Origin of the sequence: Streptococcus sp. A11 (genome assembly GCF_043674225.1) — a bacterium.
Lineage (GTDB): Bacteria > Bacillota > Bacilli > Lactobacillales > Streptococcaceae > Streptococcus > Streptococcus suis_V.
On the sequence record NZ_JBIMJS010000007.1, the window covers coordinates 1 to 99,354 of the forward strand.

A 99,354-nucleotide genomic window follows, 5' to 3' on the forward strand; every position below is an offset into this window, starting at 1 on the left:
TAGCTCCTAGTAAAGCTTAACAAATGGATAACTTCAAAATCACCTTTTTGGTCTCACATCATTGACAAAGGTACAAAGGATAGGTCTGAGGGCTGAATTTTCAAGAAAAAATAATGAAAGCGTAAACAGCTTGTGGAAAAACTAGCATTTTTTACGCAATTCGTGTAAAATAGAGAAGTATAAGAGGGAAACCTCAAAATAAAAAGGAGAATCCATTAATGGTAAAATTGGTTTTTGCTCGCCACGGTGAGTCTGAATGGAACAAAGCTAACCTTTTCACTGGTTGGGCTGATGTTGATTTGTCTGACAAAGGTACACAACAAGCAATCGACGCTGGTAAATTGATCAAAGAAGCTGGTATCGAGTTTGACTTGGCCTTCACTTCAGTATTGAAACGTGCGATCAAGACAACAAACTTGGCTCTTGAAGCTGCAGATCAATTGTGGGTACCAGTTGAAAAATCATGGCGTTTGAACGAGCGTCACTACGGTGGTTTAACAGGTAAAAACAAGGCTGAAGCTGCTGCTGAATATGGTGATGAGCAAGTACACATCTGGCGTCGTTCATACGATGTATTGCCACCAGAAATGGCAAAAGACGATGAGCATTCAGCACACACTGACCGTCGTTATGCTCACCTTGATGGCTCAGTTATCCCAGATGCTGAAAACTTAAAAGTAACGCTTGAGCGCGCTCTTCCATTCTGGGAAGACAAGATTGCTCCAGCCTTGAAAGATGGCAAAAATGTCTTCGTAGGTGCACACGGTAACTCTATCCGTGCCCTTGTAAAACACATCAAGCAACTGTCTGACGATGAAATCATGGATGTGGAAATCCCTAACTTCCCACCACTTGTGTTCGAATTGGACGAAAACCTCAACATCGTGAAAGAGTACTACTTGGAAGCGTAATTGGTTGGACACCTGGACTTCGGTCTAGGTGTTTTTTGATGCTCGGATAGAATTATCACAACTTATAACTATGTTTGTATGACAACTGAATTCGTATATCAATAAATTATCAAGTGGAGATATCCACAAAATGCTTGCAATTAAAATCATTCAATGAAAGACTCTTTTTGTAAGCGTTCCAATATGGATGATGTAGGTTTAGGAGGATGCATCAAAAGTGAACACAATATAATTAATATAATAAAAAAGAGAGGTCTATGTTAAATGAATAAATTTCAAAGCAACTATTTGATAAGCGGCAACGTTTTTCTATTCGACGTTTTACTGTCGGTATGGCTTCGGTTGCGATTGGTCAGACAGAAAGTGCTCACTTTGATGTGCACAATCTTTTGCCAACCACAAGTTATCGATACCGTGTGACAGCCCGTAATCCACTAGGTTCTTCAGAAGCATCTGAGGTTCTCGAAACCGATACAATTGCTAAAGAGCCAAGCTTGAAAGTAGCAATTGTCAATGCAACTGCAAGCACGGCAGAACAAGCAAATGAACCATTAACCAATCTTTACGATGGTGATGATAATACACTTTACCATAGTGATTGGAACAATAATCGTGCTGTTCCGTCAAGTCTAGTTATTGATTTGGGAGAAAGTACAGCTGTCGATCACCTAATTTATCGTCCTCGCGATAACGCTGGTAATGGAAATATTACTGGATTGAGCCTTGAAATTAGTCAAGATGGTGAGACATAGCAAGCAGTCGGTGAACCAACAACCTGGCTTCGTAATGCTAACGAAAAAGCTGCTCTTCTACCAGAGGGGACCGTTACTCGCTACATCAAGATTAACTGGCTATCAAGTGTGGGTGGCTATGTATTTGGTAATGAGTTGACTGTTATGGCGCCAGCAGCAGTCGTTGAAGAAGAATTGGTGACTGATAAGCTTGAGACAGCCTACCATGAAGTTCCTGCCTTTGATCTAGCAGCCGATGATGATCAAGATGGATTCAGCAATGAAGCAGAACTTCAAGCAGGTACAGACTATGCAGATCCAGCTTCTTACCCAATTGCTGAAGACGAATTGGTAACGGAAAAAGGGGAACCGGCTTATCACTATCTGCCAGCCTTTGAGTTCAAAGTACCAGCTGCACCTGTTACTACTTCAACAGTAGCTAGTCCAGAACCGGTTTCAACTTCTGAACTCTCAGTTCCAACTGGGTCAGTAAGTCCAGCTTCAGCAACTCAATCAGAATCTGCTAGCTTGCCAAATACCGGAGATAGTCAATCAGGCTTTTCTCTCATTGGTCTTACAGCTCTGGGTCTTCTAGGATTTGCAGCTCGCAAAAGAAAATATAGTTGATAGGGAGTGTTCATGACCATTGGTCTCAGGGGCAATAGGAATTGAGCATCAACTATATAAGGTGGACCGTCCTTGTGATGGTCCACTTTTCATATCAGATATCAGATTTTTCATGTATTCTATGATAGAATTTAAGTATCAAATAAAAGGAGTCTAACATGGCAAGTAAAAAAATGTTGCACGCTTGTTTGCGTGTTGAAAACTTAGAAGCTTCTCAAAAGTTCTACGAAGAAGCCTTTGGATTTAAAGAAACCCGTCGTAAGGATTATCCGGACCACAAGTTTACCTTGGTGTATTTGGCACTTCCAGGTGATGAGTTTGAGATTGAATTGACTTATAATTACGATCATGGTCCTTATGTGGTTGGGGATGGTTTTTCACACCTGGCTCTCTCTTCAGATGATTTGGAAGGGGACAATGCTAAGCACAAGGCGCTTGGCTATCCAACGACAGACCTCAGTGGACTACCAGGCAATCCAGGACGATACTATTTTGTAACGGATCCAGATGGCTACCGTGTGGAAGTTATCCGCGCAGACTAAGAGATGAAAAGGAGTCGAAAAAGTTCGGCTCTTTTTTATTTTATGTAACTGTTTTCAGAAACCGAATATTGATTGAAAAAAAGTCGTTTTTATACTATGATAGTTATATATATCTATGAAAGAGATTTACTTGTATGAGAAAACAAAATGTTGCGCTGTTGGTTGTCAATAGCATTCTTTTTTTAGTGTGCCTTGGCATGTTGGTCTTTGCTTATGGAAAATACCAGGAACAGGCCTTGAGAGATGACGTCAAACAGCTAAAATTAAACTATTCCAAGGAAAGCAATGTCTATCGTCAGGCTGGGAAAATCGGTTCAGAATTTGTTCAAGTTGCCATTCCAGAAGATGAAGCTGGGAATCCGATTTCGGTGATTCAGAAGGAGGTCCTAGCACTGGTGAAAAAGCAATTCGGCCAGGAAGGGCCTCAATCTAGAACGACAGGACTGCATTTTTTCAGTGTGGATAAGGAAAACTCTGAGTACAAAGACATCATAGCTTATCGGATTCGAACAAGGCCTTACAAGGTACGGGGAACCAAGTTGGTTTCTCAGAAAAAACAGGATGTGGAGCAGATTTTACTGACAGCGGAGCAAGAGGTTTTTAGTTTGAAACATTTGGTTGAGGACCAGGGAGTTTTTCGTGCCATTGTCTCATCTCACCTGCAGAGAGAATTGGCTAGTCAAGGTATGGAGCAGGCAGAAATCGACCAGCTTCTCCAGAAATTTGGCCAGGAAGAGGTGGAAAATCTATCCTTCAGCTACCGAGAGAGTCAGTTTCTGTTAAACCTGCCAGAAGGCTATCAAGTGGAGACCCTAGCCATTTCTATCTCAGACCTCTATGATTGCTTGTCCGGCCATCATTTGACAGTCACAGATCAGGAAAACTACGACAAGTACCAAAAGGAAAAAGAAGAATTGGCCAATCAAAAACGGATTGCTCTGACCTTTGACGACGGTCCCAACCGCCAGACGACACCAAAGATTTTGGATATTTTGAAGAAATACAATGTTAAGGCAACATTCTTTATTTTAGGGAAAAATATTGCTGGTAATGAGGATATTATCCAGCGAATGGTGGCAGAAGGTCATGAAATTGGTAACCATACCTGGAACCATCCGAAGTTAACAGGCATCAGTCCAGAGGCTGTTCAGTCAGAAGTTGGTGACACCCAGGCTGCTCTGGAAAAGATTCTGGGCTACAAGCCCAAGCTCATGCGGCCGCCGTACGGAGCAGTCAATCAAGCGACCATGAATATCATTAATATGCCCATTATCTATTGGTCAGTGGATTCCAATGACTGGTCCAGCCGGAATCCTGCGGTCATTCTGGAAACCATTAAGGCCAATACGATTCCTGGATCTATCGTTTTGCTCCACGATATCCATCCTACCAGTGTAGAAAGTGTCGAACCAACGCTCCAGTATTTTGCGAGCCAAGGCTTCAAGTTGGTGACTTCTAGTGAATTACTGGGGCAAGAACTAAATCCTCAATTGATTTATTACAATCAATTTGATGCCGGACCCGGCGCTTAAATAAGATCATATCTAACCTATGTTCACCATGAGCATAGGTTTTTCTTTGCCCAGAACCCAAGGATTTTCCGTAGGGAAAAGGAAAAGTTTGGTCTTGGAAACCGTTTACAAATCCAGTATATTAAGAGTATACTTTTAGTAAGAGTAAAATGGAGGATAATGCCTATGGTCAAACTCGTAACAATAGGTGGTGGCTCAAGCTATACACCGGAACTGGTAGAAGGAATGATTCTAAGACATACCGAGGTACCTATCAAAGAATGGTGGTTTGTAGACATCGAAGATGGCCGAGAAAAATTGGAAATCGTGGTAGAACTTGCCAAGCGCATGGTCAAAAAAGCTGGTCTTGACTGGGAAATTCATGCGACCTTGGATAGGAGAAGCGCTCTAAAAAATGCAGATTTTGTGACCTCTCAATTTCGGGTCGGTCAATTGCAGGCGCGATACTTGGATGAAGCCATTCCTCTCAGTCATGGATTTTTAGGTCAAGAGACTAACGGAGCTGGAGGTATTTTTAAGGCTCTGCGGACCATTCAAGCCTATAAGAGCATCATTGCTGATATGAAAGAGCTCTGTCCAGATGCCTGGCTGATTAACTTTACGAATCCTGCTGGTATGGTGACGGAGGCTATTGTCAATTACCTGGGGTGGGAAAAGGTGATAGGTCTATGCAATATTCCGATTGGGCAAAAGAAAGCTGCCGCAGAGGTACTTGGTCTTCAGGAATCTGAGGCTATGACCAGCCATATCGGTTTGAATCATTTTCATTTTCATCAGGTTTGGGACCGTTTTGGAAAAAATCGGACCATGGAAGTGATGGAGAAACTCTATGGGGATCAGGCAAGCCGTCCAGCAGATGTGGTGAAAAATATCAGTAATCTGGAATTTTCAATTGACTTACTTCGGACAATTGGCCTGCTGCCGTGTGACTATCACCGCTATTATTTTTTGGAAAATGAGATGTTGGATGATGCCCTCCAGCAATACCAGGCTGGGCGGGTGCGTGCCGCAGTGGTCCAAGAGGTAGAAAAGGAATTGTTCCAGCTCTATGCCGACCCTCATTTACAAGAAAAGCCCAAGCAGTTGGAGAAACGGGGCGGAGCTTATTACAGCGACATTGCCTGCCAGTTGATTGTAGCTATTTACAATGACAGCCACCAGGAGTTAACCGTTTCGACGGTCAATCGGGGTGTGATTCCTTATCTACCAGAAAATTGTGTTGTGGAGGTGACTGCTATTATTACAGCTCATGGGGCTATTCCGCTCGGCTGTCCGCCAAGTCCACCTCTGGTGACTGCTTATTTGAAGCTGATGAAGGAGATGGAATTAGCAACGGTAGAAGCTGCGGTGACAGGTGATTATGACTTGCTCTTGCAAGCCTTCTATCTCAATCCCTTGATTGCCAACGGGCCTAAAGCAGAAGAATTATTAAAAGACCTATTGCTTGCACATGCGGATTATTTACCGCAATTTGCATCCAGCATTGAAGCCATCCAAGCAGAAAGGAATGTATAATGACAGAACAAAGGACATTTTATCAATTTCCAGAAGGATTTCTCTGGGGTTCATCCACCTCTGGTCCACAGAGTGAGGGGATAGAGCCAGGTGACGGAAAGGGCTTGAACAACTGGGACTACTGGTTTGGGATTGAGCCGGAGCGTTTCCATGGGCAGATTGGTCCGGATGTGACCTCCACTTTTTATAAAAACTATCAGACCGATATTGAGCTTTTGAAAGAAACGGGGCATACGATTTTTCGGCCATCTATCCAGTGGTCACGTTTAATCCCGGACGGTGTCGGTCAGGTCAATCCAAGGGCTGTGGAATTTTACCGGGATGTTTTTCAGCAGGTCAATGCCTTGGGTGTCAAGTTGCTGGTCAATCTCTATCATTTTGACCTACCTTATGCTTTGCAGGAAAAAGGAGGATGGGAATCCAAGGAAACGGTTTGGGCCTATGAAGCCTACGCTCGGAAATGTTTTGAATTATTTGGGGATTTGGTTGACCACTGGGTGACCTTCAATGAGCCGATTGTGCCGGTAGAGTGTGGCTATTTGGGCTCCTACCATTATCCCTGTAAAGTTGATGCTAAGGCTGCAGTAGCGGTGGCTTACCATACTCAATTAGCCAGCTCCTTGGCAGTCAAGGCCTGTCATGAATTGCATCCAGACCATCAGATTTCTATTGTGCTCAATCTGACTCCTGCCTACCCAAGGAGTGACAGTCCTGAAGACCAGAAAGCTGCCCGCATTGCCGAACTTTTCCAGACCAAGAGCTTTTTGGATCCGTCTGTATTGGGGGCCTACCCAGAAGAATTGGTAGCCATTATCGATGAATACGGGCTCAGACCAGATGTTACAGAAGAGGAACTTGCTATCATCAGGGAAAATACGGTTGATTTCCTTGGAGTCAACTACTATCAGCCTCTCCGAGTACAGGCTCCGAAAGTAATCTTTGAGGAGGGTGACTTGTTGACGACGGAACATTTCTTTGCCTCTTATGATATGCCTGGCAAGAAAATCAACCCTCACCGTGGCTGGGAAATCTATGAACGCGGCCTTTATGACATTGCCATGAATTTGAAAAAGGACTATGGCAATATCGTTTGGCTGGTCACGGAAAACGGCATGGGCGTGGAAGGAGAAGAGGCCTTCAAAGAGGATGGCTATATTCAGGATGATTATCGGATTGAATTTATTCAAGACCATTTGATTGAGCTACATCGAGCCATTCAAGAAGGCGCCAATTGTAAGGGTTACATGCTTTGGACCTTTATTGACTGCTGGTCTTGGTTAAATGCTTATAAAAATAGATATGGCTTGGTTGAGCTGGATTTGAGCACTCAAAAGAGAATCATCAAAAAATCAGGTTATTGGTTTAAGGAAGTCAGTCAAGCCAACGGCTTTAGTAGGTAGGAGGGGGAATATGACAAACTTTGGATTTTCAATCTATCCGGAGCGACATGGCTTGGAGAAATGTCAGAGCTACATCGATTTGATGGAACGATATGGTGCAAGGAGGATTTTTATCAGCTTGCTCCAGATTGGGCCAGATAATTCCGAGGTGTTTGACCTGTATCGTTCAGTTATTTCCTATGCCAACCAAAAGGGGATGCTAGTGATTGCAGATATCAGTCCAGGCTTCATTGAATCCTGTGGTTGGAAAGATTCCCTTATTGAAAAAGCGCATGCATTCGGAGTTGCAGGGATTCGCTTGGATGAAGCTCTGCCCTTGGAAGAAATTGTTTCTCTGACACAAAATCCTTATCAGCTGAAAATTGAGTTGAACATGAGTACAGATAAGAGATTATTGACAAATCTCTTGCAAGCAGGAGCTAATAGAGAGAATATAATTGCCTGTCATAATTTTTATCCCCATGAATATACGGCACTTTCGGAAGATTACTTTCTCGAAATGTCAGAGTTTTATAGACAAGAGGGGATTACATCGGCAGCCTTTGTCTCCTCGCAGACTGCAACAGAGGGCCCATGGCCCTTGTCTGAAGGGTTACCAACTCTAGAAGAACACCGTCATCAAGAATTAGCTCGTCAAATTGCGTGGATAAAAGCGACTGGTTTGATTGATTGGGTATTGATTTCCAATCAGTTCGTGATAGAAGAAGAATTAGAGTCTATTCAAGAGGTGCTCGATGAAGATGTTCTGACTTTCAGAGTGCAATTGGCAGAACACGTGACCGATATTGAGAGAGAGATTATTGATTTTAGTCACAATTATCGTGGGGATATCTCTGCTTATGTTATTCGTTCAACCATGCCACGAATTGTATATAAAGATAACTCTATTCCTGCTCAGACAGATGGATATCGCAAGGTAGAAGCCGGAACTGTCATCATTGATAATGACCTCTACGGTCGCTACAAAGGAGAACTCCACATTGTCATTAAGGAACTGGAGCTATCCACTAAGGCAAATATCGTTGGAACCATACATCCTGAGGATTGGCCGTTGGTTTCCTTTTTGAAGCCATGGCAGGCCTTTCGCTTAAAAGTAGTTTAGTCGCAATCTTTCATCAATGCTAAGGAAAAAAGAAGAATAGTCAATTTCTTGTGTGTATGTTATTATAAATCTATAGAGCTACAGGGCTTTTGAATACAGATTTTAAGTTTGGAAAGGAGGACGAGATGCTATCAAAAAAGGAGATTCGATTATTAGAATTTCTAATCGACCATCCAGATGATTACGTTTCTAGTTTGGAAATTGCTCAGCAGCTGCATATTAGCGACCGTACGGCTAGAACCTATCTGAAGCAGTTAACGGCTTCGCTACAAAATAGCGGGAGTCAATTGCTATCAAAGCCTGGTCTCGGTTATCATCTGCAAGTGGATGATTCTCGTGCATTTGAAACCTTTTGGCAATCCTCCCTTTCTTCCAAAAGGCAGCTGACCAATCTTCATTCGGTGGAAGAAGCTGTGGACAGGCAGAGATTTGTGCTCAATAAGCTCTTGTTTGAAGGACAGTCGCCAACATTGGCGGAATTGGAAAGGGACTTATTTATCAGTAAAACAACCCTGCACTCGGTGATTGTTGATATCCGAAACCTATTGTCATCCTACGATATCGAATTAAATATGACAAAAGCAGGTTTAGAAATCACTGGTAAAGAGACGGCGATTCGGCATTTTATCATGGATTATTTTTTCAGCGAACAGCTAGGGAAAACCTTATATGGACTCGTTGAGAATAACCTCCTTCCATCCATCAATTTCACAGAAATTATGAGGATTGTGATTGATGAATGTCGGGATGCAAGTCTTCGTCTATCAGATTTTGTATTGCAAAATTTGGTCCTTCATATCGCCCTGATGTTGCAGCGGATGCGGGCTGGCTCTGCAATTGAACGCTTTCCCATTTCAGAACAAATTAGTCGCTCTAAGGAATATCAGGTTGCCCAAAAAATTCTCAGGAAAATTGAAGGAGCCTTTGACCTATTGATTCCTGAGGAAGAAGCAAATTATATTGCCCTTCATTTGAAGGTTAAGCTGACGGAAAATCTGGCCAAAATAGACCAGGCAGAAGTGGCCTTGAGACAGCAAATTCAAGATAGTTTGCTCCATTTGTCTCGTAAGATCGGTTTAGAACTTTCTGCCGATCAGCAGTTGTTTAAAGGAATTCTAGCCCACATGTTACCCCTAAAAATCCGACTGGAAAATGGGATTGTCTTGGATAATCCATTGACGGAGGAGATTCGTAGGGATTATGCGGAAGTCTTTGACCTCACAAAGGAGGTCTTTGGACAAATGCCCCTCTTTCAAGGTTATAAAGTTTCAGATGATGAATGGGCTTATCTTTCCCTGCACTTGATGGCGGCAGTTGAACGGTACAATCCACAGCGAAAGACAAAGGTATTGGTCGTTTGCTCAACAGGTGTCGGTAGTGCCTTGATGTTGAAAAATCGGCTGGAGAAAGAATTTTCTTCAAGTATAGAAATTGTAGATGTGGTCAGCTATTACGAGGTGACCGAGGAGCGATTGTCTGATATTGAGTTGATTATCTCATCTGTCAGTCTATCCAATCTTATCTTTATGACACCGGTTATCACGGTTTCCGTTTTTCTATCCGGAGAGGATGTCGCAAAGATAAAGCAACATTTGCAACAAGGTTTGACCTTTTCGATGGGTGAGGAACATGGGGAAAATATGGACCATGCTCAAGCGCGTCAGATTGCTGAGGCGGTCTTTGGACCGAGTCGGATTGTGGTAGTCGATGAAAATAGGGAACGAATGACCCTGTTGGAAGAGTTGACAATGAAGCTGAATGAAGCTAGTCAGCCAGGTTTTGTAGAAATATTTTTAGACCAGGTTCATCTGCGGGAGACCTATAGCTCTGTAGTATTTGAAGAAACGTTGGCCTTCCCTCATCCTGCGGTAGCAATGAGCTATTCAGAACAGATTGTAGTAGGTATTTCTAAAGAAGGTATCCGTTGGGGTGAGGAGGGAATCGTTCATTTTGTATTCTTACTATCCCCTTCAACGGGGCGAAATTCTCACATAAAATATATATCCCCCTGTCTGGTCGAGTTTGTCAAAGACAAAGACCTACAAAAACGGTTGTTGAACAATCCAACCTATGATGAATTAGTAACTATTTTTATTCCCTTAATACAAAAACAGAAATAGGAGGAAAAGATAATGAAAAACATTATGTTAGTATGTAATGCAGGTATGTCAACAAGTATGTTGGTAACTAAGATGCAAAAAGCAGCAGAGGAAAAAGGTCTTGAAGCTACTATTTGGGCGGTTCCTGTTTCTGAAGCTGATTCCGAAGTGGCTCAAAAGGAAATTGATGTTCTCTTATTAGGACCACAGGTCAAATTCCTCTTGAATGAATACAAAGGAAAATTTGAGCCAGGTATCAAGGTGGATTCCATCAATATGATGGACTATGGTGTTATGAATGGTGCTAATGTTTTAGATGCCGCGCTAAAGTTAATGGGAGAATAATATGAATTCTTCAGGCAATTTAGAATCCATTATGGGTTTAATCATGTATGGTGGTGATGCCAAAGGCTTGGCTGTCCAAGCCATTCAGGCTGCTAAAAAAGGCGAATTTGCAGATGCGCATGCAAAGCTTGAACAGGCCAATGATTCCTTGAATATTGCCCACAAGTCACAAACAAGTCTGTTGGCTCAGGAAGCAGGTGGACAATCTGTTGAGGTATCCTTGCTCATGGTGCATGGTCAAGACCATCTGATGAATGCCATTACCTTCATTGATATGGCCAAAGAGATTGTTAGTTTGTACGAACGATTGGACAGCTAAACAATGCTACAGAGCCATCTGCGGGTATATAGAAAGGAGGAGGAATGGAAATCACAAAAACTTATCCGGTTTCTATTGATCGACTTTTCGAGGCGATAGTGACGTCCTTAAAAGAAGATTATCGACAAAATACTTGTGAGGAGCCGGCGGAAGTTGACTTGGTAGCTGGCTTAACCTACCAAAAACGATTTGGCGAGAAACATCAGCATAGTGTCCAAGTCACCCTGCTGGAGTTGGCCAGTCCATCCCTCTATTCTGTTCGATTCTCATCTAATCGAGGCAAGGAAACGATGACCTATCAATTGACTCCTGTAGATAAGGGACATACCAGTATTCAGTATTCTTATGGAGTGGAAGCTGCGGATTTTTTTACCAAGGCTAATTATTTCCTGATGGAAAAATTGATGGCAAAAAGTCTAGAACGGCAGACAGAGGCACAATTAGATGCCTTGGTTCGTTATGCCACACAAGAAGCCGGATAATATTTTTCAGAAATCAAATCATTTGCCCACTAGTTTCATAGAGGTAGGTTTTCTGCAAAAGACTATTTTTAGGAATGAATCATGATTTGATTTTCTTTGTTAACAAATTTGTCACAAAACCGTTTAAAGCGGAAGAAAAAAATAAAAAGGAGACAGATTATGTCAAATATTTCTGATAAGTTTATGGAAATATCTGGGAAAATCGGCTCGCAAAGGCATTTAGTTGCGATTCGAGATTCCTTTATTTCTATGATGCCAGTTACCATGGCCGGTTCAGTAGCAGTCTTGCTCAATGTTTTTCTGAGGGACATCCCAAATAATATGGGGTGGACTGGCTTTGCAGAGGCTATGCAACCACTGATAAATGTCAATGGTTATGTCTATTTTGGTACCATTGGTATAATGGCCCTCGTTTTCTCATTTGCCTTAGGCTACAATTTGTCTAATATGCACAAGGTCAACCCTTTGGCAGGTGGTTTGATTTCCTTTGCTTCCTTTATTTCTACTATGCCACAGAGCTTGACAATCTCCACAGCTCTCGATGGACTAGATAATTCAGTTATAACAGCTTTGAAAGACTTGGGGCTGACAATAGCAACAAATGATGGTGCATCTGTACTTGAAACAAGTGAATGGGGAGCCATTGCTTTGAAATATGCGGGAGCTACCGGTCTTTTCACCGCCCTCTTCATTGGCTTCCTATCAACATTTGTCTATGCCAGTCTGGTAAAACGGAATATTACTATCAAGTTACCAGATACAGTACCGCCTGCGGTAAACAAAGCCTTTGTAGCCATCATCCCTGGTACAGCAGCTATTTACGCATCTTCAATCTTGGCTTATGCAGTCTACGCTGCGACTGGTCAAGCCTTGAGTGATGTGATTTCAACCTATATCCAGATGCCATTGATGGGTCTATCTCAAGGTATTGGCTCAGTTATTTTGCTTACCTTCTTGGTTCAGCTTTTCTGGTTCTTTGGCTTACATGGTCACAACGTTTTGGCACCAGTTATGGATGGTATCTACGGGGTTGCCCTCAATGAGAATACTGCCGTTTATGAAGCGACAAGAAGCGCGGCAGACTTACCATGGTTATGGACTCGTGGTTCCTTTGATGCCTACGCTCAAATGGGTGGTTCAGGGGTTACATTGGCGCTCATCCTCGCCATCTTCATTTTCTCTAAACGAGAAGAATATAAAACAGTAGCTCGTCTTTCAACACCAATGGGAATCTTTAATATCAACGAACCAATCACATTTGGTATTCCAATGGTACTGAACCCACTCTTTGTTATTCCATGGTTGATTGTACCGCCTGTTTGTGCAACAATTGCCTATCTAGCGACCTCTATGGGCTTGATTCCGCCTGTCTTCTTAGCGGTTCCATGGATTACACCTCCAGGCTTGTATGCTTACTTGGCAACTGGTGGTAATGTGATGGCAGCCCTTGTATCACTCTTCAACCTCTTCATTGCCTTCCTGATCTGGACACCGTTTGTTATTTCAGCAAACAAGGTGAAGGCTGGAACAGAATAATGTTTAAGAAAAATAAACATCCATTTTTGCTCTCGGTTGGTTTCTTTCTCATTGCAGTGAGTCCACTGTATGGCAATCCCTATCTGAACATCGTTGCAGGATTAAGCCTGATATTAATCAGCATTCTGTGGAAATAACCAAAACTCCCTAGCTTCAATCTGGCTAGGGAGTAACTGTTTATTATAGCTTAGTTCTTAGACCTTATACAATTCCTGTTGTTTCAGGATGACTTCTTGTACTTGGGCGTATTTTTTCAACTGTTTGAGCTCGCTTGGGCTGGATACCAGGGTGATAACCAAGCCCTCCTTGCCCATACGACCGGTACGACCTGCTCGGTGGGTATAGGCCTCCTGGTCAAAGGGAACCTCGAAGTTGAGGACGCATTCCAGATTATCGATGTCAATCCCACGCGCTACCATATCTGTAGCCAGCAAGAGGTTGATTTCATGTTTTTTGAACCGCTTGATGATAACCTTGCGGAACTTGACGTTGACATCAGATGCCAGCGAAACAGCATTGGCACCGTTGTAGAGCAACTTATCCTCGCTAGCACCCAGGTCCGATAGGCTGTTGAAGAAGGCAAGGGCTCGGAAATCAGGGATATTGGCAAACTTGCGAAGGACTTCCAGACGATTTCGCTTGTCCACCATCATGTAGCAATGCTGGATATTGTCCAATTTCTTCTCGGACAGGTCCAAGGTCAGTACATCAGGACCAATCTTTTCCCGGTCAAACTTGGCTGTCGCACTCATATAGACCAACTGGTGGTCCCGAGGGACGTAGTTGATAATTTTTTCCACGAAATGGTACTGGGAATCGCTAAAAAGCTGGTCAAATTCATCTAGGATAATGGTGTTAACATTCATTATCTTGATTTTTTTCAGCTTGATGAGCTCAAAAATCCGACCGGGCGTTCCGATAAGGATTTCAGGTCCTTTTTTCAGTCGCTCAATCTGGCGCTTTTGACTGGAGCCAGACAAAAAGAGCTGGGCAGTGAGGCCGATCGTCTCCGACCAGGTCTTGCAGACATCAAAAATTTGTCCAGCTAGTTCTGTATTTGGTGCTAAAATCAGCAATTGTTGGGCTTTTTTTGGCGTCAAGGCCAGCAAACTAGGCCAGAGATAGGCCAGGGTCTTGCCGGTGCCTGTTGGGCTGATAGCCAGCAGGGACTGTCCATTTTTGATAGGCTCGAAAGCCTGGGTTTGAACCGGAGTGAAGTCTTCAAATCCGGCCTGTGTCAGCTGGTCCAGCCAGCTAGTTGGGAAGTTGGTTTTCATATCGTATCCGCCTTAAAGGTGATTCCTGCGTCCTTGCGCATGGTGTAAAGAGTTTGGTGGACGGCCTGGGCCACATCCAGCCACTGGTCCGCCAGTTCATGGTTTTGCTCCCTGATGACCCGAGCAAAGTTGACCGCCTCCTCCAGCATGGGGTGCGGAGCTACTTGGACAGGCAGGGCAATTTGGCTACCGTCGTGTTTTTTGAAAATAGCAGAGCTGATCCGTTGGCAACCATCCAGGACCAAGGTACCATCCGCTGTATAGATTTCGCTTGGCAGGTCACTGGTCACATTTTTTCCAGCCTGAATGGTCACGAAGAAGTCATCATAAATGAGTTGTCCACTACCGTTCAAATCCAAGCTGGACGGCAATTGCTGGGCTGTGTAGCGAGCAGACTTGGGAGTGCCAATCAAGCCGATAGCCGCATAGAGAGTATAGACACCCAAATCCATGAGGGCCCCACCTGAAAAATCTGTCGAGAAGATATTGGGTGTCTGGTCAGCCAGCAACTCAGGCATTTTTGATGAATACTTGGCATAGCCAAAGTAGCCACCCAAAATAGTCTGATCAGCCAGGAAGTCACGAATAATGGCAAATGCCTCTTCCTGGTAATTACGGGCTGCTTCAAAGAGAAAGATACCTTTTTCCTTGGCTATTTGTCTCAGCCTAGCCAATTCATCAGGCCGTGATACCATGGTTTTTTCGACAATGGCATGTTTACCAGCCTCCAGCACGGCCTTGGCCTGTTCAAAATGAAGGGAATTGGGACTGGCGATATAAACCAGGTCCAAGTCCGATGCCAGAAACTCTTGCATACCTGTGTATAAAATTACATTTTCATAAGGAGCAGAAAAATTTCTGGCGGTCTCGATATTTCTAGACAGGACGGCGCTTAGTTGATAGGCTTGACTTTTTTGAGCCGCTTTAATAAATTCATGAGAAATGGATGAAGTTCCAATAATTCCAAATTTAAGCATAAAATCTCATTTCTTTATGTGTTATTCTTTTCATTATAGCACGTTTCGTGTTAAAATAGTATTGATAAGAGAAGGAGTTGATATGACACAGAAACCGATTATTATTGGCGTAACAGGTGGATCGGGCGGCGGCAAGACCAGTGTGTCTCGCGCGATCTTGGATAATTTTCCTGATGCACGAATTTCAATGATTGAACATGATTCTTACTATAAGAATCAATCTCACCTGACATTTGAAGAACGTATCTTAACCAATTACGACCATCCACTGGCTTTTGACACAGATCTCATGATTTATCATATAGGAGAACTGTTAGCAGGTCGAGCAGTGGACATTCCGATTTATGACTATACCCAACACACTCGTTCTGACAAAACCTATCGTCAAGACCCTCAAGATGTCTTTATTGTAGAAGGAATCTTGGTACTTGAGGATCAGCGTCTTCGCGATTTGATGGATATTAAAATTTTTGTGGATACAGACGATGACATTCGTATTATTCGTCGGATCAAGAGAGACATGTTAGAACGCGGGCGGAGTTTGGATAGTATTATTGATCAATACACCTCGGTAGTGAAACCTATGTATCACCAATTTATCGAGCCAACCAAACGTTATGCCGACATTGTCATCCCTGAGGGGGTTTCCAATGTCGTGGCTATTGACTTGATAAATACCAAGGTGGAGAGTATTTTGAGAGAGCGTGGTTAAGATGCCGAAGCAGAGAGTGTTGCCCAATATCATTTTAGGGATTATGGCTTCCAGTGATAGTATGGTAACAGGAAAACAAATAACAGAGTTCGTCCAGCGTGATTTGGGAGAATTTTGGCAAGTAGCCCATAGTCAAGTCTATCCAGAGTTGAAGCGGATGACCAGCGACCAATGGATTACCTGTCATCCAGTACCTGGTAACGATAAGGAAAAGCAGTATGCGATGACCGAAGAGGGAATGAAAATCTTAGATGAGTGGTTGTCTGTCCCAAATGAAGACACACCGCAGCAGAAAGATATTTTCTCCTTGAAATTGTTCTTCATTCGCAACCGCAATGATAGACGGATTCCAGTTTTATTGGAAGGCCAGATTGAGCTGGTTGACAAGCATTTGCGCCATCTAGAAGATCGGAAAAATCACCTGTTTTCTGATAAGGAAGCGATTCGCGAGAATTTCGGAAGATACTTGATTCTAAATCGAGCAATTGCTCGAAATCGTGCCCAACTGAATTGGTTGCAGGATACTTTAGACGATATCTAAAAGACGGTTCAGATTTTCTGAATCGTTTTTTTCTTGTCTCTATCAGGATAGTATGGTAAAGTGGAAGTGGTAATGCTCTGTGAAAATTATCTTCGATGTCAATCCAACTCGATAAATAAGAGCTTGGGCAGGATTGACCGTCGGCCAGATTGAATTTTATTGAGCGAAAGTAGAAAGAGAGAAAAATGGACAGTAAACAAGTTGTGGCCATGCTGTTGTTAGTGTGGAACCTGGTGGTCTTTCTGACTTACGGTATGGACAAGGGCAAGGCCAGAAAGGGTGCCTATCGGATTTCTGAAAAGACTCTGCTCTTGATGTCTTACCTGGGCGGTGGTCTGGGTGCTTGGGCAGGTGGCAATCGTTTCCGTCACAAGACCCAAAAATGGTATTTTAAATTGGCTTGGACAGTTGGGGTCCTGATTGACCTGGCTATCCTCTTGTGGGTGATGAAGTAGGCGCAAGCCTTTTTCTTTTTTACTTGGAACTATAAATGTTCCTCATTCTGTGCTATAATAATTCTATGAAAAATCAAGAAAAAATCGCACAGTATCAACTCTTGCTGGCTCAATTGGAAGCCCTCCTCGACGGAGAAACCAATGCGCTAGCTAATTTGTCCAATGCCTCGGCTCTGCTCAATCAAGCTTTGCCTCACTCTATCTTTACAGGTTTTTACTTGTATGATGGGCAGGAATTGATTTTGGGGCCATTTCAGGGTGGCGTATCTTGCGTTCACATTGCCCTTGGAAAGGGTGTCTGTGGGGAATCGGCAGAGAAACGTCAGACCATTATCGTAGACGATGTCCGGACCCACGCTAACTACATCTCCTGCGATGCGGCAGCCATGTCCGAAATCGTGGTGCCTATGGTGAAAAACAGTCAGCTCTTGGGCGTTTTGGACTTGGATTCCAGACTGGTTGCGGATTATGATGCCATTGACCAAGAATACCTTGAGAAATTTGTCGCCCTCCTAGTGGACAAGACAAATTGGAATTTTGCTATGTTTGGAGAAAAAGGGTAATGTACCAAGCTTTATATCGGAAATACCGGAGCCAGACCTTTGGAGAAATGGTGGGGCAGGAGGTGGTAGCGACTACACTCAAGCAGGCCATTGAGCAGGGTAAAATCAGCCATGCCTACCTCTTTTCGGGTCCTCGTGGAACGGGTAAGACTTCGGCTGCCAAGATTTTCGCCAAGGCCATGAACTGTCCCAATCAGGTGGCGGGTGAGCCTTGTAATGATTGCTATATCTGTCAGGCCATTACCGAGGGCAGTCTGGAGGATGTGATTGAGATTGACGCGGCATCCAATAATGGTGTCGATGAAATCCGTGATATTCGGGACAAGTCAACTTATGCACCTAGCCTTGCAACCTACAAGGTTTATATCATTGACGAGGTCCACATGCTGTCGACTGGGGCTTTTAATGCACTCTTGAAGACCTTGGAGGAGCCGACGGAAAATGTGGTCTTTATTCTTGCGACGACGGAGTTGCACAAAATTCCAGCGACCATTTTGTCCAGGGTGCAACGATTTGAATTTAAGTCTATCAAGGTGACCGACATTCAGGCGCATCTGGCGGCAATTTTGACCAAGGAAGGTCTTACCTTTGACAGCCAAGCTCTGACTGTCATTGCCCGTCGGGCAGAAGGTGGGATGCGGGATGCCCTGTCAATCCTCGATCAAGCTCTCAGTCTCAGTCCCAATCAAGAAATCACCCTGGCTATCGCTGAGGAAATCACAGGCTCTATCAGTTTGAAGGCGCTGGATGATTATGTGACCAGCCTTCGTCAAGCAGATAGCCTAGAGGCCCTCAGTCACTTACAGACCTTGTTCGATCAAGGCAAGAGCATGAGCCGGTTTGCGACGGACTTGCTCCATTATCTGCGGGACATGCTCGTGGTTCAGACCGGTGGCGAGGATACGCACTTAACCGTAGGTTTTACGGAAAATTTGGCCCTGCCTCAGGCGCGGATTTTTGCCATGATTGAGCAGGTGACTAAGGGCTTGAGCGACATTAAGACCAGTCCCCAGCCCAAGATTTACGCCGAGATGATGACCATTCGCTTGGCTGAGGATGGTTCATCTTTTTGGAAAATGGCAGAGCTACCAGACGATTTGGCCCAGCAATTGACCAAGCTCCAGCAGCAGGTGGCAGATTTGCAGCAACAATTGGCTAATTTATCTAGTCAACCTGTCCAAGTCAAGCCGGTTTCCCGCAAACCACAGGCACCTAAGAAATACAAATTAGACACCAGTAAGGTTCATGCTATTTTGCAAGAGGCCATGGAACATCCAGCTCAGGCGCGTGAAAATTTGACCCGCCTACAAAATGCTTGGGGTGAGATTATCGAGAGCTTGTCTGGTGCAGACCGTGCCTTGCTAGTCGGTTCACAGCCGGTTGCGGCCAATGAAAATCACGCAATTTTAGCCTTTGAGTCCCCGCTTAATGCTGAACAAACCATGAAACGGGACAATCTCAATACCATGTTTGGCAATATTCTCAGCAAGGCTGCCGGATTTTCACCGCAAATCTTGGCCATCGCCCACGAAGATTGGTTGTCCATTCGGGCGGAATTTTCAGCCAAAGCCAAAGGAGCCAAGGCGCAAACTGTTGAGAAAGAAGAAAGCCCAGTGCCAGAGGAATTTGGATTTTTGGCAGACACAGTGGAAATTGTGGAGGATTAGAACTTCTCTGCTATATAAAAAAATCAATCAAGGCAGTCTTTCATTTTGTTGCCGTGATTGATTTTTGTTTCTTCTTACGATTTGTTTTTTACAAGCTTATCGTTTTCCATGATAAAGGGCTGAGCAGTTTCTTGGCTGTAGTCCACGGCATACTTGTCTAGCAAGTAAGAGTAGACAGCCTCCTTGTTCTTGAATTTCCAGGCTTGGTAGGGTTCTTGGAAGGAAAGTTTTTCGACGAAAAGGGCGCCTTCTTCATCTTCAACAATGACACCCACGTGACTGATGAAGAGGTTATTGCCGTCCAAATCATCGTGCATAACGACGGATACCATTTTGGCCTTATCTGAAAATGAAATGGTGGATAGATGTTCTTACATTTTTTGGGCATGAACCGTGACATCTTTTGTTGCCTAGGTTGGAATAGCGCTATAAAAATTGGTTGACATCCTCTTATGGAAGGTTGCTTCAAGCCGTTTTTTGACCTCGGTTAGACTGGACTTATCCACCAGATTGGATACTTGTGGCTCAGACGATAGAATGGTTTGGCATCCAGCCAAGATTAGAAAACTTGTAAGCATAAGTGCAAGAATTTTTTTACATTACTTTCCTCCCTGAAAACTTCTTCTAGCATAGTTCATTTGGCTATTTTTAGCAAGACAGATATTAAAAATTCAATGTCTGGCTGTGCAAATTGGAGATTTTTGACATGAAAGATGTTTGTGACACAAAAATCAGCCATTGGCTGAATTTTTTGCTATAATCTATTGTATGAGACTATCACATTTTATATTTTTAGCATTGACTACGATTTTAGCGACTTATTTTATGAATGCCTCGATTTTGGCTGGGGATTTTTTGATTGCGGGCATCTATGCCTTTATCGTCATCCGCAACCTTCGTTTTGCCTATAAGGTTACGCAATTCATACGCCTCTTTAATGGTCCGTCCAAGAAGAAAGGCTGATTTCTCCGCTAGAAATCATTTTGGCCCTGCCATTGTCCAGTTGAATGACCAGGTTTCCAGTATCAGTAACGGCGATGGCTGTGCCCGTGAAAGTCACATTATTTTCGACAAAGCTCACTTGTTGGCCTACGACAAGTGATTTTTCTTTATAGAGGGCAATCAATTCCCGCTCATCTGTGTGGAAGAAGGCCTGCCAGATGGCTGTGATGAGTTGATTGCGGGTAAAGGGGGGGTGGTCCTCAAAGAGATTTCCTGCTGTTTCTTTCAACTCTTTTGGAAAATCATCAATATGCACATTGATGCCAACGCCGATGATGACGTCTGTAATGGTCTGACTTTCCATGGAAGAAATGGCTTCGGTCAGGATGCCAGCGACTTTTTTCTTGCCCAGATAAATATCATTAACCCACTTGATTTGCACGTCCAAGTCGCTCAATTCTTGGATAGCTTTCACAACCGCGGCTGCCACCAAGATGGTGTAGGGCTTGAATTCCAAGAAGGGAACATTGGGCGATAGTCTGAGAGACATATAGATGCCACCGGATTTTGAGGTGTAAAATGGGCGCCCGAACCGACCCTTGGCCTTGTTTTGATAGGGAGCCAGATAGAGGGCAGGGCTGGGGTGACCGTTTTCGATACCTTGTTTGGCGTCCAATTGGGTAGAGTCGCTATCGGCCTTGATGTAGACAGGAATCTGCAAGGTCTCAGCAATCACATCCGGCAAGAGCAAATCGCCTTCCACCAGCTTGTAACCTCGATTGCGGGCAGCCTCGATGGTCAATCCATGCATTTCCAGCTGGCGGATAGCTTTCCAAACCGAAGTCCGAGAGACCCCCAATTCTTGAGCAATTTCTTCACCGCTGATATAATCCTGTCGCTCGACCAAAAGAAGATAAATTTTTTGATAGGTTTTCATGCTTTCATTATAGCAAAATAAATGGCTAAAAGTGGTATAATAGTCTTACAAACAGGAGGTTTCCATGCAAACAGTAGATTATATTGTAAAATTAACCAATACACCTTCGCCAACGGGCTTTACGACGGACATTATGAACTATATCAAGAGCGAGGTCGAGTCCTTCGGCTATCAGGCGACCAAGACTGCTAAAGGCGGCATTCTGGTTTCAGTGCTGGGGGAAAGTGACCAACAACACCGCATTGTCACTGCTCATCTAGACACACTCGGAGCAATGGTTCGGACCATTAAACCAGACGGTCGGATTAAAATGGATTTGGTGGGAGGATTTGGCTACCCTTCTATTGAAGGTGAAAACTGCCTGATTCACTGTGCGAAAAACGGCAAGGTCTTTACGGGGACCATTCTCATGCACCAGACTTCTGTCCATGTCTACCGCGATGCCAATACCGCTGAGCGCAATCAGACCAATATGGAAATCCGACTGGACGAAAAAGTAAGCTCTGCGGATGAGACGCGCGCTTTGGGTATTGAAGTCGGAGATTTCATTTCCTTCGATCCGCGTACGGTGGTTACAGCGACTGGCTTTATCAAGAGCCGTCATTTGGATGACAAGGTTTCGGCAGCCATTCTCATCAACCTGCTCAAGACCTACAAGGAAGAGGGTATCACCCTCCCTTACACCACCCATTTTTATTTTTCAAACAATGAAGAAATCGGCTACGGTGCCAATTCTAGCCTGCCAGATAAGGTTGTAGAGTACCTAGCGGTTGATATGGGAGCGATGGGAGACGACCAGCAGACGGATGAATACACGGTTTCTATCTGTGTCAAAGATGGCTCCGGTCCTTATCATTATGAATTGCGTCAGCACCTCGTTTCCTTGGCTGAGAAGGAAAACATTCCTTACAAATTAGACATTTATCCTTACTATGGTTCAGATGCTTCTGCGGCTATGCGAGCAGGTGCAGATGTCAAACACGCCCTGCTGGGTGCAGGAATTGAGTCTAGCCATTCCTACGAGCGTACCCATTTGGACTCTGTGCAGGCGACTGAGCGTATGGTCGATGCCTATCTCAAATCGCACATGGTAGATTAACATGAGTGAAACACGTTTTTTACAGCTCTTTAATGACTTGGATAAAATCTTGCGCAAGGTCTGCAAGGTTCCAGATGGTGAATACGCCGACGTAGCATCCATGCTTGCCAAGGCCAAGGAACTCAGTCCTCACAATCCAGTCGAGGCCAACTGGGACAAGCTCTATGTAGCTCGTCAGCTCCGTAATCTCTTGGTCCATGAAAATCGCACCAATTTGCAGGAGGTGGCCCAGCCTTCGCAGGAGTTGATTGCGGTTTTGGAAAAGGTCATCGCCCAGTATCAAGAACCCATGACGATTGGTAACTTTTTGCGCCAGATTGAGAAAGTCAAGCCCGTTACCTTTGAAGGCTCTGACAAGCTGATTAAGGCCTTGGAAGTAGTGGACAGGGAGCATTTTTCAAAATTTCCTATCTTCGCTCAAAATACCTATCAAGGCTTGGTTTCGGACAAAGGATTGACCAACTGGCTTGCCAAGGCTAGCAAGGAGACGGGCTCTATCCGAGAAAAATTGGAGCGGGCCAGCCTAGCGGATGTCCTAGCCTGTGAAGATGACAGTATTCGCGTGGTGCAAGTCTCTGCCAAAACCAGCCTTTATGAAGTGATGAGCCAATTTGAAAGCCGCAAGCGGACGACCATCTTGGTCAGTCGCCAAGGTCATGGCAATATTCAGTCTCCAGAAGATCTGTTTGGCATTATCACGGCGCAGGATTTGGCGGCAATTTACCGGCTATTAGATGAATAGAAAGGATAAGTTATGTCAACAAACCGTCTAGCTTGGGATGAGTATTTTGCGGCGCAGGCGCTTTTGATTGCCAATCGTGCTACCTGCAAGCGTGCCAAGGTCGGTGCGGTCTTGGTCAAGGACAATAAAGTAATTGCGACAGGCTATAATGGTTCGGTTTCTGGTACAGAGCATTGTTTGGATCAAGAATGCCTGATGATTGACGGTCACTGTGCCCGAACCCTCCACGCAGAAGTCAATGCGATTTTGCAAGGAGCAGAGCGAGGTATCCCCAAAGGATTTACTGCCTATGTGACACATTTCCCCTGCCTGAATTGCTCCAAACAGCTCCTGCAAGTGGGCTGCAAACGAGTGGTTTATATCAATGAGTACCGTATGGACGACTATGCCCACTATCTCTACAAGGAGAAGGGCTGTGAACTGGTTCATCTGCCATTAGAAGATGTCAAACAGGCTATTCAAGATGCAGAATTTATATAGAAGAGGAAGAGTTTGTAGACAAAAGTCTCCTTTCGGACTTTCCTGAGGTGATGTCGGACGGTAGTAAACTTTCTTGTTTCTGGGTTTACTCCTCAAACAGTCTCCCAGACTGTTTGAGCTACCTACGGAATTCCATACCTAGTCATTGAGACTAAGGTCTCAATGACTCCGAGCAGTGAGAAAGTTTCACTTTCTTGATTTCCCACCTTAGACAGTCTCCCAGACTGTCTAAGCACAGCGGAAAGTCTCGGTTTAGACTCGCTCAGCTCGCAAAATAAATCAAATTTAATTTTTTCTTAGCAGAGCTAATCAGTTTATTTACTTAGAGTATAGTCTGTCTACGTTCTGAGAGTTGTAAGGATGCAACTCTTTTTTTACGATTTATTTGTTAAAAAGGTCACGTTTTGTTGAGAAATGTGCTATACTAGAGGGGTTATTAAGTCCCGAAAAGGCAGTCTGAACACTGGTTAATGATTTGTAGCAATGTAAATCATCTTCCTTGCTCGATTTCAAAGAAATCTCGCAAAGAACCAGTCGTTTACGACTGGTTCTTTGTAACTTTTTAACCCGCTAAGAAAATTTCTGTCGCAAGCTCCGTATTTTCTACGGAAGCCACTATCCTGCGGTCTTCCTAAGCGGCTTACTAACTTTTCCAAGAAAATAATATCGATTTTCTTGGATTCGTGTCGTAACCCGCTAAGAAAATTTCTGTCGCAAGCTCCGTATTTTCTACGGAAGCCACTATCCTGCGGTCTTCCTAAGCGGCTTACTAACTTTTCCAAGAAAATAATATCGATTTTCTCGGATTCGTGTCGTAACCCGCTAAGAAAATTTCGTTGAATATGCGACGAAGTCGCAAGGGGATAGTTTCCGCCGTGGTGAAAGTCATAGAATGTTTACATTCTATGACTAGGGCTTGGCAAGACTTAGGTTTGCCAAAAAGAAATAGAACTCCGCAGGAGATCGCTTTCGGCCTGCACCACTTCAGGAAACTATCGGAAAACAGAAATTTTTAGCAAACAAGATTTATTTAAAAGGGGGACATTTTTATGTCAGAACGTAAGTTGTTTACGTCTGAGTCAGTTTCGGAGGGGCATCCGGATAAGATTGCTGACCAGATTTCAGATGCTATTTTGGATGCTATTTTAGCCCAGGATCCAGATGCCCACGTGGCAGCAGAGACAGCTGTTTACACAGGTTCTGTCCATGTATTTGGCGAAATTTCGACCACAGCCTATGTGGACATTAACCGCGTGGTGCGCGATACCATTGCTGAGATTGGCTATACCAAGGGCGAATACGGTTTTGCTGCAGAATCAGTCGGGGTGCACCCGTCATTGGTGGAGCAATCACCGGATATTGCGCAAGGGGTTAATGAAGCCTTGGAGGCACGTCAAGATGCCAGTCAAGATCCACTCGATTTGATTGGGGCAGGTGACCAAGGGCTCATGTTTGGTTTTGCGGTAGATGAAACGCCGGAACTCATGCCATTGCCAATTTCACTGAGTCATCAGTTGGTTCGTCGCTTGGCAGAGTTGAGAAAATCAGGCGAAATTGCTTATCTTCGTCCAGATGCCAAGTCTCAAGTAACTGTTGAGTATGATGAAAATAATCAGCCTGTTCGTGTTGATACAGTAGTTATTTCGACCCAGCACGACCCAGAGATCAGTCAAGAACAAATTCGTCAAGATGTGATTGAGCAGGTCGTTAAAGCGATTATTCCGGCAAATTATCTGGATGATCAAACTAAGTTCTTTATCAATCCTACAGGGCGCTTTGTGATCGGTGGTCCGCAAGGTGACTCTGGTTTGACTGGTCGTAAAATCATTGTGGATACCTATGGCGGTTATGCTCGTCATGGTGGAGGTGCCTTTTCTGGTAAAGATGCGACCAAGGTTGACCGTTCAGCATCCTATGCAGCCCGTTATATTGCCAAAAATATTGTCGCGGCAGGATTTGCCAAGAAGGCAGAAGTCCAGCTAGCCTATGCTATCGGTGTGGCCCAGCCTGTTTCTGTCCGTATTGATACCTTTGGCACCAGCACTGTTTCTGAAAGCAAATTAGAGGCGGCTGTGCGTCAGATTTTCGACCTGCGCCCAGCGGGAATTATCCAAATGTTAGACCTCAAGCGTCCGATTTATAAGCAGACGGCGGCTTATGGACACATGGGACGGACAGACATTGACCTTCCGTGGGAACGACTGGATAAGGTGGATGCTTTGAAAGAGGCTTTGGCCTAGTTGATAGGGAGGTCTTGTGATGAAAAAAGCCCTGATTGTATTTGCCCATCCTCGAAAAGAAAGTTTTACCCATGCCTTGGTGGCGCGGGTTGAGCAGGCTTTACGCAAAAATGGGATAGAAGTGACTGTGCGTGATTTGTATGCGCTGGGTTTTGATCCTGTATTGCGTGGAGAGGATGCCATCCATATTGAAAATGGTCAGTTTGTTCGCGATGCAGCTGCCTATCCAGCTGATGTTCAAGTTGAGATGGACTTGATTGCGGAGAGTGATTTGCTGGTTTACATTTTTCCGTCTTGGTGGAATGGGATGCCGGCTATCATGAAAGGCTACGTTGACCGTGTTTTTCAGCATGGATTTGCCTACAGCTTTGAATCCGATGAACCGCGCCAGCTATTTTCCACGAAAAAAGCCATGTTCTTTACTCCAACAGGGCAACCGCAGAATACAGATGGCAGCTTGACACCGATTGACCAAGCCATGAAGTTTTTGACCTCTGATTGGCTCTTCAATAGCAATGACGCCCAAGTTCTTGGCCATGTTTTTTATGGCCGTGTGCCTTATTTGACACGGGATGAATTGGAAGTCTACTTGCAAGATGCAGAAGAGCGTATCCAGAAAATATTCGATTAAAGCAAAGGGGGCCTGCAAGGGCTACCCTTTTCATTTCAAATAACTAGCATTTTCACTAAGCTTGTGGTAAAATAAAACGTATGCCTTTTTGGGCAAAGTTAGAAATGAGAAATTCTAGTATGAGAAAAATTGTAATTCAAGGCGGGAAACCTTTAAAAGGGACTGTTACAGTCAGTGGTGCTAAGAACTCTGTTGTAGCATTGATTCCAGCCATTATTTTATCGGATGGGATTGTAACTCTGGATGGTGTGCCAGCTATTTCCGATGTAGATAGTTTGATTGATATTATGGAGACTATGGGGGCAACGGTCAAACGTGACGGCGAAACTCTTGAGATTGACCCGCGTGGTGTGCAGGATATGCCCATGCCTTTCGGGAAAATCAATAGTCTGCGGGCCTCTTATTATTTCTACGGTTCGCTGTTAGGTCGTTTTGGACGGGCAGTGGTTGGTCTACCAGGTGGTTGTGACCTGGGGCCCCGTCCCATCGATTTGCATCTGAAAGCATTTGCTGCTATGGGCGCTGAAACGACCTACGAGGGCGAGTATATGCGTTTGGCGACGGATGGTTCTCGTATCCGTGGGGCTCATATATTTATGGATGTTGTCAGTGTTGGCGCGACTATCAATACCATTTTGGCGGCTGTCAAGGCTGAAGGGCGGACAGTTATCGAAAATGCGGCGCGTGAGCCAGAAATCATTGACGTAGCAACTCTTTTGAACAACATGGGAGCCCATATTCGCGGTGCTGGTACAGACATCATTACCATCGAAGGTGTTGACCGTTTGAATGGTACCCGTCACCAAGTCATTCCTGACCGGATTGAAGCAGGTTCCTATATCGCACTTGCAGCAGCAGTTGGGGAAGGTATCCGCATTGACAATGTGCTCTACGAACACTTGGAAAGTTTCATTGCCAAATTGGAGGAAATGGGCGTTAGGATGACTGTTTCTGAGGATAGCATCTTTGTTGAAAAACAGGAGCAGCTTAAGGCAGTCAGCATAAAAACAGCGCCTTACCCAGGCTTTGCGACGGATTTGCAGCAACCCATTACCCCACTCTTGCTCAAGGCAGAGGGGACTGGGACAATTACCGATACAATCTATGAAAAACGTGTCGGACATGTTCAGGAATTGTCAAATATGGGTGCCAAAATCATGACCCGCAGCAATCACATTGCCTTTGAAGGTCCAAACAATTTGGTTGGAGCGCCTGTTAAAGCAACGGATTTACGTGCAGGTGCGGCCATGGTCATCGCTGGTTTGATGGCACAAGGGCGGACAGAAATCACCAATATTGAATTTATCCTTCGGGGCTATTCCAATATTATCGAAAAACTAACAGAACTGGGTGCGGACATCCAGCTAGTAGAAGAATAAAAGAAGGAGGCTGGAAGTCATTCCAGCCTCTCAAGATAGATGATGACTATATGGATGGGCTTGGCAGCGACTGCCAGATTTGAAACAGAACGCCTCATCTTACGGCCTTTTCGCTACGAAGATGGGGATGATTTTTACCAGATGGTTTCTAAGCCAGAAAAGATGCCTTTCATTTTTCCGGCTTTGCCCGACAAGAACTTGGCAGTAGCGACCATGGTGGAGAAATTTATGCGCCAACCCTTGGGAAACTGGGCTTTGGTGGACAAGGTTTCCCAGCAGCTAATCGGTGCGCTCTGTTTTGAAAAAATGGACGAGAGCAAGTTGACTGCGGAGCTCAGCTATTTCCTTAAAAAAGAAAAATGGAGGCAGGGTCTGATGACGGAGGCCGTGCGCAACCTAGTCTTTTTGGCCTTTTATGAATTGGGCTTGCGTGAGCTGACCATCATCACCCATCTGGAAAATGCTGCTAGTCAGGCTGTGGCCAGAAAGGCTGGCTTTGTGCAGGTTGACCACTATCGAGGGAGTGACCGTTATAGTCACAAGACGCGGGAATACCTGAAATTTAGCTTGAAAAAAGCAGACTTTAGATTAGAAATCAATGAGGAGAACCAATGATTACCATTAAATCACAGCGTGAAATTGATGCCATGAATCGTGCAGGAGACGTCTTGGCTGGAGTGCATATCGGATTGCGTGAGCTGATTAAGCCGGGCGTAGACATGTGGGAAGTAGAAGAATATGTCCGAAAGACTTGTAAGGAAAAGAATGTTTTGCCCCTTCAAATCGGTGTAGATGGCGAAATCATGGACTATCCTTATGCCACTTGTTGTGGTCTTAATGACGAGGTGGCTCATGCCTTTCCGCGTCATTACAAACTCAAAGAAGGCGATTTGCTCAAGGTGGACATGGTTCTGAGTGAGCCATTGGACAAAGCAGTTGTCGATGTGTCAAAACTCAATTTTAACGATGTAGCAGCCATGAAGAAAATCACCCAAAGCTATCGCGGTGGTGTGGCGGATTCTTGCTGGGCTTACGCAGTTGGTCAGGTGTCCGAAGAAGTGACCAAGCTGATGGAAGTGACTAAAGAATGTCTCTATCGTGGAATGGAGCAGGCTGTTGTTGGCAATCGGATTGGTGATATTGGCGCGGCGATTCAAGAATATGCCGAAGGTCTCGGCTATGGTGTAGTCCGTGACTTGGTTGGTCACGGGGTTGGTCCAACCTTTCACGAAGAACCAATGGTGCCTCACTACGGAATTAAAGGCCGTGGTCTCCGTTTACGCGAAGGTATGGTCTTGACCATCGAACCTATGATCAATACAGGTACTTGGGAAATTGACACCGATATGAAAACAGGTTGGGCTCATAAAACTTTGGATGGCGGTTTATCTTGCCAATACGAGCACCAATTTGTCATCACCAAAAATGGTCCTGTTATCTTGACCAGTCAAGGCGAAGAGGGAACTTATTAAACAGACTCATGCTATAAAAAAGGGGGAGAGAGGATGAAGAAGGAAACACTTTTTGAGAAGGTCAAGTCCTTTTTCGGGTCCTTCTTTTCTTTTTATCGATCAGCAGAGGTGGATTTGACCAGTGTAGCAGTGGCCTATTATTTGCTGATTTCAGGCTTTCCCATTTTGCTGACTCTGGCTAATCTGCTGCCCTACTTTCCCTTTGATGTGGAAGAAATCCTGGCCATTCTCAAAGAATTTATTCCAAGTCAGTTTTCTGGGACAGTTTTGCCAACGGTGCGGTTGCTCCTGACCCAACGTTCCTCCTCTTGGTTGGGAATTTCAATTATGACAACGCTCTGGACGGTCTCTAAGAGCATGATGATTTTACAAAAGGCGGTCAACAAGGCCTACGGTGTCACAGACCACCGCAATGTGATTCTTGCACGGATTGTAGGTGTCTTGATGGGGCTTGGTCTCCAAACTATTCTCATTTTGTCCATTACGCTCTTGACCTTTGGCCAAGCCATTGTCCAATTTATCCGGTCCAATCTGGGTATTGACAATGATTGGTTGCTGGGGATTTTTAGCCAGGTCCAGTGGATTGCTTATCTAGCCCTGGCGGTTAGTTTGATTATGTTTTACTATGTTTTACCCAATGTAAAAATTCCCAAGCTACGCTATGTTTTGCCAGGACCTGCTTTTGTTCTGGGAGTCTTTATTGGTCTGGGGAATATGTTGGCGACCTATGTTCAGCGTTCGGCAGATAAGATGGTCGATGTCCGCCTGGTGACTAGTTTGGTCTTTCTGGTTGTCATGATTTGGTTCATTCTCTTGAGCCATCTTCTCATAGTGGGAGCAGTTCTCAATGCCACTGTCCAGAGCAGACAGGAGGGCGAATTTGAACAGCGTTCGGGAGATATGAAAGAAACCTGGAAGGCCCTGAAAAGATTTTTTACAAGAAAGCAGAGTACATGACCAGCGAGAGTTGGTCTTTTTTGGTGCGTTTTTCTGGATTTTATGAATAATTAGTGATATATTTGTAAAAAAAGTTGGATACAGGAGGTTGATATGAAATTTAGCCGAATTTTATTTTTATCCTTGTTCAGTTTGATTCTTGTAGCCTGCGGGCTTAGTCAAGGTCAGAATTCTGCACAATCATCAGATTCTGAAGCTGCTGTTACTGGGACTTCAAGCAGTGGAGCAGCTGAAACTTCTAGTCAATTGCCTTCAAAGCAAGCATTAGAGGCTGACCCCACACCCTTGGATATTGCGAGTGTAGTCAATCCTGCAAATTTGGGTCAGAATCTGTCAGACGGAGGCTATGTTTTTGTTTTTCGCTATACAGGGGCTGGCGGAGAGCGGACAGCAGTTCCGGAGAATCTACAAGGTCAGGTTATCGATGATGGCCAGCGGATTTCTGATTCTAGCGTAGAAAAGATGGGACTCTATGGGCAAAAATACCGGGATTTAGGGGTAGAAGCTGACCATATCCTTACTTCTGAATATTACTTCGTCTGGCAGCATGCCCAGGCTGCATTCGGGGATAATTTGGAAATCAATCGAGATTTGACAGGGTCCTTGAATTTTTCTGACGATCAGGAATTGGAGCAATCCTTACAAAACTTGCGGAATCGGACCATTCAAGTCCCTGAAGCTGGAAAATCAACGATTTTATTTACCCACCAGGGCAAGTTTGACAAGGCCTATGGCTACTATATTCCAGCAGGGACGACCCTGGTATTCAAGCCGGATGGTAGCAACCAACCCAAGCTCATTGCTGTTTTGACTTTTGAAGAGTTTTTGAATGTATAAATTAGATACTTAAAGCAAATAGGTTTGGACCCGCCAAACCTATTTTGTATTTTTAAAAATAAATAATTTACTAAGGACATAGTTGAGGACGATGACCAAGACCTGCGAAAGAGCAGTTGCGATAGCATTGACTTTTTGAATGTCCTGTTGAACAAATTGGCCGATGATGTGAGGGAATTTTTCGACCAGGAAATAGGCTAGGGCCATATCGAGGACCAGGGTAGAAATACGGGCGCCGATAAATTTAACCAGCCGTCCCTGCCAACCATTTTTTTCCTGCTTGAAGACATAGCGGTCATTGGTCCAAAAGGCAAAGAGAATGGCAACTGTGTTGGCAATCAGAGTGACCATTAAAATGTTGGGCCAGATGTAAAAGAGGCTGGTTCGCGTGATGATATAGACCAGGGTTGCGGCGACGCCCGCGATTAGATAGAGGATGACTTCATTTTCTAAGAATGTTTTTACTAGTTTTTTCATAAGAACTAGTCTATCATTTTTTTGAAAATTATGCTATACTGGAAAACGTTGTAAATACAACCCTTGGGACTTGCTCACTTTACCCAAGCATATTTCAGGCGGTCAACCCGCTAAAGGAGAATTTTTTATGAAGACATCTACCTTTTCTGTCAGAGATCTGGCAGAGATTGCTATCGTTGCGGCCATTTATGTGGCTTTGACCCTCACACCACCCTTGAATGCTATATCCTTCGGTGCCGTTCAATTTCGGATTTCAGAAATGCTGAATTTTCTAGCCTTTTATAATCCTAAATACATCATCGGAGTGACCATCGGTTGCATGATTGCCAATTTGATTGGCTTTGGGGTCATTGATCTATTTGTTGGTGGTTTTTCAACTCTTATCTTCGTGACACTTGGTGTGAAATTATTTTCAAAATACAAGGACCACTATCTTTTCAATGGTTTGATCAATAAGGCTTTCCTCTATTTTTCCTTGTTTTTCTCATTTACCATGTTTACCATTGCTTTAGAGCTAAAGTTCTTGTACGATTTGCCATTTTTCCTTACCTGGTTGACAACAGCGGCTGGGGAATTGCTTTCGCTCTTGGTCGGGGCAGTCATTATGGATAAATTGGCTAAGCGATTGAATTTGTAACAGAACGAGTTAATGTGAGCAGGGTCTGGACTGAAGTCCAGGCTCTTTTTGCATGTAAGATAAAATGAGCTCATTCAGTTAATCAAAGACAATACGATTTTCTGGACTATAGCAACAAAAATTGCTCCGCAGACCGGATCTTTGGCTCTCTTTTTGAGCTGGTCAGGTCTTTTTTCATGGTATAATAGAGCTTATGGAAGAAAAATACATGAAGATTGCCCAAGAATTGGGTGTAAGTTTGAAACAGATTGATACGGTATTGACCCTGACAGCTGAGAGCAATACCATCCCCTTCATCGCTCGTTACCGCAAGGAAGCAACGGGTAATTTGGACGAGGTTCTTATCAAGGCCATTATTGACCGAGATAAGGCTTTGACGGCTTTGGCTGACCGCAAGGCGTCGGTTCTGACCAAGATTGAAGAGCAGGGCAAGCTGACTGACCAGCTCCGTCAGGCCATTGAAGAGGCTGAAAAGTTGGCGGACGTCGAAGAGTTGTACCTGCCATATAAGGAAAAACGTCGGACCAAGGCGACGGTGGCGCGTGAGGCTGGTCTCTTTCCACTGGCACGCTTGATTTTGCAGTATGGTGCAGACTTAGAAACTCAGGCGGCAAGCTTTGTCACTGAAGGCTTCGATACGCCGACCGCTTGCTTGGTCGGTGCAGTGGACATTCTCGTGGAAGCTCTGGCTGAGGATGCCAAACTCCGTGCTTGGGTCTACCATGAAATCCTGACCAATTCCAGACTTATATCAGAAGTCAAGGATCAGGACAGCGATGAGAAGGCTGTCTTTGAAATCTACTATGAATTTGCCGAGAAAATTGCGAAGATGCAAGGCTATCAGACTCTTGCCATCAACCGCGGTGAAAAATTAGGCATTCTCAAGGTCGGTTTCCAGCACAATCTGGACAAGATGATCCGCTTTTTTGAATTGCGCTTTCCGCAGCAAAATGCCTATATTCAAGAAGTTATCAGTCAGGCCCTGAAAAAGAAGATTATCCCAGCTATGGAGCGCCGTATTCGTACGGAATTGACTGAGCAGGCGGAAGAAGGGGCCATCCAACTCTTCTCGAAAAACCTCCGCAACCTGCTTTTGGTTTCACCCCTGAAGGGTAAGGTAGTCCTCGGCTTTGACCCTGCCTTTCGTACAGGGGCAAAACTAGCGGTCGTTGACCAGACAGGAAAACTCCTGACGACGCAGGTTATTCACCCCGTCAAGCCGGCCTCACAGGCTCAGATTGCCCAAGCCAAGCAGGATTTGGCAAATCTGATTGGTCAATACCAAGTCGAAATCATTGCCATCGGAAACGGTACGGCCAGCCGCGAATCAGAAAGCTTCGTTGCTGATTTGCTCAAGGACTTCCCACAGGTCTCCTACGTCATCGTCAATGAAAGCGGAGCCTCAGTCTACTCTGCCTCTGAACTGGCCCGTCAGGAATTTCCAGACCTAACTGTCGAAAAACGCTCTGCTATTTCCATCGCCCGCAGGCTCCAAGACCCGCTGGCTGAGCTGGTCAAGATTGACCCGAAGTCCATCGGTGTCGGCCAGTACCAGCACGATGTTAATCAGAAACTTCTGTCAGAGAGTCTGGATTTTGTCGTCGATACGGTGGTCAACCAAGTCGGTGTCAATGTCAATACGGCTAGTCCCGCCCTCCTTGCCCATGTGGCTGGTCTCAACAAGACCATTTCGGAGAATATCGTCAAGTATCGCGAGGAGCATGGCGCTCTGACCACCCGTCAAGAGCTCAAAAAGGTGCCGCGTTTGGGCGATAAGGCTTTCGAGCAGGCGGCTGGCTTCTTGCGTATTCCTAACGGCACTAATCTTTTGGATAATACTGGCGTGCATCCTGAGTCTTACAAGGCTGTCGAGAACTTGCTTGCTCATCTAGCTATCGACCACTTGGACTCTGCTGCGCAGGAAAAATTAGCGACGGTGTCAGTTGCGGACATGGCTGAAACCTTGGGCATCGGTCAGGAAACTCTGAAAGATATTATCGCAGACTTGCTCAAACCGGGTCGGGATTTACGGGATGATTTCGAGGCCCCTATTTTGCGTCAGGATGTCTTGGATGTCAAAGACTTGAAAGTCGGTCAAGAATTGCAGGGAACGGTCCGTAACATTGTGGACTTCGGTGCCTTTGTCGATATTGGTGTCCATGAAGATGGGCTTATTCACATTTCCCGCATGGTCAAACGTAAGCGTGACGGCAAAGGTCGTCTTATGGCGCAACCTCACCCGAGTGAAATCCTTGCGGTTGGTGAAATTGTCACTGTCTGGGTGACAGAAGTAGATATAAAACGCAACCGCATCGGTCTGAGCCTCTTGAAACCTCATGGACTTGACTAAGTACGTAGAGCTGGTGTCCAGAGAGGACTTCGGCAAGGAATTTCGTCATGTAGCCATCTGGAATCGCCATCTGCGCTCGACAGGCGGACGCTTTTTCCCGCAGGATGGGCACTTGGACTTCAATCCCAAGCATCTGGAAAAGTTTGGTTTAGAGGTCTTTCGGCAGATTGTCCGCCACGAGCTCTGCCATTACCATCTCTATTTTGAGAAAAAGGGCTATCGCCACGGGGATAGGGATTTTCAAGAACTATTACAGGCTGTCGATGGACTTCGTTATGCACCTAAATTGGCACAAGCACAGAAACCAAATCCCCGCTACAGTTGCACGGCCTGTGGTCAAGTCTACATGAGAAAGCGCAGGATTGACCTCAAGAAATACAGGTGCGGCAAGTGCAGGGGGATGCTAAAACAGCTAAAAAACGAATCATGATAGTTTCGTCATCACGATTCGTTTTTCTTTTTATAGGGGTAAAATCAATTCTTCCTCTTCCTCTGTAGGTTCGCCCCCAACGGCCTTGATTTCAATCATGAGGTTGTGGGGCAGGCAGACGGAGAGTTGACCGGGTTTGCTAATCCAGCCTGTCATGACGGCAATCTGATCCGGGCTATTGTCTTCCTTGACCCGGATACTCTGACCGTCGACTTCGATGATATTGTATTGGCCAGGATTGGGATAATAGGTGATTTCCTGATGTTTGGTATCGGCAGCTAGTTCAAATTCATCCACGACCTCTCCGTTGATGCGGACATAAGCAATGATTTTTGCTTCTTGTCCCTGCTCTGATAGCTCTGCATAGGTGAGGATAGCAGGTGTGAAGGACAGAACCAGGGCCAGTCCGATGAGCAGGTAGTCGAATAGTTTTAGCTGCTTGAGAATAGTCTTGAACGTCATAGCTCTATTGTATAGAAAAAATCCAGCTTTGTAAATTGCTGGATTGATTTTATTCTGGGGGACAGCTTTATAACTGAGTAGCTGACTTGATGATGCCTAATCCAACTCATTTTTCATATCCAGGTGTTGGGCTAGGATACTCCAGCTTGGGTTTTCTTGCCAGTTGGCTTCAGCGGTAATTTGGCTAGCCAGGCGCCTAGCTTCTTCTAGGATAGGATAGTCATCAATGATATTGGCAACCTGAAATTCTGGCAGACCGGATTGGCGGGTACCAAAGATCTCACCAGAGCCCCGCATTTTCAGGTCTGCTTCGGATAGGACAAATCCGTCCGTAGTTTCTGTCATCAGTTTCATCCGTTCCTTGCCGGACTCGGTTTTGGGATTGGCGACCAGGATGGCGTAGGATTGCTTGTCTCCCCGACCCACCCGGCCCCTCAGCTGGTGGAGCTGGCTGAGACCAAAACGATCCGCATCCATGATAACCATAATGCTGGCATTGGGAACATTGACACCAACCTCGATAACCGTTGTTGAGACCAGGATATCTGTTTTTCTTTCCTTGAAAGCCTGCATGATACTATCCTTTTCCTCGGAGGACATCTTACCATGCAGGAGGTCAATTGTGGTCTTCGAGCCGAAATAGTCCCTCAATTCCTCCGTTAAGGCAACCGCATTTTTCAAGTCCAGGGCTTCGGATTCCTCAATCAAGGGAGAAACGAAGTAGACCTGGCTTTCTTTTTTTAGCTCCTTTGTCATCCAATCCAGTACAACTGGTAGCTGCTGGTGTTTGACCCAGCGCGTGATAATGGGTTTTCGTCCGGCTGGAAGTTGGTTGATGATGGAGACGTCCATATCGCCAAAGGCTGTGATGGCTAATGTCCTTGGAATCGGTGTAGCCGTCATCATGAGAACATCTGGATTGCTCCCTTTTTGACGGAGGAGTTTTCGTTGCTTGACCCCAAACCGGTGTTGTTCGTCTGTGATGACTAAGCCTAATTTATGATAAGTGACTGCATCCTGAATCAAAGCATGGGTCCCGACGATCAAGTCGACCTGATTTTCCTCGATAGCCTTGAGCGCGGCCCGTCTAGGGGCAGCCTTCATTTTACCGGTTAACAGGGCTATGGACAAGTTGGGAAAGAGTCCCTGTAGGCTTTGATAATGTTGCTCGGCTAGAATTTCCGTTGGAACCATGAGGGCAGATTGAAAGCCAGCTGTGTGAGTGGCGTAGATGGCCAAGCCTGCCACAACCGTTTTTCCGGAACCGACATCACCTTGCAGCAGCCGATTCATATGGCGACTGGATTTCATATCTTCTAAGATATCCTCCAGGACCTGATTCTGAGCCTGGGTCAGAGAGAAGGGGAGGGCCTGGATGGCTTGCTGGACAGCTGGTTGGTTAAATGGAATGGCTAGTCCCTTAGATTGGTCACGGTTTTGCGCCTTGAGTTGCTGGAGCTGTAGCTGGAAATAGAAGAGTTCTTCAAATTTAATACGGCGCAGGGCTTGTCTATACTGGTCTAAGTCTTCTGGGAAATGCATGGCCCGAACAGCGTCGATCCGTCCCATGAGCTTGTAGCGTTCCAGTATAGGGCTGGGGAGATTCTCAGTCAGGAGGTCTAAATAGCCTAGGTCCACGGCGGACTTGACCAGTTTGACCAGCTGGGTCTGACTAATTCCTTGAGCGACATGATAGACAGGCTGCAAATCATCTGCTTGCTGGGACAAGATTTTCATTCCCGTCAAGCTAGCCTTGGCTTTATCCCATTTACCCCAAATGACTATATCTTGTCCTACTTCCACCTTGTCGGCCAGATAGGGTTGATTGAAAAAAGAAACGGCTACCACCACCTGGTCCTGCTTGATAGAAAAACGAAGGCGGTTGCGTTTGAAGCCATAATATTGCACATTGGCTGGAGTGACGACCTGCCCCATAATCACAGCCTTTTCGCCGTCCATAAGCTCTAAGATAGATTTTGTCTCGTAATCTTCGTAGCGGAAGGGATAGTAGCACAGGACATCTTCCACGCTATAGAGGTCTAGTTTTGTAAATTTCTCTGCTGACTTGGGTCCAATTCCAGGCAAGACAGACAGTGGGTCCTTCAAGTGTTTCATGCTTGTATTATAGCAAAAGTTTGACCAATTTCCCAAAACAAAAACACCCAGTATCGAACTAGGTGTTTGCCATGGCTTGTTTAAGCCGTTTTCTGTAAATCAGGCTACTAGGTATGAGGACGAGAATGCTGCCAATCCAGGCTGCAGGATTAGCGGCCGCAACGCCATTGAAGCCGAAATAGTGGAGGCCAACAATGGCCACGAGAGCCCGCATAATCAATTCTCCGAAACCAGCCAGCATAGGTACGGCACCATTTCCCAGCCCCTGGATGAAGCTCCTAAGGATAAAGAGGCTGGCCACAATCCAATAACAGGAGGCATTGATGATGTAGTAGGCCAGTGCCAAGTCAAGAACGGTCTCGCTGGCGTCTGCGATGAAGAGACCTGAGAAGAACCGATTTCCCCAGATAAGAACAAGAGCGAACAAGATAGACCAGGCCAAACTGATATAGAGGGTCTTTTTGACCCCTTCCAAAATGCGGTCATATAGTTTAGCACCATAGTTTTGGGCCGTAAAGGTTGAGATGGCCAGTCCCAGATTCACCATGGGCAACATGGCCAATTGGTCCGTTCGTAGGGCAATGGATTGGGCAGCGATGGCATCGGTTCCCAACTGGTTCATCATGACCTGGAAGGTCAAGGAGCCAATGGCAATAACGCTGGCCTGTAATCCCATTGGAAAGCCAATATTGGCATGTTTGATTAACTCCTCTTTTTCAAGCTTCAAATCGCCTGGTTTTAAGTGGTAATGGGGAATTTTTCTCTTGATGTAAATGATGAGGAATATAACGGAGAAGGCCTGGGCCAAGACTGTTGCAAAGCCAGCTCCGAAGATGCCCCATTTCATGGTTAAAATAAAGAAAAAGTCAAGGCCGATATTGATGATGCAGGCGATGATGAGGGCGATAAGCGGAGTTCGCGAATCTCCCAGACTACGGATGGCACTGGACAAATAGTTATAAAAGATGGTAAAGGTCATTCCGCCATAGATAGCTAGAAGGAAGTCGTGGGCGTGCTCGATGATATCAGCAGGTGTCTGCATGAGTTCCAGGGTTGGGCGGAGAAAAAGAAGGGAGACCGTCGTCAGTACCAAACTAACGATGGCAGCATAGAAAAGTCCGTGAACAAAGCTTTTCTTGAGGCCAATCAAGTCCCCTGCACCAAAGCGTTGGGCACTAATAATGGTGAGGCCATTAGTTAAGCCTTGGGCAAAGCCTAGAATCAAAAATGTCAGCCCAACAGTGGCACCTACACTTGCAAAGGCCGTTGTCCCAAGGGTATGGCCAACAATCATGCTATCAGCAAAATTGTAGGTTAACTGGAAAAAGGAGCCGATTAAGAGAGGGATAGCAAATTGTAAAATAACAGTTAAGGGTTTCCCCTTGGTCAAATCGTTCATATAATCTCCTTAAAATATGAATGATAAATCAGTCAAAACCTGTCACCTTATCCTGTGAACTCTTCAAAATGATCGACCGTGTTGTGGTCCGTTACAGCCATAACGACCTCGTCTTCATTGAAAACATAGTCAGGCGATAACTGGATATTGAGTTCCTTGGTGGTTTTGAGGCGGTAGCCGATAATGTTCATCTTGTAGTTCTGACGCAGTTGCAAATCTGCCAAAGTCTTGCCCAGCCATTTTTTAGGTGGGTGAAACTCAACAATGGACACGTTACCATCCAGCTGGACTAGGTCCGTCGTATTGCGGTGGAGGAGGTGCTTGGCCAGGGAAACGCCTGTTTCTCTTTCTGGTGAAATAATCTTATCAGCACCAATTTTTAAGAGGACCTCTTTAGCGGTCTTGCTCTTCACCTTTGCGATGACCTTTGGAACACCCAGTGCCTTACAGTGGAGGACGGCTAGGACGCTAGACTCCAAATTGTCACCTGTTGCGACGACGACGGTATCACAGCTGTCAATACCTGCGGCCCGCAAGAGGGATTTATCAGTGATATCTCCGACAATACCGCGGGACAGGATGGGCTCCAATTGGTTGATTTGATTTTCATGATTATCGACGGCGATAATGTTGCAGTTGTAGGGATGTAGGGTCTTAGCGATAGTGGTACCAAAAACGCCTAGACCTAAAATACCGATAGTAAATGATGACATGGTTTCTCCTTTAAACAATCATGGTTGATTTTGCATATTGTAATTTATCCTTCTTGTCAGGTTTGTGACTAGATAGACTGACTAGAATGGAGATAGGGCCGATTCTGCCAAAGAACATCAGGAACATGATGATAACTTTTCCAGCCAAACTGAGGAAGGGGGTTAAATTGGCTGTCACACCGACCGTTGCCAGGGCTGACATGACCTCAAACATGAGGAAAATCAAAGGTTGCTTAGCATCTGTCACACTGAGTCCAGCCAAGCCTAAGATAAAGACAGACGTAAAGACGATGAAGGTTGCAAATGCCTTGCGGATGGTCAGATGGTCAATGGTATGGTGGTTGAAATTAGTATGGGGAAGCCCCAGAATTTCGCTGCGTGCATAGAGTAAAAGCGTTAGGAAGGCTGTGATTTTAATACCTCCTGCCGTACCACCAGGGGCTCCTCCCAGCATCATTTGGAAGATATAGAGGAGGAGGGTGATAGGTTCGGCCTTGGTATAATCAATACTGGCAAAGCCTGCTGTCCGCATGGTCACCGTTTGGAAAAAACTGGTCAATAGTTTGTTGCCCAGCGACATGGAGCCAATAGTGGCAGGATTATTGTATTCTGTGATAAAGGTTAAGACTGTCCCCGCTGCAAGAATGAGTACAGTCAGAGCCAGCACTACCTTGGTATGGAAATGGAGTTTTCTGTGGTGGAATTTCTTGCCTATTTGAGAACGTAAGTCAAACCAGACGGAAAATCCCAATCCTCCCATGATAATCAGAGCAGCCAAGGTTAGATTGATGAGGGGATTTTCAGCGTACTGGACGATGCTGCTGGCCCCTAAATTATCAAAACCAGCATTACAGAAGGCAGAGACAGCCACAAAGACAGAAGAAAATAGACCGTCCTTCCAGCCGTATTCTGGAACAAATTGAAAGGCCAGGAAGAAGGCGCCCAGGGCCTCACTGGCAAAGGTAAAGGCAAAGACAGATTTGATAAAGCTGGAAAAATGCTTGGTGTCCGTTCGCGACAGGGCCTCCTGTAAGGTAGAAGCATTGACAAAACTCAATTTCCGTCCTCCTCGAAGGGAGAAGAGACCGATAAAACTAATTAAGCTCAATCCGCCGATTTGAATCAGGACCATACAAATCAATTGTCCAAACATGTTGTAGGTTTCAGCCACAGGCTTGGTAAATAACCCCGTCACGCAGACCATGGATACCGTAGTAAACAAATGGTCCAGGTAGCTAGCAGTAGAGCTAGCCTTTTGAGCAATTGGTAAACTGAGCAAAAATGAGCCAACCAGAATTACAGCTAGGAAACTGGCGATAATCCGTTGACTAGGTGAAAATTTCATTTTCAAAGCCCCATTCTATTCTATAAAATATGAAGCCATTTTAGCATAATTTTTCCAAAAAGTAAGGAAAGAAGTGGCGAGAAAGCAGAAGAACCAGCATTTTGGAAGAAATAATTCATTAAATTTTCAGAATATTTAATAAAATCCTTTACAAGTCGATGAAAATGGGTATAATAGGGAGTATAGAAAAAATTAGGAGGTTTAGGTATGAAGAAAAGTTTCATTCAGCAGCAAGAGGAGATTTCTTTCGTCAAGAATACATTTACCCAGTATTTGAAAGACAAGCTAGAAATCGTTGAAGTGCAGGGACCGATTTTGAGTCGTGTCGGGGATGGTATGCAGGATAATTTGTCTGGCGTGGAAAATGCCGTTACCGTTAATGTCAAACTGATTCCAGATGCGACCTACGAGGTAGTGCATTCCCTTGCAAAATGGAAGCGTCATACCTTGGCTCGTTTCGGTTTCAATGAAGGCGAGGGACTCTTTGTCCACATGAAGGCTCTCCGCCCGGATGAAGAGGATTTGGATGCCATCCACTCGGTCTATGTAGACCAATGGGATTGGGAAAAGGTTATTCCAGCTGGTCGGAGAAATCTGGCCTATCTGAAGGAAACAGTTGAGCAGATTTACAAGGCCATCCGCCTGACGGAGTTGGCAGTTGAGGCGCGTTACGATATTGAGTCTGTCCTGCCCAAGAAAATTACCTTTATCCACACAGAAGATTTGGTCAAGAATTTTCCTGATTTGACACCTAAGGAACGTGAGAATGTTGTTGCCAAAGAATACGGTGCTGTTTTCCTCATCGGTATCGGTGGTGAATTGGCCGATGGCAAGCCACATGATGGTCGCGCACCTGACTACGATGACTGGACGACACCGTCAGAAGGTTCTTACAAGGGTCTCAACGGAGATATTTTGGTCTGGAATGAAGCTCTAGGTTCTGCCTTTGAATTGTCCTCAATGGGCATTCGGGTGGACCAAGATGCTCTCAAACGCCAAGTAGCTATTACCGGCGATGAGGCTCGTTTGGCCTATGATTGGCATCGTGCTCTCTTGGACGGCCAGTTTCCGCTATCTATCGGTGGTGGTATTGGACAATCGCGTCTGGCCATGTTTCTCCTTCGTAAAAAACATATCGGTGAGGTTCAATCCAGCGTCTGGCCACAAGAAGTCCGAGATAGATTTGAAAATATTTTGTAAGAGATTGGTGACAATCTCTTTTCTTTCGCTTTCATTGACTCATTGAAAACATTTACAACATGATTATCTGTGATTTTTGCGCCAAACTGTGATATACTTTTTTAGTTACATTAAATGATTTAGAGGATAATATGACAAAACTTAGAGAAGACATCCGTAACGTTGCTATTATTGCCCACGTTGACCACGGAAAAACAACCCTCGTTGATGAGCTTTTGAAGCAGTCACAAACCCTTGATGAGCGTACGCAGTTAGACGAGCGTGCCATGGACTCAAACGACATCGAAAAAGAGCGTGGGATTACTATCCTTGCTAAAAACACTGCTGTAGCTTATAACGGTACTCGTATCAACATCATGGACACACCGGGACACGCGGACTTTGGTGGTGAGGTTGAGCGAATCATGAAAATGGTTGACGGTGTTGTCCTTGTCGTAGATGCCTACGAAGGGACCATGCCACAGACCCGTTTCGTATTGAAAAAAGCCCTTGAGCAAAACTTGACACCAATCGTGGTTGTGAACAAAATCGATAAACCATCTGCTCGTCCAGAAGAAGTAGTGGACGAAGTGCTTGAGCTCTTCATCGAGCTTGGTGCGGATGATGACCAGTTGGAATTCCCAGTTGTTTACGCATCTGCTATCAACGGAACATCTTCTCTGTCAGACAATCCAGCTGACCAAGAAGAAACAATGGCACCAATATTCGATACCATCATCGAGCACATTCCAGCTCCAGTTGATAACTCAGACGAGCCACTTCAGTTCCAGGTTTCGCTCTTGGATTATAACGACTTCGTTGGTCGTATCGGTATCGGCCGTGTCTTCCGTGGTACGGTAAAAGTTGGTGACCAAGTTACCCTTTCTAAACTCGACGGTACAACGAAGAACTTCCGCGTAACTAAGCTCTTCGGTTTCTTTGGCCTTGAGCGCAAGGAAATCCAAGAAGCTAAGGCAGGTGACTTGATTGCCGTTTCTGGTATGGAAGACATCTTCGTTGGTGAGACGGTAACTCCTACTGATGCGGTAGAAGCACTCCCAGTTCTTCGTATCGATGAGCCAACTCTTCAAATGACTTTCTTGGTCAACAACTCACCATTTGCAGGTCGTGAAGGTAAGTGGGTAACTTCTCGTAAAATCGAAGAGCGTCTTTTGGCAGAATTGCAGACAGATGTTTCTCTCCGTGTAGAAGCGACTGATTCACCAGACAAATGGACGGTTTCTGGTCGTGGTGAATTGCACCTGTCTATCTTGATTGAAACCATGCGTCGGGAAGGCTATGAACTTCAAGTATCTCGTCCAGAGGTTATCATCAAGGAAATCGACGGCGTGAAAATGGAGCCATTCGAGCGCGTGCAAATCGATACTCCTGAAGAATACCAAGGTTCTGTTATCCAATCCCTTTCTGAGCGTAAGGGTGATATGTTGGATATGGTTTCAACAGGTAATGGCCAAACTCGTCTTGTTTTCCTTGTACCTGCGCGTGGTTTGATTGGTTATTCAACAGAATTCCTTTCTATGACTCGTGGTTACGGCATCATGAACCATACTTTTGACCAATACTTGCCAGTTGTCCAAGGTGAAATTGGTGGTCGTCACCGTGGTGCCCTTGTTTCTATCGATCAAGGTAAGGCAACTACTTACTCTATCATGCGTATTGAAGAACGTGGTACCATCTTTGTCAACCCAGGTACTGAAGTGTACGAAGGAATGATTATCGGTGAAAACTCACGTGAAAATGACTTGACCGTTAACATCACGACCGCTAAACAGATGACAAACGTTCGTTCAGCTACCAAAGACCAAACGTCTGTAATTAAGACACCACGTATCTTGACCCTTGAAGAATCTCTTGAATTCTTGAATGACGATGAGTACATGGAAGTAACACCAGAATCTATCCGTTTGCGTAAGCAAGTTCTCAATAAGGCAGAACGTGATAAGGCTGCCAAGAAGAAAAAATTAGCAACTGAAGAATAGAAATCTCAAAGGGGATGGTCATGTTTTATCTGATACTAGCAATATTATTGGTGCTCTTTTATATCTTTTTAGCCCCCAATAATGTACGAGGGACTATCAACCTCATGGTAGCAGTTGTTGCCGTTGTAGCCCTCTTCATCTTTTTAATGCTAGCCTTCCTAAAAATCTTGCAGGTATCTTCAGATATTTGGGTAGGATTTATCGTCATCTTCATCGGCCTATGGGCCATGAGAGACATCTATTATTTAGATAAACCGAGTCGAAAAACAGTGAGAAAATAAGAAGAAGCAGGATTGGAAAGAGTCCTGCTTTTTTGTTATATTAAAAGCCCGACTTACTGTTGAGCTAAGATATTATTCTTTATCAATTTTCTTTTCTAATTTTTCCAATTGTTTGGCTGCGAAGTCACGACCACCGAGACCGAAGGCCAGGGCAAAGGCAACAGCCAAGGCTCCCAGAATAATCGTGAAGGTCGATTGAACGATATTCTGTGCGAATTTCAATTGGTCAAGAGCCATGAAGGCTGCAAAGACAATGAGGCCATAGCGGACAAGGCCAGCTAGGAAGGCATTGTTGGTCACCTTGCTCAAGAAACCAGATAGAATGTTGCCACCAATGACTGCCAAAACAAGAATGGCAATGGCACTAATCAGGGACGGAAGGTAGGCAAGAATGGCTGTACCAACAGCGTTAAAGACTTGCAGGTTAAGAACTTGGATAGCTTGAACAAAGAAGAATACAATAATGATGCCACGAACCAATTGAGCCAGGATAGAGGAAAGTTGGAAGTTGGCATCTTCTTTGTTTGTCAAATACTTAGAGTAGGCATTGATACCAGCAGTTTCAAGAAGATTTTCCAAGAGGTTGCCCAAGAGCTTGGCAATGAAGCTACCAAGAGCGACTAGGACAAGGGCTACCAGGATATTTGGAAGGAAGCCAATGACCTGGTTGAGAATGGTGACGATTGGTTGAGAAATGCTGGTGATACCCAGAGTTTCCAAGGCCAAGGTCAAGATTGGAATGAAGATAAGAACGTAAACGACTGTTGCTAAGACAGTGATGAGTTGTTTAGTGTCAAATGGCAATTTTTCTTGGCCAGTAACCTTGGTGTACCATTTGTCAATTTCCAGACGCTCCAAGAAGGCTTTCAGAAGACCCTTAATGAAGTTACAGAAGAAGGTTCCTACAAAGAGAATCAATCTAGCTGCAATCAAATTAGGAATAAAGGCAAAGAATTTTTGGAACATGCTCGAAATCGGGTCAACAGTACTGCTGATATTCAAGCCCGAAAGGATAGAAGGTAGGAAGAAGAGAATGACCAAGAAATAAACCAGTTGACCGAGGTTTTTAATGATGGCCTGTCCATTATCTTCCGGCTTGAGGACACCCCATTTTTGCAATTTTTGAGCAAATTGAATCTTGTTCAAACCAGCCAGGGTTAATTTACGCAGGAGACCTGCAAGGACAAAGGCAATGATCAAGAGAACGATCATGCGGACAACTCCTGGCAAGGCCGAAACCAAGGGCAGGAAGAGTGTATCGAAAATATTAGACATATAGATACTCCTTAAAAATATATTTCTATTTTAGTCTAACATTTTTATAGGTAGGGTGCAAAGAAAACGCTTTACAGTCTGCTTTTTGTGGGATAAAAGGTAGTATAGGAGGCGTTAGCTTGTTGCTATGGCTTGAAAAAGCCGGGCTTTCAAGGTAAAATAAAGTGTTAGAAAGTTGAGAGATAGGAATTGTCAGATGAAACAAATTGATAGTGTCAGAAATAAAAAGGTCCTGGTTCTGGGACTGGCTAAGTCAGGCGAGTCGGCAGCTCGCTTGCTCCACCAGCTCGGTGCCATTGTTACAGTCAATGACGGCAAGCCGTTTGAGGATAATCCCACAGCTCAATCTCTCCTGGAAGAGGGGATTCGTGTCATCTGTGGCAGCCACCCCCTAGAATTATTGGATGAAGAATTTGCCCTCATGGTGAAAAATCCAGGTATTCATTATCAAAATCCTATGGTAGAGAAGGCCTTGAAAAAAGGGATTCCAGTTTGGACAGAGGTGGAGCTGGCCTATTTGATTTCAGAAGCGCCGATAGTGGGTATCACAGGTTCAAATGGCAAGACCACGACTACGACCATGATTGCGGAAGTTCTCAATGCTGGCGATACATCTGCTAAACTGTGTGGGAATATCGGTTATCCAGCCTCATCAGTGGCTCAAACAGCGACAGAAGAGGACACCTTGGTCATGGAATTGTCTTCCTTCCAGCTTATGGGGACGGAGTCCTTCCGACCACACATTGCTGTAATTACCAACTTGATTGCCAGCCATATTGATTACCATGGGACCTTTGATGCCTATGTTGCTGCAAAATGGATGATTCAGCGTCAGATGACGGCTGACGATTTTATTGTGCTGAATTTTAATCAGCAGGAAGCCAAGGATTTGGCTGCTCAGACTTTAGCGACCGTGGTGCCTTTTTCTACGCTAGAGGTGGTAGATGGGGCTTATTTGGCAGAAGGCAAGCTGTATTTCAAGGGTGAATATATCATGGATGCTGATCAGATTGGTGTTCCCGGCTCGCACAATGTTGAAAATGCCCTGGCGACGATTGCGGTTGCCAAGTTACTGGGTGTGGCGAATCAGTCTATCCAGGAAAGTTTGGCTGCCTTTGGTGGTGTCAAACATCGCTTGCAATTTGTAGGAACGATCAATGATATTTCCTTCTACAATGACAGTAAATCTACTAATATATTAGCTACCCAAAAAGCTCTATCAGGTTTTGACAATAGCAAGGTCATTTTGATTGCCGGTGGTTTGGATCGTGGCAATGAATTTGATGACTTGGTGCCAGATTTAGTTGGATTGAAACAGATAGTGATTCTCGGTCAATCTGCTGAGAGAGTCCAGCGGGCTGCAGACAAAGCGGGAGTGGATACCATTTCAGCGACAGATATTGCTGATGCCACTCGCAAGGCCTTTGAATTGGCTCAAGCAGGAGACGTCGTTCTCCTTAGTCCTGCCAATGCAAGCTGGGATATGTATGCCAATTTTGAAGTTCGAGGGGATGTTTTCCTCGACACCTTTGAGGAGTTGAAAAACAAATGAAAAAAATCGTATTTACGGGTGGGGGAACAGTCGGTCATGTGACTCTCAACCTCCTCCTAATCCCGCGTTTTTTGGAAGAAGGCTGGGAAGTTCACTATATTGGAGATGAAAAAGGGATTGAGCATGAACAGATTAGCCAGTCTGGTCTGGACGTGACCTTCCATTCCATTGCCACAGGTAAACTGCGCCGTTACTTTAGCTGGCAGAATATGCTGGACGTCTTTAAGGTTGCCTGGGGGATTGTCCAATCCTTAGTGATTATTGGCAAAATCCGTCCTCAAGCCCTCTTTTCAAAAGGTGGTTTTGTATCCGTTCCGCCTGTCATTGCTGCCAAGGCTCTCGGCGTGCCAGTTTACATTCACGAATCAGATTTGTCTATGGGACTGGCCAATCGCATTGCCTATAAATTCGCTACAACCATGTATAGCACTTTTGAGCAACCACTGTCACTGACAAAGGTTAAACATGTGGGGGCAGTGACCAAGGTAGGTCAGACCAAGAAGAAAGTCACCCCTATTCAACTGCTGGAAATTCTGAAACAGTTTGATAAAGAGCTGCCAACTTTACTTTTTGTTGGTGGTTCGGGCGGTGCCAAGGTTTTTAATGACCTGATTAGTCAGCATAAATCGGCCTTGACCGAGCGATTTAACATTATCAATCTGACTGGAGATAGCAGTCTCAACAGTCTGGAACAGCACCTCTATCGTGTGGACTATGTGACGGAGCTCTATCAGCCCTTGATGGATTTGGCGGATGTGGTAGTGACCCGTGGTGGCTCCAATACCCTCTTTGAGTTGATTGCCATGAAAAAGCTGCATCTGATTGTCCCGCTTGGATTAAAGGCCAGTCGAGGAGACCAGATTGAGAATGCCAATTATGCGGTCAATAAGGGCTATTCACGAAAATTGGATGAAGAATTTTTGACGCTGGAGTCACTTTTTGATGAAGTGGGTTATTTGTTGACCAATAAAGACCAATTTGTCACACAAATGGAAAACTCCAATGAAATCCAGTCGGTAGATAGTTTCTATGCTATTTTGATGTCAGATATTGAGGGTGGAGGTGCCAATGGGCCACAAAGATGAACAACTGATTTCTGATGAAAACGAAAAACTTGTAGAGGTCCAAGAGATGGAGGGAACTGAAGACCAGGAGGTAGAATCTGAGTCCTTTTCAGAAGAGCAAAGTGATATAGAGCGAGCTGATGAACATTCGCATGTAGAAGGCGATGAGGAAAGTTCTTTTGAGGATGGAGAGACCGATGCTGAACCTATAGCATTGGAAGACTTGGATCCAGATGAAGCCAGCGAATTTTTCAGGAACTGGAAGGAAAAGTTCAAAGAGCACCAACAAATCCAGGAAGAGGAAATCAAGCAGGCAGAAGACCAGACAGAGACTGAAGTAACACCTGTTTCAAAAAGGTCTTTCTTTCCATTTGGACGAAAAAAAGCAGGAGAAAAGAGTAAGAAAACAGAAGCTAGAATTCCTAAGGATGCCCTCCTTAAATCTATTCCGCTTTATTTAGCTGGGCTCCTCATCATTCTCTCTTCTGCCTATCTGATTAGCCCTTTTGGTAAATTGAAAGATATTCAGGTAAAAGGAAATGAGCATATTTCGGAAGAATTGGTAAAAGAGTACAGTAATATCCATGAAAAGGACTATGTCCTATCTGTCCTTCTCAACCGAAAATCCTACACCAAGAATATCGTCAACAGAAGTAATCTAATCAAGGACGTATCTGTTCAATTCCAGCTGCCTAATCGCTTTTTGCTAGAATTAGAAGAATATAAAGAGCTTGGTTTTATCACAGAGAATAATCAATTTTACTCCATCTTATCTAGTGGCGAGGTTTCAGAGGTTCCTACTGAGGAAGAAAATATGCCTCTGAATGCAACAATGGTTCACACAACTGACAGGGAATTGTTGAAAAAAATGGCTTTACAGCTAGCTGAAATTGATGAGAATATTCGCGCCAATATCCTGACTATCGATTTGACACCTACTAAAGCAACCAAGGATTTGTTGACCTTGACCATGGCTGATGGCAACGTCGTCCTGGTGCCAGTTTCAGAGCTAGATATCAAGCTTCCCTACTATCCAAAAATTGCTCGCCAGCTCATTTTGCCGAGTATGATAGATATGGAAGTTGGAGTTTACAGTTATGCTTTATAAAGCAAGGAAATGAGAAAAAATCTTTTAGAAATAAGCATGAAAAATAGCCATTTTAGAATGTTATATGGTATAATTAAGGATGAATAATTCTATTTATCTAAAAAATGGATGCTTTTTTAAAATGAGATGAAAGTAAGAGAGGACTGACAGAATGGCTAGAAACGGCTTTTTCACGGGATTAGATATTGGTACAAGCTCCGTTAAAGTCTTGGTTGCGGAATATATTGATAATGAAATGAACGTTATTGGAGTAAGTAACGTTAAGAGTGCTGGGGTCAAGGACGGGATTATCGTTAACATTGATGTTGCAGCCGCAGCAATTAAAAAGGCCTTAGAACAGGCTGAAGAAAAATCTGGGATTCGCATCGATAAGGTAAACGTCGGTTTGCCAGCAAACCTTTTGCAAATCGAGCCTACTCAAGGGATGATTCCAGTCACAACAGATTCCCAAGAAATTACAGACTTGGACGTTGAAAATGTTGTTAAATCAGCCTTGACCAAGAGCATCACACCAGAGAGAGAAGTGATTTCTTTTATTCCAGAGGAATTTGTGGTGGATGGCTTCCAGGGAATCAAAGATCCCCGTGGAATGATGGGGATCCGTCTAGAGATGCGGGGTATGCTCTACACAGGTCCAAGAACTATTTTGCACAATCTACGTAAAACCGTTGAGAGAGCTGGAATCCAAGTTGAACATGTTGTGATTTCTCCTCTGGCCCTAACAAGGTCCGTTCTCAATGAAGGTGAACGTGAATTTGGTGCTACGGTGATTGACCTCGGTGGTGGTCAGACAACTGTTGCAGTTATGCGTGGCCAAGAGCTCCAATACACGAATATCTACCAAGAAGGTGGCGACTACATCACCAAGGATATCTCTAAAGTCCTTACTACATCTCAAAGTATTGCTGAAAATCTTAAATACAACTACGGTATCGCTTATCCAGCAGATGCAACTGAAAAAGAAACATTCACTGTTGAAGTGATTGGAGAAAGCAAGCCTGTTGAAGTAACAGAATTGTACTTGTCAGAAGTGATTGCTGCTCGTCTTCGCCAGATTTTCAATAAAATCAAACAAGATTTGGAAAGAACACGAGCATTGGAATTACCAGGCGGGATCGTTCTTGTCGGTGGTGGAGCAATTCTTCCAGGTGTTGAAGAATTAGCAGAAGAAGTTTTTGGTGTAACGACAAAAATCTTCGTACCAAATCAAATTGGTATCCGTAATCCATCCTTCGCACATGTGATTAGCCTAGTTGAGTATGTCGGTCACCTGAGTGAAGTGGAAAAAATTGCACAATATGCTGTAAACGGTGAGGCTCAGCTACGTATCAAACCAGTTGATATTCAACCAACAAGTCGAGTTCAAGTTCAACAGCCTGTAAGAGATTTTGAAGATGAAATCGCTGATGAACCGGTATATGATACGACCGTAAAACCATACGGACAAGAAGAATATGGTCAAAACGAGGAACCAAAAGTTAAGTTGACCGATCGTATCCGTGGTCTCTTTGGAAGTATGTTTGAATAATGAATGAAGGAAAAGGTAAATAATCTATGACAATTTCATTTGAAACGGCAAATACTGGTGCTGTAATTAAAGTTATTGGTGTCGGCGGTGGCGGCGGAAATGCTATCAACCGCATGATTGAAGAAGGTGTAGCTGGCGTAGAATTTATTGCGGCTAACACAGATGTTCAAGCTTTGAGCAGTTCAAAAGCTGAAACAGTCATCCAATTGGGACCTAAGTTAACTCGTGGTCTTGGTGCTGGAGGTCAACCTGAAGTTGGTCGTAAGGCTGCTGAGGAAAGCGAAGAAACTCTGAAAGAAGTTCTTTCAGGTGCAGATATGGTCTTTATTACAGCTGGTATGGGTGGAGGCTCTGGTACAGGTGCTGCACCAGTTATCGCCCGTATCGCCAAAGAGTTGGGTGCCCTTACTGTAGCAGTTGTAACTCGCCCATTTGGTTTCGAAGGAAACAAGCGTGGTAACTTTGCTATCGAAGGTATTGATGGTCTGCGTGAGCAAGTAGATACTCTCTTGATTATTTCAAACAACAACCTCCTTGAGATTGTTGATAAGAAAACTCCGCTTTTGGAAGCCTTGAGTGAAGCAGACAATGTCCTTCGTCAAGGTGTTCAAGGGATCACAGACCTCATCACTAACCCAGGTTTGATCAACTTGGACTTTGCGGATGTGAAGACTGTGATGGAAAATAAAGGCAACGCCCTTATGGGTATTGGTATCGGTACTGGTGAGGACCGTGTCATTGAGGCGGCTCGCAAGGCGATTTATTCACCATTATTGGAAACAACTATCGATGGTGCTGACGATGTCATTGTCAATGTGACCGGTGGTTACGATATGACCTTGACAGAAGCAGAAGAAGCTTCAGAAATCGTTCATCAGGCAGCCGGTCAAGGTGTAAACATTTGGTTGGGTACATCAATCGATGAATCGATGAAAGATGAAATCCGCGTAACCGTTGTTGCGACAGGTGTTCGTCAGGATGGACCTTCTGCTAAAACATCGCCATCAGGTACAACCAAACATCACCGTCCTGAGGTCGTTTCTGCAGCCCGTTCTGCGGCTCGCTTTGACTACACCTCAACACCGGCACCAACTCCTTCTTCTGTTCAACAAGCAGAAGTTCCAAAAGCTTCAGCATTTGGTGAATGGGATTTACGTCGCGAGAATTTGTTGAAATCTTCTGAGCTTGAAGCACGTCCTAGTATTTCGGTTGAGAAATTTACAGTCGAAGAAGATGAAGATGAGTTAGACACTCCACCATTCTTCAGAAATCGCTAGTATGACCATAAAAGAAAACGTTGCAAGGGTGGGCCAAGCAGTTGAACAAGCCTGTTTGGAAGCTGGTCGCCCATTAGAATCGGTAAAGGTAATAGCTGTCACAAAGTATGTTGACAGCTCTATTACTAGAGAATTGATTGAAGCTGGTGTGACAGATATTGGGGAAAATCGGGTGGACAAGTTTCTCGATAAGTACCATGCCCTGCAAGACCAGGCAGTAAGCTGGCATCTGATTGGAACCCTGCAAAGAAGAAAAGTCAAGGATGTTATCAATTTTGTTGATTACTTCCATGCCTTAGACTCTCTTAAGTTAGCAGAGGAAATTCAAAAACGGGCAAAGAAACCAATCAACTGCTTTTTACAGGTCAATGTTTCTAAAGAAGAATCAAAACATGGTTTTTACGAGGAAGAGATTGAACCGGCATTGGTTGAATTGGCTGGGTTAGATAAGGTAAGATTGGTCGGTCTCATGACCATGGCACCTATCAATGCTGATAAAGAACAGCTCAGTCAAATTTTTCATCAAACAAACGCAATCAGAGAAAGATTAGCAAATTTGAATCTCCCTAATATGCCTTTTACGGAATTAAGTATGGGAATGAGTGGAGATTTCAAGGAAGCAATTGAGGCGGGCTCGACTTTTGTTCGCATTGGGACAGCATTTTTTAGTAAGGGAGAGTAAAAGTGGCATTCAGAGATACATTTAAAAATTTTTTCACCTACTTTGAAGTGGATGATAGTGCTGAATTAGAAGATTCAACCGGCCATCAAATGCCCAATGAACAGCCCAAATTGCAAGTTGCTAAGAAAGAAGTTACAAGAGAGCAGGCTTTACCATTGGAAAAAAGAAGAGGAACTGGGAGTCATTCTTCGGAATCCGTTGCCAATATTCAACGGTTGAATGAACGGCAGCAAGAATTGCTCGCAATCAATGGTCCTGAGAGAGAGAAGAAGACAACCATCGACATTAAGTTTCCTAAGCGATACGAAGATGCACCTGAGATTGTGAATCTATTGTTAGAAAATGCAAGTATTTTAATTGATTTCCAATTTATGACAGAGCAGCAAGCTAGGAGATGTTTGGATTATCTGGATGGGGCTCGGTCAGTCTTGGCCGGAAATCTTAAAAAGGTTTCCAATTCTATGTGGCTATTGACCCCGGTTAATGTTCGGGTAAATATTGATGAGTTGAGAAATGTGAACTCTGGCCAACATTTGGACGGGCAGTTCGATTTCGATATGAAGCGGTAAGACATCATGTGGTTACTAGTACAAATCCTGCTAAAGGCTATTGATGTCTATGCAAGCATTTTATTGATTTATGCTCTCATGACTTGGTTTCCAGCTCTTGTCCAATCTAGGATTGGTCAACTAATTAGATGGCTTGTTGAGCCCATTTTGATACCGTTCAGAAGATTGAACCTACAATTTGGTGGATTCGATTTCACTATCTTGGTGGCCTATCTGTCTCTTCAAATCTTATCGAGAATTCTAATAGGATTGGTAATTTTATGAAGGATAGGCAAGTCATCCTGCAACACTATCAAAAGTCGGAGCAAGATTTTGTTGAGCGGATTTATGAAATGTGTCAATTTGTAGATAGGACTTCCATCGACAGGTTGACAGATTTTCTTAATCCAAGACAGGTCATGATTATTGAAGCAATTGCCGGGAAGTTTAATCTCTTTGCTCATTCGAGTGGGCATCATCTTCCGACGGAATATAGCAGGCTCATTATTTCAACAAGCGATCAATTGCCAGAGTTTGCTGACTATGAAATTTCGATTTTAGAAGTTGATTTTAACAGAAAGTTTCATCAGCTTAGTCATTCGCAGATTTTAGGAACACTCTTAAATCGTTTGGGTATTCAGCGGAAATTTCTGGGAGATATTTTTATCAATGATCAGGAAATTCTCCTGTTTATTGATGAAAAATTTAGCACCATTCTCTTAATGGATGTTGAAAGGATTGCCAAGGTTCCTGTAAAATGGAAGATGCGGACAGCTGAATCAGTGTGCTTGGAGCACCATATCCAGGTTGACAAGAGGGTCATTCTGGCCTCCAGTTTGCGATTGGATAAATTAGTAGCTGCTGCTTTTCAACTATCTCGTTCAGCAGTTGTGAAGCTAATTGAGTCAAACAAGGTCAAGGTTGACTATGCTGAAATTAGTCAGGTCTCAAAAACTCTTGAAATAGGTCAATTGGTTAGTGTGCGTGGCTTCGGAAGATTCCGATTGGTAGACCTGCTCGGAACATCCAAGCAGGGGAAATTTAAAATAGAAATAGAAGTGACAAAAGTATAGGGGGAAATATGGCCTTAACAACACTTGAATTAAAAGATAAGACCTTTGGGACAAAATTCAGAGGCTATAATGCTGATGAAGTTGATGAGTTTTTGGACATTGTCACCAGAGATTATGAGGAATTGGTTCGTCTGAAGCAAGAGCACGAAGCAGAATTGAAAGCCTTGCGCGAACGCCTCACTTACTTCGATCAGATGAAGGAATCGTTGAGCCAATCTGTCTTGATTGCCCAGGATACAGCTGATCGTGTAAAAGCAGCAGCGGAAGAGCGCGCCTTTAATATTAAGCAACAGGCTGAATATGATGCGCACAATCTTCTCAACGAAGCCAAAGAGAAGGCAAATGAAATACTTCGTTTGGCGACAGACAATGCTAAGAAGGTTGCAGTAGAGACTGAGGAGTTGAAGAACAAGACACGTGTTTTCCATCAACGTCTTCGCTCTACTTTGGAAAGCCAGCTTGCCCTTGTAAATAACGCTGAGTGGGAAGAAATTCTCCAACCAACGGCGTCTTATTTGCAGACAAGTGACGAAGCTTTCCGTGAGGTCCTGGTTAAAGCGATTGATGAAGATGTGGAGTTGGAAGAGTTAAACCTTGATTATACTCGCCAGCTTACAGCTGAAGAAATTGCTGAACTCAATCGCCAGGCAGCTGCTATTGAAGCAGAATTGGAACAATCAGCAGACTAATTACATACTGATGAAGCAAAAACACAACGATTATTGATAGGTTTAGCGAGCAGGTGACGGTGGAAGACTTGTACTCACTCAATAGGAGTTATCATTTTGCGTATTTTTCCTTGAACTCAAGTAGGGGAAAACGTCTGTTCACGTTACGAACGTAGAGGGATAGGGGAAACTCTGTCTAAACTAAGGTGGTACCACGAACTTTCGTCCTTATTGGCGGGAGTTTTTTTGATGCTTATGATACGATTAGAAGAAGTAACGAAAGAAAATTTTGATGCCGTGCTAGATTTAAGTCTGGCAGAGGAAGACAAGCGTAAAGTGGCTCCGGTGGAGTATTCGCTTGCTCAAGCCTGGCTTTATCGAGAGGAAGAGAGGCTCTATCCCCTGGCTGTTCGTCTTGGCAAAAGGATTGTCGGTTTTGTCCTCCTTTCGGTAGATAAGGACAGGCAAACGGTCTTGCTCTGGCGCTTGCTGATTGATAAATCCTATCAAAACAAGGGCTACGGCCAGGAGGTTATTCGACAGGTAATGGTCCTAGCTAGGCAAACATTTTCTTGCCACCAGCTAGTCACTAGCTATGTCATCGGCAATCATAAAATGCGGTACATCTTAGAAAAACTCGGTTTCCAGTCAGCTGGAATGACTGGACATGAAATAAAAATGGTAATTACCCTATAAAAAAGGAGAAATGATGAAATTAAAAGAAACACTCAATCTAGGTCAAACAGCCTTTCCAATGCGTGCAGGCTTACCAACACGTGAACCTGAATGGCAAAAAGCTTGGGACGAGGCAAACTTGTATGCCCGTCGTCAAGAACTCAACGCAGGCAAGCCAGCCTTTCATCTTCATGATGGACCTCCATACGCTAACGGAAATATCCACGTTGGGCATGCCTTGAACAAGATTTCTAAAGATATTATCGTTCGCTCTAAGTCAATGTCTGGTTTCCGTGCTCCATTTGTACCAGGTTGGGATACACACGGCCTTCCTATTGAGCAAGTCTTGGCAAAACAAGGTGTCAAACGCAAGGAAATGGACCTGGTTGAATATCTTGAAATGTGCCGTGACTACGCTCTTAGCCAGGTTGACAAACAACGGGATGACTTTAAACGCTTGGGTGTTTCTGCAGACTGGGAAAATCCATACATCACCTTGACTAAAGACTATGAAGCAGCTCAAATCCGTGTCTTCGGTGCTATGGCAGACAAGGGTTATATTTACCGTGGTGCCAAGCCTGTCTACTGGTCATGGTCATCTGAATCTGCCCTTGCAGAAGCTGAAATCGAATACCATGACATTGACTCAACATCTCTTTACTATGCTAACAAGGTCAAAGATGGCAAGGGACTCTTGGATACAGATAGCTACATCGTTGTCTGGACAACGACTCCATTTACAGTAACGGCATCTCGCGGTTTGACAATGGGAGCAGACATTGACTATGTCTTGGTTCAACCAGCTGGTTCTGAGCGTAAGTATGTCTTGGCAGAAGCCTTGGTTGATAGCTTGGCAGTTAAATTTGGTTGGGAATCCTTCGAAGTGATTTCAAAACACAAGGGTGCTGAATTTGAATATATCGTGACCGAACACCCATGGGATAGAGAAGTGGATGAATTGGTCATCTTGGGTGACCATGTTACCACAGACTCAGGTACTGGAATCGTCCATACGGCTCCAGGATTTGGTGAAGACGACTACAATGTCGGTGTCAAATATGGCTTGGAAGTTGCTGTAACTGTCAACGAACGTGGCTTGATGAATGAAGCTGCGGGTCCTGATTTTGAAGGACAATTCTATGATAAGGTTGTACCAACGGTTAAGGAAAAATTAGGCGACTTGCTCCTTGCTAGTGAAGTCATCAATCACTCCTACCCATTTGACTGGAGAACCAAGAAGCCAATCATCTGGCGTGCAGTACCGCAATGGTTTGCCTCTGTTTCTAAATTCCGTCAGGAAATCTTGGACCAAATCGAAGCAACAACTTTCAATCCATCTTGGGGTAAAACACGTCTTTACAACATGATCCGTGACCGTGGTGACTGGGTCATCTCACGTCAACGTGCTTGGGGTGTGCCGCTTCCAATCTTCTATGCAGAAGATGGTACAGCCATCATGACCAAGGAAGTTACAGACCACGTTGCTGCCCTTTTTGAAGAGCATGGTTCTATTATCTGGTGGAAATCAGAAGCAAAAGACCTCTTGCCAGCAGGCTTCACCCATCCAGGTTCACCAAATGGCGAATTTACCAAAGAAACTGACATCATGGACGTATGGTTTGACTCAGGTTCGTCTTGGAATGGCGTTATGAATGCCCGTGAAAATCTTGCCTACCCAGCAGATCTCTACCTTGAAGGTTCGGACCAATACCGTGGTTGGTTTAACTCATCTTTGATCACCTCTGTTGCTGTAAATGGTCATGCCCCATACAAAGCTATCTTGTCACAGGGCTTTGTATTGGATGGTAAAGGTATGAAGATGTCTAAATCTCTAGGGAATACAATCCTTCCAAGTGATGTAGAGAAACAGTTTGGTGCAGAAATCTTGCGTCTGTGGGTGACATCTGTGGATACTTCAAACGATGTGCGTGTGTCTATGGATATTCTTGGACAGGTTTCTGAAACCTACCGTAAAATCCGTAATACCCTTCGCTTCTTGATTGCCAACACTTCTGATTTCAATCCTGCAAGTGATGCGGTAGCTTACGAAGAGCTTCGTTCTGTTGACCAGTATCTCTTGGTGAAATTCAATAAATTAGTAGCTCAAATCCGTGAAGCCTACGACAATTATGATTTCATGGCTATTTACAAATCTGTAGTAAACTTTGTAACCCTTGATTTGTCAGCCTTCTACCTCGATTTTGCCAAAGATGTTGTCTACATTGATGGTGCTAAATCACTTGCTCGTCGTCAGATACAAACTGTCTTCTATGACATCTTGGTCAAAATTACCAAGCTCTTGACCCCAATCTTGCCACATACAGCAGAAGAAATCTGGTCATACTTGGAACACGAAGCAGAAGAGTTTGTACAATTGGCGGAAATGCCAGAGGTGGAAACCTTTGCTAATGAAGCGCAGCTTTTGGTTGATTGGGAAAACTTTATGAACTTCCGTACTCAGGCACAAAAAGCCTTGGAAGAAGCGCGTAATGAAAAAGTGATTGGTAAGTCACTCGAAGCTCATTTGACTGCCTATGTCTCAGCTGAAACCAAGTCCTTCTTGGAGAGCTTGAATGCAGACCTTGCTCAGTTGCTCATCGTTTCAAACTTGACAGTAACCACGGAAGCAGCTCCTGAAAGTGCTGTTCTGGTAGAAGAAGTTGCCTTTACTGTAGAACGTGCAGCCGGTGAAGTGTGTGATCGTTGTCGCCGTATTGACACTAGTGTTGTAGAACGCAGTTATGGTGCGACAATCTGTGACCACTGTGCAAGCGTAGTGGAAGAAAACTTTGCTGAAGCAGTAGCAACTGGATTTGAGGCATAATGATATGACAAAGTCTATCGAAAGATAGGCTTTTTCGTCTAAAAAAAGAAACCGTTCTGGTTTCTTAGATTTCGCTGACGATTGGGAAGGACATCTCAATCAATTTATCTGTGTGGATTGTGCGGATGGCTGCTTTGTTTATCTTCCGTTCATCAATCTTGCGATGAAGGAAAAAATCACGGATTTTTTCAATTTCTGACTGTTGGACAGAGCGGTATTTATTGCTGATGAGGAGTTCGTAGTGGCGGGGAGCCTGAGTGAAGATAACATCAGTATTTCCCGCAGAATAAGTCTCTACCAAAAATGCATCCGTATTGGCAAGTTGATTTTGAACCAACTGGCTATGGCTATTGGTTGTATTTATAATTTTCATGCAAAACCTCCTCTAACTCTATGACTTCATTATAGCACTATCAGCAAGATTTGACTAGTCTTTTATAGTGTTTTTTGATCTAAAATCCATTGTTGCACGCCCCATTTATGGCTACCTCGTTTTAATTTTTCAAGGGCTTCTCGGATGGGAAACCAGGCAAGATGATTAAAATCTTCTAGTGGTTGTCCGATTTGATGATAGCTTTTAACCTGGTAGATGTAGGCAGGGTTGTGGAAGTGAGTATCTCGATGGCTGGAATAAAAATATTCATCCGCCTGACCATAATAATGCCCAATTTCAGCTGTAAATCCCAGTTCTTCCATCAATTCTCTTTCCAGGGCAATGAGCTGGTTTTCGCCTTTTTCAATTTCTCCACCCGGTAAAAACCAGGCGCCATTTGGTGCTTGAACCAGGATAATCTTATCATTTTCTTCATTTGGAATAACAGCATAGACTCCCTGGCGTAATTGATAGTCGACTCCTACTTGTTTTTCTCCAAATACTGCAATCTGTTCCATATTTTCCTCGCTTGATGTTTAAGAGCTTGAATTGTTAACATTATACCATTTTTTCATTATTTTTCCTTATGGAAGATGTTATTAAGTGTAATAATTTCCAGGCTCTATAATGTGCTATACTTAGATTATGGAAAACGATTACAAAAGGAGGGGCTCATGAAGGAAATCTATCCAAATATTTATACTTTTCCCATTGTATTGCCCAATAGTCCATTGAGAGAAATCCATGTTTACGTGATAAAAAGTCCGGAAAGGTCGGTCTTGATTGACACGGGCTACAATCATCCAGAATCTTTTGAAGCTATGTTAGCAGGATTGGCTGAATTAGGATTGGAAATGAAGGATGTTGACCTGGTTTTGACCCATCTCCATGCAGATCACACAGGGCTAGCGACAAGGTTTTATCAGGCTGGCGCTAAAATTTATGCTGGTCGTGTGGATGGGATTTTGATGAATGAGATGGCAACGGGTCCTTATTGGGACAGGATGAATGATTATCGTCAGCTATATGGTATCTCCAGGGATGAGATGGCTGTGGAGGACAACCCTGGTTTCAAGTTTCATCTACCTAGTCAGGTCCCTTTTGATATCCTTGAGATTGGCAAGTATTTCAAGGTTGGAGGCTTTAAATTTGAAATTATAAATCTCCAAGGCCATACACCAGGGCACATCGGTTTATTGGACCGTCAGAAACAGCTCTTAATTGGCGGAGATACGGTTCTGGATCCGATTACTCCTAATATTACCTTTTGGGGATGGGATTATCCCAATATCCTAGGAACCTATCTAGCAACCCTGGATAAATTAAGACGAACACCGCTGCGTTTAATCTTGCCTGGCCATCGTAAGCCTATTGAAAATCATTTGGAGCGGATTGGAGTTTTAGAAACCCATCATTTTGAACGTTTACAGGAAATTTTAGATAGCATTTCGGAGGGTGAAAAGGTCACTGTCAGGGATGTATCGGCACGGATTAGTTGGCGCATTAAGGCTGATAGTTGGGAGGCCTTTCCAAAGGCTCAGAAATGGTTTGCTAGCGGTGAGACCATGGCCCACCTAGATTATTTGGTGCATACGGAACATCTAACTATGACTATAGAAGATGGCGTTGCACAGTTTGTCAAATTGCGTTCCAACATCACTCCTGTTGATTGATTTCTTCATCAGTTATAGGGCGGGCAAGGATGATTGGTTGCAAATAGGCGCTCTTGCGATCATCTCGATGTTCGCGATGATTTAGTTTTTTCTCTTTCAAAAACAGAACCTGTTCGTTTGAAACAGGCTCTGTTTTCTTTTTATAGATGAAACTAGACTGAGTATCCCTTTAGACTTCTTTGACTTTGGCGACGGTTTGCGCCTTAATCTGAATGTCTCCCTTGCTGGACATGACAGCGCGGAGATTTTTCTCCGTTGGATTTTCCAGATAGAAGTCCGTGATAGCATCTTCAATCTGGTCTTGAATGGTTCGGCGGAGCGGACGGGCACCCATTTTTGGATCATAGCCCAGGTCGACCAATTTTTCCTTGACCTTGTCTGTCACATGGAGGCTGATGCCGTTGGCAAACAAGCGCTTGTTGACATCTTCCAGCATGAGGCTGACAATTTCAAGCAGATTATCCTTACTAAGCGGCTGGAATTCGATGATACCGTCGAAACGGTTCATAAATTCTGGGCTGAAGAAGTTACCAAGCTGACCGAGGACTGATTGAGCCCGCCCTTCCATAGCAGCACCGAAACCGACAGAGGCCTCAACCTTACCAGTACCGGCATTGGAGGTCATGATAATGATAGTATCTTTGAAGGAAACAGTCCGACCTTGCCCGTCTGTCAAGCGACCGTCATCCAGGACCTGCAAGAACATGTGCATGACATCTGGATGGGCCTTTTCTACCTCATCCAGGAGAATGAGCGAGTAGGGATTGCGGCGCACTTTCTCAGTCAATTGCCCGGCCTCTTCATAGCCGACATAGCCAGGAGGGGCACCGACCAATTTGGCAACGGCGTGTTTTTCCATGTACTCAGACATATCAAAGCGAATCATACTATCAGCTGAGCCGAAGAGCTCGATGGCCAGCTGTTTAGAAAGCTCGGTCTTACCGACACCGGTTGGACCAACGAAAAGGAAGGAACCGATTGGACGGTTGGGCGCACCCAATCCGACGCGATTGCGACGAATGGCCTTGGCAATCTTATCCACGGCATCGTCTTGGCCAATCACATGAGCCTTGAGGTCGCTAGCTAGGTTGATGAGTTGAGATTGTTCTTTCTCCTTCAAATCTCCGACAGGAATATTGGTTTTCTGCTCGATAATGGCCTCAATTTCCTTCTCAGTAATGAGTGGAATGTCCTCTTCACTGATAGTCGCCTGCTGCATTTCCTTGTATTTGGCAATCTGGTCGCGGAAGTAAGCAGCTTTTTCGTAATCTTCATCACGAGTAGCCTGGGCTTTGCGATTTTCAGCATCGATCAGGCGTTGGTCAATCTCTTTCGGATCAATGAAATTGAGGGTCAGGTTCATCTTGGAACCCGCCTCATCCAATAGGTCAATGGCCTTGTCAGGCAGGAATCGGTCCTGGATGTAGCGGTTGGAAAGGACAGCTGCAGCTTCAATAGCCTGATCTGAATACTTAACGTGGTGGTAGTCCTGGTACTTAGCCTGGATGCCCTTGAGAATGGTAATGGTCTCTTCGACGCTTGGCTCCTCAACCTTGACAGGTTGCATGCGGCGTTCCAAGGCGGCGTCCTTCTCGATAATACGGTATTCATTGAGGGTGGTTGCTCCGACCAGTTGCATTTCGCCACGGGCAAGAGCTGGTTTGAGAATGTTGCCGGCATCCATGTTGCCGTCGCCAGCAGAACCTGCTCCGACAATTTCATGGATTTCGTCGATAAAGAGAATGACTTCCTTACGGTTGCGAATTTCCTCCATTAGTTTTTGCATGCGTTCTTCAAATTGTCCACGGATACCTGTTCCTTGCACTAAGCTAACAACGTCTAGGCGGATAACTTCCTTATTTTGGAGTTTATGTGGGACATCTCCGTCTACGATTTTCTGGGCCAGACCTTCGACAACGGCCGTTTTACCAACACCGGGCTCACCGATGAGGACGGGGTTGTTCTTGGTCCGGCGGTTGAGAATCTCAATTACGCGAGTGATTTCTTGGTCGCGTCCGATAACCGGGTCAATATCTCCACGGCGAGCAATCTCGGTCACGTTAATACCAAATTCTTCCAAGAGGCCGTTTGGCTGTTGCGGTGCTTGCGGGATACCTCCGCCAGGCTGATTGGAGCGGCCGCCGCCTCGGTTCCCTCCTCCAGGCTGGGTCGGAGGTGTCTGGTTGCGGTCACGTCCAGCTGGTGTGTTGTCAGGGTATCCTCCCAAATGATTGAAAAATTCACTGAAGGGATCCATGTTGTTAGGGTTGAAATCGCCTAGGCCACGGAGAATGGCGTTGTTGGGGTCAGTCTTCATGATTTGGTAGCAGTTGTGGCAGAGGTCTACCTGCTGTTGTTTGCCGTTTAGGTTGGTGTAGAGATGGATGGTTGCGTCATTGATGTTACAGTTTTTGCAGAGCATAATTCTACCTCTTTCTTTGAAAAAATGTGACCTTTGCTCAAATGGTCAATAAAGGTCAAATGTAATTTAATTATAACAAGTTTTAGGAAAAAATCAAGAAATTGCTATTTGCTAGTCTATTTGCAGAAAAATGTGCGGGTGTATGCAACAAAAACGTGTAAAAATGAGACTTTTCAGTTACTTTGTGGTAAAATATACCTATACTAAGAAGAGGAGAAAGATTATGGAATCACACTTAGTGAGAATCATCAATCGTCTGGAAGCGATGGCGGGTGATGGTGGTACCCTCAAGCGTAATTTTGAGCGTGAAGGTGTTGTCGTTGCTGAAGTTGCCTACAGCTACGATGAAGAAAATGGTTCAGTATATACCTTGCGTGATGTTGCTGCTCGTGAAACCTATACGTTTGACAGCATCGACTTGATTGCAATGGAAATCTACGAATTGTTGTACTAATAAGTAGTAGAATGCACCTTCGGGTGCTTTTTAGTTTAAATGATGAATATTTTAGACAGGGATGTTGCATATTTATTCACGACGTGGTATAGTAGTGAGTATATGAAAAAATGGAGTAGTGGATGAAATGAATTTTTCTTTTTTGAATGATTATATTGCTTATTTTAATTATGGGGCCTTGGTAACTCTCATCATTGCCAGTTTTGTCGTGCTTTTCGGGAGCATCATCGGTGTCTTGTTAGCCTTTGCCCAGCGGAGCAAGTATAAAATCTTGGCTTGGTTTGCCAATATCTATGTATGGATTTTTCGTGGTACGCCAATGGTGGTGCAGATTATGATTGGTTTTACCATGACACACATTGCGGCACCGACCTTCCAGTTGGGGATTTTGTCTGTTGACTTGACCCGTCTTTTACCAGGTATTATTATCCTATCGATGAACTCAGGTGCCTATGTGTCAGAGGTGGTCCGGGCAGGTATCAACGCGGTTCCTAAAGGGCAGCTGGAGGCGGCCTATTCTCTAGGGATTAGACCAAAACAGGCCATGCGTTATGTCATCATGCCACAGGCCATTAAGAATATCCTTCCAGCTTTGGGAAATGAATTTGTGACCATTGTCAAAGATAGCTCACTCCTGTCTACGATTGGGGTTATGGAGCTTTGGAATGGGGCAACGACGGTTTCGTCTACGACTTATATTCCTTTGGAGCCACTGATTTTTGCAGCATTTTATTACTTGATTTTGACCAGCTTGCTGACGCTTGTCATCCAGCATTTTGAGAAGAAAATGAACAAGGGAGGCCATTAAGATGGCGGAAACAATTATTTCAATTAGAGATTTACACAAGTATTTCGGGGAAAATGAAGTTCTGAAAGGAATTGACTTGGATGTGGAGCAGGGAGAGGTAGTGGTTATTATCGGACCGTCAGGATCTGGGAAATCGACTTTCTTGCGGACCATGAACCTACTTGAGGTACCAACCAAGGGGACGGTGACCTTTGAGGGCGTGGATATTACGGATAAGTCCAACGATATTTTCAAGATGCGAGAGAAGATGGGCATGGTCTTCCAGCAGTTTAATCTATTTCCCAATATGACTGTTCTGGAAAATATCACCCTTTCGCCCATTAAGACCAAGGGGATTGCCAAGGCAGAGGCTGAGAAAAAAGCCTTGGAATTGTTAGAAAAGGTTGGTTTGCCAGACAAGGCCCAGGCCTATCCACAAAGTCTCTCAGGTGGTCAGCAACAGCGGATTGCCATTGCGCGTGGTCTGGCTATGGACCCAGATGTGCTCCTCTTTGATGAGCCGACATCAGCCCTTGACCCTGAAATGGTTGGAGAGGTATTGGCGGTTATGAAGGATTTGGCCAAGGCAGGGATGACCATGGTTATCGTGACCCATGAGATGGGCTTTGCCAAGGAGGTTGCAGACCGAGTTATCTTCATGGATGGGGGCTATATCGTTGAGATGGGCAGTCCTGAAGCAGTCTTTGACCAGACCAAGGAAGAGCGAACCAAGGACTTCTTATCTAAGGTACTATAGACCAGTAACTCCGGCATTGTTCGGGGTTTTTCTTATTTCTTTGAAAAATAGCAGAGCAGGTTGGGAAATTGTCTCTGTTTTTTGTATAATGAAAGAAAACAATAAGGAGTTGGCATGACAATTATTGATGGTAAAGCCCTGGCGGCGAAATTGCAGACGGCCCTGGCAGACAAGGTCGCAGAAATGAAAGAAAAGACAGGCTTGGTTCCAGGTCTTGTGGTCATTTTGGTTGGTGAAGATCCTGCCAGCCAGGTCTATGTACGAAACAAGGAACGTTCGGCTTTGGCTGCTGGTTTTAAGAGTGACGTTGTTCGCCTCCCAGAGTCTATCTCAGAGAATGAATTATTGGACCTGATTGACAAGTATAATCAAGATGAGAATTGGCACGGTATCCTGGTCCAACTGCCTCTACCTGTTCATATTGATGAAGAAAAGGTGCTCTTGGCTATTGATCCGGACAAGGATGTAGATGGGTTCCATCCGACCAATATGGGGAAACTCTGGTCTGGTCATGCAGTCATGATTCCTTCAACTCCTGCTGGAATTATGGAGATGTTTAAGGAATACCAGATTGACTTGGAAGGTAAATCAGCTCTAGTCATTGGCCGTTCAAATATTGTTGGTAAGCCCATGGCCCAGCTCCTCTTGGATGCCAATGCGACTGTGACCATTGCCCATTCTCGGACCAAAAACTTGCCAGACTTGGCTCGTCAGGCGGATATTTTGGTGGTAGCTATCGGCCGTGGACATTTTGTCACCAAGGAATTTGTCAAACCAGGTGCAGTTGTCATTGATGTGGGGATGAACCGTGATGAAAATGGCAAGCTGATTGGCGATGTCAAGTATGATGAAGTTGCCGAACTTGCTAGTCACATCACTCCTGTTCCAGGTGGTGTCGGTCCGATGACCATTACCATGCTGATGGAGCAGACTTTCGAGGCTTTTAAGCGGTCATTATAGAAGATGGAAGGGCAGGTTATTCTGCTCTTTTATTACTGGTTAATATACATTTTTATAAATTCAGTCTTTGGACCGATTATAATTTATATGTAAAGGTTTACAATAAGGGTGTTCCTAGTAATGGGAACACCCTTTTACCCCAGGATTCAAGAATGCTTACAGTGGTTTTCTTGATTTTTCCTAATCTCCTTTAGGTGTCGACTGAGGTCGGCGCCTTTTCTGTCACAAAAAAGGGAGCGGGAAAGAACTCGACTAATGAAAAGAGAGTTCGTCTTCCCGCCCCCGCACAATTGGTTAGGACTGATTCGGAGCGTTAAACGCGAACGAAACTGCCAATCAACCCCTGCGTCAATATGTTTTTGCTAATCAAATAGCCATAGGTTGGACTTTATGCCCAACCTTAACATCTTATGGATTTGGAACAGAGAAACTGTCAGCATGTGCCAGGTCTCCGTAGGTATAACCACGGTCAAACCAGCGTTTGCGCTGTTCGGATGTACCGTGAGTGAAACTGTCTGGGACAGTCCGGCCGTAGGCTTCTTTTTGCAGGGTATCGTCACCTACTGCATGGGCTGCCTGCATGGCCTCGTCGATGTCACCAGCATCTAGCATGCCTTGGCCATCGACAAATTTGGCCCAAGCACCAGCATAGTAGTCTGCCTGCAGTTCCAGACGAACATTGAGGGCGTTTCCTTCCTTGTCAGACAGACGGGCGCGCTCCTTATGGTAGGCACCGAGGACCTCTAGCTCGTTTTGAACATGGTGACCAACTTCGTGGGCAATGACGTAGGCCATGGCAAAGTCACCTTTAGCCTTGTAGCGGTTACCTAATTCTTGATAGAAAGAGGTATCGATATAAATTTTTCGGTCAGCAGAACAGTAGAAGGGACCCGCTTGGGCTGATCCCATTCCACATCCTGTGCTGGTTTGGTCAGTGTAGAAGACCAGAGTTGGAGCCTTGTAGGTCATGCCATTTTTGTCAAATTCCTGGGTCCAGAAATCTTCTGTAGAGGCTAGGACCTTACTCATAAAGACAGCATCCTCATCGGAGACCTCAGTCCCTGCAGTTGATACCTGAGCGGATTGATAGGGATTGACTCCAGATGAACCGCCCAATAGACCTCTTAGTCCTGAACTACCACCAAAGAGTATGAGGACCAGGAAGAGGATGATTTTTCCCTTCCAGCCTAGTCGTGAAAAGAGTAGCCCCAAGAGCATGCCACCACCGGAAGAGCCACTTCGACTGGTTCCTCCAGGAAAGAAGGAGCCACCGTTGGATTGACCACGTCTGTCCTCTATATTTTTACTTTGTCGTTGATTGTCTAACTTCATATAAAACTCCTAAGTTTGTTCAAGTATATTATATAGTAAAATTTCTAAAAAGGCACAAGAAAGCAATTACAAATTTATTCTCTAATTCTGAATAATCTTGCGATTTTTGGTATAATGAAAGAGATATAGACAGAAGGAGCTGACATGGTTGACTATTTGTCGGTTAGTCATTTAACCAAGTATTTAAAATTAAAATTTGACCGTGATCCCTATCTAGAAAAAGTTTATTTGACAGGGCAGGTATCCAATTTCCGCAAGCGTCCGACCCACCAGTATTTTTCCCTCAAGGATGACAAGGCAGTTATCCAGGCGACCATGTGGGCAGGTATTTACAAAAATCTGGGCTTTGAGCTGGAAGAAGGTATGAAAATCAATGCGATTGGTCGGGTCCAGCTCTATGAGCCAAGTGGATCCTATTCGATCGTCATTGAAAAAGCTGAGCCAGACGGCATCGGAGCCTTGGCAATCAAGTTTGAGCAACTCAAGCAGTCCTTGACTGCAGAAGGCTTGTTCAAGCAGGAATTTAAGCAGCAAGTGCCTCGCTTTACCCAGAAAATTGGTGTCATTACCAGTCCAAGCGGCGCGGTCATTCAGGACATTATCACGACAGTCAGTCGGCGTTTTCCTGGTGTGGAAATTGTTCTCTACCCGACCAAAGTGCAGGGTGAGGGAGCGGCTCAGGAAGTAGCTGCCAATATCCAGAAAGCAAATAGCAGGGAGGATTTGGATGTCTTAATTGTCGGTCGTGGTGGTGGGTCTATTGAGGACCTTTGGGCATTCAACGAGGAAATGGTGGTTCGAGCCATTTTTGAATCGCGAATTCCGATTATTTCTAGTGTGGGCCATGAGACGGACACGACCTTGGCGGATTTTGTGGCAGACAGACGGGCAGCGACCCCGACGGCAGCAGCAGAATTGGCGACACCGGTGACCAAGGCGGACCTCTTAGGCTATTTGAACCAGCAGGAAAACCGTGCCTACCAGGCTATGACCAATCGGATTAAGTTTCGGCAAAGTCAGCTGGACAAAATCAGTCAGTCGGTTATTTTCAGGCAGCCAGAACGGCTTTATGATGGCTATGTGCAAAAATTAGACCGGTTGACCAGCCAGCTACAGACTAGGATGAAAGAGATTTTCGGGGATAACAAGCAGGCCAGTGTCCTGCTCCAGCAACGCCTACGGGGCTTGCAATTGCCCCAGAAAGTCAGCCGTTATCAGGAGAAGGTCAGCCAGTTACAACGCTTGCTCAAGAGCAATATGGCCAACATTTACGACAATAAAATGGCCAAGGCTGACAAGCTGATAGAGGCCATGACCATGCTGGATACCAGCCGCATCGTGGCGCGCGGTTATGCCATGCTGGAGCAGGCTGGTCGGGTCATTGATAGCGTAGAAAAGATTGAAAAAGATGAGCAGTTGACCATTGTCATGAAGGATGGTCGTGTGGATGTGGAGGTAAAGGATGTCCAAAAAAATGAAAACATTTGAAGAAAATTTAGCAGAACTTGAGGGAATTGTGACCCGTTTGGAGCAGGGAGATGTAGCCTTAGAAGAGGCTCTGGCTGAGTTTCAAAAGGGTATGGTCCTGTCCAAGGACTTGCAGAAAACCTTGGCTGATGCAGAAAAGACTCTGGTTAAGGTCATGCAGGCAGATGGTAGTGAAAGTGAGATGGTTTAGGTATGGATAAATTCAATCTCATAGGCTCAACCATTGAAAATTACTACAGGAACACCCACACCTGTGTTTCGGAAGAGTTGATTGAGTCGATCCTATACTCAATAGAAGCAGGAGGGAAACGCCTTCGTCCCCTCATCCTGCTGGAGGTTTTGGAGGGATTTGGCAAGACAGTGACAGAAGCCCACTATCAAATTGCTGCTGCTTTGGAAATGATTCACACGGGAAGTCTTATCCATGATGATTTACCTGCCATGGACAACGATGATTACCGTCGAGGTCGGTTGACAAACCACAAACAGTTTGACGAAGCTACAGCTATTTTGGCGGGGGATAGCCTTTTTCTGGATGCCTTTGATTTGGTAGCCCGTGCCGACTTACCATCACCCATTATTGTTCAGTTAGTTCAGTTCCTAGCCACTTCCTCAGGCACATTTGGTATGGTTGGGGGACAGATGTTGGATATGAAAGGGGAGGGGCAGGTGCTGGAGGCTACGGAACTCTTCAAGATTCATGAGAACAAAACTGGTCGTCTCCTGACTTATCCTTTCTATGCAGCTGGTATTATCGCAGAGCAGTCAGAATATGTCCAAGGGAAATTGTGGCAATTGGGCTCGCTGATTGGGTATGCATTTCAGATTCGGGATGATATTTTGGATGTGACAGCAAGTTTTGAAGAATTAGGGAAAACGCCTAATAAGGATCATGTGGCTGAGAAAGCAACTTTTCCAGCTTTGTTGGGCTTAGATGAATCTAAGAGTCTTCTTGAGGAAGCCTTGGATAAGTCTATAAAAATTCTTGAGGAATTGACTCAGGATTATGATTTCAAGTCTGACAATATCATTAAGATTTTAGAAAGTTTACGAATCAATGAGTAAAGAACGAGTAGATGTGCTAGCCTACAAGCAGGGGCTTTTTGAGACTAGGGAGCAGGCCAAGCGAGGCGTCATGGCGGGCCTGGTGGTCAATGTCATCAATGGCGAGCGCTATGACAAGCCGGGCGAGAAAATCGATGAAGGGACCGAGCTTAAGCTCAAGGGTGAGAAATTAAAATATGTCAGCCGTGGTGGCCTCAAATTAGAGAAGGCCTTGCAGGTCTTTGGAATTTCTGTTGAAGGGCAGACGACCATTGATATTGGTGCTTCCACAGGCGGCTTTACGGATGTCATGCTCCAGTCTGGCGCCAAGCTGGTTTACGCCGTGGACGTTGGGACCAATCAATTGGCTTGGAAACTTCGGCAAGATGAGCGTGTAATTTCCATGGAGCAGTACAATTTCCGCTATGCTGAACTGGTTGATTTTGACCAGGGACAGCCAAGTTTTGCCTCTATTGATGTCAGCTTTATTTCGCTCAGTCTGATCTTGCCAGCTCTGCATAATATTTTGGCAGACGGCGGTCAGGTCGTAACCTTGGTCAAGCCTCAGTTTGAAGCGGGACGGGAGCAGATTGGTAAAAATGGTATCGTTAAAGACAAGCAGATTCATGTCAAAGTTTTGCAGGACGTGACCAAGATGGCCGTGGAGACTGGCTTTATCGTTAAGGCGCTCAGCTTTTCTCCGGTTCAGGGCGGTCAGGGCAATATTGAATTTTTGGCTCATTTGGAAAAATCTGACCAGCCAGAAAATATGGTTGTGGGTCAGATTGGTGACTTGGTTGAGCAAGCACACGAGGAATTTAAGAAAGATGAATAAACGAGAACGCTTAGAAGTAATAAAAGATTTGGTTGTCCGCTATCCGATCGATACCCAGGAAGAGATTGTGGAACGCTTGGAGGCTATGGGGGTCCATGCAACCCAGGCGACGGTTTCCCGGGATATCAAGGAGTTGGGTATCATCAAGGTGCCAGCAGCTGACAAGGGCTATATTTACGGTCTGCCTAAGGTGGGCCTGGCAAAGGTCCGCTCGAAAAATATCCTTGATTTTTCACATTCGGGTAACATGGTCAATATCAAACTGGTGCCTGGAAGTGCCATTGTTGTCAAACGTCAGATTGTGGAACAATTTGAGGACCAGCTGTTCACCATCATTGCGGACGACGATAGTATCTTTTTAATCTTGAAGGACCAGGAAAAACTGCTTCAGTTGGAGCGCATGGTTAAAGGGTGGTAAGGGATGTTACTAGAAGTTTCAATTAAGAATTTTGCCATTATCGAGCAGGTCTCTCTTAACTTTGAAAAGGGTATGACCATTCTCTCTGGTGAGACGGGAGCTGGGAAGTCTATCATTATCGACGCCATGAACCTTATGTTGGGGGCGCGGGCGACTACTGATGTCATCCGCCACGGGGCTGCCAAGGCGGAGATTGAGGGGCTTTTCTCTTTTGAACATAGCAGAGCCTTGGAGCAGATTTTGGAGGAGCAGGGGATTGAAGTGGCTGACGAGCTGATTATCCGTCGGGAAATCCTGCAAAATGGTCGGTCTGTCAGCCGGGTCAACGGTCAAATGGTCAACCTGTCTGTCCTCAAGCAAATTGGTCAGCACTTGGTCGACATTCACGGTCAACATGACCAGGAAGAATTGATGAAGTCCCAGCACCATATTCGTCTGTTGGATAGCTTTGGAGAAGAGGATTTTTGGACCCTCAAGGACAGCTACCAAGCGACTTTTGATGCCTACCGTAGCCTCCGCAAGCGCGTGCTTGAAAAGCAGAAAAACGAGCAGGAACACAAGTCTCGTATCGAGATGTTGGAGTATCAGATTGCGGAGATTGAATCCGCTGACCTCCAGCTTGGTGAGGATGTCCAGCTCAATCAGGAGAGGGATAAGCTACTCAATCATAAGCAGATTGCAGATACGCTGACCAATGCCTACGCCCTCCTGGACAATGAGGATTTCTCCAGCGTCAACAATATCCGCTCAGCCATGGGGGATCTGCAGAGTTTGGAAGAATTCGACCCAGAATACAAGGCCCTATCGACCAGCCTGACCGAGGCCTACTATGTAGTGGAGGATGTGGCCAAGCGTTTGGGTGATGTGGTGGACAATTTGGAGTTTGACGGCAACCGTCTCATGCAGCTGGAAAGTCGCTTAGACCTGCTCAACACCATGACCAAGAAATATGGCGGTTCGGTCGACGATGTCCTCGATTATTTGGCAAAAATCACTGAAGAGTACAATCTTTTGACCGGTAACGACCTGTCTGGTGATGACCTGGAAGTCCAGCTCAAGACCTTGGAGAAAGACTTGGTTAACTTGGCTGGTCAATTGAGTCAGGCTCGCCATGAGTTGGCCCAGATTTTAGAAGAGGTTATTCGCCAGGAATTGCAGGACTTGTATATGGAGAAGGCCAAGTTCCAGGTTCGATTTACTAAGGGTAAATTCAGCAAGGAGGGCCATGAAACGGTGGAATTTTATATTTCTGCCAATCCTGGTGAGGATTTCAAACCCCTTGTCAAGGTGGCCTCAGGAGGGGAATTGTCTCGCCTCATGTTGGCCATTAAATCAGCCTTTGCCCGCAAGGAAGGCAAGACATCCATTGTATTTGACGAGGTGGACACGGGTGTATCTGGTCGCGTAGCCCAGGCCATTGCCCAGAAAATTTACAAAATCGGTCAATACGGTCAGGTCTTGGCGATTTCGCACCTGCCACAGGTGATTGCGATTGCGGATTACCAGTTTTTTATTGAGAAAGTATCGGACGAGCATTCGACCGTTTCTCGTGTGCGTCTCTTAACAACGGATGAGCGGGTGGAAGAGATTGCCAAGATGTTGGCTGGTGACACAGTGACGGAGGCAGCCAGAACGCAGGCCAGAGAATTAGTGATGAAAGGCTGATGAGGGAGTGGTCAAACCTTACTGATTTGACAGGCTGGGACCAGTTTGAGGCCGTTATGAAATGTAGAATACAGCATATAAATCCTTCACAGAAAAACGGAAAACTGCCAAAATATATGTAAAGAATCACTCTATATATAAAGTAGGTGGTTAGCATGAAACAGTATCTAGGTCGGTTTGTAGGTGTTTTATCGGTCTTGAGTTTATTCCTTCCCTTTGCCTTTACTCCCAATCTGAAGACTTTTGAGATTGTCACGATTTCTGGATGGGTCTATTTCAGCGGTAGTCTCTTTGCTCTCCTTTGTCTGGCTCTTGTGTTTGCCTTCTGTTTTAAATTGGTGCTGTTTTCCAAGACCGTCAATCTGTTACTCTTTGCTGGTGCTGGGCTCATGACGCTATATTTTTATAGTTTGCCGCTACAGGCAGTTGGCAGCTCATTTCTGACTCGATTGGATGAATTTCCTGTTGGCTACTTTCTCTGTGGTGTCTTCTTGGTACTTGGGCTTGGATTCACCTTGAAAGAATTGCTTTCTCAGTAAGTGTGACATATCTTACTTTTTATCAATAATGCTTGAAAGCAGTATAGGGCTAGGTTTTAGTGGTCTAGCCTTTTTTCATTTCTAGCGTTTTATTTTTGAGGTGATTTTTGCTATAATAGTAGACATATTTGTAGAGAATTGTAGGATGAAATATGTCAAGGATTAAAATTGTAACAGATTCAAGCACCACTATCGAGCCACACTTGCTGGAAGAACTGGGAATTACGGTTGTTCCTCTTTCGGTGATGATTGATGGAGTGGTCTATTCGGATAGCGACCTGACAGAGGGGCAATTTTTACAACTGATGCGCGATGCTAAGAGCTTGCCGAAGACCAGTCAACCACCAGTGGGGGTCTTTGCAGAAACCTTTGCTGATTTGGCCAAGGACGGTAGTCAAGTGATTGCCATCGTCTTATCTCACGCTCTTTCGGGCACCGTTGAGGCTGCTCGTCAAGGGGCAACCTTGTCCGGCGTTGATGTGACGGTTATTGATTCAAGTTTCACAGACCAGGCTGCAAAATTCCAGGTGGTTGAGGCTGCTCGTCTGGCTCAAGCTGGGGCTAGCAAGGAGGAAATCTTGGCGGCCATCGAGCAGGTGCGAGAAAAAACAGAATTGTATATTGGCGTATCGACGCTTGAAAATCTGGTTAAGGGAGGCCGTATTGGTCGCGTTCAAGGGCTCTTAAGCAGCTTGCTCAATATCCGTGTCATTATGACCATGAAAAATCATCAGCTAGAGCCAATTGTGAAGGGCCGGGGCAACAAGACCTTCAAGAAATGGTTGGATGAGTTTATTGGTCAATTAGCCGATAAAAAGGTGGCTGAAATCGGCATTTCCTATGCAGGCGCAGCAGATTTTGCCCAGCAGATGAAAGAACAGTTACAGCCCTACCTAGCCAAGGATATCGCTGTTCTAGAAACCGGCTCTATCATCCAAACCCACACTGGTGAAGATGCCTGGGCTGTCTTAGTACGTTATGAATAATCGAAAAGTTTTTCATGGGCTCTTTTATTTCTTTCTGTGCTTGATATTGGCTGTCTTTCTGTTTGACCGGCTGATTCCAAAGGCTGCATCAAGGGTGACTCCTTCAGAAATCAGTCAGTCAGACGAGCGCCCCATTCTACACTATATTGCGATTGGTGATTCATTGACGGAAGGTGTGGGGGATACCACGGGCCAAGGTGGCTTTGTTCCGCTACTGGCTCAAGATTTGGCCAACCAGCTCTCAGTGGATGTTGTCGATGCCAATTATGGCATTGCAGGCAATACCAGCAACCAAATTTTAAAAAGGATGAAGTCTGATAAGAAATTGCAGGCAGATTTGAAGCGGGCGGATTTGATGACTTTGACGGTTGGTGGAAATGATTTGCGAAAGGTGATTATGAACAATATCACCGATTTAAAAGTATCTTCTTTCAATAAGCCATCCAAGGATTATGCCAAAAGACTGAAAGAGATTATTGACTACGCCCACAAGCAAAATAAGGATTTACCTATTTACGTTGTTGGTATTTACAATCCTTTCTTTTTAAGTTTTCCAGAGATGACCGAAATGCAGACAATCGTGGATAATTGGAATGAAGTGACTGCCAAGACGCTTGAAGAGCAGGATAAGGTTTACTTTGTTCCCATCAATGATTTGCTTTACAAGGGATTGGAAGAAGAGGTGGGTGTCAGTTCCACTGATGCAGGGACTAGAAATAATCTACTCTACAACGAAGATAGTTTTCATCCCAATAATACGGGCTATGAAATTATAAAGAAAGCAATCGTGGAGAAAATACATGAAACCCCAAAAGAATGGTAAGATAAAGATTTGGAAATGGTTGTTTTTGGCACTTCTAGCTTGTAATGTTGGTGCCTATATTGTCCTTATCAATCGTGTGCAGGATAAGCGTGAAGACTTGACGGTTTTCGTAAAAAATAATCCCGACGATGTCAAAATAGGGACATTTACGACCACCAGAGAACAGCTGAATCAGACACTTGAAAATTATCTCAAAGAATATCAAACCAAAGATTTTGAATATTCCATTGCCCTGACCAGCCAACAGATTGTCTTTGAGGGCAGTTACAAGTTGTTTGGTGTGGAAATTCCCCTCTATCTCTATTTCCAGCCAAGCAAGATGAAGGATGGAAGTATCATGTTGCAAATAATGGAAGTTTCAGCAGGCAGTCTATCTTTACCCAAAGCAGAGGTTCTAAATTATTTGAAGAAAAATTATAAATTTCCAGACTATGTCCATGTGGATACGGAGGCATCTAGAGTGCAGGTCCAGCTCCAGGAAATGGAGAATAAGCTAGGGATTTATGCCAAAATGAATACGCTTGATTTATATAATGACCAATTTATTATTGATATTTACAAAACAGAAATAAAATAACACTTTAAGCTTGACCAAAAGCTTAAAATTGGATAAGATATTAGAGTGAGTAGTCACTCAGAAAATAATTGGAGGATTTAGCAAAATGGCTAATAAACAAGATTTGATCGCAAAAGTTGCAGAAGCAACTTCATTGACTAAAAAAGATTCTGCAGCAGCAGTTGATGCGGTATTCGCAGCAGTAGCTGACTACCTTGCAGCTGGTGAGAAAGTTCAATTGATTGGCTTCGGTAACTTCGAAGTTCGTGAGCGTTCAGCACGTACAGGTCGCAACCCTCAAACAGGTGCAGAAATCAAAATCGCAGCTTCTAAGGTTCCTGCTTTCAAAGCTGGTAAAGCACTCAAAGACGCTGTAAAATAATTCAGCATGAAAAAGCCCGTCATATCAAGCTTTCTAGCTTGTCCGACAGGCTTTTTTCTTGTTTAAGGGGCAAAAAATCAGTATTTCAGAACGTCGACAAACTGTATTCTGGATAAATAAACTGAGTAGCTCCGCTAAGAAAAAACGAAAATGTAGTTTATTTTGCAAGCGGAGCGAGCCCTAAGCCAGGACTTTCCGCTGGCCTGAAACGTTGTCGTTTCAAGTATTCGGAGTATTTGAGACCTTAGGCTAAAATACTAGGTATGGAATTCCGTAGGTAGCTCAAACAGTCTGGGGGACTGTTTGAGGAGTAAACCCAGAAGCAAGAAAGTTTACTACCGTCCGACATCACCTCAGGAAAATCTGAAAAGAGACTTTGTCTACAAACTCAGGATTTTTCCTTAACTTTTGACTTCTAATTACAAATAAAACAACCACCTGCTTCAGATGGTTGTCTCTTTCTATCTCGAACGTTGTTTACCAGCGTTGCGGTTTTTCTTTTTAGATGCTTTTTCTTCGATGATAGCTGATGCAGCTGGGGTCACATCTTTGACTTTGCCTGGTGCAGCTTTCAAGGGTTTGTTCTTAAATTCTTCCTCTACCTGCTTGCGAATGCGTGGCTTGAGGATGAAGTTGGTGATGGCTTGTTGGATAAGACTAATCAGACCACCGACTACCCAGTAAAGGGTTACACCAGCAGGAGAGCCAAATGAGATCATCACAATCATGAGCGGATTCATCAGTGCCATGGTTTTCATTTGCTTTTTCTGTTCTTCATCCATACCGACCTGCATGAGGAGGGATTGTCCATAGTAGAGTACACCTGCAATAGCTGTTAAAAGCAGGCTGGATTTGCCCAGGTCGATACCGAGGAAACTAGCCTCAGCAATACCTGGAGTGTGGCGAGCCGCAAAGTAGATAGCCGAGAAGAAAGGCATCTGAATCAGGAGTGGTAAACAACCCATGCCTCCCAACATACTCACACCGTACTGTTTTTGCGTAGCGAAGTATTCTTGTTGGGCAGCAAGCTGTTCTTCCTGAGAACTTGCATTCTTCATACGTTCCTGGATTGGACCAAGAATTGGCTTGAGGTAGTTCATCTTTTCAGACTGGATAGCCGCCTTATAAGATTGGTAAATACCTAGTGGAAGGATAATCAAGCGGACAATCAGGGTCACGATGATAATGGCCAAACCATAGCCCAGGGCCTGGTTCTCAGCAAAGTATTCGATGAGATAAGACATTGGTTGCCCCAGATAGTTCCAGATGAAACCGGTCGGATTACCACTTTTATCTGTCTGCACACAGCCCGACAAGAAGAGCAGAGTTGCCAGTGACAAGCCTGACAATTTGATGAATCGTTTATTTTTCAATTTTAAACTTCCTTTTTTACAATATAGTCTCTATTGTACTTGTTTTGGTCAAAATTCTCAAGTTTTTCACTTACCAGCCTTAAAAATTCTTCTCAAGCCCTAGCAATGACTGACTTTAAAATCTGTCATATCCGGGAAATTGGCCAAATTCACATCTAGATAGTTGACCCTGGCCATACGAGAAGGTCCTTTTCGTATTTCATGGATAAAATGGCTGAGCTTGTCAGCTTGATCCGACTGGGCCAGGATGGTGACTGTTCCATCGTCATTGTTCCAGACACGGCCGTAGACGTCACCGATTTCCAGAGCCAGAGCCTGGACTGACCAACGAAAACCAACTCCCTGGACACGACCAGAGGCAATCATTTTGACCTTTCTCATGGGGGTCTCCTTTTTGACAAGTAACTTACTTTATTATATCATGGACAATAAGAAATAAAAAGGAGCAGCCATGGACATTATCCGCTCAAAGGCCAATAATCTGGTCAAGCAAATCAAGAAATTGCAGCAGAAAAAATACCGGACCTCCTCCTATCTGATAGAGGGCTGGCATCTGCTAGAAGAGGCTGGTGCTGCTGGTGCGACTTTCGAGCATATCTTGGTCTTGGAAGAATACGCAGAGCGGGTTGCTGGTTTGCCCAATGTTAGTCTAGTGACACCTGACATCATGCGGGACCTGGCCGATTCCAAGTCTCCCCAGGGTGTCCTTGCCCAGCTGGCCCTTCCTAGACAAGACTTGCCAACAAGCCTTACCGGCAAATTCCTGGTCTTGGAAGATGTCCAGGACCCAGGCAATGTGGGCACCATGATTCGGACAGCAGACGCGGCTGGTTTTGACGGTATTTTTTTGACGGACAAGTCGGCTGATATTTACAATATTAAAGTTCTGCGGTCCATGCAGGGAAGTCATTTTCATCTGCCGATCTATCGTCTGCCTGTGGAGGAGCTTGTCAGATACCTGCAAGCTCAAGGGTTGCCAATCTTAGCAACGACCCTGTCAAGCCAGTCGGTGGACTATAAGGACTTCCAACCTGGTCCTAGCTTTGCTATGGTTATGGGCAATGAAGGTCAAGGAATTTCAGCCTACATGGAGGAAGTGGCGGACCAGCTGGTCCACATCAGCATGCAGGGTCAGGCGGAAAGTCTTAATGTGGCCATAGCTGCCGGTATTCTTATGTTTAGTTTTATTTAAGGCTATCTTGGTAGACTATGCTATAATAGTCCGAGGAGGTCAAGATTTGACAGCTTACAAAAAAGATAAAGAGTATATGTGCTATGTGGGCCATCTGATTGAGACGCCCAAGGTGCAAAAATTGGGCACTATTCCCCACCACTACCATTCGACACGGCTGGCACATTCCATCAATGTGTCCTACACCAGCTATAAAATTGCCAAAAAATTTGGCTGGGATGCCAAAGCGACAGCTAGAGGCGGTCTCTTGCACGATTTGTTTTTCTATGACTGGCGGGATACCAAATTTCAGAAGAGCCATGCCTGGGTCCACCCAAGGATTGCCAAGCGCAATGCCCAGAAATTGACCAAGCTCAATAAGGTCGAAGAGGATATTATCGTCAAACACATGTTCGGTGCTACCATTGCCCCTCCCCGCTACAAGGAATCTTGGATTGTCACCTGCGTGGACAAGTATTGGGCGGTTCGTGAATGGAGTCTGCCCCTGCAGCACAAGTGGAAGCATCGCAAAATTCTACGTTTTCAATAAATAAAGGAGTTTTCTATGAATAATGATTCAGTAATTATCAACCAGGTGGACAATACCGCCCTCAACCGTTTCTTTGGTAAGGTTTACGGCGTTGTCGCTATGGGAATTGGCTTGTCGGCCTTGGTGTCGTTTTTGACAGTGACAGTTTTCCGAGACACTTTATTCGCTCTCATGCGTGGTGGTTCCATGCTCATGATGATTATCATGATTGCCCAGATTGCCCTGGTCTTTGCGGCCTCAGCTATGGCGGCTAAAAATAGTCCGCTGGCTCTGCCTATGTTTTTGGGCTATTCAGTGACAAATGGTTTCACTCTGAGTGTCGTGCTGTTGGCCTATACAGGTGAAACAGTGGCCCTGGCCTTTGTATCAACTGCCCTCATGTTTGCAGTCATGGCTATTATCGGGATGACCACCAAGAAAAATCTGTCCGGCATGGCCCAGGCTCTTCGAGCAGCTCTCTGGGGAGTGATTATTGCCAGTGTTGTCAATATCTTTCTACGTAGCTCAGGTATCAGCTTCGCTATGTCTATCATCTCTGTCTTGATTTTCTCAGGTTTGATTGCCTATGATAATCAGCGCATCCGCACTGTTTTCGAGCAAACAGGCGGAAATGTCGGTCAAGGCTGGGTCGTTTCTATGGGCCTGCAGCTCTATCTTGACTTTATTAACTTGTTCCTGAACTTGCTCCGCATTTTCGGTAACTTAAATCGAGATTAAAACTTCCCACTCTCCGAGTGGGTTTTTCATTTTCTGAAAATGCCTTTCTATGCTATAATGGTTAGAAAATTGAGGAGAATGAGTTATGACCAAAATACCATTTATTGATAAGGAAACCCTTGCGACGATTACAGACCAATTTCCAACGCCTTTTCACTTGTACGATGAGAAGGGAATTCGTGAAAAAGCGCGTGCGCTCAATGCTGCTTTTGCTTGGAACCCAGGCTTTAAGGAATATTTTGCGGTTAAGGCGACACCGACACCAGCTATCTTGAAAATTTTGCAAGAAGAGGGCTGCGGTGTGGATTGTGCGACGGATGTGGAAGTGCTGATGAGTGCCAAAATGGGCTTTACGGACATTATGTTTACTTCCAATGATACCCAGGCGCAAGAATTTGTCTATGCGAGCGAAGTTGGAGCGACCATTAACTTGGACGCCTATGAGCATATCGAGTTTTTGAAAAATGTAGCCGGTATTCCTGAGACAGTCTGCCTACGTTATAATCCGGGTGGCATCTTCTCGCTTGGTACAGACATCATGGACCATCCAGAAGAGTCCAAATTTGGCATGACTAAGGCCCAGCTCATGCAGGGTTACAAGGACTTGAAAGAATTGGGCGTTAAGGAATTTGGTATCCATGCCTTCTTGGCCTCCAACACTGTGACCAATGACTACTATCCAGAATTGGCGCGCCAGCTCTTCGAATTGGCCCTGGAAATCCGTGAGGAGACAGGTGTCACACTTGATTTTATCAACCTGTCAGGTGGTATTGGGGTCAACTACCGTCCAGACCAGGAGCCAAATGATATTGCCGTGATTGGCGAGGGTGTCCGCAAGGTTTACGAAGAAATTCTTACGCCTGCTGGCATGGGACATGTGAAAATCTTTACGGAGCTAGGACGCTTTATGCTGGCGCCACATGGGCATCTGATTACTAAGGTTCTCCACCGCAAGGAAACCTATCGGACTTATGTCGGTGTGGATGCCTCAGCAGCCAACCTAATGCGTCCAGCCTTCTATGGTGCCTACCACCATATCACCAATATCAGTCGACCAGACGCTCCGATTGAAGTAGTGGATGTGGCGGGCTCTCTCTGCGAAAACAACGATAAATTCGCAGTCAATCGTGAATTGCCACGCGCAGAAGTGGGGGACACCCTGGTTATCCATGATACGGGTGCTCACGGTTTCTCCATGGGCTATAACTACAACGGACGCCTGCGTTCAGCGGAGATTCTCTTGGAGGAAAATGGCGGAGCGCGTATGATTCGACGGGCTGAAACGCCAGAAGACTACTTTGCGACCTTGTACGGTTTTGAATTTGACAAGTAAGTCTTGGAAAAGACGGGAAAATTTGGTATAATAGAGATAGAAAATTAGAATACAGTCTATAGGAGATTGAAATGCAAATCGGAATCGGAATTGTTATATTATTGGTTGTCTTAGCACTTGCTGGTGGTGTTGCTCTCGGTATTTACCTATCACGCAAACAGGTTGAAAAAATGATTGCGGACAAGCCTATTTTGGATGAAAATGCTCTTCGTTTGATGATGAGCCAAATGGGTCAAAAACCAAGCGAAGCTAAGGTTCAGCAGGTATTGCGCCAAATCAAGAGCCAACAAAAAGTAGCAACTAACAAGAAAAAATAAGCAAGCACTGGGGCTGGGGATTCATTCCCAAGTCCTTTTGTTTGGAGAAAGTCCTAGGAAACTATATGGATAATCGACCAATCGGATTTTTAGATTCAGGTGTGGGTGGTCTGACGGTGGTTCGTGAACTCATGCGTCAACTTCCCCACGAAGAAGTCGTCTATATCGGCGATTCGGCCAGGGCCCCTTACGGCCCAAGGCCAGCTCAACAAATCAGAGAGTATACCTGGCAGCTGGTCAATTTTCTCTTGACCAAGAATGTTAAAATGATTGTTTTCGCCTGCAATACAGCGACGGCTGTTGCCTGGGAAGAGGTTAAGGAAAAGTTGGATATTCCAGTTTTAGGTGTGATTTTGCCAGGGGCATCGGCTGCTATCAAGGCGACCCAGTCTGGCAAGGTAGGGGTGTTGGGCACAGCTATGACTATCCAGTCAGATATTTACCGGGAAAAAATTCAGGCCTTGTCGCCGGAAACTCAGGTTGAAAGCTTGGCATGCCCACGATTTGTCCCTCTGGTGGAGTCCAATAGCCACCAGTCTAGCCTGGCCAAGAAGGTGGTCTACGAAACCCTCAAGCCCCTTATGGGGAGGGTGGATACCCTGGTGCTGGGCTGCACCCACTATCCCCTCCTGCGGGCTATCATTCAAAATGCCATGGGGCAGGATGTAAAACTGATTGACTCTGGGGCAGAAACAGCGCGGGATATCTCCGTTTTGCTCAATTATTTCCAGCTCAATCGCAGTCGGACGGAGGCCAATCTTCAACATCGATTTTATACAACAGCCAGCCCAGAGGCTTTTAAGGATATCGCAGAAAGCTGGTTGGGCATTGATATTCAAGTGGAGCATGTAGAATTATGACAGAAAAGATTTACGAATACAGGGACGAGCAGAATTGGTTTATTGGCAAGGCGAACTTTGCCAATCTATTTGGAAGCTTTGGTGAGACTGGAAGAGAGCAGGAAATATATCAATTGGGGCATGCTTTCGATCAACTTATTGCCTCAAAATATGAAGATGACTACAACCAGTGCGTCCAGATTGAGATTATTCGATTGCATTCGGATTTCAAACTCATCCAGTTTGCTCTCGATGTCTTAAATGACCTCAACAACCGCCAATTCAAGGCTATCCAGCACCAGGGAGCTGTGCTGGTGACTGAAGGCGAAAAACTGCACCTGGTTTACTTGCCCAAGGAAGGGGTGTCCACAGAGGCTTTCTTTGGTCAGGAGCAAGGCTTGGCCGGTCTTGGAGACAGCATTCTGATTGCCACTAAAAATGAAGGCAAGACCAAGGAATTTCGCAAGTTCTTTGAGAAATTGGGCTATCAGGTTGAGAATCTCAACAACTATCCTGACCTGCCAGATTTGGCTGAGACAGGGACCACTTTTGAGGAGAATGCCCGTCTCAAGGCGGAAACCATTGCAGAGCTGACAGGCAAGATGGTCCTGGCAGATGATTCGGGTCTCAAGGTAGATGTCCTCGGCGGTTTACCAGGAGTTTGGTCAGCTCGTTTTTCAGGTCCAGAGGCGACAGACAGCCGTAACAATGCCAAGTTGCTCCACGAATTAGCCATGGTGTTTGAGACCAAGGACCGCTCGGCCCAGTTCCATTGCACCTTGGTCATGGCAGCACCGGGTCGGGAAAGCCTGGTGGTTGAGGCAGATTGGGCAGGCTATATTGGCACAGAACCCAAGGGAGAAAATGGTTTTGGCTACGATCCGCTCTTTTTGGTCGGTGAGACTGGCAAGACGTCGGCTGAACTTAGTCTAGAAGAGAAGAATAAGATTTCCCACCGGGCGCAAGCCTTAGAAAAATTGTTGGAGGCATTTCCAGTATGGCAGGAGCAAGCAAGACAATCATAGTCATGAGTGATTCTCATGGAGACCGTAAGATTGTAGAGGAAATTAAGAACCGTTACCTTGGCAAGGTTGATGCAATCTTTCACAATGGAGATTCGGAGCTAGACAGCCAAGACCAGCTTTGGGAGGGAATATACGTTGTCAATGGCAACTGTGACTACTTTGGTTGCTATCCAGATAGGCTGATTACCCAGTTGGAGGATGTGACCATTGCCCAGACCCACGGCCATCTCTATGGCATCAATTATGGCTGGCAGCGGTTGGATTATTGGGCCCAAGAGGTGGAGGCGGATATCTGTCTCTACGGGCATCTACATGTGCCCGATGCAGAGCTGCGGGGCAAGACCCTCTTTCTCAATCCTGGATCAGTCAGTCAGCCACGGGGCTTGGTCAGAGAGTGCCTCTATGCCCTGGTGACCATTACAGATAGTCACTTCCATGTTGAACACTACAATCGTCAGCACCAGATTTATCAGCCACTAACAAAGGACATTCCACGATGATTGCACGCGAATTTGAAGCATTTTTGCTGGCTCAAGAAGAGACTTTTTTGACTCCGGCTAATAAGCTGGCGGTCATTATTGATAGCCATAATATCGACCATGCCAAGCTCCTGCTCAGCCACATGTCCTATTCACGGGTACCTGTTGTGACCGAAGAAGGACAGTTTTTCGGCACCATTGGCCTGACGGAAATCAATCGTTACCAGGCTGAAAATGGCTTGAGCGATGATGAGCTTAATAGCGATATTTCCCTGATTGCGAAGACGGATGAGGAGACAGTTGGTCAAGATTACGACCTGACAGAAGTCATGCGAAAATTGGTCGACCAGTCCTTCCTTCCTGTTCTGGGTGAAAATGGGGAGTTCAAGGGGATTATTACTCGGAAATCCATTCTCAAGGCCATCAATGCCCTGCTCCACAACTTTCCCCTGCCGTCTAAAGAGGCAAAAAAATGAAAGATTGGATTGCAGCATTTATCAGGAGCAAGTCCATAAGCAGCAACAGTCAGAAGTCCTACACCTATGACCTACAGCAATTCATGGAGGTGACCCAGGGCCAGGTCAACCAGCAGACGCTCTTGACCTACCAGCAGACGCTCTTGACTCTGAAGCCTGCTGCCCAGAAGCGCAAGTTGTCAGCAGTCAATCAGTTCCTCTATTTTCTCTACGAGGAGGGGCAGCTGGAGCGATTTTATAAGCTCAAGGCCCTGACCAGCCCTGCCTCTATCAAGCAGCGACCACAGGTGGAAGATTTGTCCCCCTTATGGACGGAGACAGCCTTTCTTGATGGGCAGACCATTGCTCTTTTGATTGGCTTTTTAGGGCTGACGCCTAGTGAAATAGCAGAGCTGACTGTGGATGACCTCAACCTAGTTTTTCAGGTGTTGACTGTCCAGAAGGGTCAGACCAAGCGGGTCCTGGATATTCCTAAAGAGATCCTGCCCTACCTAGAAAATCGCTTGACCGGTGTCTATCTTTTTGACAAAAAAGGGCAAACCTATTCCCGCCAGTGGTTCTTTAATCGCTTGACTGAATTTGTTAGCTCCATAGGTCGGTCAGATTGGACCGCCCAGAAATTGAGAGAACAGTATATTCTGAGGCAAATCAAGCAAGGCAAGTCTCTGGACCAGCTGGTCAAACAATTGGGCTTGAAATCAAGCATGAGTTTGGAAAAATACAAGTAATGGATATTAAACTGAAAGATTTTGAAGGACCTCTGGACCTCTTGCTCCACCTGGTGTCCAAGTACCAGATGGACATCTACCAGGTGCCGATTACAGAGGTCATTGAGCAGTATCTAACCTATATTGCCACCTTGCAGGCCATGCGGCTGGAAGTGGCAGGTGAATACATGCTCATGGCCAGTCAGTTGGTGGTCATCAAGAGTCGGAGGCTCCTGCCCAAGGTAGTGGAGCAGACAGACCCAGAAGATGACCCAGAGCTGGAGCTCTTGGACCAATTGGAAGAGTACCGCAAATTCAAACTTCTCAGCGAGAAGCTGGGAGAGCAACATGATGAGCGGGCCAAGAGTTTCTCCAAGCCCAAGGAAGAGCTGGTCTACGAAGATGTGCAACTGGTCCAGGATAAGACCGTTGTCGATTTGTTCCTGGCTTTTTCCAAAGTCATGGCTGAAAAGCAGGCAAGCCTGCGCCAATCGCATACGACCATTGCCAGAGATGAGTACAAGATTGAGGACATGATGGACCTGGTCCGTAGTCACTTTAAGGCTGGTTCGCGTCTGGAGTTGCGCCAGCTCTTTAAGGATAGTCAGGATATCAATGAGGTTATCACCATTTTCCTGGCCACTTTGGAGTTGGTAAAGGTCCATGAGATTAGCTTTGAACAAACGGAGGCTTTTGGGGACATTTACCTAGTAAGGAGGGAGCATGAGCCGATTAGCTGAAATAGAAGTCCTGCTATTTGTGGCAGGTGAGGAAGGCCTGACCTTGCGTAATCTAGCGGAGATGCTGGACATGCAGCCGACCGCCCTCATCCAGCAGTTGGAGAAATTATCTGAAAAGTACATGGCGGATAAGGATTCTGGTCTGGCACTCTTGGAATCATCCAACCGCTACAAGCTGGTAACCAAGAAGGAATTTGCCGAGCTCTTGCGGATTTATGCCAAGACACCGATAAACCAGACCATGTCCCGGGCCCTCTTGGAAACCCTGTCTATTGTTGCCTACAAGCAGCCCATTACACGGATAGAGGTGGATGACATCCGTGGGGTCAATTCCAGCGGTGCCATTAGTAAGCTCCAGGCTTTTGATTTGATTCGGGAAAATGGCAAGAAGGAGGTGTTGGGCCGGCCAAATCTCTATGTGACCACTGATTATTTTTTGGACTACATGGGGATTAACAGCCTGGACCAATTGCCGGATGTGTCAGATTTGGACCTGAAAGATGAGGAAACAGAGCTTTTCCTAGAAAGAAATGAGTTAGAAGATGAGAATTAACAAATATATTGCCCACGCAGGCATTGCCAGCCGACGCAAGGCTGAGGAATTGATCAAGCAGGGGCTGGTGACTGTCAATGGTCAGGTGGTGCGTGAATTGGGAACTGTCATCAAGTCTGGTGACAGGGTTGAGGTAGAAGGCCAGCCTATTTACAATGAAGAGAAGGTCTATTACCTGCTCAACAAGCCTAGTGGAGTGATTTCCAGCGTATCGGACGACAAGGGTAGAAAGACGGTCGTAGACCTTTTGCCTACGGTCAAGGAACGGATTTATCCCGTGGGTCGTCTGGACTGGGATACATCAGGTGTCTTGATTTTGACCAACGATGGAGATTTCACAGACGAGATGATTCACCCGCGCAATGAGATTGATAAGGTCTATCTGGCGCGTGTCAAGGGGGTTGCCAATAAGGACGTTCTTCGTCCCTTGACCCGTGGAGTGGTCATTGATGGTAAGAAAACCAAGCCAGCTGTCTATGAGATTATCAAGGTGGACCCTGTCAAGAACCGTTCGGTGGTCGAATTGACTATCCATGAGGGGCGCAATCACCAGGTTAAGAAGATGTTTGAAGCGGTTGGTCTACAGGTGGACAAGCTGTCTCGGACTCGTTTTGGTAATCTAGACTTGACAGGTCTGCGTCCAGGTGAGTACCGCAAGCTCAATAAGAAGGACATCAGCAAGCTCCATACCATGGCTGTTACCAAGCCAGCTAAGAAGAAATGACCAGGCTCATCATCGGCCTGGTCCGGCTGTACCAACGATTTATCTCGCCCCTCTTTCCACCGTCTTGCCGTTATCGACCTACCTGCTCGGCCTATATGATTGTGGCCTTGCAGAAGCACGGCTCAAAGGGATTCTTGATGGGCCTGGCCCGTATTGGGCGCTGTCATCCCTTTGTGGAAGGTGGTGATGATCCAGTACCGGACCATTTTAGCCTGAGAAGAAATAAAGTATGAAAAGGTGTAAAAAATAGCGAAAAATGGTGATTTTTGGGAATAAATCCTTGACAGAGGCATCAACTGAGCGGTATAATAGTAACACGATTTCATTGATTTAACTCAAACCTGTTGTGAGTTAAGTGAATGAATCATCATTCACCATGCTGTTTGCTGAGCTTGACTCCGGGCAGTGTGGCATTTTTTTTACTTGAAATGAGATGAAAGATAATGAATATCGAAGAATTGCACTACAAAGAAGAAACAGCTAAAAACCACGTCGTTCTGTTTGAGCCACAAATTCCCCAGAATACGGGCAATATCGCCCGGACCTGTGCTGCGACCAACAGTCCTCTGCACATTATCAAGCCCATGGGTTTTCCTATTGATGATAGCAAGATGAAACGAGCTGGTCTTGATTACTGGGACAAGCTGGACGTCCGTTTTTATGAAAATTTAGATGAATTTATGACCTACGCCAGCCAGCATGGCCAGGTACATCTGGTGTCAAAATTCGCTGATAAGACCTATTCCAACCAGTCCTATCAGGAGGGAATACATTATTTTCTTTTTGGGCGTGAGGACAAGGGCCTGCCAGAAGAATTCATGCGCCAGCATCCAGAAAAGGCTATCCGCATTCCTATGAACGATGAGCACGTCCGTAGCCTCAATGTATCCAATACAGTCTGCATGATTGTCTATGAAGCCCTGCGTCAGCAGGAATTTGCAGGCCTTGACCTGGTCCATGCCTATGAAGGGGACAAACTCAAATAATGTGACATCATTACCAAAGTCTTGCAGAGGCAAGGCTTTTTTGGTATCATTAAATAGTCTTCAGGGCAGGGTGAAATTCCCGACCGGCAGTGATTTTATTAAGATAGTTTCTCTATTTTGAAAATTTTTCTTTGAGGGCGGCAGCAGGAGCGACCGAAGGTCGCAAGTCCGACGCTTGTCGCCGTGGTGGAAGTCATCCTATTCAAAAATAGGATGACAGGGGATTTTCGAGACCTTAGGCTCGAAAATAAGTCATGAAACCGAAGGTTTGCTGACGTCCCCACCACCTTAGACAAGTGTCAAAAAAGAAATTATCTAGTAAATAAGTCTGCGAGCGCAAGCTGATGTGGTGCAATTCCACAACCGACAGTACAGTCTGGATGGGAGAAGACGAAGTAGTTGGCCTCGGCCTGCTCTTTTGGCCTTCTTCAATTTTCAAAAATTGGAGGAACCTTTATGACAAACACACGCAAAATGACGATTATCGCCATTCTCTCAGCAGTATCTTTTCTGCTCATGTACTTGAAATTTCCGCTGATTCCAACAGCTAATTTCCTGGAAGTGGACTTTTCAATCGTACCCATTCTCTTTGGTCTCTTGATGCTGGATCTGAAATCAAGCTTTGCGATTCTTTTCATCCGGACCTTGCTCAAGTTGATTTTGAACAACCAAGGTGCATCGACCATTATTGGTCTGCCAATGAATATTGCAGCTATGTCAGTCTTCATTCTAGTTGTGGCCTACATTTGGAAAAAAGACCAGACAGTGAAAAATTATGTGAAAACAGCAGCTGTGGCAACAATTGCATCGACCTTGGTCATGCTGGTCATGAACTATGTTTATGCTGTTCCAGTCTATGCGACCTTTGCAGGCTTCGATATCAAACAAACTCTAGGACTTGGCAACTATCTCTTTGCCATGGTCCTTCCCTTCAACCTCTTGCAGGGAATCGTGCTGTCGCTGGCTTTCTATGTATGTTACAAGGCAGCCCAGCCAATTTTAAAGAAAGTTTAACCATTCTATGGTAAACTAAATACATGAAAAACAAACAAACACATTTACGAAACGCATCTTTTTTGGCCCTGGCCTTTGTTATTCTAGGCTATACGGTCAAATTTTATCCAGAGGCAGTCGCAGGCTTTGACACGGCAATTCAGACACTTGTCCGTGGCAATCTACCTAGCATTGCCAGCCAGTTTTGGACCTCGATTACGGTTCTTGGAAATACAGTGATTATTCTGACTATTTCCTTGCTCCTTGCAGCTTTCTTCTATTTTTATAAAAAGTGGAAGATGGAGGCTTCCTTGATTCTTGCTAGTTTTGCGGTTATGGGGGTGGCATCAACAGCCCTGAAATATGTCTACCAACGGCCGCGCCCTAGTATTGAATGGTTAATCGATACGATTGGTTATTCCTATCCTAGCTGGCACACTGCCTCGACCATGATGATTGCAGGAGCGGTGGTTATCATTATTCAGCAACGAATGAAGAAGGGAGCACTAAAGCTCTTGCTTCAAGCTGGTCTGCTCATTTTAGCGGCTCTAGTTGCGATTTCAAGGATTTACATCGGCGTTCATTTTCCAACAGACATTATCGGTGGTTGGCTGTTGGCAGGCTTTCTGCTGTCAGTCCTCTATCCTTTCTATGATCAAAAACGCTTCGAATGGCGTTTTCAGAGTAAACAAAAATAATAAGCGAGGCTCCTACCTCGCTTATTTGCTTTCAACAATGGTCTTATTTATTCTTAATCGGGCCGTTTTCTGCTTCTTTCAGAGCTTCTTGAACCGTTTGTGCAAAGAGTTGTCCACCTTCATTGATGGTGCTTGGTTCGCTACCAAAATGAATATTGTCTGTGCCGGCCCAAATCTGAGGATTTTGCTTGGCAACGGCATTCCAATCAGCCACGGTGATAAAGTCATAATCCTTGGCTAATTGACGAATGTAACGCGCATGTTTTTCAGCTATTGGGTCATCGTACGTAGCAGAGTTACCATCGTAGGGGGTCACTAGAATCAAGCGGTAACCATTCGGCAGGATATCAACCATTTTCTTCAGCTCTTCCTGGTAATTGCTGACCACATTGGCACCGGTTGCTACCACAACATTTTTCAAGAGTGTTCCATTGTCAATATTGGTCTGTAGAATCTCGTTAGCCTGGATGGTATTCCGGCTCTTCTCCGCATCAATCATAGCATCAGGCAGGGCTGCGTGTAGGTGCTCGCTTGCTCGAAGTGTCACAGAATCACCGATAATGGTCACTCCGTCTGTGATATCAAAATGGCTGGCTTTTCCCTTTTCGGCAAAGTTTTTGGTCTGTGTCATGCGGGTATCTGCCTGCTTGAGGCTTTCCACCATAAGCGAATGGTCTAAATCACCGAGTTTTGGAACAAACAAACTAATGCCCAAGGTAAGCAAGCTGAGAACACCGAACGTTATAGCCAACCATTTGGTATAGGGAACTAAATCAATTTCCAGACCAAAGAGTTTTCCCGTCCTGCCTGCAATATAAGGCTCTAGAACATAGTAGGATAGGCTAGCCATCAGCAGTGTCACAAGCAAGGTCAGTCCAACGGCCAGAAGGTGGTTGGAAATCAGTTGATTGAAGATAATGTAAAGGGGCCAGTGGAAAAGGTAGATACCGTAGGAAATATCCGCCAGAAACTGGATAGCTACCGGCTCCTTCACGCTTGCTGTCTTTTCGTGTAAGATTCTAGCCGCAAGAATCATGGCACAGGTTGCCAGACTTGAGAGGAAGAAACCGAAAAGATAGGTGAAAATCGAATCAAACCGTAGGAAGAAGAGGAGGAGGGCTTCTAAGCCCAGACCACCTGAGAAAACCAATAGGGTCTTCCGTAAATCCCATTGTTGCACCATTTTCTGGAAACCGGTTGTAGTATGCTTGATGCCTACAATGGTCGCAAGCAGGCTCCCCAGAAAGAAGGGGAAGGAGTGAGCTAGTGTAGAGAAGTAAATCCTAGAATAGCTTGTGACAAAGAAGCTAGAAATAAACATTCCAAAGAAGCTAAGGACAAATAGGAGGCCTGAACTGAGGAAAATAGTTCCTCTAAGTTGTCCTACAGACCTGGCTTGCCGCGTTATCCACCAGAGAGCTAGCCCCCAGATGATGTAGAATTGGACTTCAATCGCAAGGGTCCAGGTGTGAACAAAGAGATGGGGGGTAAATTGATTTTCGTATCCACCACCGGCCAAAATTTCATAGATGTTGGTCATAAAGCCCAGAGCAGCTGTGATTTGCCGTCCGATATTGGCTGTAAAATCATTACGAATCAGGAGAGCCAGAGGTGTGACGGTCAGAATCAGCAGGACCAAAGGTGGGAAAATACGGTACAAGCGCCGTTTTAGAAATGCCTTGAAATCGAACTCCTTGTCGGCATGAAATTGGTCAATAATCAGGGCAGTCGTCAGATAGCCGGATAGGGTGAAGAAGAGGTCAACTCCGACAAAGCCTCCAGAGAAATATTTGATGTAAAAATGATAGAGCAGGACCATTACCAGTCCTAGCACTCGAATCGTTGAAAACCATTTAATCCTCATGTTGATAAATCCCCTGCTTAAACGTTCCTTCGTAGACTGATTTTGCCTTGGTTGTTAGCTTACCTTTTCCATCAGCCAGGCCATTGACAAATCGACCTGAATAGCTCCAACCATCCTTTGAAGTGAAGGTTCCCTGACCATTGAAACTGCCATTTTTAAACTGTCCTTCATAGGTATCTCCATTTTCAAAGGTCAGCTTGCCCTTACCGTCCATTTTATTGGCCAAGACGGTGCCGCTATACTTGATTTTACCGTCATCTAGGGTCAAGGTTCGTTGGCTGGGAATGCGTCCGATAAAGACGGAAATCAGGCAGATTAGGATAAATAGGAGTGTCAACCGTTCGATATTTTGCCTTGTGAGGAAGGCCTTCCAATCTTCTGGAAGCGAATAATGCATGCTTTTCATGTCTTGTCCCTTACTAGAATAGATTCGCCTACTATTTTACCATTTTTTCTCATATATTACAAAAATGTTACGTAATTCCTCTGCTTATTTTAGCCGTTCCAACCAGTCCTTGCAGCCCTGGCTGACCATTTGATAAGTTTCCTCGAAATCCCCTGTGTACCAAGGGTCGGGAACGGATCTGTCGGCAAATTGGTAGATTTTATCTTGGGCAGAAGGAGGAGCCATCTTTTTTAGGTCACGGACATTGTTGCTGTCCATGCCGATGATATAGTCAAATTCCTTAAAATCCGCTGCTGAAATCTGCTGAGATGTCTTGCTACTACTGTAGGGAATCTGGTATTTTTTGAAAATCTTCTGGGTTCCCGGATAGATAGGATTGCCGTGTTCCCAGCCTGATGTGGCACGGCTTTCGATGTGGTAGTCGTCGGTCAAGTCTTTCATGACAAATTCAGCCATTGGACTGCGACAGATATTTCCAAGACAGACAAATGCAATTTTTTTCATGATTTTCCTTTCACTTCACAAGAAAAGGCAACCGAAGTTACCTTAGCATGTTTATTTTTCGTCCTTGTCAAAGGCGTTTTTGATACCGTTGACAGCACCTTCGAGGCCGTCTTTAGCATCTTCTACAAAGCCCTTGGCATCTTCGACCAACTCTTTAGCTTTGCCGAGCCCTTTTTCAACAAGACCTTCCACTTCAAGCTCTTTATCACCTGTCAATTTGCCCAAGCCCTCTTTGACAGAACCAGTCAATTGATCTAATTTAGCACCGAATTTTTCTTCTGACATATGAACCTCCAATAGATGTTATAGGGAGTGATGGGAGAAATTCCCACGTGTTGACTATCTATAGAATACCTTAAATATCCTCATTTTGCAAGCGCTTTGCTTGTCTAAAAATGGACTTCTCACTAGAGGGTAATTAGTTGCACATTTATTGAAATAACATTATAATAAATATAAATAAAAGAAAGAAGGTTCCTTTTATGAAAAAAGAAATATTGAAGCCATCAGCTGAAGTTGCTAGTCTGTCTCTGGGGAAATCTCTGAACTATCAGGATACCAAGGCTGTTCTCAATCAGGCTGTCGCAGACCTGTCAGTGGCTCATTCTATCTTGCATCAGGTTCATTGGTACATGCGTGGTGCTGGATTTATGATTTGGCATCCAAAAATGGATGAATACATGGATGAGTTGGATGGTTACCTAGATGAAATGAGTGAACGTTTGATTACCTTGGGTGGCGCTCCATTTTCAACGCTTGTAGAATTTTCGGAAAACAGTCAACTCAAGGAGGTTCCGGGAAGATACAGCTTGACCTTGGAACAGCAGTTAGCGCGTGTGGTAGAAGTGTTTCGTACATTGGCTACCCTCTTCCAGGAAGGTTTTGACATTAGCGATGAAGAAGGCGACAGCGTGACCAATGATATTTTCAACGTTGCCAAGGCCAGCCTTGATAAGCATATTTGGATGCTGCAGGCAGAATTGGGACAAGCTCCGAAATTGTAAATAGATGAAGGGTCCAGTAGGACTCTTTTTTTGCTGCATAGACGATAGTTGAATGAATTAGATTTTAGACTGGATTGTGGATGAAACTTGCAATCAAGTCACTTATGAAGAGTGCAGCAAGTCGAAAGTGTCGATGTATCAAAGCAAAATTAGATGAAAATATTCAAAGATAAACTAAATGACAATAATATGACATTTGTCACATGAGTTAATGACAAAGCCTTCTAGTTCGGGCTTCATTTTCGAGATATACTGTCTATGTAAGATGTTCAAGAAGTAGGAGGTAGAAAGATGATAGAAGTACGAGCATTAAAAAAAATCATCAAAGGACGGACCATTTTGTCTGATATTTCCTTTGAAATCAAGTCTGGAGAATGTGTGGCTTTGATTGGTCCAAATGGGGCTGGGAAAACGACGCTTATGTCTTGTTTGTTGGGAGATAGGAAAGCGACGAAAGGCCAGGTTTTGTTGGACGGTCTGGCTCCGCAGGCTCAGTCCAATAAGGAAAAGGTGGCAGTCTTACCTCAAGAAAATGCCATTCCGACAGACCTGAAGGTCAAGGAATTGCTCCGCTTTTTCCAAGCTATCTACAAGGACAGTCTGACAGATGCGGAAATCGACAGCCTGCTCTGCTTTTCCCCAGAGCAAAAAAACCAGCTGGCCGGCAAGCTATCGGGTGGTCAGAAGCGGCTCTTGGCTTTCGTCATCTGCCTGATTGGCAAGCCTAAGTTGCTCTTCTTGGACGAGCCGACGGCGGGCATGGATACTTCGACCCGTCAGCGGTTCTGGGAGATTGTTCATGAACTCAAGGCTCAGGGTGTGACTATTTTTTATACCAGCCACTATATAGAGGAAGTGGAGCATACGGCGGAGCGGATTTTGGTCTTGCACCAGGGGCGGCTACTAAGAGATACCACGCCATTTGCCATGCGGAGTGAGGAGCAAGAAAAAGAAGTGACGTTGCCGATTGCTTTTGCGGCGGTGGTGGAGAGCTTAGCTGAAATCAATGAAATCAGCTACAAACAAGACACGGTCAGCTTCAAGACCCGAGCCATTGAGCAGGTTTGGGCGAATTTGCAGGAGGCAGGTTGTCGGATTTCAGACCTAGAGGTTCAGAACAAAACCCTGCTCAACAGCCTATTTGACAAGACAAGGGAGGAAGAATCATGAAAGCATTAGTTCAAGTAGAGGCGGTAAAGTTATCCAGAAGTTTGGGAGTATTTCTCCTGTCTATCGGTATGCCCGTCATCTTTTTCCTGATTTTCTCATCGACGCTCCAGTTTGACGATGCAGCCATACAAAAGGCTTTTATCCAGTCCTATATGCTGACCATGACAGGTTTTTCCATGTCGGGCTTTGCCCTTTTCACCTTTCCCACGATGCTGGCAGAGGACAGAAAAAATAGCTGGTTGACCTTTATCCAGCATTCGCCCCTGCCAATCTGGCAATACTACCTGTCCAAACTGGTGCGGGTCTTGCTCTGCTTTGTATCTTCCATCGCCATTGTCTTTGCGGTGGGTGGCTTGGTCAAGGGGGTAGACTTGTCAGCTCAGGAATGGGTCGTGTCCGCACTCATACTCCTTGCAACCTCTATCGTATTTCTAGCCATTGGCTTGCTCTTGGTGCAAATCCAATCTGAACAGGCCATGTCGGTTGTGGCAAACTTGCTCTACTTTGTTCTGGCCATCATGGGTGGCTCTTGGATGCCTGTTTCCCTCTTTCCAGACTGGGTGCAGCGGATTTGTAAACTCATGCCCAGCTACCATGTCAACCAACTGGTGACCACTTACGCTCAAGAAGGAGATTTTCTCTGGAAATCCTTGCTAATTGTCCTAGGCTATGCGATAATTTTCTTAGGAATTGCTCTGATACTGAATAGAAAATCGGAGCAGCAGTGAGGTGACAGATGATATTTGAAAAAAGAAAGGTACCGCTCATGTTTTTCGTGGGCATGGTCTTTCTCTATTTTCCCTTTTACTATGCCCAGTATAGTCCTAATCCGACGGCAGTTGTCCTAGCGACCATTCTCTTTGCCCTGGTCTATTGCTCCCTCTTTTATACCGACCACAAGCTCTATTCCATGCTGGCTTGGTTTTACCTGATTGGCTATATCGCCGTCATGAGTTTTTGGGGCAATCTGCAATTTTCCCTCTTTATCTTCAACCTGTCCAATATGCTGGGCTGGTACTACAAGGAAACTCGTCCGACCTATCGGACGGTGTCCTATGGAATCTTGTTACTGGCCATTATTCTTTGGGCTCTCTTTGGCCCTGTTCCTTTTGAGATGAGAGCTTTTGCACTTGTTATCCACTTCTTTGGCTTGGCCTTGCTGATTTTCAGCTGGATTGAGACCAAGCGGGCAGCCCTTCAGCAACGCCTACAGGAGCAGAATGCGTCTATCAATCTCCTGCTGGCTGAGAATGAACGCAACCGTATCGGTCAGGACTTGCACGACACACTGGGTCATGTCTTTGCCATGCTGTCTGTCAAGGCTGAGCTGGTCCAGACTTTGTTAGACCACGACCAGATTGACCAGGCCAAGAAGGAAGTGGCAGACCTTCAGACCTTAGCCAAGGACTCCATGCAGGAGGTCCGCCAGATTGTCCAGTCCATCAAGCAGCATACCGTGGCAGAGGAACTCCAGATTTTGCAGCAGATGTTGGACTTGGCAGGAGTGGATTTTGTCGTCTTGGGCGGGGAAATAGCAGAGCAGCTCAGCTTGCCCGTTCAGAACAAACTGGCTATGGTGCTGAGAGAGTTGGCTAACAACCTGCTCAAGCACAGCCAGGCTAGCAAATGCCGTTTGATGTTTGAAAAAGACCAGCAAGAATTGGTTTTGCACTACGAAGACAACGGTGTGGGCTTTACCCAGTTGACAGGTCAGGAATTGCATACCATAAAAGACAGGTTGGTAACGGTGAAAGGAAGTTTGGAGTTTCTTTCTCTGGCCAAGCCCACCCGCCTGTCCATCCGAATTCCGTTTGAGGAGGTGGTAGAATGAGAATCTTAGTCGCAGAAGATCAAGCAATGCTGCGGGACGCCCTTTGTCAGCTCTTGGGCTTTCAAGATACGGTTGAGGCTGTTTTACAGGCAGAAAACGGCAGTCAGGCCATTGTTCTTTTGGAAAAAGAGCCAGTAGATGTGGTGCTCTTAGATATAGAAATGCCTGAGAAGACAGGGCTGGATGTCTTGGAATGGGTGCGAGAAAAAACCTTGCCCGTCAAGGTTGTCATCATGACCACCTTCAAGCGACCGGGCTATTTTGAGCGGGCGGTCAAGGCAGATGTGGATGCCTATGTGCTCAAGGAACGCTCCATAGCAGACCTCATGCGGACCATTGAAACGGTCTTGGCGGGGCGGAAGGAATATTCGCCAGAGTTGATGGACATTCTCCTAACCCAACGCAGTCCCTTGACCAACTTGGAAAGTCAGCTGCTCAAGCTGGTGGCAGAGGGGCTGTCCAATAAGGAAATTGCCAGCCAGCTCCACCTGTCTGACGGGACAGTCCGCAACTACATGACCTCCATCCTGTCCAAGTTAGGTGCTGAAAACCGCACCGCTGCGGTTAAGATTGCACAGGAAAAGGGCTATATATAGCTAGAACCTCTATTCACAGGAAAAGGCTTGCACTCGGCAGGTCTTTTTCTAGTCGAATTTTGCTTTAACCTTCATTTCTCTATTGAAAATATCCCTATATTTTGCTAGAATTTTCTTATGGAACGACTTTACGATGTGCAGCAGTTGCTCAAACGTTTTGGTATCATTGTGTATATGGGAAATCGTTTGTATGATATTGAAATGATGCAGATTGAGCTCAATAGGGTCTACCAGGCTGGAGTTCTGGATAGGCTGGAATACATGGAGGCTGAGTTGGTTTTACGCCGGGAACATCGTTTGGAATTAGAGTACCAGAGATTGAAGGAGAAGTAGATGGAAACCTTGTGGACACTTTTATTATTTGTAGCCCTATTGGGTGCCTGGATGGGCTTTAATTATTGGAGATTGCGTCGTGCAGCCCAGGTCATTGACAATGCGGAATTTGCGCAGAAAATCCATGGTGGTCAGCTGATTGACCTGCGCGAGCCGGGCGAGTATAACCGCAAGCACATTTTGGGTGCGCGGAATATTCCCTACCAGCAGCTCAAGCAAAGTACTAATGCCCTTCGCAAGGACAAGCCTGTTTTGATCTATGAAAATGACCGTGGTCAATTGGTTACCCCAGCAGCTCTTTATTTGAAAAAGCAAGGGTTTAATGACATCTATATCTTGAGCTATGGTTTGAATGGCTGGGATGGCAAGGTGAAGACCGCAAAATAAGTAGATTTTTCATTACGAGTGTAGAATGTTAGTATGAGGAAACGAAAATGAATCGAAAAGATGAAAAATTATCCTTGGATGAAATTGCCATAATTGCAGGTATCGTGTTGATTTTATCCATTAGTTTATTGGCAATTTGGTTCAATGGCTCAACTGCAACAAAAGAGACTAGGGCTGAGCAGTCTGAAACGGTTGATACCAGTCTCTCTTCGGCTGAAAAAGCTGTGAAAAAATTGGAAAAATCTTCCAGTGAGGCTGACTTGAAAGCTGCCCAGGCTGCTGTGGATAAGTTACAGGCTACGACTGCAAAAGAGAGCCTGCAGAAGCGAATCGATACGGTTAAGCAAGCGATTGCTAAGCAGAAAGAAGCAGAAACACAGGCAAAATTAAAGGCTGAAAAGATTCGGGCAGAAGAAACCCGCAAATATGTTGAGAAGCACCAGAAAGACCAGGCGGCAGACAATCAAACCGAACCAAGCCAGGCTGAACCGGCTCCTGCACCAGAAGTAGTGATAGAACAACCAGTTGTAGAGGAATATTATGAAGTACCAGCGGTTGTAGAGGTTCCTGTGGAGCCTTCTGTAGCACCGCCGGCTGAATTAGCTCCAGAGGAAGTTGCACCTACAGCTCCTACAGCAGAGGTTTCAGCATCAGACACACTGGCCACAGAAGGTCAGTAATTGAACTTATTTTGAAAGAGGAGGTTGGGCATAAAGTCCAACCTCTAGTTCTTTGATTAACAAAATTACATTAGCGCAGGGGTTGATTGTTCAAAAGGTTCGGGGAATTGTGAAAGGTGGGAAACAGGGATTGTGAAACAATCCTCGATAGTTCGAGTTTTACGCTCCAAACTAGACCTAACGAATGGTGCGAACTCTGTTCGCTCTATTTTAATCTTTAACTGTCTTCTACAGCTTTTTGGATGCGTCTGGGCAGAAAGTCCAGCCTCGCTTCTCAGAGTTCGTGTCAACATCTCAGCGCAGTGGTTGATTGGCAGATTTATTCGTGTTTCACACTCCAAATCTGACCTATACGACTGATGCGAACAGAGTTCGCTTCATCTCCAACCTCAAACTGTCTCCCAGACAGTTTGAGCTATGCGGGGTGGGAGTGAAACAGTCTGGGGATAGACTGTTTCAGCTCAACAACTAGAAATAAAGACTTGTTGACGAACTCTTTTTAGACTGGTCGAATTCTTTCCCACTCCCATTATCTCCAACTTCCAAAGGTTTTGGGAACCTTTGGAGGTTTGAGAAAGTAAATTCTAGATAAATTCTGAAGAGGGGAAACCCTCTTTTTGTACCTTTGTCAATGATGTGAGACCAAAAAGGTGATTTTGAAGTTATCCATTTGTTAAGCTTTACTAGGAGCTA

General features: G+C 45.0%; 110 protein-coding genes and 1 riboswitch. Of the genes, 88 read left to right on the forward strand and 22 right to left on the reverse strand.

Annotated features, from left to right (window positions below; all coding sequences use genetic code 11):
• Positions 1–218 precede the first annotated feature (218 nt).
• From ACHBIF_RS05200 to ACHBIF_RS05260, 13 genes are all read left to right on the forward strand, one after another.
• The gene (locus ACHBIF_RS05200; protein ID WP_105161274.1) at positions 219–911 is read left to right on the forward strand and encodes a phosphoglycerate mutase; all 693 of its coding nucleotides are present in this window, start codon (positions 219–221) and stop codon (positions 909–911) included.
• 272 nt (positions 912–1,183) lie between these two features.
• Complete coding sequence (locus ACHBIF_RS05205) at positions 1,184–1,663, forward strand: discoidin domain-containing protein (RefSeq protein WP_394719229.1); 480 nt, start codon at positions 1,184–1,186, stop codon at positions 1,661–1,663.
• Positions 1,664–1,807: 144 nt separating this feature from the next.
• Positions 1,808–2,269 carry an LPXTG cell wall anchor domain-containing protein gene (locus tag ACHBIF_RS05210; protein WP_394719123.1) on the forward strand — a complete coding sequence of 154 codons (462 nt, stop codon included), beginning with the start codon at positions 1,808–1,810 and terminating at the stop codon, positions 2,267–2,269.
• A 158-nt stretch (positions 2,270–2,427) separates the two neighbouring features.
• A complete protein-coding gene (locus tag ACHBIF_RS05215) occupies positions 2,428–2,811 on the forward strand; it encodes a VOC family protein (RefSeq protein WP_105111248.1) in 384 nt (127 codons plus the stop codon).
• Positions 2,812–2,945: 134 nt separating this feature from the next.
• A complete protein-coding gene (locus ACHBIF_RS05220) occupies positions 2,946–4,343 on the forward strand; it encodes a polysaccharide deacetylase family protein (RefSeq protein WP_394719126.1) in 1,398 nt (465 codons plus the stop codon).
• A gap of 159 nt (positions 4,344–4,502) precedes the next feature.
• Positions 4,503–5,858, forward strand: a complete 1,356-nt coding sequence (locus ACHBIF_RS05225) for a 6-phospho-beta-glucosidase (RefSeq protein ID WP_394719128.1) — start codon at positions 4,503–4,505, stop codon at positions 5,856–5,858.
• Entirely contained in the window at positions 5,858–7,258 is a 1,401-nt protein-coding gene (locus ACHBIF_RS05230) for a glycoside hydrolase family 1 protein (protein ID WP_394719130.1), read from the forward strand. The genes ACHBIF_RS05225 and ACHBIF_RS05230 overlap by 1 nt, the downstream gene beginning before the upstream one ends.
• Positions 7,259–7,268: 10 nt before the next feature.
• Positions 7,269–8,360, forward strand: coding sequence for a DUF871 domain-containing protein (locus ACHBIF_RS05235; protein WP_394719132.1), 1,092 nt, complete (start codon positions 7,269–7,271; stop codon positions 8,358–8,360).
• Between the two features lie 125 nt (positions 8,361–8,485).
• Positions 8,486–10,480 (forward strand): BglG family transcription antiterminator, encoded by a 1,995-nt coding sequence (locus tag ACHBIF_RS05240; protein WP_394719134.1) that lies wholly within the window; start codon positions 8,486–8,488, stop codon positions 10,478–10,480.
• A gap of 12 nt (positions 10,481–10,492) precedes the next feature.
• Positions 10,493–10,804: a PTS sugar transporter subunit IIB gene (locus ACHBIF_RS05245; protein WP_105111254.1), complete on the forward strand. Its 312-nt coding sequence runs from the start codon at positions 10,493–10,495 to the stop codon at positions 10,802–10,804.
• 1 nt (position 10,805) lies between these two features.
• Positions 10,806–11,123, forward strand: coding sequence for a PTS lactose/cellobiose transporter subunit IIA (locus tag ACHBIF_RS05250; protein WP_105111255.1), 318 nt, complete (start codon positions 10,806–10,808; stop codon positions 11,121–11,123).
• 44 nt (positions 11,124–11,167) lie between these two features.
• On the forward strand, positions 11,168–11,605 hold the full coding sequence (locus tag ACHBIF_RS05255; RefSeq protein ID WP_394719137.1) for a DUF3284 domain-containing protein: 438 nt from the start codon (positions 11,168–11,170) through the stop codon (positions 11,603–11,605).
• 159 nt (positions 11,606–11,764) lie between these two features.
• Entirely contained in the window at positions 11,765–13,141 is a 1,377-nt protein-coding gene (locus ACHBIF_RS05260) for a PTS sugar transporter subunit IIC (RefSeq protein ID WP_105111257.1), read from the forward strand.
• Positions 13,142–13,335: 194 nt separating this feature from the next.
• On the opposite strand, the gene ACHBIF_RS05265 is transcribed toward ACHBIF_RS05260, so the two are convergent.
• Together ACHBIF_RS05265 and ACHBIF_RS05270 are read right to left on the reverse strand one after the other, a co-directional pair.
• Positions 13,336–14,418 (reverse strand): DEAD/DEAH box helicase, encoded by a 1,083-nt coding sequence (locus ACHBIF_RS05265; RefSeq protein WP_172079793.1) that lies wholly within the window; start codon positions 14,416–14,418, stop codon positions 13,336–13,338.
• Entirely contained in the window at positions 14,415–15,395 is a 981-nt protein-coding gene (locus ACHBIF_RS05270; RefSeq protein ID WP_105111259.1) for a Gfo/Idh/MocA family protein, read from the reverse strand. The genes ACHBIF_RS05265 and ACHBIF_RS05270 overlap by 4 nt, the downstream gene beginning before the upstream one ends.
• An 82-nt stretch (positions 15,396–15,477) precedes the next feature.
• Here ACHBIF_RS05270 and udk point away from each other — a divergent pair, with 82 nt between their 5' ends.
• The 5 genes from udk to dnaX all read left to right on the forward strand — a co-directional run bounded on the left by udk (position 15,478) and on the right by dnaX (position 19,333).
• Positions 15,478–16,107, forward strand: coding sequence for a uridine kinase (udk, locus tag ACHBIF_RS05275; protein WP_105123473.1), 630 nt, complete (start codon positions 15,478–15,480; stop codon positions 16,105–16,107).
• A 1-nt stretch (position 16,108) separates the two neighbouring features.
• A complete protein-coding gene (locus ACHBIF_RS05280; protein ID WP_172009443.1) occupies positions 16,109–16,648 on the forward strand; it encodes a PadR family transcriptional regulator in 540 nt (179 codons plus the stop codon).
• A gap of 185 nt (positions 16,649–16,833) precedes the next feature.
• Positions 16,834–17,103, forward strand: coding sequence for a DUF1294 domain-containing protein (locus ACHBIF_RS05285; protein ID WP_105111262.1), 270 nt, complete (start codon positions 16,834–16,836; stop codon positions 17,101–17,103).
• 65 nt (positions 17,104–17,168) lie between these two features.
• The gene (locus tag ACHBIF_RS05290; RefSeq protein WP_105161290.1) at positions 17,169–17,666 is read left to right on the forward strand and encodes a GAF domain-containing protein; all 498 of its coding nucleotides are present in this window, start codon (positions 17,169–17,171) and stop codon (positions 17,664–17,666) included.
• Positions 17,666–19,333, forward strand: a complete 1,668-nt coding sequence (gene dnaX / locus ACHBIF_RS05295) for a DNA polymerase III subunit gamma/tau (RefSeq protein ID WP_394719141.1) — start codon at positions 17,666–17,668, stop codon at positions 19,331–19,333. Before ACHBIF_RS05290 ends, dnaX begins: the two co-directional genes overlap by 1 nt.
• Positions 19,334–19,407: 74 nt before the next feature.
• On the opposite strand, the gene ACHBIF_RS05300 is transcribed toward dnaX, so the two are convergent.
• Complete coding sequence (locus ACHBIF_RS05300; protein WP_394719231.1) at positions 19,408–19,689, reverse strand: DUF4300 family protein; 282 nt, start codon at positions 19,687–19,689, stop codon at positions 19,408–19,410.
• A gap of 54 nt (positions 19,690–19,743) precedes the next feature.
• The gene (locus tag ACHBIF_RS05305) at positions 19,744–19,911 is read right to left on the reverse strand and encodes a hypothetical protein (protein ID WP_172074542.1); all 168 of its coding nucleotides are present in this window, start codon (positions 19,909–19,911) and stop codon (positions 19,744–19,746) included.
• Positions 19,912–20,101: 190 nt separating this feature from the next.
• Between ACHBIF_RS05305 and ACHBIF_RS05310 the strand changes: the two genes are divergently transcribed.
• Positions 20,102–20,296 (forward strand): DUF3272 family protein, encoded by a 195-nt coding sequence (locus ACHBIF_RS05310; RefSeq protein WP_105111265.1) that lies wholly within the window; start codon positions 20,102–20,104, stop codon positions 20,294–20,296.
• Here ACHBIF_RS05310 and birA read toward each other — a convergent pair.
• Complete coding sequence (gene birA, locus ACHBIF_RS05315; protein ID WP_105111266.1) at positions 20,268–21,212, reverse strand: bifunctional biotin--[acetyl-CoA-carboxylase] ligase/biotin operon repressor BirA; 945 nt, start codon at positions 21,210–21,212, stop codon at positions 20,268–20,270. The two genes, ACHBIF_RS05310 and birA, sit on opposite strands and share 29 nt — an antisense overlap.
• A gap of 64 nt (positions 21,213–21,276) precedes the next feature.
• Between birA and ACHBIF_RS05320 the strand changes: the two genes are divergently transcribed.
• The 10 genes from ACHBIF_RS05320 to ACHBIF_RS05365 all read left to right on the forward strand — a co-directional run bounded on the left by ACHBIF_RS05320 (position 21,277) and on the right by ACHBIF_RS05365 (position 31,049).
• A complete protein-coding gene (locus tag ACHBIF_RS05320) occupies positions 21,277–22,311 on the forward strand; it encodes a M42 family metallopeptidase (RefSeq protein ID WP_105111267.1) in 1,035 nt (344 codons plus the stop codon).
• Between the two features lies 1 nt (position 22,312).
• Positions 22,313–23,053 carry a hypothetical protein gene (locus ACHBIF_RS05325; protein ID WP_394719144.1) on the forward strand — a complete coding sequence of 247 codons (741 nt, stop codon included), beginning with the start codon at positions 22,313–22,315 and terminating at the stop codon, positions 23,051–23,053.
• Positions 23,054–23,065: 12 nt separating this feature from the next.
• Positions 23,066–23,533 (forward strand): cytidine/deoxycytidylate deaminase family protein, encoded by a 468-nt coding sequence (locus ACHBIF_RS05330; protein WP_105111269.1) that lies wholly within the window; start codon positions 23,066–23,068, stop codon positions 23,531–23,533.
• Positions 23,534–24,582: 1,049 nt separating this feature from the next.
• A complete protein-coding gene (metK, locus tag ACHBIF_RS05335; protein ID WP_105110227.1) occupies positions 24,583–25,773 on the forward strand; it encodes a methionine adenosyltransferase in 1,191 nt (396 codons plus the stop codon).
• Between the two features lie 31 nt (positions 25,774–25,804).
• Entirely contained in the window at positions 25,805–26,404 is a 600-nt protein-coding gene (locus ACHBIF_RS05340) for an NAD(P)H-dependent oxidoreductase (RefSeq protein WP_105110231.1), read from the forward strand.
• A 119-nt stretch (positions 26,405–26,523) separates the two neighbouring features.
• A complete protein-coding gene (locus tag ACHBIF_RS05345) occupies positions 26,524–27,783 on the forward strand; it encodes a UDP-N-acetylglucosamine 1-carboxyvinyltransferase (protein WP_105110226.1) in 1,260 nt (419 codons plus the stop codon).
• A gap of 42 nt (positions 27,784–27,825) precedes the next feature.
• Positions 27,826–28,398, forward strand: coding sequence for a GNAT family N-acetyltransferase (locus ACHBIF_RS05350; protein ID WP_172073786.1), 573 nt, complete (start codon positions 27,826–27,828; stop codon positions 28,396–28,398).
• Positions 28,395–29,255 carry a methionyl aminopeptidase gene (locus ACHBIF_RS05355; protein WP_394719147.1) on the forward strand — a complete coding sequence of 287 codons (861 nt, stop codon included), beginning with the start codon at positions 28,395–28,397 and terminating at the stop codon, positions 29,253–29,255. Before ACHBIF_RS05350 ends, ACHBIF_RS05355 begins: the two co-directional genes overlap by 4 nt.
• A 33-nt stretch (positions 29,256–29,288) precedes the next feature.
• Complete coding sequence (locus tag ACHBIF_RS05360; RefSeq protein ID WP_105110224.1) at positions 29,289–30,212, forward strand: YihY/virulence factor BrkB family protein; 924 nt, start codon at positions 29,289–29,291, stop codon at positions 30,210–30,212.
• Positions 30,213–30,305: 93 nt separating this feature from the next.
• The gene (locus ACHBIF_RS05365) at positions 30,306–31,049 is read left to right on the forward strand and encodes a hypothetical protein (protein WP_105161286.1); all 744 of its coding nucleotides are present in this window, start codon (positions 30,306–30,308) and stop codon (positions 31,047–31,049) included.
• Between the two features lie 39 nt (positions 31,050–31,088).
• Here the strand turns inward: ACHBIF_RS05365 and ACHBIF_RS05370 are convergent, their stop codons facing one another.
• Positions 31,089–31,526, reverse strand: coding sequence for a GtrA family protein (locus ACHBIF_RS05370; protein ID WP_105110222.1), 438 nt, complete (start codon positions 31,524–31,526; stop codon positions 31,089–31,091).
• A 29-nt stretch (positions 31,527–31,555) separates the two neighbouring features.
• Positions 31,556–31,653, forward strand: a riboswitch (PreQ1 riboswitch).
• Between ACHBIF_RS05370 and ACHBIF_RS05375 the strand changes: the two genes are divergently transcribed.
• From ACHBIF_RS05375 to ACHBIF_RS05385, 3 genes are all read left to right on the forward strand, one after another.
• Positions 31,654–32,163 carry a QueT transporter family protein gene (locus tag ACHBIF_RS05375; protein ID WP_105110221.1) on the forward strand — a complete coding sequence of 170 codons (510 nt, stop codon included), beginning with the start codon at positions 31,654–31,656 and terminating at the stop codon, positions 32,161–32,163.
• A gap of 193 nt (positions 32,164–32,356) precedes the next feature.
• Positions 32,357–34,513 (forward strand): Tex family protein, encoded by a 2,157-nt coding sequence (locus ACHBIF_RS05380; protein WP_394719151.1) that lies wholly within the window; start codon positions 32,357–32,359, stop codon positions 34,511–34,513.
• A complete protein-coding gene (locus ACHBIF_RS05385) occupies positions 34,500–34,943 on the forward strand; it encodes a SprT family protein (RefSeq protein ID WP_394719153.1) in 444 nt (147 codons plus the stop codon). The genes ACHBIF_RS05380 and ACHBIF_RS05385 overlap by 14 nt, the downstream gene beginning before the upstream one ends.
• A 30-nt stretch (positions 34,944–34,973) precedes the next feature.
• Here the strand turns inward: ACHBIF_RS05385 and ACHBIF_RS05390 are convergent, their stop codons facing one another.
• The 5 genes from ACHBIF_RS05390 to ACHBIF_RS05410 form a co-directional block, all read right to left on the reverse strand.
• On the reverse strand, positions 34,974–35,405 hold the full coding sequence (locus tag ACHBIF_RS05390; protein ID WP_105110218.1) for a NusG domain II-containing protein: 432 nt from the start codon (positions 35,403–35,405) through the stop codon (positions 34,974–34,976).
• A gap of 96 nt (positions 35,406–35,501) precedes the next feature.
• Positions 35,502–37,520, reverse strand: coding sequence for an ATP-dependent DNA helicase RecG (gene recG, locus ACHBIF_RS05395; protein WP_105123487.1), 2,019 nt, complete (start codon positions 37,518–37,520; stop codon positions 35,502–35,504).
• Between the two features lie 58 nt (positions 37,521–37,578).
• Positions 37,579–38,919: an MATE family efflux transporter gene (locus tag ACHBIF_RS05400; protein ID WP_394719156.1), complete on the reverse strand. Its 1,341-nt coding sequence runs from the start codon at positions 38,917–38,919 to the stop codon at positions 37,579–37,581.
• Positions 38,920–38,966: 47 nt separating this feature from the next.
• Positions 38,967–39,632 carry a potassium channel family protein gene (locus ACHBIF_RS05405; RefSeq protein ID WP_394719158.1) on the reverse strand — a complete coding sequence of 222 codons (666 nt, stop codon included), beginning with the start codon at positions 39,630–39,632 and terminating at the stop codon, positions 38,967–38,969.
• A 10-nt stretch (positions 39,633–39,642) separates the two neighbouring features.
• Positions 39,643–40,977, reverse strand: a complete 1,335-nt coding sequence (locus ACHBIF_RS05410; protein WP_105110214.1) for a TrkH family potassium uptake protein — start codon at positions 40,975–40,977, stop codon at positions 39,643–39,645.
• Between the two features lie 207 nt (positions 40,978–41,184).
• Here ACHBIF_RS05410 and asnA point away from each other — a divergent pair, with 207 nt between their 5' ends.
• The 3 genes from asnA to ACHBIF_RS05425 all read left to right on the forward strand — a co-directional run bounded on the left by asnA (position 41,185) and on the right by ACHBIF_RS05425 (position 44,437).
• Positions 41,185–42,177 (forward strand): aspartate--ammonia ligase, encoded by a 993-nt coding sequence (gene asnA / locus ACHBIF_RS05415; protein ID WP_125265339.1) that lies wholly within the window; start codon positions 41,185–41,187, stop codon positions 42,175–42,177.
• 131 nt (positions 42,178–42,308) lie between these two features.
• The gene (typA, locus tag ACHBIF_RS05420; protein WP_394719161.1) at positions 42,309–44,156 is read left to right on the forward strand and encodes a translational GTPase TypA; all 1,848 of its coding nucleotides are present in this window, start codon (positions 42,309–42,311) and stop codon (positions 44,154–44,156) included.
• A gap of 20 nt (positions 44,157–44,176) precedes the next feature.
• Positions 44,177–44,437: a DUF3165 family protein gene (locus ACHBIF_RS05425; protein WP_105110211.1), complete on the forward strand. Its 261-nt coding sequence runs from the start codon at positions 44,177–44,179 to the stop codon at positions 44,435–44,437.
• Between the two features lie 72 nt (positions 44,438–44,509).
• On the opposite strand, the gene ACHBIF_RS05430 is transcribed toward ACHBIF_RS05425, so the two are convergent.
• Entirely contained in the window at positions 44,510–45,712 is a 1,203-nt protein-coding gene (locus ACHBIF_RS05430; RefSeq protein ID WP_394719163.1) for a mechanosensitive ion channel, read from the reverse strand.
• 196 nt (positions 45,713–45,908) lie between these two features.
• Here ACHBIF_RS05430 and murD point away from each other — a divergent pair, with 196 nt between their 5' ends.
• The 12 genes from murD to ileS all read left to right on the forward strand — a co-directional run bounded on the left by murD (position 45,909) and on the right by ileS (position 58,711).
• Positions 45,909–47,264, forward strand: a complete 1,356-nt coding sequence (gene murD / locus ACHBIF_RS05435; RefSeq protein WP_172022183.1) for a UDP-N-acetylmuramoyl-L-alanine--D-glutamate ligase — start codon at positions 45,909–45,911, stop codon at positions 47,262–47,264.
• Complete coding sequence (locus ACHBIF_RS05440; RefSeq protein WP_394719165.1) at positions 47,261–48,349, forward strand: UDP-N-acetylglucosamine--N-acetylmuramyl-(pentapeptide) pyrophosphoryl-undecaprenol N-acetylglucosamine transferase; 1,089 nt, start codon at positions 47,261–47,263, stop codon at positions 48,347–48,349. Before murD ends, ACHBIF_RS05440 begins: the two co-directional genes overlap by 4 nt.
• Entirely contained in the window at positions 48,333–49,436 is a 1,104-nt protein-coding gene (locus ACHBIF_RS05445; RefSeq protein WP_394719167.1) for a cell division protein FtsQ/DivIB, read from the forward strand. The genes ACHBIF_RS05440 and ACHBIF_RS05445 overlap by 17 nt, the downstream gene beginning before the upstream one ends.
• Before the next feature lie 151 nt (positions 49,437–49,587).
• A complete protein-coding gene (ftsA, locus tag ACHBIF_RS05450; RefSeq protein WP_105110206.1) occupies positions 49,588–50,964 on the forward strand; it encodes a cell division protein FtsA in 1,377 nt (458 codons plus the stop codon).
• A 26-nt stretch (positions 50,965–50,990) separates the two neighbouring features.
• On the forward strand, positions 50,991–52,241 hold the full coding sequence (ftsZ, locus tag ACHBIF_RS05455) for a cell division protein FtsZ (protein ID WP_105110205.1): 1,251 nt from the start codon (positions 50,991–50,993) through the stop codon (positions 52,239–52,241).
• A gap of 1 nt (position 52,242) precedes the next feature.
• A complete protein-coding gene (locus tag ACHBIF_RS05460; protein WP_394719170.1) occupies positions 52,243–52,923 on the forward strand; it encodes a YggS family pyridoxal phosphate-dependent enzyme in 681 nt (226 codons plus the stop codon).
• A gap of 2 nt (positions 52,924–52,925) precedes the next feature.
• Complete coding sequence (locus ACHBIF_RS05465; protein WP_238140793.1) at positions 52,926–53,492, forward strand: cell division protein SepF; 567 nt, start codon at positions 52,926–52,928, stop codon at positions 53,490–53,492.
• A gap of 6 nt (positions 53,493–53,498) precedes the next feature.
• A complete protein-coding gene (locus tag ACHBIF_RS05470) occupies positions 53,499–53,756 on the forward strand; it encodes a YggT family protein (RefSeq protein ID WP_105110203.1) in 258 nt (85 codons plus the stop codon).
• The gene (locus tag ACHBIF_RS05475; RefSeq protein ID WP_105110202.1) at positions 53,753–54,544 is read left to right on the forward strand and encodes an RNA-binding protein; all 792 of its coding nucleotides are present in this window, start codon (positions 53,753–53,755) and stop codon (positions 54,542–54,544) included. Before ACHBIF_RS05470 ends, ACHBIF_RS05475 begins: the two co-directional genes overlap by 4 nt.
• Before the next feature lie 8 nt (positions 54,545–54,552).
• Entirely contained in the window at positions 54,553–55,233 is a 681-nt protein-coding gene (locus ACHBIF_RS05480) for a DivIVA domain-containing protein (RefSeq protein WP_105110201.1), read from the forward strand.
• Between the two features lie 234 nt (positions 55,234–55,467).
• Positions 55,468–55,908 (forward strand): GNAT family N-acetyltransferase, encoded by a 441-nt coding sequence (locus tag ACHBIF_RS05485; protein ID WP_105123562.1) that lies wholly within the window; start codon positions 55,468–55,470, stop codon positions 55,906–55,908.
• 13 nt (positions 55,909–55,921) lie between these two features.
• Positions 55,922–58,711 (forward strand): isoleucine--tRNA ligase, encoded by a 2,790-nt coding sequence (gene ileS, locus ACHBIF_RS05490; RefSeq protein WP_394719174.1) that lies wholly within the window; start codon positions 55,922–55,924, stop codon positions 58,709–58,711.
• Positions 58,712–58,775: 64 nt separating this feature from the next.
• Here the strand turns inward: ileS and ACHBIF_RS05495 are convergent, their stop codons facing one another.
• Positions 58,776–59,084: a DUF1827 family protein gene (locus tag ACHBIF_RS05495; RefSeq protein WP_105110199.1), complete on the reverse strand. Its 309-nt coding sequence runs from the start codon at positions 59,082–59,084 to the stop codon at positions 58,776–58,778.
• A 62-nt stretch (positions 59,085–59,146) separates the two neighbouring features.
• Positions 59,147–59,602 (reverse strand): NUDIX hydrolase, encoded by a 456-nt coding sequence (locus ACHBIF_RS05500; protein ID WP_394719176.1) that lies wholly within the window; start codon positions 59,600–59,602, stop codon positions 59,147–59,149.
• A 156-nt stretch (positions 59,603–59,758) separates the two neighbouring features.
• Here ACHBIF_RS05500 and ACHBIF_RS05505 point away from each other — a divergent pair, with 156 nt between their 5' ends.
• Entirely contained in the window at positions 59,759–60,757 is a 999-nt protein-coding gene (locus ACHBIF_RS05505) for an MBL fold metallo-hydrolase (protein WP_105110197.1), read from the forward strand.
• Positions 60,758–60,926: 169 nt separating this feature from the next.
• Here ACHBIF_RS05505 and ACHBIF_RS05510 read toward each other — a convergent pair whose 3' ends face one another.
• The gene (locus ACHBIF_RS05510) at positions 60,927–63,179 is read right to left on the reverse strand and encodes an AAA family ATPase (RefSeq protein ID WP_172059564.1); all 2,253 of its coding nucleotides are present in this window, start codon (positions 63,177–63,179) and stop codon (positions 60,927–60,929) included.
• A gap of 223 nt (positions 63,180–63,402) precedes the next feature.
• Here ACHBIF_RS05510 and ACHBIF_RS05515 point away from each other — a divergent pair, with 223 nt between their 5' ends.
• The 4 genes from ACHBIF_RS05515 to ACHBIF_RS05530 all read left to right on the forward strand — a co-directional run bounded on the left by ACHBIF_RS05515 (position 63,403) and on the right by ACHBIF_RS05530 (position 66,137).
• Positions 63,403–63,633, forward strand: coding sequence for a DUF1797 family protein (locus ACHBIF_RS05515; protein WP_105123499.1), 231 nt, complete (start codon positions 63,403–63,405; stop codon positions 63,631–63,633).
• 127 nt (positions 63,634–63,760) lie between these two features.
• Positions 63,761–64,441 carry an amino acid ABC transporter permease gene (locus ACHBIF_RS05520; RefSeq protein ID WP_105110194.1) on the forward strand — a complete coding sequence of 227 codons (681 nt, stop codon included), beginning with the start codon at positions 63,761–63,763 and terminating at the stop codon, positions 64,439–64,441.
• 1 nt (position 64,442) lies between these two features.
• Positions 64,443–65,177, forward strand: coding sequence for an amino acid ABC transporter ATP-binding protein (locus ACHBIF_RS05525; protein WP_105110193.1), 735 nt, complete (start codon positions 64,443–64,445; stop codon positions 65,175–65,177).
• Positions 65,178–65,291: 114 nt separating this feature from the next.
• Positions 65,292–66,137 carry a bifunctional methylenetetrahydrofolate dehydrogenase/methenyltetrahydrofolate cyclohydrolase gene (locus tag ACHBIF_RS05530; RefSeq protein ID WP_125265334.1) on the forward strand — a complete coding sequence of 282 codons (846 nt, stop codon included), beginning with the start codon at positions 65,292–65,294 and terminating at the stop codon, positions 66,135–66,137.
• Between the two features lie 408 nt (positions 66,138–66,545).
• Here ACHBIF_RS05530 and ACHBIF_RS05535 read toward each other — a convergent pair whose 3' ends face one another.
• Positions 66,546–67,469: a neutral zinc metallopeptidase gene (locus tag ACHBIF_RS05535; RefSeq protein ID WP_105160869.1), complete on the reverse strand. Its 924-nt coding sequence runs from the start codon at positions 67,467–67,469 to the stop codon at positions 66,546–66,548.
• Positions 67,470–67,613: 144 nt separating this feature from the next.
• On the opposite strand from ACHBIF_RS05535, the gene xseA reads away from it, so the two are divergent.
• From xseA to ACHBIF_RS05590, 11 genes are all read left to right on the forward strand, one after another.
• Positions 67,614–68,957: an exodeoxyribonuclease VII large subunit gene (gene xseA, locus ACHBIF_RS05540; RefSeq protein WP_394719180.1), complete on the forward strand. Its 1,344-nt coding sequence runs from the start codon at positions 67,614–67,616 to the stop codon at positions 68,955–68,957.
• Positions 68,932–69,147 carry an exodeoxyribonuclease VII small subunit gene (locus ACHBIF_RS05545; RefSeq protein ID WP_105123503.1) on the forward strand — a complete coding sequence of 72 codons (216 nt, stop codon included), beginning with the start codon at positions 68,932–68,934 and terminating at the stop codon, positions 69,145–69,147. The genes xseA and ACHBIF_RS05545 overlap by 26 nt, the downstream gene beginning before the upstream one ends.
• A gap of 2 nt (positions 69,148–69,149) precedes the next feature.
• Positions 69,150–70,022, forward strand: coding sequence for a polyprenyl synthetase family protein (locus ACHBIF_RS05550; protein WP_394719183.1), 873 nt, complete (start codon positions 69,150–69,152; stop codon positions 70,020–70,022).
• Positions 70,015–70,836: a TlyA family RNA methyltransferase gene (locus tag ACHBIF_RS05555; RefSeq protein ID WP_105111910.1), complete on the forward strand. Its 822-nt coding sequence runs from the start codon at positions 70,015–70,017 to the stop codon at positions 70,834–70,836. The genes ACHBIF_RS05550 and ACHBIF_RS05555 overlap by 8 nt, the downstream gene beginning before the upstream one ends.
• The gene (locus ACHBIF_RS05560) at positions 70,829–71,254 is read left to right on the forward strand and encodes an arginine repressor (protein WP_105111911.1); all 426 of its coding nucleotides are present in this window, start codon (positions 70,829–70,831) and stop codon (positions 71,252–71,254) included. The genes ACHBIF_RS05555 and ACHBIF_RS05560 overlap by 8 nt, the downstream gene beginning before the upstream one ends.
• A gap of 3 nt (positions 71,255–71,257) precedes the next feature.
• The gene (gene recN, locus ACHBIF_RS05565; protein ID WP_394719186.1) at positions 71,258–72,919 is read left to right on the forward strand and encodes a DNA repair protein RecN; all 1,662 of its coding nucleotides are present in this window, start codon (positions 71,258–71,260) and stop codon (positions 72,917–72,919) included.
• A gap of 155 nt (positions 72,920–73,074) precedes the next feature.
• Complete coding sequence (locus ACHBIF_RS05570; RefSeq protein ID WP_125266098.1) at positions 73,075–73,458, forward strand: hypothetical protein; 384 nt, start codon at positions 73,075–73,077, stop codon at positions 73,456–73,458.
• A 152-nt stretch (positions 73,459–73,610) separates the two neighbouring features.
• Positions 73,611–74,444 carry a DegV family protein gene (locus ACHBIF_RS05575; protein ID WP_394719189.1) on the forward strand — a complete coding sequence of 278 codons (834 nt, stop codon included), beginning with the start codon at positions 73,611–73,613 and terminating at the stop codon, positions 74,442–74,444.
• Positions 74,437–75,267, forward strand: a complete 831-nt coding sequence (locus ACHBIF_RS05580; RefSeq protein ID WP_394719191.1) for an SGNH/GDSL hydrolase family protein — start codon at positions 74,437–74,439, stop codon at positions 75,265–75,267. Before ACHBIF_RS05575 ends, ACHBIF_RS05580 begins: the two co-directional genes overlap by 8 nt.
• A complete protein-coding gene (locus ACHBIF_RS05585) occupies positions 75,245–75,844 on the forward strand; it encodes a YpmS family protein (protein WP_172009244.1) in 600 nt (199 codons plus the stop codon). The genes ACHBIF_RS05580 and ACHBIF_RS05585 overlap by 23 nt, the downstream gene beginning before the upstream one ends.
• A gap of 85 nt (positions 75,845–75,929) precedes the next feature.
• Positions 75,930–76,205, forward strand: a complete 276-nt coding sequence (locus tag ACHBIF_RS05590) for an HU family DNA-binding protein (RefSeq protein ID WP_105106668.1) — start codon at positions 75,930–75,932, stop codon at positions 76,203–76,205.
• Positions 76,206–76,666: 461 nt separating this feature from the next.
• Here the strand turns inward: ACHBIF_RS05590 and yidC are convergent, their stop codons facing one another.
• Positions 76,667–77,578 (reverse strand): membrane protein insertase YidC, encoded by a 912-nt coding sequence (gene yidC, locus ACHBIF_RS05595; protein ID WP_394719194.1) that lies wholly within the window; start codon positions 77,576–77,578, stop codon positions 76,667–76,669.
• A 99-nt stretch (positions 77,579–77,677) separates the two neighbouring features.
• Positions 77,678–77,959: an acylphosphatase gene (locus ACHBIF_RS05600; RefSeq protein WP_105123512.1), complete on the reverse strand. Its 282-nt coding sequence runs from the start codon at positions 77,957–77,959 to the stop codon at positions 77,678–77,680.
• Between the two features lie 70 nt (positions 77,960–78,029).
• Here ACHBIF_RS05600 and ACHBIF_RS05605 point away from each other — a divergent pair, with 70 nt between their 5' ends.
• From ACHBIF_RS05605 to ACHBIF_RS05685, 17 genes are all read left to right on the forward strand, one after another.
• Complete coding sequence (locus ACHBIF_RS05605; protein WP_394719196.1) at positions 78,030–78,770, forward strand: TrmH family RNA methyltransferase; 741 nt, start codon at positions 78,030–78,032, stop codon at positions 78,768–78,770.
• A gap of 46 nt (positions 78,771–78,816) precedes the next feature.
• Positions 78,817–79,299, forward strand: coding sequence for an HD domain-containing protein (locus tag ACHBIF_RS05610; protein WP_394719198.1), 483 nt, complete (start codon positions 78,817–78,819; stop codon positions 79,297–79,299).
• 15 nt (positions 79,300–79,314) lie between these two features.
• Positions 79,315–80,016 carry a Bax inhibitor-1/YccA family protein gene (locus tag ACHBIF_RS05615; RefSeq protein ID WP_105160877.1) on the forward strand — a complete coding sequence of 234 codons (702 nt, stop codon included), beginning with the start codon at positions 79,315–79,317 and terminating at the stop codon, positions 80,014–80,016.
• A gap of 85 nt (positions 80,017–80,101) precedes the next feature.
• Positions 80,102–81,349 (forward strand): diaminopimelate decarboxylase, encoded by a 1,248-nt coding sequence (locus ACHBIF_RS05620; RefSeq protein WP_105160620.1) that lies wholly within the window; start codon positions 80,102–80,104, stop codon positions 81,347–81,349.
• A 71-nt stretch (positions 81,350–81,420) separates the two neighbouring features.
• Positions 81,421–81,666: a YneF family protein gene (locus tag ACHBIF_RS05625; RefSeq protein WP_394719201.1), complete on the forward strand. Its 246-nt coding sequence runs from the start codon at positions 81,421–81,423 to the stop codon at positions 81,664–81,666.
• Positions 81,667–81,731: 65 nt separating this feature from the next.
• Positions 81,732–82,526: a glutamate racemase gene (gene racE / locus ACHBIF_RS05630; protein WP_105111923.1), complete on the forward strand. Its 795-nt coding sequence runs from the start codon at positions 81,732–81,734 to the stop codon at positions 82,524–82,526.
• Positions 82,523–83,530 (forward strand): nucleoside-triphosphate diphosphatase, encoded by a 1,008-nt coding sequence (locus ACHBIF_RS05635; RefSeq protein WP_394719204.1) that lies wholly within the window; start codon positions 82,523–82,525, stop codon positions 83,528–83,530. Before racE ends, ACHBIF_RS05635 begins: the two co-directional genes overlap by 4 nt.
• Positions 83,503–84,030, forward strand: coding sequence for a metallophosphoesterase (locus ACHBIF_RS05640; RefSeq protein WP_394719206.1), 528 nt, complete (start codon positions 83,503–83,505; stop codon positions 84,028–84,030). The genes ACHBIF_RS05635 and ACHBIF_RS05640 overlap by 28 nt, the downstream gene beginning before the upstream one ends.
• The gene (cbpB, locus tag ACHBIF_RS05645) at positions 84,027–84,485 is read left to right on the forward strand and encodes a cyclic-di-AMP-binding protein CbpB (protein ID WP_105111926.1); all 459 of its coding nucleotides are present in this window, start codon (positions 84,027–84,029) and stop codon (positions 84,483–84,485) included. The genes ACHBIF_RS05640 and cbpB overlap by 4 nt, the downstream gene beginning before the upstream one ends.
• Positions 84,482–85,213 carry a site-specific tyrosine recombinase XerD gene (gene xerD, locus ACHBIF_RS05650; protein ID WP_394719208.1) on the forward strand — a complete coding sequence of 244 codons (732 nt, stop codon included), beginning with the start codon at positions 84,482–84,484 and terminating at the stop codon, positions 85,211–85,213. Before cbpB ends, xerD begins: the two co-directional genes overlap by 4 nt.
• Positions 85,213–85,932, forward strand: coding sequence for a segregation/condensation protein A (locus ACHBIF_RS05655; protein WP_105160616.1), 720 nt, complete (start codon positions 85,213–85,215; stop codon positions 85,930–85,932). The genes xerD and ACHBIF_RS05655 overlap by 1 nt, the downstream gene beginning before the upstream one ends.
• Entirely contained in the window at positions 85,916–86,485 is a 570-nt protein-coding gene (scpB, locus tag ACHBIF_RS05660) for an SMC-Scp complex subunit ScpB (RefSeq protein ID WP_105111929.1), read from the forward strand. Before ACHBIF_RS05655 ends, scpB begins: the two co-directional genes overlap by 17 nt.
• Positions 86,475–87,209 (forward strand): pseudouridine synthase, encoded by a 735-nt coding sequence (locus tag ACHBIF_RS05665; protein WP_105160615.1) that lies wholly within the window; start codon positions 86,475–86,477, stop codon positions 87,207–87,209. Before scpB ends, ACHBIF_RS05665 begins: the two co-directional genes overlap by 11 nt.
• Positions 87,206–87,442: a membrane protein insertion efficiency factor YidD gene (gene yidD / locus ACHBIF_RS05670; RefSeq protein WP_172073751.1), complete on the forward strand. Its 237-nt coding sequence runs from the start codon at positions 87,206–87,208 to the stop codon at positions 87,440–87,442. The genes ACHBIF_RS05665 and yidD overlap by 4 nt, the downstream gene beginning before the upstream one ends.
• Positions 87,443–87,652: 210 nt before the next feature.
• Positions 87,653–88,195, forward strand: coding sequence for a tRNA (cytidine(34)-2'-O)-methyltransferase (locus tag ACHBIF_RS05675; protein WP_394719212.1), 543 nt, complete (start codon positions 87,653–87,655; stop codon positions 88,193–88,195).
• A gap of 456 nt (positions 88,196–88,651) precedes the next feature.
• The gene (locus ACHBIF_RS05680) at positions 88,652–89,209 is read left to right on the forward strand and encodes an ECF transporter S component (protein ID WP_394719214.1); all 558 of its coding nucleotides are present in this window, start codon (positions 88,652–88,654) and stop codon (positions 89,207–89,209) included.
• Positions 89,210–89,232: 23 nt separating this feature from the next.
• Positions 89,233–89,886, forward strand: coding sequence for a phosphatase PAP2 family protein (locus ACHBIF_RS05685; protein ID WP_172022123.1), 654 nt, complete (start codon positions 89,233–89,235; stop codon positions 89,884–89,886).
• A 43-nt stretch (positions 89,887–89,929) separates the two neighbouring features.
• Here the strand turns inward: ACHBIF_RS05685 and ACHBIF_RS05690 are convergent, their stop codons facing one another.
• The 4 genes from ACHBIF_RS05690 to ACHBIF_RS05705 all read right to left on the reverse strand — a co-directional run bounded on the left by ACHBIF_RS05690 (position 89,930) and on the right by ACHBIF_RS05705 (position 92,945).
• Positions 89,930–91,750, reverse strand: coding sequence for an acyltransferase family protein (locus tag ACHBIF_RS05690; RefSeq protein ID WP_394719216.1), 1,821 nt, complete (start codon positions 91,748–91,750; stop codon positions 89,930–89,932).
• Positions 91,740–92,156: a hypothetical protein gene (locus ACHBIF_RS05695; RefSeq protein ID WP_105136862.1), complete on the reverse strand. Its 417-nt coding sequence runs from the start codon at positions 92,154–92,156 to the stop codon at positions 91,740–91,742. The genes ACHBIF_RS05690 and ACHBIF_RS05695 overlap by 11 nt, the downstream gene beginning before the upstream one ends.
• 84 nt (positions 92,157–92,240) lie before the next feature.
• Positions 92,241–92,660, reverse strand: coding sequence for a low molecular weight protein-tyrosine-phosphatase (locus ACHBIF_RS05700; protein WP_105160610.1), 420 nt, complete (start codon positions 92,658–92,660; stop codon positions 92,241–92,243).
• A gap of 51 nt (positions 92,661–92,711) precedes the next feature.
• Positions 92,712–92,945, reverse strand: coding sequence for a CsbD family protein (locus ACHBIF_RS05705; RefSeq protein WP_105160609.1), 234 nt, complete (start codon positions 92,943–92,945; stop codon positions 92,712–92,714).
• A gap of 197 nt (positions 92,946–93,142) precedes the next feature.
• On the opposite strand from ACHBIF_RS05705, the gene ACHBIF_RS05710 reads away from it, so the two are divergent.
• The 8 genes from ACHBIF_RS05710 to ACHBIF_RS05745 all read left to right on the forward strand — a co-directional run bounded on the left by ACHBIF_RS05710 (position 93,143) and on the right by ACHBIF_RS05745 (position 98,661).
• Positions 93,143–93,664 carry a DNA starvation/stationary phase protection protein gene (locus ACHBIF_RS05710; RefSeq protein WP_394719219.1) on the forward strand — a complete coding sequence of 174 codons (522 nt, stop codon included), beginning with the start codon at positions 93,143–93,145 and terminating at the stop codon, positions 93,662–93,664.
• A gap of 291 nt (positions 93,665–93,955) precedes the next feature.
• Positions 93,956–94,834 (forward strand): ABC transporter ATP-binding protein, encoded by an 879-nt coding sequence (locus tag ACHBIF_RS05715; RefSeq protein WP_394719221.1) that lies wholly within the window; start codon positions 93,956–93,958, stop codon positions 94,832–94,834.
• Positions 94,831–95,562, forward strand: a complete 732-nt coding sequence (locus ACHBIF_RS05720; RefSeq protein WP_394719223.1) for an ABC transporter permease — start codon at positions 94,831–94,833, stop codon at positions 95,560–95,562. The genes ACHBIF_RS05715 and ACHBIF_RS05720 overlap by 4 nt, the downstream gene beginning before the upstream one ends.
• Positions 95,563–95,570: 8 nt before the next feature.
• Positions 95,571–96,665, forward strand: coding sequence for a histidine kinase (locus ACHBIF_RS05725; RefSeq protein WP_172059791.1), 1,095 nt, complete (start codon positions 95,571–95,573; stop codon positions 96,663–96,665).
• Positions 96,662–97,261 carry a response regulator gene (locus ACHBIF_RS05730; RefSeq protein ID WP_394719226.1) on the forward strand — a complete coding sequence of 200 codons (600 nt, stop codon included), beginning with the start codon at positions 96,662–96,664 and terminating at the stop codon, positions 97,259–97,261. The genes ACHBIF_RS05725 and ACHBIF_RS05730 overlap by 4 nt, the downstream gene beginning before the upstream one ends.
• Before the next feature lie 117 nt (positions 97,262–97,378).
• Positions 97,379–97,594: a YqgQ family protein gene (locus tag ACHBIF_RS05735; protein WP_105110460.1), complete on the forward strand. Its 216-nt coding sequence runs from the start codon at positions 97,379–97,381 to the stop codon at positions 97,592–97,594.
• A complete protein-coding gene (locus ACHBIF_RS05740) occupies positions 97,595–97,981 on the forward strand; it encodes a rhodanese-like domain-containing protein (protein ID WP_105123528.1) in 387 nt (128 codons plus the stop codon). It begins immediately after the preceding gene.
• A 47-nt stretch (positions 97,982–98,028) separates the two neighbouring features.
• Positions 98,029–98,661: a hypothetical protein gene (locus ACHBIF_RS05745; RefSeq protein WP_257104744.1), complete on the forward strand. Its 633-nt coding sequence runs from the start codon at positions 98,029–98,031 to the stop codon at positions 98,659–98,661.
• Positions 98,662–99,354: the final 693 nt, after the last annotated feature.

Coding starts and splice junctions, on each gene's coding strand:
- ACHBIF_RS05200 (WP_105161274.1), top strand. CDS start 219: ATGGTAAAATTGGTTTTTGCTCGCCACGGTGAGTCTGAATGGAACAAA.
- ACHBIF_RS05210 (WP_394719123.1), top strand. CDS start 1,808: ATGGCGCCAGCAGCAGTCGTTGAAGAAGAATTGGTGACTGATAAGCTT.
- ACHBIF_RS05215 (WP_105111248.1), top strand. CDS start 2,428: ATGGCAAGTAAAAAAATGTTGCACGCTTGTTTGCGTGTTGAAAACTTA.
- ACHBIF_RS05220 (WP_394719126.1), top strand. CDS start 2,946: ATGAGAAAACAAAATGTTGCGCTGTTGGTTGTCAATAGCATTCTTTTT.
- ACHBIF_RS05225 (WP_394719128.1), top strand. CDS start 4,503: ATGCCTATGGTCAAACTCGTAACAATAGGTGGTGGCTCAAGCTATACA.
- ACHBIF_RS05230 (WP_394719130.1), top strand. CDS start 5,858: ATGACAGAACAAAGGACATTTTATCAATTTCCAGAAGGATTTCTCTGG.
- ACHBIF_RS05235 (WP_394719132.1), top strand. CDS start 7,269: ATGACAAACTTTGGATTTTCAATCTATCCGGAGCGACATGGCTTGGAG.
- ACHBIF_RS05240 (WP_394719134.1), top strand. CDS start 8,486: ATGCTATCAAAAAAGGAGATTCGATTATTAGAATTTCTAATCGACCAT.
- ACHBIF_RS05245 (WP_105111254.1), top strand. CDS start 10,493: ATGAAAAACATTATGTTAGTATGTAATGCAGGTATGTCAACAAGTATG.
- ACHBIF_RS05250 (WP_105111255.1), top strand. CDS start 10,806: ATGAATTCTTCAGGCAATTTAGAATCCATTATGGGTTTAATCATGTAT.
- ACHBIF_RS05255 (WP_394719137.1), top strand. CDS start 11,168: ATGGAAATCACAAAAACTTATCCGGTTTCTATTGATCGACTTTTCGAG.
- ACHBIF_RS05260 (WP_105111257.1), top strand. CDS start 11,765: ATGTCAAATATTTCTGATAAGTTTATGGAAATATCTGGGAAAATCGGC.
- ACHBIF_RS05265 (WP_172079793.1), bottom strand. CDS start 14,418: ATGAAAACCAACTTCCCAACTAGCTGGCTGGACCAGCTGACACAGGCC.
- ACHBIF_RS05270 (WP_105111259.1), bottom strand. CDS start 15,395: ATGCTTAAATTTGGAATTATTGGAACTTCATCCATTTCTCATGAATTT.
- udk (WP_105123473.1), top strand. CDS start 15,478: ATGACACAGAAACCGATTATTATTGGCGTAACAGGTGGATCGGGCGGC.
- ACHBIF_RS05280 (WP_172009443.1), top strand. CDS start 16,109: ATGCCGAAGCAGAGAGTGTTGCCCAATATCATTTTAGGGATTATGGCT.
- ACHBIF_RS05285 (WP_105111262.1), top strand. CDS start 16,834: ATGGACAGTAAACAAGTTGTGGCCATGCTGTTGTTAGTGTGGAACCTG.
- ACHBIF_RS05290 (WP_105161290.1), top strand. CDS start 17,169: ATGAAAAATCAAGAAAAAATCGCACAGTATCAACTCTTGCTGGCTCAA.
- dnaX (WP_394719141.1), top strand. CDS start 17,666: ATGTACCAAGCTTTATATCGGAAATACCGGAGCCAGACCTTTGGAGAA.
- ACHBIF_RS05305 (WP_172074542.1), bottom strand. CDS start 19,911: ATGCTTACAAGTTTTCTAATCTTGGCTGGATGCCAAACCATTCTATCG.
- ACHBIF_RS05310 (WP_105111265.1), top strand. CDS start 20,102: ATGAGACTATCACATTTTATATTTTTAGCATTGACTACGATTTTAGCG.
- birA (WP_105111266.1), bottom strand. CDS start 21,212: ATGAAAACCTATCAAAAAATTTATCTTCTTTTGGTCGAGCGACAGGAT.
- ACHBIF_RS05320 (WP_105111267.1), top strand. CDS start 21,277: ATGCAAACAGTAGATTATATTGTAAAATTAACCAATACACCTTCGCCA.
- ACHBIF_RS05325 (WP_394719144.1), top strand. CDS start 22,313: ATGAGTGAAACACGTTTTTTACAGCTCTTTAATGACTTGGATAAAATC.
- ACHBIF_RS05330 (WP_105111269.1), top strand. CDS start 23,066: ATGTCAACAAACCGTCTAGCTTGGGATGAGTATTTTGCGGCGCAGGCG.
- metK (WP_105110227.1), top strand. CDS start 24,583: ATGTCAGAACGTAAGTTGTTTACGTCTGAGTCAGTTTCGGAGGGGCAT.
- ACHBIF_RS05345 (WP_105110226.1), top strand. CDS start 26,524: ATGAGAAAAATTGTAATTCAAGGCGGGAAACCTTTAAAAGGGACTGTT.
- ACHBIF_RS05350 (WP_172073786.1), top strand. CDS start 27,826: ATGACTATATGGATGGGCTTGGCAGCGACTGCCAGATTTGAAACAGAA.
- ACHBIF_RS05355 (WP_394719147.1), top strand. CDS start 28,395: ATGATTACCATTAAATCACAGCGTGAAATTGATGCCATGAATCGTGCA.
- ACHBIF_RS05360 (WP_105110224.1), top strand. CDS start 29,289: ATGAAGAAGGAAACACTTTTTGAGAAGGTCAAGTCCTTTTTCGGGTCC.
- ACHBIF_RS05365 (WP_105161286.1), top strand. CDS start 30,306: ATGAAATTTAGCCGAATTTTATTTTTATCCTTGTTCAGTTTGATTCTT.
- ACHBIF_RS05370 (WP_105110222.1), bottom strand. CDS start 31,526: ATGAAAAAACTAGTAAAAACATTCTTAGAAAATGAAGTCATCCTCTAT.
- ACHBIF_RS05375 (WP_105110221.1), top strand. CDS start 31,654: ATGAAGACATCTACCTTTTCTGTCAGAGATCTGGCAGAGATTGCTATC.
- ACHBIF_RS05380 (WP_394719151.1), top strand. CDS start 32,357: ATGGAAGAAAAATACATGAAGATTGCCCAAGAATTGGGTGTAAGTTTG.
- ACHBIF_RS05385 (WP_394719153.1), top strand. CDS start 34,500: ATGGACTTGACTAAGTACGTAGAGCTGGTGTCCAGAGAGGACTTCGGC.
- ACHBIF_RS05390 (WP_105110218.1), bottom strand. CDS start 35,405: ATGACGTTCAAGACTATTCTCAAGCAGCTAAAACTATTCGACTACCTG.
- recG (WP_105123487.1), bottom strand. CDS start 37,520: ATGAAACACTTGAAGGACCCACTGTCTGTCTTGCCTGGAATTGGACCC.
- ACHBIF_RS05400 (WP_394719156.1), bottom strand. CDS start 38,919: ATGAACGATTTGACCAAGGGGAAACCCTTAACTGTTATTTTACAATTT.
- ACHBIF_RS05405 (WP_394719158.1), bottom strand. CDS start 39,632: ATGTCATCATTTACTATCGGTATTTTAGGTCTAGGCGTTTTTGGTACC.
- ACHBIF_RS05410 (WP_105110214.1), bottom strand. CDS start 40,977: ATGAAATTTTCACCTAGTCAACGGATTATCGCCAGTTTCCTAGCTGTA.
- asnA (WP_125265339.1), top strand. CDS start 41,185: ATGAAGAAAAGTTTCATTCAGCAGCAAGAGGAGATTTCTTTCGTCAAG.
- typA (WP_394719161.1), top strand. CDS start 42,309: ATGACAAAACTTAGAGAAGACATCCGTAACGTTGCTATTATTGCCCAC.
- ACHBIF_RS05425 (WP_105110211.1), top strand. CDS start 44,177: ATGTTTTATCTGATACTAGCAATATTATTGGTGCTCTTTTATATCTTT.
- ACHBIF_RS05430 (WP_394719163.1), bottom strand. CDS start 45,712: ATGTCTAATATTTTCGATACACTCTTCCTGCCCTTGGTTTCGGCCTTG.
- murD (WP_172022183.1), top strand. CDS start 45,909: ATGAAACAAATTGATAGTGTCAGAAATAAAAAGGTCCTGGTTCTGGGA.
- ACHBIF_RS05440 (WP_394719165.1), top strand. CDS start 47,261: ATGAAAAAAATCGTATTTACGGGTGGGGGAACAGTCGGTCATGTGACT.
- ACHBIF_RS05445 (WP_394719167.1), top strand. CDS start 48,333: ATGGGCCACAAAGATGAACAACTGATTTCTGATGAAAACGAAAAACTT.
- ftsA (WP_105110206.1), top strand. CDS start 49,588: ATGGCTAGAAACGGCTTTTTCACGGGATTAGATATTGGTACAAGCTCC.
- ftsZ (WP_105110205.1), top strand. CDS start 50,991: ATGACAATTTCATTTGAAACGGCAAATACTGGTGCTGTAATTAAAGTT.
- ACHBIF_RS05460 (WP_394719170.1), top strand. CDS start 52,243: ATGACCATAAAAGAAAACGTTGCAAGGGTGGGCCAAGCAGTTGAACAA.
- ACHBIF_RS05470 (WP_105110203.1), top strand. CDS start 53,499: ATGTGGTTACTAGTACAAATCCTGCTAAAGGCTATTGATGTCTATGCA.
- ACHBIF_RS05475 (WP_105110202.1), top strand. CDS start 53,753: ATGAAGGATAGGCAAGTCATCCTGCAACACTATCAAAAGTCGGAGCAA.
- ACHBIF_RS05480 (WP_105110201.1), top strand. CDS start 54,553: ATGGCCTTAACAACACTTGAATTAAAAGATAAGACCTTTGGGACAAAA.
- ACHBIF_RS05485 (WP_105123562.1), top strand. CDS start 55,468: ATGATACGATTAGAAGAAGTAACGAAAGAAAATTTTGATGCCGTGCTA.
- ileS (WP_394719174.1), top strand. CDS start 55,922: ATGAAATTAAAAGAAACACTCAATCTAGGTCAAACAGCCTTTCCAATG.
- ACHBIF_RS05495 (WP_105110199.1), bottom strand. CDS start 59,084: ATGAAAATTATAAATACAACCAATAGCCATAGCCAGTTGGTTCAAAAT.
- ACHBIF_RS05500 (WP_394719176.1), bottom strand. CDS start 59,602: ATGGAACAGATTGCAGTATTTGGAGAAAAACAAGTAGGAGTCGACTAT.
- ACHBIF_RS05505 (WP_105110197.1), top strand. CDS start 59,759: ATGAAGGAAATCTATCCAAATATTTATACTTTTCCCATTGTATTGCCC.
- ACHBIF_RS05510 (WP_172059564.1), bottom strand. CDS start 63,179: ATGCTCTGCAAAAACTGTAACATCAATGACGCAACCATCCATCTCTAC.
- ACHBIF_RS05515 (WP_105123499.1), top strand. CDS start 63,403: ATGGAATCACACTTAGTGAGAATCATCAATCGTCTGGAAGCGATGGCG.
- ACHBIF_RS05520 (WP_105110194.1), top strand. CDS start 63,761: ATGAATTTTTCTTTTTTGAATGATTATATTGCTTATTTTAATTATGGG.
- ACHBIF_RS05525 (WP_105110193.1), top strand. CDS start 64,443: ATGGCGGAAACAATTATTTCAATTAGAGATTTACACAAGTATTTCGGG.
- ACHBIF_RS05530 (WP_125265334.1), top strand. CDS start 65,292: ATGACAATTATTGATGGTAAAGCCCTGGCGGCGAAATTGCAGACGGCC.
- ACHBIF_RS05535 (WP_105160869.1), bottom strand. CDS start 67,469: ATGAAGTTAGACAATCAACGACAAAGTAAAAATATAGAGGACAGACGT.
- xseA (WP_394719180.1), top strand. CDS start 67,614: ATGGTTGACTATTTGTCGGTTAGTCATTTAACCAAGTATTTAAAATTA.
- ACHBIF_RS05545 (WP_105123503.1), top strand. CDS start 68,932: ATGTCCAAAAAAATGAAAACATTTGAAGAAAATTTAGCAGAACTTGAG.
- ACHBIF_RS05550 (WP_394719183.1), top strand. CDS start 69,150: ATGGATAAATTCAATCTCATAGGCTCAACCATTGAAAATTACTACAGG.
- ACHBIF_RS05555 (WP_105111910.1), top strand. CDS start 70,015: ATGAGTAAAGAACGAGTAGATGTGCTAGCCTACAAGCAGGGGCTTTTT.
- ACHBIF_RS05560 (WP_105111911.1), top strand. CDS start 70,829: ATGAATAAACGAGAACGCTTAGAAGTAATAAAAGATTTGGTTGTCCGC.
- recN (WP_394719186.1), top strand. CDS start 71,258: ATGTTACTAGAAGTTTCAATTAAGAATTTTGCCATTATCGAGCAGGTC.
- ACHBIF_RS05570 (WP_125266098.1), top strand. CDS start 73,075: ATGAAACAGTATCTAGGTCGGTTTGTAGGTGTTTTATCGGTCTTGAGT.
- ACHBIF_RS05575 (WP_394719189.1), top strand. CDS start 73,611: ATGTCAAGGATTAAAATTGTAACAGATTCAAGCACCACTATCGAGCCA.
- ACHBIF_RS05580 (WP_394719191.1), top strand. CDS start 74,437: ATGAATAATCGAAAAGTTTTTCATGGGCTCTTTTATTTCTTTCTGTGC.
- ACHBIF_RS05585 (WP_172009244.1), top strand. CDS start 75,245: ATGAAACCCCAAAAGAATGGTAAGATAAAGATTTGGAAATGGTTGTTT.
- ACHBIF_RS05590 (WP_105106668.1), top strand. CDS start 75,930: ATGGCTAATAAACAAGATTTGATCGCAAAAGTTGCAGAAGCAACTTCA.
- ACHBIF_RS05600 (WP_105123512.1), bottom strand. CDS start 77,959: ATGAGAAAGGTCAAAATGATTGCCTCTGGTCGTGTCCAGGGAGTTGGT.
- ACHBIF_RS05605 (WP_394719196.1), top strand. CDS start 78,030: ATGGACATTATCCGCTCAAAGGCCAATAATCTGGTCAAGCAAATCAAG.
- ACHBIF_RS05615 (WP_105160877.1), top strand. CDS start 79,315: ATGAATAATGATTCAGTAATTATCAACCAGGTGGACAATACCGCCCTC.
- ACHBIF_RS05620 (WP_105160620.1), top strand. CDS start 80,102: ATGACCAAAATACCATTTATTGATAAGGAAACCCTTGCGACGATTACA.
- ACHBIF_RS05625 (WP_394719201.1), top strand. CDS start 81,421: ATGCAAATCGGAATCGGAATTGTTATATTATTGGTTGTCTTAGCACTT.
- racE (WP_105111923.1), top strand. CDS start 81,732: ATGGATAATCGACCAATCGGATTTTTAGATTCAGGTGTGGGTGGTCTG.
- ACHBIF_RS05635 (WP_394719204.1), top strand. CDS start 82,523: ATGACAGAAAAGATTTACGAATACAGGGACGAGCAGAATTGGTTTATT.
- ACHBIF_RS05640 (WP_394719206.1), top strand. CDS start 83,503: ATGGCAGGAGCAAGCAAGACAATCATAGTCATGAGTGATTCTCATGGA.
- cbpB (WP_105111926.1), top strand. CDS start 84,027: ATGATTGCACGCGAATTTGAAGCATTTTTGCTGGCTCAAGAAGAGACT.
- xerD (WP_394719208.1), top strand. CDS start 84,482: ATGAAAGATTGGATTGCAGCATTTATCAGGAGCAAGTCCATAAGCAGC.
- ACHBIF_RS05655 (WP_105160616.1), top strand. CDS start 85,213: ATGGATATTAAACTGAAAGATTTTGAAGGACCTCTGGACCTCTTGCTC.
- scpB (WP_105111929.1), top strand. CDS start 85,916: ATGAGCCGATTAGCTGAAATAGAAGTCCTGCTATTTGTGGCAGGTGAG.
- ACHBIF_RS05665 (WP_105160615.1), top strand. CDS start 86,475: ATGAGAATTAACAAATATATTGCCCACGCAGGCATTGCCAGCCGACGC.
- yidD (WP_172073751.1), top strand. CDS start 87,206: ATGACCAGGCTCATCATCGGCCTGGTCCGGCTGTACCAACGATTTATC.
- ACHBIF_RS05675 (WP_394719212.1), top strand. CDS start 87,653: ATGAATATCGAAGAATTGCACTACAAAGAAGAAACAGCTAAAAACCAC.
- ACHBIF_RS05680 (WP_394719214.1), top strand. CDS start 88,652: ATGACAAACACACGCAAAATGACGATTATCGCCATTCTCTCAGCAGTA.
- ACHBIF_RS05685 (WP_172022123.1), top strand. CDS start 89,233: ATGAAAAACAAACAAACACATTTACGAAACGCATCTTTTTTGGCCCTG.
- ACHBIF_RS05690 (WP_394719216.1), bottom strand. CDS start 91,750: ATGAGGATTAAATGGTTTTCAACGATTCGAGTGCTAGGACTGGTAATG.
- ACHBIF_RS05695 (WP_105136862.1), bottom strand. CDS start 92,156: ATGAAAAGCATGCATTATTCGCTTCCAGAAGATTGGAAGGCCTTCCTC.
- ACHBIF_RS05700 (WP_105160610.1), bottom strand. CDS start 92,660: ATGAAAAAAATTGCATTTGTCTGTCTTGGAAATATCTGTCGCAGTCCA.
- ACHBIF_RS05705 (WP_105160609.1), bottom strand. CDS start 92,945: ATGTCAGAAGAAAAATTCGGTGCTAAATTAGATCAATTGACTGGTTCT.
- ACHBIF_RS05710 (WP_394719219.1), top strand. CDS start 93,143: ATGAAAAAAGAAATATTGAAGCCATCAGCTGAAGTTGCTAGTCTGTCT.
- ACHBIF_RS05715 (WP_394719221.1), top strand. CDS start 93,956: ATGATAGAAGTACGAGCATTAAAAAAAATCATCAAAGGACGGACCATT.
- ACHBIF_RS05720 (WP_394719223.1), top strand. CDS start 94,831: ATGAAAGCATTAGTTCAAGTAGAGGCGGTAAAGTTATCCAGAAGTTTG.
- ACHBIF_RS05725 (WP_172059791.1), top strand. CDS start 95,571: ATGATATTTGAAAAAAGAAAGGTACCGCTCATGTTTTTCGTGGGCATG.
- ACHBIF_RS05730 (WP_394719226.1), top strand. CDS start 96,662: ATGAGAATCTTAGTCGCAGAAGATCAAGCAATGCTGCGGGACGCCCTT.
- ACHBIF_RS05735 (WP_105110460.1), top strand. CDS start 97,379: ATGGAACGACTTTACGATGTGCAGCAGTTGCTCAAACGTTTTGGTATC.
- ACHBIF_RS05740 (WP_105123528.1), top strand. CDS start 97,595: ATGGAAACCTTGTGGACACTTTTATTATTTGTAGCCCTATTGGGTGCC.
- ACHBIF_RS05745 (WP_257104744.1), top strand. CDS start 98,029: ATGAATCGAAAAGATGAAAAATTATCCTTGGATGAAATTGCCATAATT.